This is a genomic window from Variovorax sp. GW821-FHT10D07, assembly GCF_059415325.1.
This window is the reverse complement of the sequence record NZ_JBWKMZ010000012.1, coordinates 55,687-165,979: the sequence shown is the minus strand read 5'-3', so window position 1 is coordinate 165,979 and position 110,293 is coordinate 55,687. Positions and strand designations below refer to the sequence as shown.

The following is a 110,293-nucleotide window of genomic DNA, read 5'->3' as shown; positions in this document are numbered from 1 at the left end:
AGGCGATGGTGGGCACTTCCTTCACCGCGGCCACCGGCGTGGCGGTGGTCACGCCGAGCAGCCGCACCTTGCCAGCCTTGTAGTGCGGCAGGATGGTCTGGACCTGGTTCATGATGCAGCAGGTCTCGCCGCGCACCACCGAGGTGATGGCCTCGGGGCCGCCCTTGTAGGGCACGTGGACCATGTTGAGCCCCAGCCGCGCATTGAACTCGGCGAAGGCCATGTGGGTGCCGGCACCGTTGCCGGTGGAGGCGTAGTTGTACTTGCCGGGGTTGGCCTTGACCAGCTCGACGAATTCCTTGAGCGTCTTCACGTTGATGACGTCGGGGTTGATCGTCAGCACGTTCGACACGTCGAGCACCGGCGCCACCGGCACGAAGTCGGCCTCGACGTCGAAGGGCAGCTTCTTGTAGAGCGCGGCATTGCTGCCGTGCGTCGCGGCGGTGCCGAACGACAGCGTGTAGCCGTCGGGCTTCGCGTGGGCCACGTACTCGCTCGCGATGTTGCCGGCCGCGCCGGAGCGGTAGTCGATGATCACGGGCTTGCCGAGCTGGCGCGTCAGCGGGTCCTGGATGGTGCGGGCCACGACGTCGACGCCGGAGCCGGCGGGAAAACCCATGATCAGCGTTACGGGCTGTTGCGGCCAATCGGCCTGCGCATGCGCCACGGGCGCGATCGACGCGCACAATGCAGCGGCCGTCAGCAGCGCGCGCAGGTGCCGGCTCGGGAAGTGGAAAGGGGGCATGGCTGTGGTCCTCGGTTCGGGCGGTGCAGGCCCGGATTCTGGCGCGATGCTCATACCTGCTTCGGCATGTGCTTATGCGCGACACACCTCCGGCGCGCCGGCTCTCCATAATCGCCCCATGGTTCGTCCCACACAACATATTCATCCCCAGCGCGAACCGGTGGCGGTGCGCGCCGCGGCCACCGTGCTGCTTTTGCGCGATACCGCGGCCGGCATCGAGGTGCTGATGACGCGCCGCTCGGCCACCGCCAGCTTCGCGCCCGGCGCCTACGTCTTCCCCGGCGGCCACATCGACGCGGCCGACGAGGTCGCCGCGCGCACGGCCGCGCGCCGCCCCACGCAGAGCCCGCTGCAGGCCACCCAGGCGGTGGCCGCGATCCGCGAATGCTTCGAGGAGCTCGGCGTGCTGCTCGCGCACCATGCCGACGGCCGCCCGGCCGGTTCCGAGGACATCGCCGCGATGGACCGCGACGGCCACGCGGCCGTGCCCTTCGCCGAGCAGTGCGCGGCGCGCGGACTGGTGCTCGAGGCCGACCGGGTGTTCACCTTCGCGCACTGGATCACCGACCGCGACCTGCCCAAGCGCTTCGACGTGCCCTTCCTGGTGGCGCGCATGCCCGAGGGCCAGGAGCCCTCGGCCGACGAGAGCGAGCAGTTCGAGCCGAGCTGGGTGCGCCCGGCCGATGCGCTCGCGCGCCACGCGGCCGGCAGCTTCTTCATGATCTTCCCGACCGTGCGCACGCTGCAGCGCATGGCCTCCTATGCCAGCGTCGACGCGGTGCTGGCGGCCTGCGCGAGCGAGCAGCCGCTGTGGACCAGCTGCCCGCGCGGTGGCTTCGTCAACGGCCGCGACGAGCGCTACATGGAGAACGACCCGCCCTTCGGCGAGCTCGCGCTGGTCTGCCCCGACGGCCAGATGCTGCACTCGCTCGACTGGAAGAGCGATGCACCGGTGGCGCTGCTGAAGAACGTGCAGCGCCTGACCGCGCCCAACCCGGGCGCGATGACCGGCCCGGGCACCAACAGCTACATCGTGGGCGACGCGGCCACCGGCCACATCGTGATCGATCCGGGCCCGAACGACCCCGCCCACATCGAGCGGCTGTGGCAGGCCGCCAGGGGCGACATCCGCATGATCGTCTGCACGCATTCGCATGCCGACCATTCGCCGGGCGCGGCGCCGCTGCAGGCGCTGGCCGGCGCCGCGAAGCCGCCGATCCTGGGGCTGTCGTCGGCGCCCACGGCGCGCGCGAGCGCACGCTTCTCGGCCGAGCGCGAGCTGGCCGACGGCGAACGGCTGGCGCTCACGGGCACCGATGCCGAGGGCGCGGCCCTCACGCACACGCTGCGCGTGGTCCACACGCCGGGCCACGCGGCCAACCACCTGTGCCTGGTGCTCGAGGAGGACGGGCTGCTGTTCTCGGGCGACCACATCCTCAACGGCAGCACCACGGTGGTCGATCCGCCCGACGGCGACATGACGGCCTACCTCGATTCGCTCGACAAGCTCGACGCGAACTGCGAGGCCGGCGGCGTCGAATTCATCCTGCCCGCGCACGGCCACGTGATCGGCTTCGCGCGCACGGCCATCGCCTACCTGAAGGCGCACCGCCTCAAGCGCGAGGCCAAGATCGCGGCCGCGATGCAGAAGCTGCCCGAGGGCACGCCCGAGCAATGGCTGCCGCTGGCCTACGACGACGTGCCCGAGCGGCTGTGGCCGGTGGCCGCGCGCTCGCTGGCGGCGCACGTGGCGCGCATCCGGCAGCAGGCGGCCGTCGGCTCATGAGTGCGCAAGACAGGCACGACGCCGAAGGCATCCGCCTCGCCAAGCGCGTGGCCGCGCTCGCGGGCTGCTCGCGCCGCGAGGCCGAGCTGCTGATCGAGAACGGCGCGGTGCGCGTCGACGGCCAGCCGGCACTGTTGCCGCAATCGCGCGTGCAGCCGCACCAGCAGGTGGAGATCGAAGCGGGCGCGCGGCCCGAACCCGTGCTGCCGGTGACGCTGCTGCTGCACAAGCCGGCCGGCCTGCGCACCGAGGAAGCGCACACGCTGCTGGTGGCCGCCAACCTCGCCCCCGCGCACGGCACGCCGCGCTTCCTGCCCGCGCATGCGCGCGGCCAGCAGTGCATGACGCCGCTGGAGACCGGTGCCAGCGGCCTGGTGGCGTTCACGCAGGAATTCCGCATCGAGCGCAAGCTGCACGAGGACGCGGCCGTGATCGAGCACGAGATCATGGTCGACGTGGCCGGTGCCGTCTCGCCCGAGCAGCTCGCGCGCTTCGAGCGCACGCCCGCGCGCGTGAGCATCGGCCGCCAGACCCCCGAGCAGACCGGGCTGCGCTTCGCGCTCAAGGGCGCGCAGCCGGGCCAGGTCGCGCACCTGTGCGACCGCATGGAGCTGCGCATCCTCGCGATGCGCCGCATCCGCATCGGACGCGTGCCGCTGGCCGGCCTCGCGCCCGGCCAGTGGCGCTACCTCGCGCCGCAGGAACGCTTTTGACGACGAAGGCTTCGCGCGCCCGCACCGCATGTTCGCGGCCTGCTTTTTTCAGCCAGCGGCTTCGCGCCGCCGACAGGAGACTCCAGCCATGAAGTCCGGATCGACATCCGCCGCCGAGACCGTTCCCTTTCCGCGCCGCCTGAACGCCACCGTGGCAGCCCTGGCCTTCGCCTCGCTCGGCGGCTGCTCGGTGTTCGAGCCCCTGATGCCCGCGCCGGCGCCACCGGCCCCGCCCGCACCGCCGCCCGTGGTGTCGAAGGACGGCCTGGCGCCGATCACCGAGGACCAGGTCGAGCGCATCCGCGAGCAGATCGCCGCCAAGCCGCCGACCCCGGCCGTGGGCCGCGTGGTGCGCAGCGCCTCGCCGACCATCGAGTCGTTCCTGCGCACCGAGGGCTGCATCACCGCGCGCAACGGCGCGGTGCTCAATCCCTTCGCGGCGCCGGGCCGGCTGTTCGACGCCCAGGGCTTCCAGGGCGGCCCGATGGCGCAGATGCAGTACCACGACAAGACCGCCTGCGTGACCGTCAAGCGGATCCAGAACTGGAAGATGGTGTCGCCGAAGCTGCTGCGCTTCGAGGTGGTGTACGTGGGCGACGACGGCGAGGAGCGCGCGGTCAAGCACCACGAGCTGATGCGGCAGCCCAAGGGCGGGTGGTTGTTCGCGAAGTGAGTTCACAACCGTTCGGGCTGAGCCTGTCGAAGCCTTGCGCGAGGCTTCGACAAGCTCAGCCCGAACGGATGGGGATGGCTCAGCCCGAACGGATGGGAGTGGCCTTGCGCTGCGAACGCAGCGCGATCGCGAACGACAGCTGCGCCACGATCCCCGCCCCCGCGAGCACGATCGCCGAGGCCAGCGCGGGGTTGCGGTGCCCCATGCCCGCGAGCGCGGTGCACAGCGCGCCCACCGCCATCTGCGTGAAGCCGTAGAGGCCCGAGGCCGAGCCGATGATCTGCGGATTGACGCTGATCGCCTGCGTGAGCGCGGCCGGCGAGGCCATGCCGGCACCGACGGTGAACAGGAACATGGCGGCGACGATCAGCGGCACCGACAGGTGGTCGGTGAGCGCGGCGCCCAGCAGCACGAAGGCCGCGGCCACGCTGAGCGCGTTGGAACGGATCATGAGCCGGTCGACGCGCACGCGCGCGATCAGGTGGCTGGTGAGGAAGCTGCCGAGCCACACGCCCGAGACCAGGATGGCGAGGTAGAGGCCGGCCTCGTGCGCGGGCCGGTGCAACTGGTCGACGAAGATGAACGGCGCCGAGGCGATGAAGGCGTACATCGAGGTGGTGGCGCAGCCGCCGCCGATGGAGAAGCCGAGGAAGGCCGGCGAGCGCAGCAGCCGCGCGTAGTTGCGCGCGAGCGCGGGCGCGCTGACGGGCGCGCCGGGCCGGCCGGTCTCGGGCAGCAGGCGCCAGGTGAACAGCAGGCCGACGATGCCGAGCGCGAACAGGCCGTAGAAGATCGAGCGCCAGCCCAGGGCGGTGGCGAGTGCGCCGCCGACCAGCGGCGCGATGCTCGGGCCCACGGTCACCATCAGGTTCATCAGCGCGAGGCGGCGTGTCGCCTCCTGCGGCTCGGCGGTGTCGCGCACGATGCTGCGCCCGAGCACCAGGCCCGCGCAGCCGCCCATGGCCTGGAACAGCCGCGCGGCGATCAGCGCATGCACGTCGGGCGCGAGCGCGGCCGCCAGCCCCGCGACCGTGTAGAGGCCGAGGCCCGCGAGCATCACCGGCCGGCGGCCGAAGCGGTCGGCCAGCGGGCCGTACACCAGTTGCCCGACGGCCAGGCCGAAGATGTAGAGGCTCACCGTCATCTGCATCTCGCCGATGCCGGCACCGAGGCCGCGCGCGGCGATCGGCAGCGCGGGCACGAAGATGTGCATGGCCAGGGTGCCGCTGAAGGTGACGAGCGCGAGCAGCCACAGCGGCGCGTGCGCGGCGCGTGGCGCGGGGATGGCGTTCGCGTTCACTGCTTGCGTGCCTCGTTGCCGCTGGCCGCGAGGCGGTCGCCGTCGTCGGTCTCCCAGCCGCCGCCGAGCGCCATGAACAGCACGATCTGGTCGTCCGACAGCTGCGCCTCGCTGGCCGCCAGCGCGGCATCGCTCGCGGCCAGCGCGCGTTCGGCATCGAGCGTGTCGAGGTAGGCGGTGCGGCCGTTGCGGTAGAGCTGGCGCGCCTGCGCGGCGACGGTGGCGCTCTCGTCGCGCGCGGCCTGCAGCGCGGCGCGGCGGTCGAGTTCGCGCGCGTAGTTGCCGAGCGCCGACTCGGTCTCGCGCAGCGCGGTGAGCACGGTGCCGTCGAACTTCGCGAGCGCCGCGCGCGTGCCGGCCTCGGCCTGCGCGATGCGGGCCTGCGCGATGCCGGTGTTGGGCACGGTCCACGAGATCAGCGGGCCGAGGCTCCAGCCGAACGTGCCCTTGCGGCCGAAGTCCTCGGCCGGGCCGGCCGACGAGGCCGACAGGCCCAGCGTGATCTTCGGATAGAGGTCGGCCGTGGCGACGCCGATGCGCGCGGTGGCCTGGGCCAGGCTGCGCTCGGCCTGGCGGATGTCGGGCCGGCGGCGCAGCAGCGCGGCGCCGTCGCCCACCGGCACGGTGCCGGCCACGCGCGGCGGCACGGCGCAGTCGGCGAGCTCGCGCGGAAAGTCCTGCGGCAGTTCGCCCGTGAGCGTGGCGAGGCGGTAGAGCGCGTTCTGGCGCTCGGCCACGAGCGGCGGCAGCGCGGCCGTGAGCTGCTGCAGCTGCGCGCGGGCGCGGCCGGTGTCGAGCGCGCCGGCGCGGCCGGCCTCGTGCAGCTTCGCGGTGACGTCGACCGCCTCCTGCTGCAGCCGCACCGACTTCTGCGCGATCGACAGCCGCAGGCCCGTCGAGCAGGCCTCGGCATAGGCACGCGCGGTGCCGGCCGCGACGTTCACGCGCACCAGGTCGAGCGCGGCCGCGGCCGACGCGGTGCCGGCCTCGGCCGCCTCGGCGGCGCGACGGATCTGGCCGAACAGGTCGACCTGGTAGGACAGCGACAGGCCGCTGCTGTAGTTGAAGCGGTCCGGCGGTTCGTAGTCCTTCTGCAGCAGCTGCAGGCCCGAGACGTGGCCGAACGAGGGCCCGCCGTTCACGCCGATGACGGGACGCTTGCCGCCGGCCACCTCGGCCTCGATGGCGCGCTCGCGCTCGAGGTTGGCGACCGCCTGGCGCAGGTCGGTGTTGTGCGCGAGCGCCTGCTCCACCAGCCGGTCGAGCCGCGGGTCGCGGTACAGCCGCCACCAGTGCGGCGGCAGCGGCACGGCCTGCAGGCCGGCGGCGGGGTTGGCTTCGGCGAAGGGCCGGCCGGCGGCGGGCTGGCTCGCGATGGCCTCGTCGGGCTGGCGGTAGTCGGGGCCGACGCTGCCGCAGGCCGCGAGCGCCGCGGCGGCGGCCAGCGCGGCGATGCGCAGCACGGTGCGGGATGCGTTGGCCATCATCCTTCCTTCCTGGCGCCGGCCTTGGTCTCGGCATCGGCGGCGGTCTTCTCGCGCTGCGCCTGGGCCTGCTCGAGCACCTGCACCGTCACCGTCTGCCCCGCCACCAGCCGCGCGCCCGCGGGCAGCGGATCGAGCTTCACGCGCACCGGGATGCGCTGCGCGAGCCGCACCCAGTTGAAGGTGGGGTTCACGCTCGGCAGCAGGTTGGCGCTGGTCGAGCGGTCGCGGTCGGCGATGCCGGCGGCCACGCTCTCGACGGTGCCGCCGAGCACCGCGCCGCCGCCCATCGGCATGACGTGCACGCGGTCGCCGAGGTGGATGCGCGGCAGCTTGGTTTCCTCGAAATAGCCCTCGACGTAGAAGGAGCGCGCATCGACCAGCGCGAGCACCGGCCGGCCCGCGGCCGCGTAGCTGCCCTGGCGCAGGTCGAGGTTGGTGACCAGGCCGTCGGCCGGCGCGCGCACCTCGGCGCGCTGCAGGTTCAGCCGCGCCGAATCGAGCGCGACCTCGGCCTGCGCGACGGCGGCGCGCGCCTGCTCGACGCGCGCGCGGGTCTGTTCGCGCGCCTCCTGCGAGACCAGCGCCTCGAGCCCCGCGTTGCGCGTGTTCTCGCGCTGGGCCTGCGCGCTCATGGCGCGCTGCGCGGCGAGCGCGGCCTGGGCCTGGCGCACGGCCAGGTCGTAGCGCGCGCGGTCGACCTCGAACAGCAGGGTGCCGGCGGCCACCGACTGGTTGTCCTGCACCGGCACGGCCGTGACCAGGCCCGAGACGTCGGGCGCGATCTGGACCACGTTGGCGCGCACGCGGCCGTCGCGCGTCCAGGGCGCGAGCTCGTAGTGGTCCCACAGGCGCAAACCCGCCCAGACGGCGGCGGCCACCACGGCGGCGGTGACGAGGATGCGCAGCGCGCCGGCGGGCCAGGTGCGGGCGCCGGCCTTGTTGTTGTCGTTGGAAGTGTTGGCGGTCATGGTGTGGTCATTGCAGAGAGGACGTGGCGCGGCTCAGCGCATAGAGCAGCAGCAGGTAGAGCGCCATGTCGAACAGGGCCGGGTGCCAGACCCAGCGGTAGAGGCCGGTGGCGGCCAGCAGCCGGCGCACGCCCCACAGGGCGAGCAGCGCGGCACCGGCCAGCAGCATCAGCCAGGGCACGTAGAGGCCGTAGAAACTCGCTTCGCCGATCATCGGGACACTCCTTGCGCGGCAACAGGAACTGGAACGACGGAAGCCGCGCGCATCGGCGGCGCCTCCGGAAAGAGATTGCGGCGCAGTCCCACCAGCGCGGTGACGGCCGAGCGCGCGTCGGCACTCAACGTGCTCGCGGCGCCGAGCATCGAGGCCAGCGCCTCGTCGATGCGCGCCAAGAGGCTCGCGGGCCGCGCGGCCACGCGGCCACCGGCGCGCTGGCGGAAGAAGCGCGCGATGTCGCCGAGCAGCGCGCTCGCCGAGGCCAGCGGCAGCTGCGCGCGCACGCGCTGCAGCGCATCGATGTCGGCGCCCATGCGCAGGTCGCGCAGCGCGTCGTCGGCGGCCACGCCCTCGATGCGGCCGCCGGCCTGCGCGATGCGCGGTGCCAGCAGGCCGATGCGGTCGAGCATGCGCACCGCGTACGCGTCGCCGGGCACGCCACGGCGCTGGGCCGACGGCGACAGAGTCACGGGCGTGGCCGCGGCCGCACCGGCCATCTCGCCGAGCTCGCGCCAGGTGGCGCGCTGGATACGGCGCGCGCTCCAGTCGGCGCCCACCGAGCGCACCAGCCGCGTGACGAAGGCCGCGGCCACCACGCCGAAGACCTGGCCCAGCATGCTGTTGATGAAGCTCACGATGTCGGCGGTGGCGGTGTCGTGCATCGCCAGCGTGCCCGAGACGCCGAACAGCAGCGCCATCGCGGCCATGAAGTAGGCCGGCCGCGCCATGTACAGGCCCAGCGCCAGGAACACCGGCGCGCAGACCGCGACCAGCATGCCGAAGTCGTGCACCAGCGGCAGCAGCACCAGCACGTAGAGCGCGGAGATCGGGATCGACCACAGCGTCCACTTGAGGAAGCCCTGGATCGCGGGCACCGGGTCGTCCATGGTGGCGAAGAAGCAGCAGAAGACCGCGGCCATCATGGTGGCGGCCGAGCCCATCGACCAGCCGGTGAGGATCCAGAACGCGCCGCACAGGCAGATGGCGAGCACGGCCGCGAGCGCCGACAGCAGCGCCATGCCGCGGTCGAGGTGCAGCACGCGGTTGCCGAGCGCGGCGACGCGGCGCGGCGGCACCGCGCCCTTCAGGCCGTCGTCGATGTCGGCACGCAGCCGCGCGCAGGCGCGCCAGCCTTCGACCAGTTCCTCGAGCCGGCCCGCGAGCGCGATGCGCAGCGCGCGGCCCCAGGGAGAGATGGAAGCACCGGGTCGCGTGGCGGCGAGCGCGGCAAGGGTCGCGCGCAGGGCCTGCAGGCGCGCATCGTCCGAAGTGCCGGCGCCCTCCTCGCGCAGCCACTGCCCGGTCTGCGCGAGCAGCGCGGCCACGTCGGGCGCGATGGCGCCCTCGGCCTGCTCGAGCGCGAGCAGCCGGTCTTCGACCGCCGACAGCGCGGGCGTGAGCGCGGCCACGCGGTCCTGCATCGCGCGGATCGCGCCGGCGGTCCAGCGCAGGTGCGTGGTGTCGAAGGGCACGTGGGTCGACAGGATGCGCAGCTGCGTGATGTCGCCCGCGAGGCGGCGCCGGTCGTCGGCCAGGCGCTTGGGGTCGGCATCGGCGCGGCGCGCGGGCGTGCCCGTGGCGCTCGCGGGCGGCTGCAGCAGGTCGCCGAGCCACTTGCGCGCGTCCTGCAGGGTGCGGTCGAGCAGGCCCAGCACGGTGGGGCCCATGCCGGCCGGCAGCACCAGGCTGTGCAGCAGCGTGGCGCAGAAGATGCCCAGGCCGATCTCCTCGACGCGCGCGACGGCGGTGTCGAACAGCGCCTCTGGCGCCTGCACCGAGGGGAAGCCGATCAGCGCGGCGGTGTAGCCCGCGAGCATGAAGACGTAGGAGCGCGGCGTGCGGTCGAACAGCGAGATGCACAGGCACAGGCCGACCCACAGCGCGAGCACCAGCGTCAGCAGCTCGGGCGCGTTCGACAGCGCGGGCACCAGCAGCACGGTGGCGGTGCTGCCGATCAGCGTGCCGCAGAAGCGATAGACCGCCTTGGAGCGCACCGCGCCGGCCAGCGGATGGGCGACGACGTAGGTGGTCATCAAGGCCCAGAACGGACGCGGCAGGCCGGCGCGGCTGGCGAGGTACATCGCGAGCATCGCGGCGGCGAAGCTCTTGGTGGAGAAGACGATCTCGGCGCGGCTGAAGCGCGGCAGGCTCAACGAGGGCATCTAGCGTCGCCCCTCGGCCGGTGCGCCGCGGCCCAGCCGTTCCTCGAGCACCGCGAACACGCGCAGGCAGGCCGCGAGGTCCTCGTCGGACACGCCCTCGAACAGCGCGGCGCGCATCAGGCTCAGCGCGGCCTCGATGGGTTCGCAGGCGGCCTCGCCCGCGGGCGTGAGGTGCAGGGTCTTGGCGCGGCGGTCGGCCGGGTCCTCGCGGCGCTCGACATAGCCGGCCTCCACGAGCTGGTCGAGCGAGCGCACCAGCGAAGGTCCCTCGATGCCCAGTGCCTCGGCCAGCACGCCCTGGCGCACGCCCTGCTCCATGCGGCCGATCATCACCACCGGCCAGGCCAGGGTCTGCGACAGGCCCACGTGCGCGACCGCCTTGTCGGCCGCGGCGCGGTAGCCGCGCTGCAGGGTCGAGAACTGCATGCCGAGCTTCATCAGCGCGGCTTCGCGCGCTTCCTTTTTCTTCTTCCGGCCGGTGGGCGGCGTGACCGGTTCGGCCATGGCAAGGCTCCCAATTAGTTAGCTTGCTATCGATTATACGGGTTTACCCCAGATCGTGCCGGCCATGCCGACGGGCGGGTCATGCACCGCCTGGCATGACCCGACGAAGAACGTTGGGGAAGAAGAAAGAAAAGTGTGAAGCGCGCCGATAAGCCGGATTCTGTGCACCGGACATCCCTTGCGAAATGCCCGGCGTGACCGCCATTACTCTGGGCCGTCTGTCGCCAGACGGCTCGATGCCACCTACCCGCCAGCTCAGCGGAACCACCTCGATACTGGCCTACTTGGTGTTGCTGCGCGCAGAGATTGCCCGTTTCACCCGAACTGAATCGGCTCGTCTCTGTTGCTCTGATCCTCACCTCACGGTGGAGAGCCGTTAGCTCCTGCGCTGTCCTGTGCAGTCCGGACGTTCCTCCAGTGCGGTCTTTCGACGCGGTGCCCGAAGGCATCGCCCCTTGCGGGCTTGCACCAGCGGCGGTCTGGCACGCTTCACGGGGCGGATTATCGCCGCTTCGCGCATGCCCTCATCCCGCGATGCCGCAGAACTCGCGCCGGTACTGCTCCGGCGTCGTGCCCGCCTCGCGCTGGAACATCGCGATGAAGGCCGAGGCCGTGCTGTAGCCGAGGTCGAAGGCGATCTCCTGCACCGTGCGGCCGGCCTCCAGCGCATCGATGGCGCGCAGGAAGCGCAGCCGCTGGCGCCAGTCGCCGAAGGACATGCCGAGTTCGCGCTGGCACTGGCGCGCGAGCGTGCGCTCGGTCATGTGCACGCTCGCGGCCCACTCGGCCAGCGAGCGGTGGTCGCCGGGCTCGGCCTGCAGCGCCTCGAGCACGCCGACCAGCGCGGGCGAGGCGGCCGCGGGCAGGTAGCAGCGCAGCACCTCGGCGCGCGCGAGCTGGTCGACCACCACCTGCGCGAGCCGCAGGTCGGCCGGCGTGACGGGCTCGTTCACATCGCGCGCGGCGAAGTCGGCCAGCACGCTACGGATGATCGGGCTGATGCGCACGGTGCAGGGCCGCGTGGGCAGCTCGGCGCACAACGCGGGCACGATGTAGACGGTGCGGTAGACGACCGCATGGCGCAGCGTGCAGCTGTGCACCACCCGCGGCGGGATCCACACCGCGTACTGCGGCGGCGAGAGGAAGCGCAGGCCCTCGGCCTCCATCTGCATGGTGCCGTGCGCGGTGTAGTTGAGATGGCCCCAGCTGTGGCTGTGCGGCGCGGCCAGGGTGTCGGCGCCGAATTCGTCCCAGTTGAAATAGAACGGGCCGGGCTTGTGCTCCACGTCCTGGATCGACAGGTAGCGCGCGCGATCGGCCATGGCGGGGCGGTTCCTCGAAAGAGCGTCCGGAATTCCGGACCGGTTGTCCTGATCGAGCTATATGCCGCAGGACGGACGCACCGATGATAGCCCCGCCTCCTCCTGAAAGTCCTGTCCCATGTGGCCCTATGCCTTCCCCCTGCTCGCCGTCGTCATCTGGTCGGGCAACACCGTCGTCAGCAAGATGGCGGCCGGCACCATCGCGCCGGCCGAGATCAGCTTCTACCGCTGGCTGCTCGCGGCGCTGCTGTTCACGCCGCTGGCGCTGCGCCCGGTGCTGCGCAACTGGCGCGCGATCCGCCCGCAGCTGGGCCGCATCGCGGTGCTCGGCCTGCTGGGCATGGTGGTCTACCAGAGCCTCGCCTACTACGCGGCCTACCTGACCACGGCCACGCACATGGGGATCATCGGCTCGCTCACGCCGATGATGGTGCTGGCGCTGTCGATCCTGCTGCTGGGCCAGCGGCTCACGGCCGGCGCGGTGGCGGGCTCGCTGGTGTCGATCGCGGGCGTGGCGGTGGTGGTGTCCTCGGGCGACCTCGGCACGCTGCTCAAGAGCGGCGCCAACATGGGCGACGGCCTGATGCTGCTGGCGATGCTGGCCTATGCGGTCTACGTGATCCTGCTCAAGCGCTGGGGCATGAAGGAAGTGCCCGCGCTGCAGCTGCTCTACCTGCAGATCGTGTGCGCGGTGATCGTGCTGCTGCCGCTGTACCTGCTGACGCCGCGCATGGGCCTGTCGGCCGCCAACCTGCCGCTGATCGGCTTCGCGGGCCTCGGCGCCTCGATGCTCGCGCCGCTGGTGTGGATGCACACGGTGGCCCACATCGGACCGAGCCGCGCGAGCATGTTCTTCAACCTGATCCCGCTGTTCACCGCGCTGATCGCGGCGGCGGTGATCGGCGAATCGCTCGCGGCCTATCACGCGGTCGGCGGCGTGCTGACGGTGGCCGGCGTGCTGCTGGCCGAGTTGTGGAAGGCGCCGCTGCGGCGCCCGGTGCTGGCCGGGTCCTGAGGCGGTTCAGCTGGCCGCCGCGGCGCGCCGGAAGCGCCCTGGCGTGAGGCCCGCGTGGCGCGCGAAGGCGCGGTTGAACGCGGCCTCGGAGCGGTAGCCGACGGCCTCGCCGACCGAGGCCGTGTCCTGCCCGCCATGCGCGAGCAGGCGCGACGCGAGTTCCATGCGCAGGCTGGTCAGCAGTTCGAGCGGGCCGGTGCCCGTGCGGCGCGCGAACTCGCGCGCGAAGGTGGCGCGCGAGAGATGGCAGCGCTCGGCCAGCGAGGCCACGGTCCAGTCGTGCTGCGGCGCGTCGAGCATGGCCTTGAGCGCGCCCGCCAGCCGCGGGCTGGCCATGAGGCCCAGCACGCCCGAGAGCTCGGGCCGGGTGTCGAGGCAGGCGCGCACCGCCAGCGTGAACAGCGTGCCCGAGAGCTGCGCCACGATGGCCTGCGCACCGGCGTTCTGCTGCTCGATCTCGTGCGCCATCAGCCGCACCAGGCCCTGCAGCCAGCCGTACTCGGGCCGCTGGCCAAAGGGGATCACCAGCGGATCGGGCAGCGCCTCGAGCAGCGTGCTGCGGCGCCGGCCCGGGAACTCGAACTCGCCGCAGAGGATGTCGGTGTCGGCCTTCGCGGGGCGCGGCAGGTTGGTCTTGAGGTCGACCAGCTCGCCCTTGCGCAGGCGGATCGGGCGCATGTCCTCTTGCGGCTCTCGCGGCTGCGGCCCGAGCCCCGCGGTGCGCAGCACGTGCGCCTGGCCGTGCGGCAGGATCACGAGGCTGCCCTCCTCCAGCGGCAGCAGCGTGTTGCTGGCCGGCAGCCACAGCTCGCAGCGCCCGCGCATCAGGATGTGGAAGGGCGCGCGCCACGGGCCGATGGCCTCGTGCGGCGCGGCCCAGTCCTGGCCGAACAGGCAGCGCAGGTCCATGCGGCCGCGCGGGGCCAGCCAGTCGACGAGTTCGCTCAGGGCATCCATAGTGTGAGACGTTGGAGCAATTTTTTCAGCCGGATCGGCATTCAAAATCCTAGCACGCAGGCCTACAGTTGATTCACCGACTTCCACGAGGTGAACAGAATGACTTCCGATCTCGCCCCCACCGCCGCACCGGCCGCCGCATCGGCCCGCGGCCCGATTCCCGTCTCCTTCTTCAGCATCGCCGTCGGCCTGCTCGCGCTGGCCGCGGCCTGGCGCGTGGCGACGCCGCTGTGGCAGCTGCCGCCCGAGGCCGCGCAGGCCCTGACCTGGGCCGGCATCGCCGTGTGGCTGGTGCTGCTGGTGCTCTATGCCGCCAAGTGGCTGCGCCATCCCGACGAGGCGCGCGCCGAGCTCGAGCACCCGGTGCAGTCGTCGTTCGCGGCGCTGGGCCCGGTGGCCAGCATGCTGGCGGCGGTCGCGCTGCTGCCCTACGCACGCCCGGTGGCGCTGGCCTTGTTCGCGCTCGCGGTCACGGCGCAGCTCGCACTCGGCCTGCGGCTCTATGGCCGCACCTGGCAGGGCGGCCGCGCGCCGGCCTCGGTCACGCCCGCGATCTACCTGCCGGCGGTGGCGCAGAACTTCGTCGCCGGCACCGCGGCCGCGGCCTTCGGCTGGCCGCAGCTGGGCCTGCTGTTCTTCGGCGCGGGGCTGTTCTCTTGGCTCGCGCTCGAATCGCTGATCCTGCACCGCGCGGCCACGCAGGAGCCGCTGCCCGAGGCGCAGCGCCCGCTGCTGGGCATCCAGCTCGCGCCGGCCGTGGTCGGCGGCGGCACCTGGCTCGCGGTCAACGGCGGCGTGCCCGACCTGTTCGCGCAGATCCTGCTGGGCTACGGCCTCTACCAGGCCCTGCTGCTGCTGCGCCTGCTGCCGTGGATCTCGCGCCAGTCCTTCACGCCCGGCTACTGGGCCTTCAGCTTCGGCGTGGGCGCGCTGCCGACGCTGGCGATGCGGCTGGTGGCGGCCGGCGCCACGGGGCCGGTGCGCTGGCTCGCGCCGCTCTTGTTCGTGGCCGCCAACGCGATCATCGGACTCTTCGCGGCGAAGACCCTGGCGCTGCTGGTGCGCGGCCGGCTGCTGCCGAGCGTGCCGGTTGCAACACCTTCGCGCTGAAAGGTCCGCGGGCTGGTCTCACAATGCGCGCTGTCGTCGCGACAACCATCGAACCGAACGCATCCAAGGAGATCCATCCATGAAGGCCCAGAACATCCTCCAGACCATCGGCAACACGCCGCACGTGCGCATCCAGCGCCTGTTCGGCAACGCGAAGCAGCAGGTCTGGATCAAGGCCGAGCGCGCCAACCCCGGCGGCTCGATCAAGGACCGCATCGCGCTCGCGATGGTGGAGGACGCCGAGAAGAGCGGCGCGCTCAAGCCCGGCGGCACCATCGTCGAGCCCACCTCGGGCAACACCGGCATCGGCCTGGCGATGGTCGCGGCCGTCAAGGGCTACAAGCTGATCCTGGTGATGCCCGACAGCATGTCGGTGGAGCGCCGCCGGCTGATGCTGGCCTACGGCGCCACCTTCGACCTGACGCCGCGCGCGGGCGGCATGAAGGCCTCGATCGCGCGCGCCGAGGAGATCGTCGCTGGCACGCCCGGCGCCTGGATGCCGCAGCAGTTCAACAACCCGGCCAACGTCGAGGTGCACGTGCGCACCACGGCCGAGGAGATCGCGGCCGACTTCCCCGAGGGCATCGACGTGCTGATCACCGGCGTGGGCACCGGCGGCCACATCACCGGCGTGGCGCGCGTGCTCAAGAAGAAGTGGCCGAAGCTGCAGGTGTTCGCGGTCGAGCCCGTGGCCTCGCCCGTGATCTCGGGCGGCCAGCCCGCGCCGCACCCGATCCAGGGCATCGGCGCCGGCTTCATCCCGAAGAACCTCGACACCGCGCTGCTCGACGGCGTGCTGCAGGTCGATGCCGAACCCGCGCGCGAGATGGCGCGCCGCTGCGCCACCGAGGAAGGCATGCTGGTGGGCATCTCCTCGGGCGCCACGCTGGCGGCCATCGCGCAGAAGCTGCCCTCGCTGCCCGAGAACGCGGTGGTGCTGGGCTTCAACTACGACACGGGCGAGCGGTACCTGTCGGTCGAGGGCTTCCTGCCCGCCTGATCCCCTCGCGCGTTCCCCGTTGCGGCCAGCTATCCCTTTGATAGCGGCCCAACGCGTAAAATCGTCGGCCTGCTTGATAAACACAAGCCCCACGACATGCTGAGAATCTCCGAACTCAAACTTCCGCTCGACCACGCGCCCGAGGCGCTGGCCGCGCTGATCGCCCGCACCCTCGAGGTCCCGCCCGAGGCGATCGCCTCCCACACCGTCTACAAGCGCAGCTTCGATGCGCGCAAGGCCGAGCTGCTGACGGTCTACATCTGCGACGTGGCGCTCGCCGACGCGAAACGCGAGGCCGCGCTGCTCGCGCAGCACGCCGGCCATCCGCACATCCAGCCCGCGCCCGACATGCGCCATGCGCTGCCGGCGGACGTGCCCGCGGGCGCGAGCCGCCCGGTGGTGATCGGCTTCGGCCCCTGCGGCATCTTCGCGGCGCTGATGCTCGCGCAGATGGGCCTGCGCCCGATCGTGCTGGAACGCGGCAAGACCGTGCGCCAGCGCACCAAGGACACTTGGGGCCTGTGGCGCAAGAGCGTGCTCGACCCCGAGTCGAACGTGCAGTTCGGCGAGGGCGGCGCCGGCACCTTCTCCGACGGCAAGCTCTACAGCCAGATCAAGGACCCGCGCTTCCTCGGCCGCAAGGTGATGGAGGAGTTCGTGAAGGCCGGCGCGCCGCCCGAGATCCTCTACGTCGCGCATCCGCACATCGGCACCTTCAAGCTGGTGAAGGTGGTGGAGAACATCCGCGAGCAGATCGTGGCGCTCGGCGGCGAGATCCGCTTCGAGCAGCGCGTGACCGACGTGCGCATCGAGGACGGCCAGTTGCGCGGGCTCACCGTGCTCGACCAGGCGACGGGACAAAGCAGCGAGCTGCGTGCCGACCACGTCGTGATGGCGCTCGGCCACAGCTCGCGCGACACCTTCGCGATGCTGCACGAGCGCGGCGTGCACATCGAGGCCAAGCCCTTCTCGATCGGCTTTCGCGTCGAGCATCCGCAGGGCCTGATCGACCGCGCGCGCTGGGGCCGCCATGCGGGCCACCCGATGCTGGGCGCGGCCGACTACAAGCTGGTGCACCACGCGAGCAACGGCCGCTCGGTCTACAGCTTCTGCATGTGCCCGGGCGGCACCGTGGTCGCGGCCACCAGCGAGCCGGGCCGCGTGGTCACCAACGGCATGAGCCAGTACTCGCGCGCCGAGCGCAACGCCAACGCGGGCATCGTGGTGGGCATCGACCCGCGCGACTATCCCGAGGGCCCGCTGGCCGGCATCGCGTTGCAGCGCGCGCTCGAGTCCAACGCCTTCGTGCTCGGCGGCGGCGACTACCGCGCGCCGGGCCAGCTGGTGGGCGACTTCATCGCCGGCAAGCCCTCCACCCAGCTCGGCGAGGTGATGCCCTCGTACAAGCCGGGCGTGACGCCGACCGACCTGCACCGCGCGCTGCCCGACTTCGCGATCGAGGCGATGCGCGAGGCCTTCCCGGCCTTCGGCCGCAAGATCAAGGGCTTCGACCTGCACGACGCGGTGCTCACCGGCGTCGAGACGCGCACCTCCTCGCCGATCCGGATCACGCGCGGCGAGGACTTCCAGAGCCTCAACGTGCGCGGCCTCTACCCGGCCGGCGAAGGCGCGAGCTACGCGGGCGGCATCCTGTCGGCCGGCGTGGACGGCATCAAGGTCGCGGAAGCCGTGGCGCGCGGCCTGCGGGCCGAGGCCGAACGGCAGCGCACCGCCGCCGTCTGAGAACGCCATGACGACGACGCACGACCGCGCTCCCCTCGCCTTCGCACGACCGGGCACCGGCGCCTTCGCGCTGGCCATCGGCGCGATGGCACTGGTGGTGCTCGCCTCCAACATCCTGGTGCAGTTCGCCATCAACGACTGGTTGACCTGGGGCGCCTTCACCTACCCGGTCGCCTACCTCGTGAGCGACCTCGTCAACCGGCGCTTCGGCCCCGGCATGGCGCGCCGCGTGGCCTGGATCGGCTTCGCGGTGGCGGTGGTGGTGTCGCTGCTGCTCGCGCCGGCGCGCATCGCGCTGGCCTCGGGCAGCGCCTTCATCGCCTCGCAGCTGCTCGACATCCGCGTCTTCGACCGCCTGCGCCGCGGCCTCTGGTGGCGCGCGCCGCTGGTGGCCACCGTGGTCGCGGCGGTGCTCGACAGCATCGTGTTCTGGGGCATCGCCTTCGCGGGCACCGACGTCCCCTGGCTCACCTGGGCGCTCGGCGACCTCGGCGTGAAGCTGGCGGTCGGCGTGTTCATGCTGCTGCCGTTCCGCCTGCTGATCGGCCGCCAGGCGATGCGACCTGCCCTGCGCTGACCGAACAACCCGGGATCCATTCCATGCAGGACGACGACCGCTTCCATTTCTACGAACCCGCGCGGGGCCACGGCCTGCCGCACGATCCGTTCAACGCGATCGTCGGCCCGCGGCCCATCGGCTGGATCTCCTCGCACGATGCGCAGGGCGTGCTCAACCTCGCGCCCTACAGCTTCTTCAACGGCTTCAACTACACGCCGCCGATCGTCGGCTTCGCGAGCATCACGGCCAAGGACAGTCTGCGCAACATCCGCGAGACCGGCGAGTTCGGCTGGAACCTCGCCACCCGCCCGCTGGCCGAGCCGATGAACCAGAGCTGCGCCGCGGTGCCGCCCGAGGTCGACGAGTTCGCGCTCGCCGGGCTCACGCCCGCGCCCTCGCGCCGCATCGCGGTACCGCGCGTGGCCGAGAGCCCGGTGTCCTTCGAATGCCGGCTGACGCAGATCGTGCAGCTGCAGGCCGCTGACGGCCGCGCCATCGAGACCTGGCTGGTGCTCGGCGAAGTGGTGGGCGTGCACATCGCGCGCGAGCTGCTGCGCGAAGGCATCTACGACACCGCCGCGGCGCAGCCGATCCTGCGCGGCGGCGGCCCGGCGGACTATTTCGAGATCCGGCACGACAATCTGTTCAAGATGTTCCGGCCCCGCTGACGCGCACCGCGCGCCGCCCACCGACTTCCAACCCCTAATTCCGACTTCGCGCCCCGCGCCGAATCCCGAGCAATGACCGACGCCCCCACCACCGCCCCGAAGACGAATTCGCGCAACAAGCCGCGCGGCCCCCGCCCGGACCTGGCTTCCCAGCTGCAGCAACTGCGCGGCGGTGCCGACGCCGCGCAGGAGCCCGGCGCCGAAGCCGCGCCCGCGGCCGGTGCCCGCCCCGAGGGCCAGGCGCAGCGCGACAACAACCCGCGCCGCAAGCCCCAGCGGCCGCAGCGCGGCCAGGGCCCGCGCGGCCCGCAGGGCGCCGCGCCGCAACGCAAGCCGCAGGCCCAGGCGCAACAGCAGCAACCCGCGCGACCGCAACGCAAGGCCAGCCCGGTGCTCGAGCGCCTGTTCGAGCTCTACCCGCAGCTGTTCGGCGCGCGCTTCGTGCCGCTGAAGCTCGGCGTCTACGAGGACCTGCTCGCGCGCCATCCCGAGGACTTCAAGACCGAGGACCTCAAGGTCGCGATGGGCCAGCATGCGCGCTCCACGCGCTACCTCGAGAGCGTGGCCGCCGGCCATCCGCGCCACGACCTCGACGGCAACGCGCTCGACCCGGTCGCGCCCGAGCACGTGCACCACGCCATCCTCGAGCTGCACCGCCGCCGCTCGCAGCGCACCGAGGAGGACCTGCGCCCGCAACTGGTCACGCGCATCGCGCGCGCGATCGAGAACTCGGGCCTGGACCGCGAGGCCTATGCCGTGCTCGTGCGCTCGCGCGACGAGAAGGCCAATGCCGTGGTCGACGAGGCGCTGGCCGAACTGGCGGCGCAGGCCGCCAAGCGCGAGGCCCTGCTGCGCGCCTTCGAGGCCAGCGGCCGCGGCGAGCAGGAGTTCGCCGACATGTACGGCATGAAGCCCGGCGAGGTGACGCGCACGCTGCAGCGCGCGCGCAAGGAGCGCGAGGCGCCCGTGGCGGCGCCGGCACCGGTGGTCGCGGCGGAAGCCGAAACCGTGGTGGCACCGGAAGCCACGCCCGACGCGGCGGCACCCGCTTCCGAAGCCGCGCCGTCGGCGGACTGAGCGCCCGGCCTGGGCACGGAAGCCCCGCGCCCAAAAAAAAGCCGCCACCCGAAGGTGGCGGCTCGATGTCCGGATGAGACCGTGCTCAGCGCGCGTTCTGCAGCGCGGCGATACGCTCCTCGATCGGCGGATGGGTGGCGAACAGCTTGCCCATGGCGCCGGTGATGCCCATGGCCTCGACCGCCTTCGGCAGTTCGCCGGCCGGCAGGCCGCCCAGACGCGCGAGCGCGTTGACCATCGGCTGGCGGTTGCCCATCAGCGCGGCGGCGCCGGCGTCGGCGCGGAACTCGCGCTGGCGCGAGAACCAGGCCACCACGATCGCGGCGGCGAAGCCCAGCACGATGTCGAGCACGATGGTGCTCACGTAGTAGCCGATGCCGGGACCCGAGGAACGATCGTCGCCGCGGCGCAGGAAGCTGTCGACTGCGTAGCCGATCACGCGCGAGAGGAACACGACGAAGGTGTTCATCACGCCCTGGATCAGCGTCATCGTGACCATGTCGCCGTTGGCGATGTGGGCCACCTCGTGGCCGATCACGGCCTCGACCTCCTCGCGCGTCATGTTCTGCAGCAGGCCGGTGGACACCGCCACCAGCGAGGAGTTCTTGAATGCGCCGGTCGCGAAGGCATTGGGCTCGCCCTCGAAGATGCCGACCTCGGGCATGCCGATGCCGGCCTTGTCGGCGAACTTGCGCACCGTGCCGACGATCCAGGCCTCGTCGGGCGACTGGGGGTTGTCGATCATGCGCAGGCCGGCGGTCCACTTGGCCATCGGCTTGCTGATCAGCAGCGAGATGATCGCGCCGCCGAAGCCCATGATCAGCGCGAAGCCGAGCAGGGCCGTGAGGTTCAGCCCGTTGGCCGTGAGGAAGCGATTGACGCCGAGCAGGCTGGCGACCACGCCGAGCACCGCGACGACCATCACATTGGTCAGGACGAACAGAAGGATACGTTTCAAGTTGAATTCTCCGTGGGGGAACGCTGCCGACCAGATGAGGGCCTTGCGGCCCGCTTCAAGCCGTTCCTGCCGCGTCCGCCTCCCTGCCTGGGTTGTTGTTGGTTCTGGAAGAAGGCGTCGCGCGCGGCCGTGCGGCGGCAGGCGGGTAGACAGATGATAGGAGCAAAAGTTCTAGCCACCCGCTATCCGGGCCCCGCCGCGGGGGATTCGGCGGCGCTCCGCGCGGGGCGGAAGACCTGGGCGTCGGCATAGAAATCGGGCGCCTCGTTGCCGGCCCACCAGCCCGGCACGCCGAGCACCGGCAGCGGCACGAAGGGCTTGGTGGCGAGCCAGGCGGGGTCGAGGCGGCGCGCGAGCGCGTCGTCGTCCAGCCCGTCGATGCCTTCGGTCAGCAGCACGTGCGCCGTGGCGGCCTTGCGCGGCGCCACCAGCTTCTCGAGCAGCGCATGGCCGAACACGCGCAGCCGCGCCTGCGCCCACAGCCCGCGCCGCGCGACGAACAGCGCCGGCCAGTCACGCGCGGCCAGCGCGCGCCACAGTTCGGGCGGCGCCTCGAGCAGCGCGCCGTTCTCGTCGAACAGCGTGAGCGCGTCGCGCAGCGGCCCGCGCGTGGCGCCGACGCCGGCGCGTTCGATCTCCGTGGCCTGCAGTTCGTTGAGACGGCGCTTGGCCCGCGGAAAGGCGCGCCACACGAGGCCGTTGAAGAAGTCGTGCAGGTTGTCGCGCGTGGGCACGGTGCCGGTCTCGAAGACGTGGGCCTCGTAGGCCCGGCCCGCGGGCAGCGCGTGCTGCGGCACGAAGGTCGGCGGCCCCGCGCCCTGCAGCGCCTGCGCCACCGGCAGGCCTTGCGCGATGGCGCTGGCCGCCGCCTCGCCCTGCGCGCGGTAGGGCGCGAGCCAGGGCCGGGTCCAGTCGATCGCGGCCGTGCCCGCCATCGCCGGCAGGATCAGGCGGCGTCCGCGCCCGTCCAGCGGATGCGGTCGGGATGCTGCGTGAACTTGAACTCGGCCGTGAGCTTGTCGAACAGCTTGAGCGAACTGCCGTTCTTGCCGAGCAGGCCCGCCGCGCGCAGCGCCTTCGCCACCTCGTTGAGCGGCACGTCGGTGCCGGCGCGCAGCGCGGGCGCGGCACGCAGCACGAATTCGGCGGCCTCGGAGGTCTCGGGCGCGCGCGCCGGTGCGGGCGCGGGCGGCACCGGCACGGCGGCCGCGACCGCGGGCGCCGCGGCCTTCGCCACCTTCTTGGCCGCGGTCTTCCTCGCGGTCTTGGCCGCGGCCTTCTTCGCCGGCGCCTTCTTGGCGGGCGCCGTCTTCGCGGCGGCCTTCTTCGCCGCCGTCTTCTTCGCGGGCACGGTGCGCGCGGCCGGCGCCACGCCGTGGTGCGCGAGGTCCATGAAGCTGTCGTAGATGCCGACCGTCTCCTCGCCCGTCTTGCCCTGCTGGCCGATGCCGCAGACGCGGCAGCCCTTCTCGCGCAGCCGGATCACCAGCGGCGCGAAGTCGGAATCGGAGGACACCAGCACCACCACGTCGGGCCGCTCGGCGATCGCGAGGTCGATCGCGTCGACCGACAGCGCGATGTCGGTGCTGTTCTTGCCGGCCGAGAGATTGACCATCGGCCGCACCGACAGCCGCTTGAACAGCGCCTGCCGGTTCACGGCCATCTCGGCATTGCAGTAGGCGCGGCGCACGTGGATGGCGCCGTATTCGTCCATCGTGCGCTGCACGGCCTGCTCGATCACATCGGCCGAGACGTTGTCGGCATCGATCAGTAGCATCACGCGGTTCATTGGCTCTCCCCCAGGCTACGCGCACTTCGTGTCGCTTCGCCACCCCCCTCACCGGGGGCAACACCAACGGCCCGGCAAAGCCGGTTCCGTGGTGTTTCTGGACTGGATCGCGCCAACTGATCGAGTGATGGAGCTCTCATGAAAGTTTCCAGTTCAGGGTTTCGCCGCCGCGCAGCGGCTTGAGCGTGGCATCGCCATAAGGCACGGTCTCGGGCACGGTCCAGCTCTCGCGCTTGAGCGTGACGGTGTCGGCATGGCGCGGCAGGCCGTAGAAGTCGGGGCCGTGGAAGCTCGCGAAGCCCTCGAGCTTGTCGAGCGCGTTGGCGTTGTCGAAGGCCTCGGCATAGAGCTCGATGGCGGTCAGCGCGGTGTAGCAGCCGGCGCAGCCCAGCGCGTGTTCCTTCAGGTGCGCCGGGTGCGGCGCGCTGTCGGTGCCGAGGAAGAAGCGGTCGCTGCCGCTGGTGGCGGCCTCGACCAGCGCCACGCGATGCGTCTCGCGCTTGAGCACCGGCAGGCAGTAGTAATGCGGGCGGATGCCGCCGGTGAAGATGGCGTTGCGGTTGTACAGCAGGTGGTGCGCGGTGATGGTGGCGGCCGTGAAGCGGTCGGCGTCGCGCACGTAGTGGGCGCCCTCCTTCGTGGTCAGGTGCTCGAACACCACCTTGAGCTCGGGGAAGTCGCGGCGCAGCGGGATCATCACGCGGTCGACGAACACGGCCTCGCGGTCGAACAGGTCGATCGCGGGATCGGTGACCTCGCCGTGCACCAGCAGCAGCAGGCCGTGCTTCTGCATCGCCTCGAGCGTCTTGTAGGTCTTGCGGATGTCGGTCACGCCGGCATCGCTGTTGGTGGTGGCGCCGGCCGGGTAGAGCTTGAGCGCGCGCACGCCGGCTTCGGCTGCCAGTGCGATCTCTTCGGGCGGCAGCTTGTCGGTCAGGTAGAGCGACATCACGGGTTCGAAGGCGCTGCCCTCGGGCACGGCGGCGCGGATGCGGTCGCGGTAGGCCACGGCCTGGGCGGCGGTGGTCACGGGGGGACGCAGGTTCGGCATGATCAGCGCGCGGCCGAACTGGCGCGCGCTGTGGGGCACGACGGCTTCGAGGGCGGCGCCATCGCGCACGTGCAGGTGCCAGTCGTCGGGGCGGGTGATCGTGAGGGTGTCAGTCATGGCGCGGCGATTGTCGCACCCGCCCTCGCACCGACCGTCTCACCGGCCACACGCCCTCCCCCGGGCATGACTTTGGGCACTTACGGCGACGCGGGACTGCCGCCTAGGATGCGGCGATGAGCCGCTCGGTCCGCGAAACCGGGACGGAGGAACCACCTCGCGGGGAGAGACAGGCCGATGAACGACACGACGCCGGGACCGCTGGCGCAGGACGGCACGCTCGCGCTGCGCGTGCTGCGCGAGCACCTGGCCTCGGTCTACGCGGGCCACACGACGGCGATCGCGGCGCACGGCGTCTTCGCGCTCGCGATCGGCGTGTTCGGCTACTTCAACGTGCTGCCCGGGCACCGCGCGCTGGTGCTGGGCATCGTCACGACCATCGTGCTGATGGACCTGTACGTACTGCTGTCGAAGCGCTGGACGCCCGCGGTGCCGCTGGCCGACAGCCCGCGCTGGGCGCGCCGCTACACCATCCACGTCACGCTGGTCAGCGCGATGACGGCGCCGTGCAGCCTGTTCCTGGTGGCGCTGCAGAGCCCCGCGATGACCACCTTCGTGACGGTCGTGATCATGGGCAGCTGGACCCGCGCGGTGCAGGCGCGCTGGCCGCTCAAGGGCGCGATGTTCGGCTACGGCATCCCGATGATGAGCGGGCTGATCGTCGCGCTGGCCTGGTACGGCAGCATGCTGAACTGGTTCCTCGCCGGCTTCGCGCTGCTCAACCTGGTGCTCACGCTGCGCGAGGGCGTGAAGCAGAACGAGCGCCTGACGGCCTCGCTGATGCTGCAGTTCGAGAACGAGGCGCTGGCCGCCCAGCTGCGCGAGCAGGTCGCGGCCACCGAGCGCGCGAGCGCCGAGAAGACCCGCTTCCTGGCCGCCGCCAGCCACGACCTGCGCCAGCCCATGCATGCGATCGCGCTGTTCGGCGCGGCGCTGGGCAGCACGCTGCGCCGGCGGCCCGAGATCCAGAACGTCGAGCGGCTGATGCGGGCGGTCGATGCGCTGGGCGCCTCGCTCGACACCATGCTCGACATCTCGCGGCTCGACGCGGGCGTGGTCCAGGCGGCGCCGCGCGCGTTGTCGCTCGATGCCCTGCTGATCCCGCTGCACCACACCTTCTCGGCGCAGGCCGAGCGCAAGCGGCTGCAGCTGCGCGTGCGCGCCAGCGGCCTGTGGATCCACAGCGATCCGCAACTGCTCTACCGCATGCTGTCGAACCTGGTCGACAACGCGCTCAAGTACACGACGCAGGGCGGCGTCACGGTGATCGCGCGCCCGCGCGGCGACCAGGCCTGGATCGAGGTGCGCGACACCGGCATCGGCATCGCGCCCGAACAGCGCGACCGCATCTTCGAGGAGTTCTACCAGGTCGACAACCTCGGGCGCGACCGCTCGCGCGGCCTGGGCATCGGCCTGTCGATCGTGCAGCGGCTCTCGCGCCTGCTCGGCCATCGCATCGAGCTGCGCTCGCACATCGGGCGCGGCACGCGCTTTCGGGTCGTGCTGCCGCTGGCCGAAGCCTCGGAAGCCTCGGCGGGCGCCTTCAGTCCGCTCGACCTCGAGCTGCCGGTGCGCCAGCGCTTCGACGTGCCGGCGCTGCGCGGCCGCGTGCTGCTGATCGACGACGAGGAGGAGATCCGAAAGGCCATGACCGAGCTCATGAGCGCCTACGGCATCGAGGTCGCGGCGGTGGCCGACGAGGCCGAGGCGGTGGCGCTGCTGACCGGGCCCGAGGCGCAGGACCCGCCGGTCGCGCTGCTGCTGTGCGACTACCGGCTGTCGAGCGGCGTCGACGGGCTCGAGCTCGGCCTGCGCCTGCGCGAGCGCTTCCAGCTCGACGCGCCGATGCTGCTGATCACCGGCGAGACCGCGCCCGAGCGGCTGCAGCGCGTGCGCGCCTCGGGCGTGCCGGTGCTGTTCAAGCCCGTGACCGCGGCCATGCTGATGCAGGCCATGGCCGAGCTGGTGCCGGCCGAACGCCGCACGGAAGCGCCGGACACCTGAGCCAGCCCGGCGGGCTTCAGGCCACGGGCGCCGTGTCGCGCGCGCGGGCCAGCTCCTCGCGCCAGCGCGTATGGGCCGCCTCGCGCTCCTCGTCGGGCAACCGCAGCAGCGCCGACGGATGCAGCGTCACGAACACCGGCCGTCCGTCCGCACGCTCGTGCAGCCAGGCGCCGCGCTCGGCCTGTACCGCCACCGGCCGACCCAGCAGCGCGCGCGCCGCCGTGGCACCGAGAGCGACCAGCGACTGCGGCCGCACCAGCGCGATCTCGGCATCGAGCCAATTGGCGCAGGCCTCGGCCTCGCGCTGCCCCGGCGTCTTATGGATGCGCCGCTTGCCGCGCAGTTCGTACTTGAAGTGCTTCACCGCATTGGCGAGGTAGACGCCCTCGCGCGCCCAGCCGAGCTGCGCCATCGCGCGCTCGAGCAACTGGCCGGCCGGGCCGACGAAGGGCCGGCCCGCGAGGTCCTCCTGGTCGCCGGGCTGCTCGCCGACCAGCATGTGGCGCGGCGCGAGCGGCCCTTCGCCGCACACGGCCTGGGTGGCCTGCGCGCCGATCGGGCAGGCGCGGCAGGCATGGGCGGCCGCGCGCAGTTCGCCGAGGTCGGCCGGCGCCACGCCCTCGGCCGGCCGCGCGTGCAGCGCCATCGGCGCGCGGATGCGCCGCGCGGGCGTGGCCGGCGCCTCGATCATCGATTGGCTGCGCGCATCGGCCGCGTCGGCCAGCGGCTGGATTAGCGCGGCCTCGGGCAGGTTGTGCCAGTAGCGGCGCGGCATCTCGCGCTGCATGGTCGAGAACTTGAGCCGCGCCGGATTGAAGATGTGGGCGTAGTAGGTGAGCCAGAGCCGTTCGCCCGCGTCGGGCGGCGGCTTCTCGCGGCGGTCGGCGCCCGCGCGGAACGACAGCGCATGGCCGTCCCATTCGACGCAGCGCTCGGGCGTGAGGATGGCCCAGCGCATCTGCGCGAAGCGGCGCGCGAAGAAGTCGGCATTGGCCTCGACGATGCGGTGCTCGGGCTCGAACCACGCGACGTGGCGCTCGAGCCCGTCGTCGTCCGTGACCTGCGTGAAGCGCACGAAGGCGCGCATCTTGTGGATGTCGCGGTGCACCGCCTTGGCCATGCGCTGGGCCCGCATCATGTCGGCGTCGAGCGGATCGTGGCGCAGCGCGGGCTCGTGCGCGAGGCGCCAGAGCAGGCGGTAGAGCAGCGCGAAGCGCTGGGGATCGCGGTGCAGGATCACGTCGGCGCACAACGCGACGAAGGCCGCCGGCACGGGCTGCATCGCCGCGGTCGACGGTGCGATCGCTTGCTCGGGCACGTCGCCGAACAGGCCTTCGTCGCCCCCGGCCCGCGCCACTCCCCACTCGATCCGTTCAGGCGGCACGCCATCGGCCAGCAGTTGCCGCGCACGGCGCCGGAAACCGTCGAGGTCGACCGCGTCGTCGAGCCGCACCTGCATGGCGATGGCGCTCAGAACAGCGAGGCCTGCTGCGCCGGCTCGGCGCGCGCCGAAGCCGCCATCGCCCCGGCCGCGGGCCGGTGCCCGTCGGCCACCACGAAGGGCAGCACCTTGCGCGCGGGCACATGCAGCCGCCGCAGGTCGTCGGCGCGCACGCGGCGCACGCGCCGCGCCTGCAGCAGCCGCTCGACCGCCTTCACGCCCAGGCCCGGCACGCGCAGCAGCAGCTCGCGCGGCGCATGGTTGAGGTCGACCGGAAAGCGTTCCGCATGCGCGAGCGCCCAGGCCATCTTGGGATCGACGTCGAGCCGCAGCAGGCCGTCGCGCTCGGCCACGATCTCGCCGTGCTCGAAGCCGTAGAAGCGCATCAGCCAGTCGGCCTGGTAGAGCCGGTGCTCGCGCATCAGCGGCGGGGCGGCCAGCGGCAGCGCGCGCGCCGCGTCGGGGATCGGGCTGAAGGCCGAGTAGTAGACGCGGCGCAGCCGGTAGGCACCGTAGAGCGTGGCGCTGGTCGCGAGGATGGCGCGGTCGTCGGTGGCGTCGGCGCCCACGATCATCTGCGTGCTCTGGCCCGCGGGCGCGAACGGCGGCGGCTTGGCAGCCACCGGCGTCGCGCCCGGCAGCGCGCGGATCGGCACCACGCGGCGCGCCTCCTCGCGCGTGTCGTCGATCTGCAAACGCAGCCGCGCCATCGAGCGGCGGATCGCGCTCTCGTCCTTCTCGGGTGCGAGGGCCTGCAGGCCCTCGGTGGTCGGCATCTCGACGTTGATGCTGAGCCGATCGGCATAGCGGCCGGCGCGCGCGATCAGCTCGTCGCTGGCATCGGGAATGGTCTTGAGATGGATGTAGCCGCGGAAGTCGTGGTCCTCGCGCAGCGAGCGCGCGACCTCGACCACCTGCTCCATCGTGTGGTCGGGCGACTTGATGATGCCGCTCGAGAGGAACAGCCCCTCGATGCAGTTGCGGCGGTAGAAGTCGAGCGTGAGCTGCACCACCTCCTCGGCGCGGAAACGCGCGCGCGGCACGTTGCTCGAGGCGCGGTTCACGCAATAGAGGCAGTCGTACTGGCAGTGGTTGGTCAGCAGCACCTTGAGCAACGAGATGCAGCGGCCGTCGGGCGCATAGCTGTGGCAGATGCCCATGCCCTCGGTCGAGCCGATGCCGCGCCCGCCCACCGAGTCGCGCGGCTGCGAGCCGCTCGACGCGCACGAGGCGTCGTACTTGGCGGCATCGGCCAGGATGGCGAGCTTGTGCTGGAGGTCCATGGGGTGGGTGGAAAACACTGTACGTTTATACAGATGTTAACCGTCCCATTGCCCCGATGGCCCTGCGGCCATGCGCGCGGGTCGGGCATTGCCCGCCGCGCCCTTTCAGTCGATGTAGCGCAGCCCCGCCGCCGCCAGCGCCGGCCGCATGTCGTACATGTCGAGCCCGAGCACGCCGCTCGCGAGCTTCTCGCGCTTCGACGTCTCCAGCGCCTCGCGCTGACGCGCCTTCTCGAGCGTGGCCGCGGCCATCGCGCGCGGCACGCAGACCACGCCGTCGTCGTCGGCCACGATCGCGTCGCCGGGCTGCACCGACATGCCGGCGCACACCACCGGGATGTTGACCGAGCCCAGCGTGGCCTTCACGCAGCCCTTGCTGCTGATGGCCTTGCTCCAGACCGCAAAGCCCATCTGCTGCAGCGTGCGCACGTCCCGCACGCCGCCGTCGATCACCAGCGCGCGCGCGCCGCGGGCCTGGAAGCTGGTGGCCAGCAGGTCGCCGAAGAAGCCGTCGCTGCTCGGCGCGGTGATGGCCGCCACCACGATGTCGCCGGGGCGGATCTGCTCGGCCGCGACGTGCAGCATCCAGTTGTCGCCCGGATGCAGCAGCACGGTGACGGCGCTGCCGCTGACCTGCGCGCCCGGATAGATCGGCCGCATGTACGGCGCGAGCAGACCGACCCGGCCCATGGCCTCGTGCACCGTGGCCGAGCCCAGGGCCGCGAGGGCATCGACGACCTGCGCGTCGGCGCGTTCGATGTGACGATGGACGACGCCGAGTTCATGCATGGCGGGCTCCTTGCGTGGAATGAGATTGGGGATCGAACAGCCGGCCGCGCGCATTCAGCTGCGCATCGAGCCGCGGAAAGACGCGGCGCGCATTGCCTTCGTAGACCTGCGCGCGCTGCTCGGCGCTCAGCGCGGCGGCCTCGATGTAGCGCCGCGTGTCGTCGTAGAAATGGCCGGTCTCGGGATCGATGCCGCGCACGGCGCCGATCATCTCGGAGGCGAACAGGATGTTCTCGGCCGGGATCACGCGCGCGAGCAGGTCGATGCCCGGCTGGTGGTAGACGCAGGTGTCGAAGAACAGGTTCTTCAGCAGGTGCTGCGCGAGCGGCGGCTTCTTCATCTCCTGCGCCAGCCCGCGAAAGCGCCCCCAGTGGTAGGGCGCGGCGCCGCCGCCGTGCGGGATCACGAAGCGCAGGGTCGGGAAATCCGCGAACAGGTCGCCCTGGATGCACTGCATCACGGCCGTGGTGTCGGCATTGAGGTAGTGCGCGCCGGTGGTGTGGAAGCAGGCGTTGCAGCTGGTGCTCACGTGGATCATGGCCGGCACGTCGAGCTCGACCATCTTCTCGTACAGCGGATACCAGTGGCGGTCGGTCAGCGGCGGGCTGTTCCAGAAGCCGCCCGAGGGATCGGGGTTGAGGTTGACGCCGACGAAGCCGTAGTCGCGCACGCAGCGCTCGAGCTCGGCGATGCACGAGGCGACCGGCACGCCCGGCGACTGCGGCAGCATGGCCGCGCCCGCGAAGCGCTCGGGAAACATCGCGCCCACGCGGTGGCACAGCTCGTTGCAGATCGCGGCCCAGGTCGAGGACACGGCGAAGTCGCCGACGTGGTGCGCCATGAAGCTCGCGCGCGGGCTGAAGATGGTGAGGTCGATGCCGCGCTCGTCCATCAGCCGCAGCTGGTTGCCTTCGATGGATTCGCGCAGCTCGTCGTCGCCGATGCGCAGCTCGGACGCGGCCGGCGCGGGCCGCCCCGTGCCGAAGGCCTCGACCTGGCGCCGGCGCCAGGCCTCGAGCGCGGCCGGCGCGGTGGTGTAGTGGCCGTGGCAGTCGATGATCATGAGGTCGACGCCGTGCTCAGTCGGCCTTGATGTCGGCCGCGCGAATCACCTGCTCCCACTTGGCCGATTCGCTCTTGAGGAAGGCCGCGGCCTCCTGCGGGCTCGAGGGCGTGATGACCGCGCCGAGCGCGCCCAGCTTCTCGCGCGTGCCGGCATCGGCCAGCGCCTTGCGCGTCTCGGCATTGAGCTTGGCGACCACCTCGGGCGCGGTGCCGGCCGGCGCGAGCAGCGTCCACCAGACGCTGGCGTCGAAGTTCGGCAGGCCGGCCTCGGCCATGGTGGGCACGTTCGGCAGCATCGGCGCGCGCTGGGCGCCGCTGACCGCCAGCGCGCGCAGCCGGCCCGACTGGATGTGCGGCAGCACCTCGAGCGGGTTCAGCAGCATGAACGAGGTGCGCCCCGCGATCAGGTCGACCAGCGCGGGCGAGCCGCCCTTGTAGGCCACGTGCAGTGCATCGAACTTGCCGACCGAGGCCAGCAGCGCGCCGGCGAGGTGGCCCGAACTGCCGTTGCCGGCCGAGCCGTAGCTCATGTCGCCGGGCTTGGCTCGCGTGGCCGCGAGCAGCTCGGGCACGGTCTTGTAGGGCGCGCTGGCCGGCACCACCAGCACCAGCGGCGCATAGCCCAGGCGCGCCACCGCGACGAAGTCGCGCAGGCCGTTGAACGACAGCTTGGGATAGAGCGTGTTGTTGGTCACCACGCCGTTGGCCGCCACCAGCAGCGAATAGCCATCGGGCGCCGAGCGCGCGACGTTCTCGGTGCCGATGTTGGCGTTGGCGCCGGGCCGGTTGTCGACGATCACCGGCTGGCCCATCTGCGTCGACAGCCGCTCGCCGACCACGCGGCCCACGGTGTCGACCGCACCGCCGGCCGCGAAGGGCACGACCAGCCGGATCGGCTTGCTCGGATACGGCGCCTGCGCGAGCGCCAGCGAGGGCGCGGCGAGGCAGGCCAGGAAGAGCGCGCCAAGGCGGCGGCGCAGCGGGGCGATGGATGTCATGAGCGGGTCTCCTGCGGATGTTCGAAGCGATGGGGCCGGCGCCCCGGGAAAGCCGCGAGCCTAGGATTCGCAACGCGGCCGCACAATGCCGTTCCACTCCGCGAAACGATGGCCTCCTCCGCACGCGCTTCCTCCCGCACCGCCAAGCCCGTGCCGCGCGCCGAGGGCGTGACCGCGGTGGCGCGTTCGCTCGCCATCCTCGATGCCTTCGGCACCGCCGACGCGCAGCTCGCGCTGGCCGAGATCGCGCGCCGCACCGCGCTCGCCAAGCCCACCGCGCTGCGGCTCGCGCGCACGCTGGCCACGGCCGGCTACCTGGTGGCGCTCGAGGGCGGCGCCTGGCGCCTGGGCCCGGCGGCCGCGCGGCTGGGCGCGCGCTACCAGCGCGCCTTCGACCTGCGCAACGTGATCGAGCCGGCCCTGCAGCAACTGGCCGAGCAAACCGGCCACAGCGCCTCCTTCTTCGCGCTCGAGGAAGGCCAGCGCGTGCGCCTGCTGCGCGTGCGCGGCGCCGACGGCTTCGTGAGCCCGAGCCGTGTCGGCGAACCGCTGCCGCTCGAGCGCGGCGCGGCCGGCCAGGTGATCCTCGCGTTCTCGGGCGCGCCGGGCGCCGCGCTCGACGCGATCCGCCGGCGCGGCCATCACCTGACCGTGGGCGAAGCCGACGCGGCCGCCGCGAGCGTGGCCGCGCCGGTGTTCGCCGCGCGCGGCACGGTGCTGGGCGCGCTCAGCGTGGCGGTGCCGGCCGATGCGGCCGCGGCCGGCGAACTCGCGCGCCATGCGGCCACGTTGATGGAAGCCGCGCGCAGGCTGTCGGATGCGCTCGCGGCCACGCGCTACGAGCCGCTCGAAGGCCGCGCGCGCAGCCAGTGGCACCCCTGAACTAGTCGGCCTTCACCCCTGCCGCCTTCACCACCGGCGCCCATTTCACGATCTCGCTGCGAATCGTCGCCTCGAACTCGGACGCGCTCGAGCCCACGGGCTCGACGCTGAGTTCGGCCAGGCGCTGGCGCACCTCGGGCAGCTGGATCACCTTGACGATGTCGCCCGAGAGCTTGGCCGCGATCGACGCGGGGAGGCCGCGCGGCGCCACGAAGCCGAACAGGCTCTCGAGCGAATAGCCGGGGATGGTCTCGCCGACGGTCGGATAGTCGGGATAGATGCGGCTGCGCTTGGCATTGGTCACGGCCAGCACCTTGAGCTTGCCGGCCTTCACGTGCGGCAGCGCCGAGTCGAGCAGCACGAAGCCCACCTGCACGCGGCCGCTCAGCAGGTCGTTGTACGCGGGCGCGCTGCCGTTGTAGGGGATGTGGACCATGCCGGTCTCGGCGCGCACGTTCATCATCTCGCCCGCCAGGTGGGTGGCGGTGCCGATGCCCAGCGAGGCATAGCTGACCGAGCCCGGCTTGGCGCGCGCCTTCGCGATCAGCCCGGCCACGTCGTTGGCGGGGAATGAGGGAATGGCGACCAGCGCGATCACCGGGAAGCCCAGCAGGCTCAGCGGTGTGAAGTCCTTGGTGGCGTCGTAGGGCAGGTCGTTGCGCAGCGAGGGATTGATGGTGAAGGCGCTGATGACGATGCCGAAGGTGTAGCCGTCGGCCGGCGCCCGCGCGATGGCCTGGGTGCCGACGATGGTGCCGGCGCCGGGCTTGTTGTCGACGATCACGCTCTGGCGCCAGAGCTCGCCGAGCTTCTGCCCGAGCAGGCGGCCGATGACGTCGGTGGCGCCGCCCGGCGGCAGCGGGATCACCATCTTCACGGGATGCGAGGGGAAGGCGGAAGCGGGCTCCTGCGCCAGCGCGCGCAGCGGCAATGCGCCGCTCGCGGCGAGGGCGGCGCCGGCGCGCAGCAGGCCGCGGCGGGTGGCACGAGCGGCCACGGGCGGCAGGCGCGGTGGTTGTTCGGACGTCACGGTGTCTCCTTATGGGTATGGGGGGCGGGGTCGTTGGTGAGGCTCGGGCGCCGGGCGCCGTCGAGGTGCAGCCAGGGATGCAGCGCCCTGTCGCGGCGCTGGAAGGCATCGATCTCGGCGCTGCGCGCGAGCGTGAGCTCGAGGTCGTCGAGGCCGCGCAGCAGCCCCTCGCGGCGCCGCGGCGGCAAGGCGAAGGGCAGCGTCGGCAGGCCCTCGCGCCGCACGGTGCAGGCCTGCAGGTCGACCGTGAGCACGGCATCGGCGCCCTCGGCCACGGCGCGCGCGAGCACCTCCACCTGCGCGCGCGGCAGGCGCACCGGCAGCAGGCCGTTCTGGAAGCAGTTGCCCTGGAAGATGTCGCCGAAGCTCGGCGCGACGATGCAGCGGATGCCCAGCGCCATCAGGGCCCACACCGCGCCCTCGCGCGAGCTGCCGCAGCCGAAGTTGTCGCCTGCCAGCAGGATGCCCGCGCCGCGGTAGCGCGGCTGGTTCAGCACGCAGGCCGGGTCCTCGCTGCCGTCGGCGCGAAAGCGCAGCGCGGCCAGCGCATGGGGGCCGAGCTCCTCGCGCGGCACGCCGCCGAACAGCGGCTCGACGCGCACGATCAGGTCGGTGTCGATGTTGTCGCGCCACAGCGGCGCGGCGGTGGCGGTGAGCACGCCGAACGGGGTCATGGCCGGGCCTCCATGGCGCGCGGATCGACCAGGCAGCCCGCGATGGCCGCGGCGGCCGCGAGCTGCGGGCTCGCGAGATGGGTGCGCGCACCCGGCCCCTGGCGGCCGACGAAGTTGCGGTTGGAGGTCGACACCACGCGCAGGCCCGGCGGCACGGCCTCGCCGTTGGCCGCCACGCACAGCGAGCAGCCCGACTCGCGCCACTCGAAGCCGGCGTCGAGGAACACCTGCGCCAGCCCTTCGGCCTCGGCCTCGCGCTTGACCAGCTCCGAGCCCGGCACGATCCAGGCGCGCACGCCGCTCGCCACGCGCCGGCCGCGCACGGTCTCGGCCGCGAGCCGCAGGTCGGAGATGCGCGCGTTGGTGCACGAGCCGATGAACACCCAGTCCACCGGCGTGCCCGCGATCGCATCGCCGGCGCGCAGGCCCATGTAGTCGAGCGCGGCCTGCCGCGCGGCGCGCTGCGCCGGATCGCTGGCCGCGGCCGGATCGGGAATGCGCGCGTCGATGCCGATGGTGTCCTGCGGGCTCGTGCCCCAGGTGACCTGCGGCACGACCTCCGAGACGTCGATGCAGACCTCGCGGTCGAACACGGCGTCGTCGTCGCTGCGCAAGGTGGCCCATTGCGCCGCGGCCTGCTCCCACTGCGCGCCGCTGGGCGCGAACGGGCGGCCGCGCACGTAGGCCAGCGTGCGCGCGTCGGGCGCGACGATGCCGAAGCGCCCGCCCATCTCCACCGACAGGTTGCACACCGTCATGCGCGCCTCGATGTCGAGCGCGCCGATGGCCGCTCCCGCGTACTCGACCGCGCAGCCCGAGGCACCGGTGGCGCCGAGCCGGCCGATGGCATGCAGGATCAGGTCCTTCGCGCTGGTGCCCGCGGGCAGCGTGCCCTCGAAGCGGATGCGCATCTGGCGCGGGCGCTGCAGCACGATCGTCTGGGTCGCGGCCACGTGCTGGAACTCGGTGGCGCCGATGCCGAAGGCCAGCGCGCCGAGCGCGCCGTGGGTGCAGGTGTGGCTGTCGCTGCAGACCACCGAGGCGCCCGGCAGCGTGAGCCCGAGCTCGGGCCCGACCACGTGCACGATGCCCTGCCCCGGCTGGCCGACGTCGAACAGGCGGATGCCCTGCAGCCGCGTCTCGTGGCGCAGGTCGGCCAGGTAGCGGATCGCGTTGGGCGTGTGGCCCTCGCGGCCCGGCGCGGTCGACACCGTGTGGTCGGGCATCGCGAAGGTCAGCTCGGGATGGCGCACCGGCAGCCCGCGCCGGCGCAGCGCCGCGAGCGCCTTGCTGCCGGGATCGCTGACCAGGTGGCGATCGACATGCAGCAGCGAGAAGCCGCCGCCCAGGTCGGACACCACGTGGGCGTCCCATATCTTCTCGAAGAGCGTGCGGCCGGGCATGCGGGGGGTCTCTGGACGTTGGCTGTCGTGGGTGTCGTTCGGTCCTATTGTATTGATATCAATACTTTTAGCCAACGCCCCGGCCCACCCCGTCATCGACCGCTAAGATTTGCCCATGGACCTCAACAGGCAGCCCGGCGTGGCACTGCATCACCAGATCTCGACCCTGATCGAGGACATGGTCGCCAGCGGGCGGCTGCGCGACGGCGACCAGCTCCCCACCGAGGAAGAGCTGCGCGCGCAGTACGGCGTCTCGCGCGTCACGGTGCGGCGCGCGCTGCAGTCGCTGGAGGAACGCGGCCTGCTCAAGCGCCAGCGCGGCCGCGGCACCTACGTGTCGGCGCCGTTGCGCTCGGCACCGCTGCCGATGCCGATGGAGTCCTTCCTCGCCACCATGGCCGAGCGCCGCTCGCGCAGCAAGCCGTCGGTGAAGGAATTCGGCTTCGTGCCCGCGCCCGCCGACGTGGCCAGCGCGCTGCGGCTGGAGGAAGGCACGCCGGTGCTCCAGGTGGTGCGGCTGCGCAGCACCGGGCGGCTGCCGATCCTGCACAGCATCGTCCACCTCATCGAGGACGTGGGCCGGCGCTTCGTGCGGGCCGATTTCTCGCGGCTGTCGTTGACCGAGCTGCTGCAGGGCCAGGGCATCCGCTACGGCCGCATCGAGATGCTCACGCGCGCCACGCTGGCCGACGCGCCGCTGGCCGCGCTGCTCGGCGTGCCGATGGCCTCGGCGCTGGTCGACGTGCTGCGCATCGGCCACGACGAGGCCGACCGGCCCTTCGAGTTCCAGCGCCTGCGCGGCCCCTCGGACCGCTTCCACTCGCACGTCACGATCCGGGGCTGACCTCGCGCACGCGCTCCAGCGTGTAGTCGATGAAGGTGCGGATCGCGCGCGTGTGCTGGCGGTTCGGCATGTAGAGCATGAACATCTGGGTGCCGAAGATCGACAGCCGCCAGTCGTCGAGCGTGGTCAGCACCTCGCCGCGGCGCACGTCCTCGGCCACCACGTAGTCGGGCACCAGGCCGATGCCCAGGCCCGCGAGGATGGCCTGGCGCAGGAACAGGAAGTTCTCCGAGATCAGGGTCGGCTCGAGCACCACCTCGCGCCGGATCTCGCCCTGGTAGGCCGACACCCGCAGCTGCCGCCCGATGACCGCGGCCGTGACCACCGGCGCGCCGTGCAGCCCGTCGAGCTGCACCGGCAGCGGATGCTGCGCCGCGTAGTCGCGCGAGGCGCAGGCCACGTAGCGCACCGGGCCCATCGCGCGCGCCACCAGGTTCTGCGGCGGCTCGGGGATCACGCGGATCGCGATGTCGACCTCGTCGCGCAGCAGGTCCTCGATGCGGTTCTCGAACACCACGTCGAGCACGATGCCCGGGTAGCGGCGCTTGAAGTCGATCAGCCAGTCGGCCATGACCAGCTGCCCGTAGCCGCTGGGCACGCTCAGCCGCACCTGGCCCTGCAGCCCCTCGCCCAGCGTGGTGACCGATTCGCGCGCCGCGCGCAGCTCGCCCTGGATCGCGACGCCGTGCTGGTACAGGCGCAGGCCGATCTCGGTCGGCTCGGCGCGCCGGGTGGTGCGCCGCACCAGCTGCGCGCCGACCGAGCGCTCGAGCTGGTTCAGGTGGTAGCTGACGTTGGCCCGGGTCATCTTGAGTCGGCGCGCGGCCGCGCTCAGGTTGCCGGCATCGATGATTTCGACCAGCAGGGTCAGCGATTGGAGGTCCATGGCCGGATTTTGTCAAAAATCCTTTGACAGTCTGTCAACCGACTATGCAATTGTCAAAACCGGGATGGGTGCAAAGAATGCGGGGTTCACCCCAGGACCCTCGCCGCCCGCGGAAGGGGGTTCGACCTCCCCAGAGCCTCGCGCCGCTCCGGCGCGTCACCGAGACAAGCGACACGCACATGGCCACCCCGACCTCCAGCCCCTCCACGTCCTCCGGTCCCGTCGCCTTCGAGCGCCAGGGCGATGTCTTCGTCGTGACCATCGACAACCCGCCCGTCAACGCCCTGGGCGTGGACGTGCGCCGCGGCCTCGTGGCCGCCATCGACGCGGCCGAGGCCGACGCCGCGGCCAAGGCCGTGCTGATCGTCGGCGCGGGCCGCAACTTCATCGCCGGCGCCGACATCCGCGAGTTCGGCCAGGCGCCGCAGCCGCCCTCGCTGCCCGAGGCCTGCCTGAAGATCGAGAACTGCAGCAAGCCGGTGATCGCCGCCATCCATGGCGCCGCGCTCGGCGGCGGCCTCGAGGTGGCGCTGTCGGCCCACTACCGACTGGCCTCGCCCACCGCCAAGCTGGGCCTGCCCGAAGTCGCGCTGGGCCTGCTGCCCGGCTCGGGCGGCACGCAGCGCGCGCCGCGCCTGATCGGCGTGAAGCCCGCCATCGAGCTGATGCTCAGCGGCCGCCACGCGCCCGCGAAGGAAGCGCTGTCGCTGGGCCTGGTCGACCGCCTCGGCAGCGACGCCGACGCGCGCGCCGAAGGCCTGGCCTATGCCAACGAACTGATCGCCGCCAACGCCCCGGTGCGCCGCACGCGCGAAGCCGGCGCGCTGGCCGACCAGGAAGCCAGCCGCGCCGCCCTCGAGGCCGCGCGCGCCGACACCGCCAAGAAGAGCCGCGGCCTGTTCTCGCCGATGAAGATCGTCGAGGCGGTCGAGGGCGCGCTCACCCTGCCCTTCGACGAAGGCATGGCGCTCGAGCGCAAGCTGTTCCTGCAGTGCATCGACAGCCCGCAGCGCGCCGGCCTGATCCACGCCTTCTTCGCCGAGCGCGAAGTGCTCAAGGCGCCCGAGACCCGTTCCGCCAGCCCGCGGCCGCTGACGTCGGCCGGCATCGTCGGCGGCGGCACCATGGGCGCGGGCATCGCGGTGGCGATGCTCGACGCCGGCCTGCCCGTGACCATGATCGAGCGCGACGACACCCAGCTCGCGCGCGGCCGCGCCAACGTCGAGAAGGTCTACGACGGCCTGATCGCCAAGGGCCGCATCACGCCCGAGGCCAAGGCCGCCGTGATGGCGCGCTTCTCGGGCTCGACCTCGTACGACGCGCTCGCCGACGTCGACATCGTGGTCGAGGCCGTGTTCGAGGACATGGGCGTGAAGAAGGCCGTGTTCGCCGAGCTCGACCGCGTCTGCAAGCAGGGCGCGGTGCTGGCCACCAACACCTCCTACCTCGACATCGACGAGATCGCCGCCAGCATCTCGCGGCCGCAGGACGTGGTGGGCCTGCACTTCTTCTCGCCGGCCAACATCATGAAGCTGCTCGAGATCGTGGTGCCCGCCAAGGTGCGCGCCGACGTGGTCGCCACCGGCTTCGAGCTCGCGAAGAAGCTCAAGAAGGTGCCGGTGCGCGCGGGCGTGTGCGACGGCTTCATCGGCAACCGCATCCTGGCCGTGTACCGCCAGGCCGCCGACCACATGATGGAGGACGGCGCCTCGCCCTACGAGATCGACGCCGCCGTGCGCAACTTCGGCTACCCGATGGGTCCGTTCCAGGTCTCGGACCTCGCGGGCGGCGACATCGGCTGGGCCACGCGCAAGCGCAAGGCCGCCACGCGCGACCCGCAGGCGCGCTACGTGCAGGTAGCCGACCGCATCTGCGAGCGCGGCTGGTTCGGCCAGAAGACGCAGCGCGGCTACTACCTCTATCCCGAAGGCGCGCGCACCGGCCAGCCCGACCCCGAGGTGCTGGCCATCATCGACGCCGAGCGCGAACGCGCGGGCGTCAAGCCGCGCGCCTTCACCGAGGAGGAGATCATGCGCCGCTACATGGCCGCGATGATCAACGAGGGCGCCAACGTCGTGCTGCAGCGCATCGCGCTGCGCCCGCTCGACGTCGACGTGACCTTCCTCTACGGCTACGGCTTCCCGCGCCACCGCGGCGGCCCGATGAAGTACGCCGACATGGTGGGCCTGCCCAAGGTGCTGGCCGATATCCAGGAGTTCGCGAAGGAAGACCCGATCTTCTGGAAGCCGTCGCCGCTGCTGGTGCAGCTGGTCGAGCGCGGCGCCGACTTCGCGAGCCTCAACCAATCCGAGTAATCACAGAGCCAGCCTTCAGGAGACATCCCCATGCGTGAAGCCGTCATCGTTTCCACCGCCCGCACCCCGCTCACCAAGGCGCACCGCGGCGAATTCAACATCACCCCCGGCCCCACGCTGGCGGCCTTCGCGGTCAAGGCCGCGGTCGAGCGCTCGGGCCTCGACCCGGCGCTGATCGAGGACGCCATCCTCGGCTGCGGCTATCCCGAGGGCACCACCGGCCGCAACATCGCGCGCCAGGCCATCGTGCGCGCGGGCCTGCCGATCTCGATCGCCGGCACCACCGTCAACCGCTTCTGCGCCTCGGGCCTGCAGGCGATCGCCATGGCCGCGGGCCGCATCGTGGTGGACGGCGCGCCGGCCATGATCGCGGGCGGCGTGGAAAGCATCTCGCAGATCCGCAGCCGCAGCGCCACCGACAGCGGAGACAACGGCATGGACCCATGGATCGTCGAGCACAAGCCCGCGCTCTACATGGCGATGATCGAGACCGCCGACATCGTGGCCCAGCGCTACGGCATCAGCCGCGAGGCGCAGGACCGCTTCTCGGCCGAGAGCCAGCGCCGCACCGAGGAAGCGCAGCTCGCGGGCCGCTACAAGGACGAGATCGTCGCCTGCACCACCACCATGGCGGTGACCGACAAGGAGACCAAGGAGGTCACGCACCGCGAGGTCACGGCCACCGAGGACAACTGCAACCGCCGCGGCACCACCTACGAGGCGCTGGCCAAGCTCAAGCCGGTGATGGGCGACGACAAGTTCATCACCGCGGGCAATGCCTCGCAGCTCTCCGACGGCGCCTCGGCCTGCGTGCTGATGGAAGCGAAGGATGCCGAGCGCGCCAACATCCAGCCCCTGGGCGCCTTCCGCGGCCTCGCGGTCGCGGGCTGCGAGCCCGACGAGATGGGCATCGGCCCGGTGTTCGCCGTGCCCAAGCTGCTCGCGCGCCACGGCCTCAAGGTCGAGGACATCGGCCTGTGGGAACTCAACGAAGCCTTCGCCTCGCAATCGATCTACTGCCAGGACCGGCTGGGCATTCCCTCGGAACGCCTCAACGTCAACGGCGGCGCGATCTCGATCGGCCACCCCTTCGGCATGACCGGCGCGCGCCTCGCGGGCCATGTGCTGATCGAAGGCAAGCGCCGCGGCGCGAAGTACGCCGTGGTCACGATGTGCATCGCCGGCGGCATGGGCGCGGCCGGCCTGTTCGAAATCTATTGAGGAGCGCGCGATGGACCTGAACTTCACCCCCGAAGAAGAAGCCTTCCGTGGCGAGGTGCGTGCCTTCCTGGCCGACAAGCTGCCCGCGCGGCTGTCGGACAAGGTGCGCGGCGGCAAGATCCTCGAGAAGGCCGACATGGAGGAATGGCATGCCATCCTCGACGCGCGCGGCTGGCTCGCCAACCACTGGCCCGAGCAGTACGGCGGCCCGGGCTGGACGGCGGTGGAGAAGTTCATCTTCGAGAACGAGTGCGCGCTGGCCTTCGCGCCGCGCATCGTGCCCTTCGGCGTGAACATGCTCGGGCCGGTGCTGATCAAGTACGGCAACGAGGCACAGAAGCGCCACTGGCTGCCGCGCATCCTCAACGGCGCCGACTGGTGGTGCCAGGGCTATTCGGAACCCGGCGCGGGCTCCGACCTCGCGGCCGTGAAGACCTCGGCCGTGCGCGGCATCGATGCCCAGGGCGACCACTACATCGTGAACGGCCAGAAGACCTGGACCACGCTGGGCCAGCACGCCAACATGATCTTCTGCCTGGTGCGCACCAACCGCGAGGCGAAGAAGCAGGAGGGCATCAGCTTCCTGCTGATCGACATGAGCTCGCCGGGCGTCGAGGTGCGCCCGATCATCACGCTCGACGGCGAGCATGAGGTCAACGAGGTGTTCTTCTCCGACGTGCGCGTGCCGGCCGAGAACCTCGTGGGCGAGGAGAACAAGGGCTGGACCTGCGCCAAGTACCTGCTGACCTACGAGCGCACCAACATCGCGGGCGTGGGCTTCTCGGTGGCCGCGCTCGAGCAGCTCAAGGGCATTGCCGCCACGCAGACCAAGAACGGCAAGCCGCTGTCGGAAGACCCGGCCTTCGCGGCGCGCCTGGCGCGCGTGGAGATCGACCTCGAGAACATGAAGACCACCAACCTGCGCGTGATCGCGGCGGTGGCCGGCGGCGGCGTGCCGGGCGCCGAGAGCTCGATGCTCAAGATCCGCGGCACCGAGATCCGCCAGGAGATCTCGTCGCTGGCGCGCCGCGCGATGGGCGTGCATGGCCGCCCCTTCATCGCCGAGGCGCTGAAGGACGGCTTCACCGGCGAGACCTTCGGCCCGGCCTACGCCTCGGCCGCCGCCTCGCGCTACTTCAACAACCGCAAGCTGTCGATCTTCGGCGGCTCGAACGAGATCCAGAAGAACATCATCTCCAAGATGATCCTGGGCCTGTAAAGGAGAGATGCAATGAACTTCGAACACAGCGAAGACCGGCGCATGCTCGCCGACAGCCTCAACCGCTTCATCAGCGAGCAGTACGCCTTCGATGCGCGCGACCGCATCGCGAAGTCCGAGCACGGCTTCAGCAAGGAGATCTTCCAGCAGTTCGCCGAACTCGGCGTGATCGGCGCGCTGTTCGGCGAGGCCGATGGCGGCTTCGGCGGCGGCGGCTTCGACATCGCCGTGGTCTTCGAGGCCCTGGGCCGCGGCCTCGTGGTCGAGCCGCTGCTGGGCGCGGTGATGGTCGGCGAGGCGCTCGGCGCGGCCGGCACGGATGCGCAGAAAGAGAAGCTGGTCGACATCATCAACGGCGTGACCGTCGCGGCCTTCGCGCACGACGAGGCCGACACCCATTACGAGCGCACGCGCGTGCAGACCAAGGCCGAGCGCAGCGGCGACGGCTGGGTGCTGAACGGCGCCAAGGCCGTGGTGCCGCAGGGCGAGCAGGCCGACTTGTTCCTCGTCTCCGCCCGCACCTCGGGCAACGTGGACGACGAAGCCGGCATCTCGCTGTTCCTCGTGCCCGCGAAGACCGCAGGCCTCACGGTGCGCGGCTGCCCGTCGATCGACGGCGGCCGTGTCGCCGAACTCTCGTTCGACGGCCTGAAGCTGCCCGCCGACGCACTGCTGGGCGCCGAGGGCCAGGGCGCCGCGACGCTCGAGCGCGCCATCGGCCGCGGCGTGCTCGCGCTGTGCGCCGAGGCCGTGGGCGCGATGGAAGCGGCCAAGACCGCGACGCTCGACTACCTGCGCACGCGCAAGCAGTTCGGCACGCTGATCGGCAGCTTCCAGGCGCTGCAGCACCGCATGGCCGACCTGCTGCTCGAGATCGAGCAGGCGCGCTCGGCGGTCATCAATGCCGCGGCCGCCATCGACGGCAGCGACCGCCTCGCGCGCGAGCGCGCGCTGTCGGCCGCCAAGTTCAGCATCGGCCGCATTGGCGCACTGGTGGCGGAAGAAAGCATCCAGATGCACGGCGGCATCGGCATGACCTGGGAGCTGCCGCTGCCCCACTACGCCAAGCGCCTCGTGATGATCGACCACCAGCTCGGCGACGAGGACCATCATCTGCAGCGCTATATCGCGCTCGGCAAGGAGGTGGCGGCATGAGCGAAAACAAGACCGTGCTGATCTCGCAGGAGGGTGCCGTGCGCATCCTCACCAACAGCAACCCCGGCGCGCGCAACGCGATCACGCCCACGCTGTATGCCGAGCTCGCGGCCGCGCTGGCCGATGCGCAGGACGACCCCGAGGTCGGTGCCATCGTCTTCACCGGCGCCGGCGATTTCTTCTGCTCGGGCGGCGACCTCAACCTGCTGGCCAAGCGCCGCGAGCTGCCCGCGTCGGAACGCCGCGAAAAGCTCGAGGGCCTGCACAACCTGATCCGCGCGCTGCGCGACTGCGGCAAGCCCGTGATCGCGGCCGTCGAGGGCGGCGCCGCGGGCGCGGGCCTGTCGATGGCGCTGGCCTGCGACATGCTCGTGTCGGCGCGCGATGCCTTCTACACCGTGGCCTACGTCAAGGTCGGCCTCACGCCCGATGGCGGTGCCACCGCCTTCCTGGCCGAGTTCGTCTCGCGCCAGTTGCTGACCGAGCTGTGCCTGACCGGCGACCGCCTGCCGGCGGAGCGCCTGCATGCGCTGGGCGCGGTCAACCGCCTGACCGACAAGGGCGCGGCACTCGCCGAGGCGATCGCGCTCGCGGCCAAGGTCGCGAACGGCCCGCAGCGCGCGAGCGCACGCATCAAGTCGCTGTGCCGCCAGGCGCATCGCGCCACGCTCGAGGAACAACTCGAGGCCGAGGCCGTCTACATGGTCGAGTCGCAGGCCGATGCCGAGGCCGCCGAAGGCATTGGTGCCTTCCTCGGCAAGCGCAAGGCCGACTTCGCCGCGCTGCGGCGGCAGGACAAGTCCTGACGCCGCCCGCCACCGCCACAGCCTCTCCCCCGGCCTCGCGCGCAACCGCGCCGAGGTCTCACGTCTTTCCGGAGCCACCATGCCCTCGCTGAATTCCTCGCTGCCGCTCGCCGGCGTGCGCGTCCTCGACCTCTCCCGCATCCTCGCCGGCCCCTGGTGCGGCATGGTGCTGGCCGACATGGGCGCCGAGGTCATCAAGGTCGAGCACCCGGGCCGCGGCGACGACACGCGCGACTGGGGCCTGCGCGTCGGCCAGACCGAGACCGCCTACTTCAACAGCGTGAACCGCAACAAGCGCTCCGTCACGCTCGACCTGCAGACGCCCGAGGGCCAGCAGCTCGCGCGCGATCTCGCGAAGCAGTGCGACGTGCTGATCCAGAACTTCAAGTTCGGCGGCATCGACAAGCTGGGCCTGGGCTACGAGCAGTTGAGCAAGGAACATCCCGGTCTCATCTACTGCTCGATCTCGGGCTACGACCGCACCGGCCCCGAGGCCGCGCGCCCCGGCTACGACCTCGTGGTGCAGGGCGAGGCCGGCCTGATGGCGCTCAACGGCGAGGCCAACCAGCCGCCGCTGAAGTTCGGCGTGGCCGCCGTCGACCTGTTCACCGGCATGTACTCGGCGCAGGCCATCCTCGCCGCGCTCTACCAGCGCGAGAAGACCGGCAAGGGCCGGCACGTCGAGATGGCGCTGTTCGACTGCGGCCTGATGATCACCGCCTACTACGGCCTCGAGGCGCTGCTGCTGGGCGAGGACCCGCCGCGCTACGGCAACTCGCATCCCTCGATCGTGCCCTACGGCGTGTTCGACGCGGCCGACGGCCCGCTGGTCATCACCGTGGGCAACAACGCGCAGTTCGCGCGCTTCTGCACCGAGGTGATCGAGCGGCCCGACCTCGCGGCCGACGAGCGCTTCAAGACCAACATCCTGCGTTCGGCCAACCGCGCGGTGCTGCTGCCGCAACTGCATGCCGAACTCGCGAAGCGTCCGCGCGCCGCGCTGCTCGAAAAGCTGAGTGCCGCCGGCATTCCCTGCGGCGAGGTGCTGGGCCTGCTCGAGGCGCTGCAATCGAAGCGCGCCACCGACGCCGGCCTGGTCACGCGCCAGCCGCATCCGGTCGCGGGCACGGTCGACGTGCTCGCGCCCCCCTACCGTTTCGATGGCGAGCGCCTGCCGGTGCGCAGCGCGCCGCCCACCCTGGGCGAAGGCACGCACGACGTGCTCCAGTCCTTGCTCGGCCTGTCGGATGAAAAGCTGGCAGCGCTGAAAAGCAGCGGCGTCGTCTGACGGCGCCACCTTGTTCCCCTGAAGCAGAAGTCATGGCCTCCCTCTCTCTCCGTCCCCTCCGCAGTCCTCTTCGCCGTGCACTCCTCGCGCTCGCCCTTCCCCTCGCCGCTGGTGCCGCCTTCGCGCAGGCCTGGCCGGCCAAGCCGATCACGCTGATCGTGCCCTTCCCGCCTGGCGGTCCCACCGACGTGGCTTCGCGCATCGTGGCGCAGAAGATGTCGGCCGCGCTCGGCCAGAACATCGTGATCGACAACCGCAGCGGCGCCTCGGGCACCGTGGGCGCGGCCGCCGCGGCGCGCGCGCCGGCCGACGGCTACACCTTCGTGATGCTGGCCACGCCCACGCTGCTGGCCTCGCATCTCTACGGCCCGACCGGCTACGACATCTTCAAGAACTTCACGCCCGTGGGCAGCGTCTACGACCTGCCGATCGTGCTGGTGGTCAATCCCAAGGCGCTGCCCGAGGTGACCGGCCTGCAGGGCCTGATCGCCAAGGCCAAGGCCGAGAACGGCAAGCTCAACTACACGACCGCGGGTGCCGGCAGCTTCGGCCACCTGACGACCGAGCAGCTCAAGAACATCGGCAAGTTCGAGATGCAGCACGTGCCCTACCGCGGCAGCGCGCCGGCCGTGACCGACCTGATCGGCGGCCAGGTGCCCGCGATGTTCTCGGACCTGGTGGCCGTGATCCCGCACATCCGCGCCGGCAAGCTGCGCGCCATCGCGGTCGGCTCGGGCCAGCGCGTGAGCCTGCTGCCCGACGTGAAGACGGTGGCCGAGCAGGGCTTCCCGGGCTTCGACGCCACCTCGTGGGGCGGCCTGCTGGCACCGGCCGGCACGCCCAAGGACGTGGTCGAGCGCATGAGCGCCGAACTCAGGAAGGCGCTGGCCGACAAGGAAGTACAGGAGAAGCTGCAGGGCGTGGGCTCGTTCGCGGCCTACCGCACCGCCGACCAGACCGCCGAGCGCATGCGCCAGGACTTCGAGCGCTGGGGCAAGGTCATCCGCGACAACCACATCACGAACCAGTAAAACAGCCGGGCCGACACGGCGACGATTTCAAGGGAACAAGGAGACAGGCCATGACCGACAGGAACGACCGGCACGACAACGACTACGCGACGCCCGTGGGCGCGCCGTTCCGGCCCGCGCGCCCCGTGCGCAGCCTCGCCGACATCCACGCGCTCGAGCAGACGCCGCTGGCGCAGGCGCTCACGGTGCGCAGCACCTACGAGATCTTCCGCAACGCGGGCCATGCCTTCGGCGACAAGACCGCACTGACCTTCCTGCGCACCGGCAACCCGGACGATGCGCCGATCCGCTGGTCGTACGCCGAGCTGCTCGCGCGCATCCATCAGACCGCGAACCTGCTGCACGACCTGGGCGTGGGCCCGAACGACGCGGTGGCGGTGCTGCTGCCGGGCTGCCTCGAATACCACCTCGCGCTCTGGGGCGGCGAGGCGGCCGGCATCGTGCAGCCGCTCAATCCGCTGCTCACCGACGAGAAGCTGGTCGCGCTGATGACCGCGGCCCGCGCCAAGGTGCTGATCGCCTACGGCTCGGATGCCGAGTCGGGCATGTGGTCGAAGGCGCTGCGGCTGCGCGGCCAGGTGCCGGGCCTGACCACCTTGCTGCGCGTGGCCCCGCACGACGAGGCACCGGGCGCGGCGGGCGCGCTGCCCGAGGGCGTGGCCGACTTCGAGGCGCTGCGCACTGCGCAACCCGACGACCGCCTCGTGAGCGGCCGCGACATCGCTTCGAGCGACATCGCCGCCTACTTCCACACCGGCGGCACCACCGGCGCACCCAAGCTCGCGCGCCACAGCCATGGCGCGCAGGTGTTCACCGCCTGGGCCAGCGTGCAGGTCGCGGGCATGAACGAGCACGGCATCTCGATCAACGGTTATCCGCTGTTCCACGTCGCGGGCGTGCTGCCGGCCTCGCTGGCTTCGCTCTCGGCCGGCGTGGAGGTGGTGATTCCCACGCCCTCGCTGCTGCGCAACAAGCAGGTGCTGGCCAACTACTGGAAGCTGGTCGCGAAGTACCGCCCGACCTCGCTGTCGGCCGTGCCCACGGTGCTGGCCGCGCTCGCCAACGTGCCTCTCGACGGCGCCGACATCTCCTCGATCACCTACTGCCGCACCGGCGCGGCCGTGCTCTCGCCCGAACTCGCCGCGCGCTTCGAGCGCCTGTTCGGCCTGCACGTGCACGAGAGCCTGGGCATGACCGAGATGGCCGGCATCTCGACCATCACGCCGCCCGGCGTCGACGGCCCCGCGGGCTGCGTCGGCTTTCGCCTGCCCTACATGCAGATGCGCGTGGTGGCGCTCGACGAGAACGGCAACGCGAGCGACCGCGAAGTGGCGCGCGGCGAGACCGGCATGGTGCTGTTCAAGTCACCCAACGTGTTCTCGGGCTTCGTCGATCCGGCCGACAACGCCAAGGCCTTCACGGCCGACGGCTGGCTCGCGACCGGCGACCTCGGCTGGATCGACAGCGAGGAACGGCTCAACCTCACGGGCCGCTCGAAGGACCTGATCATCCGCAGCGGCCACAACATCGATCCCAAGGTGATCGAGGACGCGCTCAGCGCCCATCCCGCGGTGCAGGTCTGCGCCGCGGTCGGCGCGCCCGATGCCTACGCGGGCGAGCTGCCCGTGGTGTTCGCGACGCTGGTGCCCGGCGGCGCCGCCACCGAGGACGAGCTGCTGGCCTTCACCGCCGCGCGCGTCGACGAGGCACCGGCCAAGCCCAAGTGGGTGGCGCTGGTCGATGCGCTGCCGATGACCAACGTCGGCAAGATCTACAAGCCCGAACTGCGCGCCATGGCCGCGAGCCGCGTGGTGGCCGCCACCGTGGCCGAGCTCTGCGCCGAACTCGGCCTGCCCGAGGCCGCGCGCCCGAGCGTGACGCACGAGGGCGAGAGCCTGGTGCGCGTGACGATCGACCCCGCCGCCGCCGGCGCGCAGTCCGCGGCGCTCGCCGAGCGGCTGCAGCAGGCGCTCGAGCCGCTGCCTTTCAAGACCCGCGTCGCGACGGCCTGAAGCCGCCGCACGGCGGGCCGCAGCGCACGGCCCGCCGCCTTTCGTTTCTCCGACCCCAAGAACCATCAGGGACACCATGACCATCACCCGACACCCGACCCGTCGCGCGCTGCTGCGCGCCACCACCGCAGCCGCCGCCGCGCTGCTCGCGCTGGCCCATGCGCCGGCCCAGGCCCAGTCGCCCTATCCGAACAAGCCGATCCGCATGGTCGTGCCCTTCCAGGCCGGCGGCGCCACCGACGTGCTCGCGCGCGTGCTGGGCCAGAAGATGGCGGCCGGCCTCGGCCAGCCCGTGGTGATCGACAACAAGCCCGGCGCGGCCGGCATCATCGGCACCGACATGGTCGCCAAGGCAGCGCCCGATGGCTACACCATCGTCTTCTCGCTGAGCAATTCGCTGCTGACCAACGAGTTCCTCTACGAGAAGCTGCCTTACGACACGCAGCGCGACCTCACGCTGGTCTACCAGGTGGCGATGGGGCCGCTGGTGCTGGTGGTGCATCCGAGCGTGCCGGCCAAGACCGCGCCCGAACTGCTGAAGTACGTGGCCGCGAACAAGGGCAAGGTCGCCTATGGCTCTTACGGCGTGGGCGCCTACCCGCACCTGGCGGGCGCGCACATGAGCCTCACGCAGCAGGCCGACATGAACCACGTCGCCTACAAGGGCGAGGCGCCGATGATGCAGGACCTGATCGGCGGCCAGATCCAGATGGCCTATGCGAGCGCGCTGGTCGCCAAGCCGCACATCGACGCGGGCAAGGTGCGGGCCATCGGCGTGAGCGGCGAACGCCGCATGGCCGCGCTGCCCACCGTGCCGACGATGGCCGAGCAGGGCTTGAAGGACGAGGCCTACCGCGTGACCGGCTGGCTTGCCTTCGCCGTGCCCGCCAAGACGCCCAAGCCCATCGTGGACCGCATCGCCGAGGAAGTGCGCAAGGCCTCGCAGCAGCCCGACGTGCGCGAGCGCATTGCGGCCATGGGCTTCGAGCTCAAGGACAGCTCGCCCGAACTCTTCGCCGCCGCCTGGAAGACCGAGCGGCCGATCTGGGAGCGCCTCATCAAGCAGTCGGGTGCGAAGCTCGAGTGAACCCCCTCCGTTTTTCATTGAAGGACCAGCCATGAAGATTCTCGTGCCCGTCAAACGGGTCGTCGACTACAACGTGAAGGTGCGCGTCAAGAGCGACGGCACGGGCGTGGACATCGCCAACGTCAAGATGAGCATGAACCCCTTCGACGAGATCGCCGTCGAAGAGGCCGTGCGCCTGAAGGAGAAGGGCGTGGTGACCGAGGTCATCGCCGTCTCGTGCGGCGACGCCAAATCGCAGGAAACCCTGCGCACCGCGATGGCCATCGGCGCCGACCGCGGCATCCTGGTCGAGACCTCGGAAGAGCTGCAGCCGCTGGCCGTGGCCAAGCTGCTCAAGGCGCTGGTCGACAAGGAACAGCCCTCGCTCATCATCCTGGGCAAGCAGGCCATCGACGACGATGCCAACCAGACCGGCCAGATGCTGGCCGCGCTGGCCGACCTGCCTCAAGCCACCTTCGCCTCGAAGGTCGAAGTCGCCGGCGACAAGGCCAACGTGACCCGCGAAGTCGACGGCGGCCTCGAGACCGTCTCGCTCACGCTGCCGGCCGTCATCACGACCGACCTGCGCCTGAACGAGCCGCGCTACGTCACGCTGCCCAACATCATGAAGGCCAAGAAGAAGCAGCTCGACACTTTCAAGCCCGAGGACCTCGGCGTGGACGTCAAGCCGCGGCTGAAGACGCTGAAGGTCTCGGAACCGCCGAAGCGCGGTGCCGGCATCAAGGTGCCCGATGTCGCCACGCTGGTGGACAAGCTGAAGAACGAAGCCAAAGTGATCTGAGGAAGACAACGAACATGACCGCACTCGTCATTGCCGAACACGACCACGCCAGCATCAAGCCGGCCACCCTCAACACCGTGACCGCCGCGCTCGCCTGCGGTGGCGACGTCCACGTGCTCGTGGCCGGTGCCAACGCGGCCGAAGCCGCCAAGGCCGCCGCCCAGATCGCTGGCGTCACCAAGGTCATCGCGGCCGACAGCCCGAGCCTCGCCGAGAACCTCGCTGAGAACGTCGCCGCACAGGTCCTGGCCATCGCCGGCAACTACAGCCACATCCTGTTCCCCTCGACCGCCAACGGCAAGAACGTCGCACCGCGCGTGGCCGCCAAGCTCGACGTCGCGCAGATCAGCGACATCACCAAGGTCGACAGCCCCGATACCTTCGAGCGTCCGATCTACGCGGGCAATGCGATCGCCACCGTGCAGAGCAGCGATGCGACCAAGGTCATCACCGTTCGCACCACCGGCTTCGATGCAGCCGCCGCCACCGGTGGCAGCGCAACGGTCGAGACCGCCGAAGGCGTGGCCGACAGCGGCAAGAGCAGCTTCGTGGGCCGCGAGGTCACGAAGAGCGAGCGCCCCGAACTGACGGCCGCCAAGATCATCGTCTCGGGCGGCCGCGCCCTGGGCAGCGCCGAGAAGTTCACCGAAGTGATGGCCCCGCTGGCCGACAAGCTCAACGCGGGCCTGGGTGCCAGCCGCGCCGCCGTCGACGCGGGCTATGCCCCGAACGACTGGCAAGTGGGCCAGACCGGCAAGATCGTGGCGCCGCAGCTGTACATCGCCGCGGGCATCTCGGGCGCGATCCAGCATCTGGCCGGCATGAAGGACTCGAAGGTGATCGTGGCGATCAACAAGGACGAGGAAGCGCCGATCTTCTCGGTGGCCGACTATGGCCTCGTGGCCGACCTGTTCACGGCCGTGCCCGAGCTGGTGAAGACGCTGTAAGAGGAAGCGCCCGCATGAAGACCCGCATCACCGAGCTGCTCGGCATCCGCTACCCGATCGTGCAGGGCGGCATGCAGTGGGTGGGCCGCGCCGAACTGGCCGCGGCCGTCTCCAACGCCGGCGGCCTGGGCATCGTGACCGCGCTCACGCAGCCCACGCCCGACGACCTGCGCCGCGAGGTCGAGCGCACCCGCGCGCTGACCGACAAGCCCTTCGGCGTGAACCTCACGATCCTGCCGGCCGTGAAGCCGCCGCCGTACGCCGAGTACGTGCAGGCGATCATCGACAGCGGCGTGAAGATCGTGGAGACCGCGGGCAACAGCCCGAAGGACTTCATCGAGGCGCTCAAGCGCCACGACGTGAAGATCGTCCACAAGTGCACCTCGGTGCGCCACGCGCTGTCGGCCGAACGCAATGGCGTGGACGCCGTGTCGGTCGACGGCTTCGAGTGCGCGGGCCATCCGGGCGAGGACGACGTGCCGGGCCTGATCCTGCTGCCGATCGCGGCGCGCAAGCTGCGCATTCCGATCATCGCCTCGGGCGGCATCGCCGACGGCCGCGGCATGGCGGCCGCGCTGGCGCTCGGCGCCGAGGGCGTGAACATGGGCACGCGCTTCTGCGTGACCAGGGAAGCGCCGATCCACGACAACATCAAGCAGGCGCTGGTGGACGCGAGCGAACGCGACACTAAGCTGATGTTCCGCACCATGCGCAACACCGCGCGCGTGTTCCGCAACGCGATCTCCGAAGAGGTGGTGGCCACGGAGAACCGTCCGGGCGGCTGCGAGTTCGAGGAGATCCGCCCGCTGGTGGCAGGCGCGCGCGGCCGCGCCGCGCTGGAGTCGGGCGCGGTGCAGGACGGCGTGGTCTCCGCCGGCCAATGCATCGGGCTGATCGACGACATCCCGACTTGCGCCGAACTGCTGGAGCGCATGGTGCGCGAGTGCCGCGAGCATCTGGAGCGGGCGCGGTCCTGGATGGACTGAGTCTTTTCTTGCTCGCTCGCATCGGGGGGCGATCACGCCGACGGGGCACCTTGCTCCGCGAATGTCCCCCGGCCTTCGGCCTCCTCCTTGATTTCGCTGCGCAAGGCACCCCATCGGCGTGATCGTTGAGCCGCTGCGAGCCGACATCACACAGTCCCGCGAGGCGCGCGCGCAGCGCATCGCGGAAGCTGCATCTAGTCGCGGTTGCCTCGACTTCGTGCCGAACGGCACGGCAGCTTGCCGGCTTCTTCTCTAGAGTGAATGCCCCTCTCACTCGATACCCCAACTAGGGGAGAAGAAAGGCGCAACACACCCAACACCACCGAGATGTTTGAAGGCTGCTCGCCTCGCGGCAGGTTGTCGGTGCGAAAGCAGCGATGCAGATGCGAGGTATCAAAAGGCGACGGCCAGGATGTAGCGAGCACCCTGACCGTCTAACCAAGTTCGTGCAATACCCTCGAAAGGACGCACAAAAATGGCTACCAAGACTATAGCCCGGCGTCGCACGCCGGTATCTCCCGGAGAAACCGCCCAAGGCCCGGGGGATCTCCTCGAAAACACCCTTTCCCAACTCGAAGCTCTACTGTGGGTCTGCCACGGTAAAGACATCGATTGGTGCAGCGGTGATGGGCCTCGACAACTGGACAACCTGCTCTGGCTTGCGGCTGGACTTGCACGCGAAGCGGGGGTGTTGTTTCAGATGAGCGAGAAGGCGCGGCATGGAGCGCTTGAGGCTGGCGGGTAGGGGCTGGTCTGCGGGCTGCGGGTTCGCGGCCCGCTCTGTGAGGACAGGTCCCTTGGCGCGATGGCTGAAGCCTTCGTGATGGAGAAGATTCGGTTTGGTAGAGGCTTGAAGGGTTGGTCTCGGTGGCAGCTCTATGCTCCATGCCGATCGTCGACAAACAATGCGAGCAGCCTCCTTGGAAAGATTGCCAACATTCTTTGGCCCTGCGCGAGTAGGTATTCGCGACCAGAGCCAGACATTGCGAGCAGAAGGCAAAATCCGACCATCGAAGCTGACATTGGGGAAGTGATGGAGCTGGCAGCGAATGCGAAGGTCTTGCGATGGTTCCGGGAGTACCGCGCATATTGCAGTATTGGACTGTTGGTCATTGCTGGCTTGATGTTGATGCACCGAGCAGAAATGAGGGCTCCCGCCGAGAAGACCCTCACGGTGCGTGACGCAATGCTGGAGTACGTCGGCCCGATAGAGAAAGCAATCAGCAGGTCTGGCATCAACCATGGAACGACGAAGTTCGACGCCGGTCTGGGCATTGGCGTCGCAAACTACATTGACCACGATGAACTCATGCTGAGACTGCGGCCCGTTCTCTATCTTCCCTTTGCATCGATTCTCAGCGTCACACAAGAGCAAGCGGGCGCCGTTGAAGCCGCCGGCCCCAGATTGCGGATAGGGATTCACTTGGGAGAGGTCGTCACGTTGGAGGGTACTGCTGGACCCGTTCTGTCATATCAGGCATATGTCGGGAAAATCGAGCAACGTCGCGACTTCTGGTTGATGGGGGCCATCGTGGCAGCAGCAGTCGCCCTGGCCATCTATGTTGGGACGTCGCGTGTACGCATGCGCGAGTAGCGACGCAGTCGGCCACAACCGGTCCTTCGAGCCCTGCATGATGTCGAACTACAGCCACTTATGGGACGGTACCGAGCCAGGCTGGGTACTTTTGCAGGTCCATCGACAGACATCGACCCTCGCGGTGCTGTTTGATGAGCCCGGAGCGACCCTTCAAGAAATCCAGGCACTACGCCGCGTGGTGCCCGAATTCACTGCACTGCCTGCCCAGCAGGCCGTCCTGCAGCTTCGCGGACGTTGGCGCATCGACCTCGGGGAAATGGAGTCTCGGGAAGCCCGAAGGCTGATTAAGAGGCTGCGGGATCGCGGCCTACGCGTGGAAGAGCAAACGCTGGACCGCAGTGGTTACCTGCCGTTCAACGAAGTTTCGAAGATGGCACTGCTCATTGAAGATGAGGTTGAAAGTAGAGCCGTGGCAGCCGAAGCTTTGAGGCAAGGAATCCCGGTTCGACAGGTCGAGAGCTAAATCACTTCAGAAGGCTTGGCTACTCAAACGACCGGGACGAATGGCTGCTCTGGAGCAAGCCCGAATTCCGCTTCGGGCCCATTGCGGTCATTCGTGATCTGCGGTAGCGGACATTCGCAGCGAAGCTCCCTAACGCCCCACCAGCGCCTTGTGGTGCGTAGCTTATCAAGTCAAATTTCCTGAGCAATGACGAAAAGCCCTGACAAGGCCGCCCTTTAATTTTTCAAAGTTATCTCGATACCGCCATGAATTTCCATCACATGCACATAGGGTATCGACACTAGTATTCGACGACAGCTATCAACATCGTTCGCGACAACTAACTGCCCCATTGGCCGCAACGTCTGCATGACCTTCAAGCTCTCTATCTCATCAAATCGCAGGTCATCATCGTCTGTCACTGTTTCATTTCCGAGCTTGGATGCGTCAGGGACAATCATGTAGGAAATTTCCCCCGAGGTTGTTTTCCACTCTGCAAAAACTCTGCCTACTGGAGCGAGATGAGAAAGAATGTTTTTCCAGATGTTTGAATTCAATTTCGAATAATTAGCTGTTCGGGTATGCAAGCTTTTCTCTTCTAGCGCGCCATAGCCTTCTTCTGTAGTGGCATTGCGCGGCATCAGGTCAAACGTGCCGAACCCGCTGCAAGACGCAACACTTCCGTCAGGCCAGTGAGGGTGATCGCGAGGAAGACCACGTTCGCTCCTTTTTGATTGCGTGGATGACCGAGTGACCGCTTCTGGCCGCATCCTGCCACACCTGCGCCGCCGCTATCGGGGCCAAGAGCCGAGCTAGTCGACGTACCCGGCCTCTTTCAGATAGTGCGCAATCAGGGCGTCTAAGTCCTCGTCCGACACTTCAAATCCACTTTCCAAATTCGACCACCGGCGTATGGCGATGAAAGCGCCTGGACTGAGGTTCGGATACTCAAGCCCGAGGATAATGTCGAGCGCCCGCGCGTCGAGCGAGCCATCGGCCTCCATCAAAGACTTGAAGAGCTTCGAGGCAGGTCTTCCCGATACAAGAGACTCCAACATTTGCATGAACCTCAGAGAAAAAAGGGGAGTGATAAGCGCGCGTCCACTTCGAGGCCCTCGTTGAAAGGTAGATGCGAGTGACCGGTCCTGGCCGACTGTAGCCAGCTGCCGTCCTCGCTCCTACGTCGCTCCAACACCCGTTTGCGATACGCGCTTGGTCGGAGCTTCGGCGAAGTTCCAGCCGGAGGCAGTCAGCAACTCGTTCCAATTGACCGCATCGTAGGTGTAGTCGGCCTTGAAAGAACCGTCGCCTCTCGACACACGGAACTTGCAATGGGAGAACGGGCCTTGCGAGCGGCCCGCGAGGCTGGCCCGTAGCGTTCGGAGCAGGCCATCGAGCGCAGGCGGAGCGACGATTGCCACTTCGTCAAGGCCAGTGGCCGTGCGGATAAGGTAGCTTCCCGTCAGGTCGCTTTGCTCGTCATCGACGTAGTAGTCGAGGACCAGTTCATTCCACCCCGATTCAAGCAGCGGCGACACGCTGTCCAGAATCGGCTGAAACAGCTCCGCTGGGTCCTTCAATGCCTTCTCCTTGTTGTGCGAACGAGCCAGTCGGCCGAAATCAGACTGCATGCGCGACCGACTCCTTTTGGCCGGATTCTGCCGTAGCAGGCTCCGGCCGCCCTCAGCGGAGAGCCATCTCACTCCAGAAATCATTCCGGCCAGGCGGACGACACGGTCGCGAGGCCCCACAGAAGGAAACTGGACGATCGCAGTGAGCATTGGGCAATGGACCAAACTCTGCGCTCTAGCCCTCACCGCCCGGTCGACTAGTCGACTAGTCGACCGGGCGATTTTCGCGCAGGTGCTTTTGCAAGTCCCGCTCGGCCAGAAACGACAGCAGGTCCTCCATCTCCACCCTGGAACTCTGTCGGCGGATGATGTTCAAGCGTCGAATGGCAATGTTTTCGCGCTGGTAGGCATGAAGCTTGTGATGACCATCAACAATGAACTCAGCCCATGCCTTGCAATGCGATATGGTGACAACGACTGGTCGCTCTCCACATTGAATTGCTTGTGCGTGACGATCTATCGTGGGCCGAGACAAGGCTGCTCGGGGATGAGTGGCAATCATGGCCCCGAAGCCGGGATAGAACTGAGTTACGTCCAATGCCATCTCCGGCCGCACTTCGTGCTCCACAACGTACGAATCGGCTGGCACGTCTTCCAGTACGAAGACGTACTGCCCAGGCACCAAGATGGCAGCAACCTCTTGGAAATGCTTCCTCAATGGCTGGTCGTCCGGAACGGGAGCCTCCACGGAGCGCCTTAGTCGCGTAAGTGCGTGATTCTGTTGAGACGCGACGGCACGCACGAGGTGCTGACCCACGCTTCCTTCGCAATCCGCCCAGTAGGCCGCGACGATCTCATGTGAAATCCGTAACACCGCCTCAAAATCATCGACCCGAACGTCGAGTACTCCACCTGGCGACACTGCCACGACTTCTTCCTCTCGGAGGACTTTGTGGCTCTGCGGATGGAAGATTCCGCTCACGCTGTTGCTCATAGGCGGGGTGGCATCTAGATGTAGTTAGGAGGGCTCGGTGCGGTTACCGGACTCGATATCGTTTGCCTGGAGTTCTACGCTGCTCAAACTGCCGCCACGACAGGAGACCTGCCATTGGCCGAGCTGCGGTTCAAGGAGCTTCGCGGCCGAAACAGACGCTTGCCGGGAGTGAAATGCACTGACTTTGCGCGCCTAGCCAACATACCACTGATCGATTCGATATGAGATCTTCTCAACTTTGAATCCCGTAGCAGCCGCAAATTGATCGATCTGCTCGGCGATGTCGACCGTGATGACACCCCACACATGGAGTCGGACCTCAGGCATTGCTGCGACTGGGCTATTCCAGAGCAGCCATTCACATGTCTCGCCTCCAGACTCTGGCAATGCTCATCGACTCATCCAACTCGACCCAGAGAAGCGTATTTGGCATGCGGAGATCCACCGGAAGTTGGACCGCAGGCACATCACGCGGAGCACCGCCGTCGGCAAGTCCATTGCCAGGATGCAACAAGACCCGTATCTGCCCCCTCGCAAGCGAGCCGAAGACAACCGCAGGGACTTTTTTCAGCCAATCGGCTGGGTACTTCTCTTTTTCGATCAATTGGTCCTCCTCGTCCGATGCCAACACTTCGATTTGCACCGTGGCTGCGAAGGTCTGCTTCTGGCCGCATTCTGCGACGGAGCCGAGCCGACTGCCGGCAACCCGTCCGAGGCGAACGTTGAGCGCAGTCATACCAAAGTCGACCGCGGTCGAACCACCCACCTCCCCCCCGCACCCACCATGCACAGGGCACCGGGTGCTTCCCGCAGCGAAATAAAGGAGGAGGCCGAAGGCCGGGGGACATTCGCGGAGGGAAGCACCCGGTGTCCTGTGCACGCCCCGGACGCCCCAGGCAACCGCCCATAGCCGCCAAAACGCAGAAAACCTACCCCTTCCCACGTCCTCAAAACGCAGGCCACAGCTAAGGAAACCCCCGATATATCAGTGGACATTGACGCCCCAGAATCGACGCCAGCTCCCCTGTCGAGGTGTACGGATCGCGTCCCGGCGACCGCCCGGTGACATGGCGCCTGCCCCAGCTGCCCGTTTCCTCCGATGACCACTCCTCCTGAGTCCGGCCCCACGCTGGACGCCGCCAGCCCCCTCCCCCCCGACATCGAAGCCGCCGACGAGCCCACCAAGGTGCCCCTGGGCATCGAGGACTGGCTCACCGTGCTCATCATGGGCGCGCTCGCGCTCATCACCTTCGCCAACGTCCTGGTGCGCTACTTCACCGACTCCTCCTTCGCCTGGACCGAGGAGGTCTCCGTGTTCCTGATGATCATGCTGGCGCTGGTCGCCGGCTCGGCCGCGGTCGCGCGCGACCGCCACATCCGCATCGAGTACTTCGCCGAGAGCGGCTCGATGGCGCGGCGCCGCCGGCTGGCCCAGTTCGGCGCGCTGATGATCGCCGCGCTGTTCGGCCTGATCGCCGCGCTCAGCGTGCGCATGGTCTGGGACGACTACCGCTTCGAGGAGACCTCGCCCGGCATCGGCGTGCCGGCCTGGTGGTATTCGATCTGGCTGCCGATCGTGTCGCTGGCCATCGCGCTGCGCGCCATCGGGCTGTTCGTGCGGCGCGGCCGCAAGCACAAGAACAACGACCAGCAGGACGCCGCCGAATGATCGCCACGCTCCTGTTCGTCGCCTTCCTGCTGATGATGCTGGTGGGCGTGCCCATCGGCGCCGCGCTCGGCCTGGCCGGCGCGGCCTGCATCGCGCTCGCCAACACCGACGCCCAGTGGTTCGGCCTGCTCGCCGTGCCGCAGAACTTCTATGCCGGCCTCGGCAAGTACCCGCTGCTCGCCATTCCGATGTTCGTGCTGGTCGGCTCGATCTTCGACCGCTCGGGGGTCGCGCTACGGCTGGTGAACTTCGCCATCGCCATCGTGGGCCGCGGCTCCGGCATGCTGCCGCTGGTGGCGATCGCGGTCGCGATGTTCCTCGGCGGCATCTCGGGCTCGGGCCCGGCCAATGCCGCCGCCGTGGGCGCGGTGATGATCGCCGCGATGTCGCGCGCCGGCTATCCGGCCGCCTACTCGGCCAGCGTGGTCGGCGCCGCCGCGGCCACCGACATCCTGATCCCGCCCTCTGTGGCCTTCATCGTCTATTCGGTGCTGGTGCCCGGCGCCTCGGTGCCCGCACTGTTCGCCGCCGGCATGGTGCCCGGCGTGCTGGCCGGCCTGGCGCTGATGATTCCGGCCGTGTGGCTGGCGCGCAAGCACAAGATGGGCGCGCTCGAATCCACCCTGCCGCGCCCGCCGTTCTGGAAGAGCTTCCGTGAAGCCACCTGGGGCCTGGCGGCGCCGGTGCTGATCCTCGGCGGCATGCGCGCGGGCTGGTTCACGCCCACCGAGGCCGCCGTGGTCGCCGTGTTCTACGGTCTCTTCGTCGGCATGTGCATCCACCGCACCATCAAGGTCCGCGACCTGTTCGTCATCCTGCGCGAATCGGGCGAGCTCTCGGCGGTGATCCTGCTGGTGGTCTCGCTCGCGGGCATCTTCGCCTACTCGCTGTCGACGCTCGGCGTGATCGATCCGGTGACGCGCGCCATCGTCAACTCGGGCCTGGGCGAATACGGCGTGCTCGCGCTGCTGATCCTGCTGCTCATCACCGTCGGCATGTTCCTCGACGGTGTCTCGATCTTCCTGATCTTCGTGCCGCTCTTGCTGCCGATCGTGCAGTACTACAAGTGGGACCCGGTCTGGTTCGGCGTGATCCTCACGCTCAAGGTCGCGCTCGGCCAGTTCACGCCGCCGCTGGCCGTCAACCTGATGGTGTCGTGCCGCATCGCCAAGGTGCGCATGGAGGAGACCGTGCGCTGGGTCGGCTGGATGCTGTTCTCGATGTTCGTGGTGATGGTGCTCGTTATCGCCTTCCCCGAACTCGCGCTGTGGCTGCCGCGCAAGCTCGGCTACTGATGAACGTGCCCGCGGCCGCCCGACTTTTTTCAACGAGGAGATAGATCAGATGAAATTCCGCCGCACCCTGCTCGGCCTCGCCGCCGTCGCGACCGCCCTGGGCATGTTCTCGTCGGGCGCCATGGCGCAGGCCACCTACAAGGCCGAGTACAAGATGTCGCTGGTGCTGGGCCCGCCCACGCCCTGGGGCCAGGCCGGGAAGATCTGGGCCGACCTCGTGAAGGAGCGCACCCAGGGCCGCATCAACATCAAGCTGTACCCGGGCGTGTCGCTCATTCAAGGCGACCAGACGCGCGAGTTCAGCGCGCTGCGCCAGGGCGTGATCGACATGGCCGTGGGCTCGACCATCAACTGGTCGCCGCAGGTCAAGCAGCTCAACCTGTTCTCGATGCCCTTCCTGATGCCCGACTACGCGGCCATCGACGCCCTCACGCAGGGCGAGGTCGGCCAGGAGATCTTCAAGACCCTCGACAAGGCCGGCGTGGTGCCGCTGGCCTGGGGGGAGAACGGCTTCCGCGAGATCACCAACTCGAAGCGGCCGATCAAGACGCCGGCCGACGTCAAGGGCATGAAGATCCGCGTCGTCGGTTCGCCGATCTATTCCGACATGCTGACCGCGCTGGGCGCCAACCCCACGCAGATGAGCTGGGCCGATGCGCAGCCCGCGCTCGCCAGCGGCGCCGTCGACGGCCAGGAGAACCCGCTGTTCCTGTTCACCGTGCTCAAGATGCACACCGTGGGCCAGAAGTTCGTGACCACCTGGGGCTATGTCGCCGACCCGCTGGTGTTCGTGGTCAACAAGGAGATCTGGGCCTCGTGGACGCCGGCCGACCAGGCCATCGTGCGCCAGGCCGCGATCGACGCCGGCAAGGAAGAAATCGTCATCGCGCGCAAGGGCCTGGTGGAAGCCGACAAGCCCGTGCTCAAGGACATCGCGGCCATGGGCGTGACCGTCACCAGCCTCACGCCCGCGGAACGCGACGCCTTCGTGAAGGCCACGCGCCCGGTGTACGAGAAGTGGAAGCCGACCGTGGGTGCCGACCTCGTGGCGCGCGCCGAGAAGGCGATCGCGGCGCGCAAGAAGTAAGAGCAAACGCCGCGCGGGCCGGCGCGCCTCAGTTGCGATAGCGGCTGGGGTTCGCGCCCGCCACCTTCTTCATCAGGCGCCGCAGCGCGGTGGCGTCCTGATACCCGACGGCGCCGGCCACCTGGTCGACCGTCATGCGGCTGGATTCGAGCAGCGCCCGCGCGCGCCGCAGTCGCACCCCCTGCAGCAGCGCCTGCGTGCTCTTGCCGGTGGCCTTCATCACGTGGCGCGCGAGCGTGCGCTCCGACATGCAGAACTCGCGCGCCAGCTCGCTCACCGAGGGTGGCGCGGGCAGCGCCGCTTCCACGCGCGCCGCGAGCCGCGCCACCAGATCGTTGCCGTTGGCCAGCAGCTCGGGAACGATGAATGGCGCCTGCGCCTGGCGCCCGTCGATCAGCAGCAGCCGCGACACCAGATCGGTGAGCACACTGCCGCAGCGTTCGCGCAGCAGGTGCAGCATCAGGTCGGTCTGCGCGAACGCCGCGCCGGCCGTGACCACCGGGCCGTCGGCGCAGACCATGCGGTCGACGTCGACCGTGCAATCGGGCGCCATGCGCTTGAGCAGCGCGGCATACCACCACGAGGTGGTCGCGCGGCGGCCCTGCAGCAGGCCCGCCGCATTGAGCAGGAACACCGCCGAGCACGAGGCCGCGACCTGGCCGCCGGCGCGCGCATGGCGCGCGAGCCCGTCGATGGCGCGCGCGGCGTCCTCGCTCTCGAGGCAGCGACGGATCTGCTCGGGCGTGTCGAGCCCGAGCCCCGGCACCACCCAGGTCGAGCGGTCGTCGCGCGCGCGCGTCGGCAGGCGCACGGTGTCGATGTGCATGCCCGAGCGCAACGCAACCATGCCGCCGGCCGGCGAGCACAGCCGCCAGCGCGGCGGCGCCACGCCGGCGCGCGCGGCCACCGAGCGCGCGGCGCCGAGGATGTCGGCCGTGGCGGCGACGCTGGAGGCGAAGGCGCCGGGCAGCACCAGGATCGTGAAGTCGTGCATAGGAGGGCTTTGTCCGATTTGGCCCTGAAACAGTCAAACAGGACACTGCCATTCTGAACGGCCGGTGGGCCCAATACAAGCTTCATCCACCCTGCTGCCCACGCCATGACCCACGCATCCGCAACTCGCCCGCTCGACCGCGACGACCCGCTCGACGACTTCTCCTCGCGCGAGATCGAACTCGACGGCGTCGCCAAGAAGGTCTACCTGATGGGCAGCGGCCCCGCCGTGATCGTGATGACCGAGATGCCCGGCATCAGTCCGCAGGTAGCGCGCTTCGCGCGCTGGGTGCGCGATGCGGGCTTCACCGTCTACATGCCCTCGCTGTTCGGCCGCGACGGGGCCGTGCCGCAGGCCGAGGAAGGCGCGGCGGTGTTCAAGCGCGCCTGCGTGAGCGCCGAGTTCCGCGCCTTCGCGTCGAACGCCTCGAGCCCCGTCACGCAATGGCTGCGCGCGCTCGCGCGGCTCGCGCATGCCGAATGCGGCGGCCCCGGCGTGGGCGCGATCGGCATGTGCTTCACCGGCAACTTCGCGCTGTCGATGATGCTCGAGCGCGCCGTGCTCGCGCCCGTGGTGTGCCAGCCCTCGCTGCCGGTCGACGACGCGGCCGGCACCAACGTGGCGGCCGACGAGCTGGCCGCCGTGCGCGAGCGGCTGGAACGCGAGGACCTGACGGTGATGGCCTACCGCTTCGACGGCGACAGGTTCTGCAAGGCCGAGCGCTTCGCCGCCTTCTCGCAGGCGCTCGGCGACCGCTTCCTGGCGCGCGTGCTGCCCGACAGCGCGGCCAATCCCGTCACGCCGCCCTTCTTCGCCCACGTGGTCGCGAGCCCGCACAGCGTGGTCACCGCGCACCTGATCGACGAGGCCGGACAGCCGACCATCGCGGCGCGCGACGAGATCCTGGCCTTCTTCGCCAGGCGGCTCCTGGGCTGAAGCTCTGGCAGACTGGCTGCCCGCAGGCGCGCGCCCCGTCGCGCCTGCATGGAGCCCGCATGCCGACGAACACGCCCCCGCTTTCCGACGACACCACCGTCCACACGCTGATCATCGACACCGACCCCGGTGCCGACGACGTGATCGCGCTGCTGCTCGCCATGGCCTCGCCCGAGCGCCTGAAGATCCAGGCGCTGACGACGGTGGCCGGCAACGTGCCGCTCGCCAAGACCTCGCGCAACGCGCGGCTGGCGCGCGAGTGGGGGCAGCGGCCCGACATTCCGGTCCACGGCGGCGCGCAGCGTCCCTTGCTGCGCACGCCGATCTACGCGGCGGACATCCACGGCAGCGAGGGCATCACCGGCGTGCAGGTGCACGAGCCCGCGCAGCCGCTGGCCGAGGGGCATGCGGTCGACTACCTCATCGACACCCTGCGCGCCGCGCCCGCGCAGAGCGTGACGCTCGCGATGCTCGGCCCGCAGACCAACCTCGCGCTGGCGCTCGCGCAGGCGCCCGACATCGTGCGCGGCCTGCGCGAGCTGGTGCTCATGGCCGGCGCGCATTTCAACGGCGGCAACATCACGCCGACGGCCGAGTTCAACGTCTTCGCCGATCCGCATGCGGCCGAGATCGTGCTCGGAAGCGGCGTGCCGATCACCATGCTGCCGCTGGACCTCACGCACAAGGTGCTGGCCACGCCCGAGCGCATCGCGCGGCTGCGCGGCCTCGGCAACCAGGCGGGCCGGATCGTGGCCGACATCCTCGATGCCTATGTGCGGCACGACATGCAGTACTACGGCCTGCCCGGCGGGCCGGTGCATGACGCGACCGTGGTCGGCTACCTGCTGCAGCCTTCGCTGTTCGGCGGCCGATGGGTCAACATGGCGATCGACAGCCGCGAGGGGCTGGGGTTCGGGCAGACGGTGGTGGACTGGTATGGGGGGTTGAAGAAGCCGGCGAACGTGCGCTGGATCACGGAGGGGGATGCGCAGGGGTTCTTCGACTTGCTGACGCAGGGGATCGGGCGCTTGCCTTGAGTTGCACTGCTTGAATGACGACGCTGTTTCGTCATTTCTCTCGAGAGCGTCCAATGGACTCGAGCACCTCGACGGCTTTCCGCAGCTCCGTCCATTCCAGAGGCAACTCGTGAACCCATTCGAGGCTGCAGCCATTGAACCCCGATCGAATGATCAACCGGTACGTCATGGGATGGATGTAGGCCAAGTCTCCCAGGGCTGCGACACCGACTCTTGCCGTTCGGATCGAGTTCAGCAGATCCGCCGCTAAGCCCTGCTGCAATTGAAATGGAAGCCCCTGCCGGCGCTCCTGGATCGGCAGGTCCTGCATCCAATCCATGCCCACGAACTCCGTTTTCCAACAGCGGGTGATGCAGGTGTCCGGGGCGATCTCATCGATCTCGACCCAGACGGCAACACCCACCTGATTCGGCCGCTCGAACGGAGGAGACGCGCCGAACTGGACGGTCCAGGTATTCATTGCCGATCGCTATTGCTGGGTAACGTTCGGACCACCGCCCGCCGCAACGCAGGAAAGAAACATCCTGCGGCTCAATCCATTGAACTGATCGACGCCCGAGCTTGCGTAGACGTCGTCAATGATCGAGCCCAGGATCCTGCCGGTGGATAGGGAATTCGCCGCGAGCAATGTCGCCCTGGCTTGATCGATCGTCTTCCCTTGTTCCTTGAGCCCGTAGACGTAGCGCGGCACCTTCAGCACTCCAAAGCAGGACTGAGAAATCGCGTGGTGTCTGGCTTCAACGGGAAGGTGGAGTACCTTGGCGCATCGCATGAAGCGTTCGCCAGCCAGTGCCTCTGGCGTGATCGACTCGCGAGAGAACTGGTCCAAGTCCAGCAGGTCTTCCTCTATCGCCTGGCTGCCAAGAGAAGCCTTCGTGACGTCCCGCGCCTTCTGAGGCGTGATCTGGTTCTCTCGCAGAAGACTGGTCAGTTCCCACAAGCGCTTCGAGTAGTGAAAGCAATACTCCAATTCCGGCCCGCCCCCGGAACCAACAGGAACAGGGTAGTCCGCCAGGCTGCCAAATCCCGGTGGCTTCGCTTGCGGGGCATTCGGCGGGCTCGAGCAACCCGCGGCAAGGGCGATCAGCAAAGAGAGAACGATGCGATTCGTGATCATTGTTGGGTGCTTTTTGGTTGAGCCACGAAGGTGCATGGAGAGAATGAAGGCAACCCGGTCGAGCGAACGCGTCAGCCCGCGGCCCTGGCCTTCAGCCACAGCCCGAATTCCATCATCACGCTGACGACAGGCTTCAGGCGCTCGCCGTCCGGCGTGAGCTGGTACACGACCTTGACCGGCACCGTGGCATGGACGGTTCGCTGCACGAGCCCGGCCTCTTCGAGCGCGCGCAGGTCCAGGGTCAGCGAACGCTGGGAAATGCCGGGCACGTCGCGGCGCAATTCGTTGAATCGCTTGGGTCCATCGACAAGATAGGACACCAGCAGCAGTCGCCAGCGGCCGCCCAGGAGGCGCATGGCTTCCTCGACGGAACAACCCGAGACGTTCGATTTCATAGCACGCGATTGAGAAGAAGGCCGCAGGTATATTTTTTTAACCTAGAGGCAGTTTATGTGCCTTCTTCCAAATCCCCGCCCGGTTCCTAACATGGCCCGAGGTGCTCTCCAGCGCCGTACCTCCCGCCCATCGAAGAACCCATGAAGCTCTACTACATCCCCGGCGCCTGCTCGCTCTCGCCCCACATCGTGCTGAACGAACTGGGCCTCGACTTCGACCTCGTCAAGGTCGACCACAAGACGCACAGGACGCAGGACGGCCGCGACTTCCGCGAACTCAGCCCCTTCGGCTATGTCCCGCTGCTCGAGCTCGACGATGGCACGTTGCTGCGCGAAGGCCCCGCCATCGTCCAGTACCTGGCCGACCTGAAGCCGGCATCGCGCCTCGCGCCGGAGAACGGCAGCCTCGAGCGCTATCGCCTGCAGGAATGGCTGAGCTTCCTGACCTCGGAAATCCACAAGGGCTTCATTCCCCTGCTCTATGCCGTGCTCGCCGGAAAGTACGGCGTCGAGACCGCGAAGCCCAAGCTCGAGCAGCGCTATGCCTGGATCGACGAGCAGCTTGCCGGCCGCGACTACCTGATGGGCGATGGCTTCACGGCCGCCGACGCCTACCTCTATGCGCTGACCCAATGGGGCCAGGCCGCATGGCTGGCGTCCGTCTACAGAGCCGACATCCATTTCGATGGGCTGGACAACCTGCGGGCCTGGTATCAACGCGTGCGGGCACGGCCCGCGGTTCGCAAGGCGCTCGATACCGAAGGGCTCAAGTAGGCGACTCCAGCGCGGCGGGCGATGCCTCTTTGTAGAGCCGAAGAAACTTGAACATCTTCGGCCACTCTTCCCGAGGCTTGAAGACGATCGCCACCTCCCGGTTCTCCAAGGCGGATTCGGTCAAGACCAGATGGTCCGCGACCTGTTTCGCATTCTCGAACTCCTTGGCATTTGCCTTGCAGACCGCCTTGAAGAAAGGACCGGCCAGCCATTGCCGCGTTTCGGGCTCGTCCTGAAACTTGAGATAGCCGGCCAGCGAGGCATGGGCGACCGCGACCATCGCAAAGCCCAACGGAATGTCGTCTCGAACCAGGATGTACATCTTCATGCGATTGCGCACGCCGCGGGCGTGTCCTTCCTCGGTTGGCACCGATCAACGCGCTCCGGCGCACACGTTCTTGAACACGATCCCGCTCACCGTCGTCGGCCCGCCCACCGCCTTCCACTCGCTGCGCCGGCTCAGGTCGATGTCGTGCGCTTCCAGCGGCCCGTTGTGGCTCACGACACGGCGCATCTTCTCGCGCGCGCCCTTGCAGTCGTAGTCGTAGAGATAGCGCGAGGTGCGGAACGGGGTCTTGCCGACATCGGTCTGCAGTTCGTCGTAGCGGTAGAGCGTCCAGGCCTCGACGACATCGCCATGCGGACGGATCGAATCGCGTTGCAGCAGCACCTTCTTGCGCGGGGTGGACGCGATCTCGGTCCAGTCCTCGGCGGCTTGTGTCGGTATCGATGCCAGCAGGCTTGCCACCGTGCAAGCCGATGCCACGAGACATCGCACCGTTGCGGTGCCGTGTGCGAGTAGGCGCAGCGTCATCTTTTCCTCCTGGCTCCACCAAAACAAAGCCACTGGTTCTATCGAATCGCAAGGCTCTTTCGTAGATTGAATCCGGCGCCAACGTTCTGGCCCGGTTCACGCAAGGGAGTAATCTAAGATGAAAAGTGCCTTTTTTCAGGGCAAGGTGCGCTCGCGTTCCCGATCGATCGGCGCGGCGCTCCTTCTTGCCGTCAGCGGCATGGCCATGGTGGGTTGCAGCGGGGGTGGCGGAAACGGGGGGTTGGAGATCGCCGCGTCCGTCCCTCCTCCGCCGCCGGCGCAGGCGGCACAGGTGGTCTACAAGAACGGCACGGTCCTGACGCTCGACGAAAACAACTCGGTCGCTCAGGCCGTCGCGATTTCCGATGGCAGGATCCTCGCCGTCGGCGCATCGAACGCGATCGAAAAGCATATCGGCGACTCGACGCGGGTCATCGATCTCGACGGCAGGACGCTGATCCCCGGCATCTACGATGCACACAGTCATCTTATCTTCGCGGGCACCAACCTGCTGTTCGAGGCCGATCTCAACAGCCCGCCGATCGGGCCGGTGCAGGACCTCTCGCAGTTGCTGTCGGTCCTCGAGGAACAAAGGGCCAAGCTCGGACCCGACGCATGGATCACCGGTTTCGGCTACGACGACACGCTCCTCGCCGAGAAGCGCCATCCGACCCGCGCGGATCTCGATCGAGTCTCGGCGACACAACCGATCCTCATCACCCATGTCTCGGGCCATCTTGCCGTGGCGAACAGCGTCGCCCTGGCCTTGGCCGGCATCGACGCCGCAACGCCCGATCCATCGGGCGGCGTGATTCGAAAGGATGCGAGCGGTGAACCGGATGGCGTGCTCGAGGAGACAGCCGTGCAGATGGTGGGCGGGCTCAAACCACCACTGACCGCGGCACAGGTGCAGGCCGCGATCCAAGCCATCAGCGCGCTCTATGCATCCCGCGGGGTGACGACGGCCAGCGACGGTGCGAGCGGTGCCGACGGCATCAAGGCCCTCGAAGCGGCGGCGCAGGCAGGTGACCTCGGCATTCGCGTGGTGGCCTTGCCGACGAGCATGTCCGGACTCGATACGGTCGATCTCAAGAGCAGGAAGGTGAAGATCGGCGGCATCAAGACCTTCGCCGATGGCTCGATCCAAGGCTATACGGGTTACCTGGGACAGCCCTACCACACGCCATTCCATGGCGACGCGAGCTACCGAGGTTTTCCGCGTGCGGATCGCGAGGCACTTGCGCAACAGGTTCTCGGTCATCACAAGGCCGGTCGCCAGTTGCTCGTTCACGGGAACGGCGATGCGGCCATCGACGACATCCTCCATGCCTTCAGGCGCGCTCAGGAAGAAGCACCGCGCAGCAACGCACGTCACACGGTGATCCACTCGCAGACGGTGCGCGAGGATCAACTCGACGAGATGAAAAGGCTGAACGTGATTCCGTCCTACTTCATCCTTCACACCTACTACTGGGGCGATCGGCACCGCGACGTCTTCCTCGGACCGGTGCGTGCGGAGCGCATCAGTCCGGCGCGATCCACGGCGGACCGTGGCATGGTCTACACCATCCATGCCGATACGCCCGTGGTGCCGATGGACCCGATGCGGCTGATCTGGGCCGCCGTGAACCGCGTATCGACGAGCGGCGCGGTGATCGGGCCCGCGCAACGCGTCAGTGCGATCGATGCGCTTCGCGCAACGACGATCAACGCGGCCTACCAGAACTTCGAGGAAAAGGAACGCGGCTCCATCGAAGTCGGCAAGTGGGCGGATCTTGTCCTGCTCTCGGCCAATCCCGCAGCGGTGGATCCATCGGCCATCAAGGACATCCGCGTGCTGGAGACCGTGCTCGAAGGAAAGACCGTCTATCGATCGGCGGATTGACCCACCGAAGGCGCATGACCGCTCCGGCCCACCCACGAGGCCTCGACACCTCACCCGGTCGTTTCGCGACGCCTTTCGCGCACTTCATCGCATTCGCCTGGCAGCCGCGCCGTCCCGCGGCAACCATGCGCACTCCACCGACCCCGCCATGGAGACCCCGATGCGCGCCACTGCCCTCCTCTCTCGCCACGCCCTGCTGCTCGCCTCGGGCCTGCTGCTGTCCTGCCAGTTGCTGGCCGCCGAGGCCGGCTGGCGGCAGCTCCGCATTCCGGGCGCCACGCCCGATGCCGCGCCGGCCGTGGTCGCGCTCTACTACCCGACGCAGGCCGCGCCCCGCACGACGGCCATGGGGCCGTTCACCGTGCGCGCCGCGATCCAGGCGCCGCCCGACGAGAAGTTCAAGGGATTGATCCTGCTGAGCCACGGCCTCGCCGGCACCGAGCTGGGCCACGGCAGCCTGGCCGAGGCGCTCGCGCGCGCGGGCTACCTGGTGGCGGCGCTGCGCCATCCGGGCGACAACTGGCAGGACAGCTCGCTGCTGAAACAGGGCGGAACCGCCTACTTCGGCGAACGGCCGCGGCAGGCTTCGCACGTGATCGACGCCCTGCTGCAGGACCCGCAATGGAAGGACCGTATCGCGCGCGACGACCAGGGCCCGCGCATCGGCGCCCTGGGCCACTCGGCCGGCGGCTACACGGTGCTCGCGCTCGCGGGCGCGCAGGCCGACCTGTCGCGCATCGCCGCGCATTGCACGAGCGAGCGCACCGCCGATCCGGTCTTCTGCGGCGTGGGCCGCGATGGCGGGACGGCCGCAGCGCCCGCCGCCCCCGCCGCCCCCACCGCCCCGGCCGCATCGCTGCTGCCTTCGCTGCGCGACCCGCGCGTGCGCGCCGTCGTGGCCATGGCCCCGGCCGGCGTGCCCTTCACGGCCGCGTCGCTGGCCCAGGTGCGGGTGCCCACGCGCATCTACGAAGCCGAGCAGGACCGCTTCCTGGTGCCGCGCTTCCATGCCGAATGGATCGCGCGCAACATGCCCACGGCCGAGCTGCAGCGCATCCCGAATGCCTGGCACTTTGCGTTCATGGACACGCCGTCCATGCCCATCCAGACGCCCGACGGCGACATCGCCGCCGATCCGCCGGGCTTCGACCGGCCGGCGCTGCTGGCGCGCCTGGGGCGGGAGATTCCGGCCTTCTTCGACGCGGTGTTGTCCGAGGCGCCGGCGCCGAAGTGAAGTGCCGGAGGGGCAAGCGAGCGAATCGCCTTCGCCCTGTCGCTTACCATCTCGCCGTCACTTCTCAAACTTCAATCCATCAAAGAGATGAGCGGCTTTCAGAGGATTCTTCGTCGCCTGAACCTGCGGTCGCGCGACCACCGCGCGACCGGGCCGATGACTTCACCGGAAGCGCCGGAGCGCGCGGCGCCCGAGGAGGCCCCGCCAACCCAGGCGGGGTCGGGCATCGCATTGCAGCCCGACGCCTTGCGTGCGGGCACGCCCCGCGCGATGAACATGGCGCTGCTCGGCACCTGCATTGCGGAAGCGATCGCGACGCAGGCCGATTCCATGGGCCACAAGGCCGACCATTTCCTGATGCAGTCCAGGCCGGGGGACGAGCCGCCGGCCGTCGCTTGGCAAAGCTACGACTGCGTGATAGTGCATCTGACGCTGCGGCAGGTGCTGTGGGAAGCGGCCAGCGCGCGCCCCGATCTGATCCACACCTGCGCGCTGACGGACGAGGAATACGACAACGCCCTCGCAGCCGCCTGCGCGCACCTGCGCAACGTGGTCGAGAAGATCGAGGCGGCCGTCGGCGGGGTCGTGCCGACCTTCTATTTCGCCTTCGTCGAGCCACCGTCCACCTACCAGGGCATCCTGCTGAACGGCCGCAGGAAGTCGCTGCATCACATGGTCCGCACGCTCAACGACGAACTGGCGGCCCTGCTCGAGACGCGCGGCACCAGCCGCTACATCGAAGTGAACGACCTGCTGGGCTACCACGGCCTGGCGGCGGTCTCCGACATCTACAGCAATCACTTCAGCCACGCCTTCTTCCACGGCGAGGCGATCCGTTCGGTGATGACGCGCGTGAGCGATGCTCTCACCGTCCTGCGCAACGAATCGCCGATCAAGCTCATCGTCACGGACCTCGACAACACGCTCTGGAAAGGCGTGCTCGCCGAGTTCGACGACATCGTTCCGCACGAGCACACCGAAGGCTGGCCGCTGGGCTATGTCGAGGCGCTGCTGGAGTTCAAGCGCCGCGGCGGCCTGCTGGCGATCTCGAGCAAGAACGACCATGCCGAAACGGTCGAGCGCATCCGCCACGTCTACTCCAACCGCCTGAGCGTGGACGACTTCTGCTCGCTCAAGATCAACTGGGAACCGAAGTCGAAGAACATCCGCGAGATCCTGGCGGAGACCAACCTGCTGCCCGGCAATGTTCTTTTCGTCGACGACAACCCGCGCGAGATCGAGGAGGTCACGCGGGCGATTCCCGAACTCCGGACGCTCTCGGGCGACCAGGCCGAGTGGCGCAACGCCATCCTGTTCTCGCCCCACACGCAGGTGGCCCGGATCTCCTCCGAATCGGCGGCACGCACCGAGCTGATCCAGGCCAAGCAGAAGCGCGACGGCCTGGCCACGGCCATGAGCCGCGACGACTATCTCGCGTCGCTCGAGATCCGCAGTCGCTTCGACGTCATCGCTTCGGCATCGCATCCGAAGTTCGCGCGCGCGCTGGAGCTGGTCAACAAGACCAACCAGTTCAACACCACCGGCAAGCGCTGGACCCATGCCGAGTTGGAGGCCCTGTTCGCGAGCGAGGGGCGCGTCGTCACGGTGAACGCCGCCGACCGCTTCGGCGACAACGGCCTGATCGCCGTCGCGCTGCTGCGCGGCGCGACCATCGAGCAGGCCGTGATGTCGTGCCGCGTGTTCGGCATGGGCATCGAGACCGCCTTGCTGTGCACGCTGTTCGAGCACGTGCCGTCCGGCGCCACCGGTCTCGCCGCGCTGTACGCCGAGACTGGCAAGAACAAGGCCTGCGCCAGCTTCTATCCCGACCACGGCTTTGCCGCGGACGGCCACGGCGCCTGGGTGGCGTCGAGCCCACCGGCATGGCCGGCGTGGATCACCGACGCGTCGCAAGCCGCCGTCGCCTAGCGGGCGTTCGCCTCGCCACGAAAAATGCCCCAAGGGGGCGTTTTCATCTTGGGGCGGCCGGCGATGAAGAAAGGGCCATGCCGTCGCCGGCATGGCCCTTATCGTTTGTCGCAAGGCGCAGCGTTCAGTGCTGCAGGATCTTGTTGAGGAAGTCCTTGGTGCGCGGCTGGCGGTTCTCGGGCTGGCCGAAGAACTCGTCCTTCGAGCAGTCCTCGAGGATGCGGCCGCCGACGTCGATGAAGATCACGCGGCTCGCGACCTTGCGGGCGAAGCCCATTTCGTGCGTGACCACCATCATGGTCATGCCTTCCTTGGCCAGGCTCACCATCACGTCGAGCACTTCGCCGACCATCTCGGGGTCGAGCGCCGAGGTGGGTTCGTCGAACAGCATCACGATCGGGTCCATGCTCAGCGCGCGGGCGATCGCCACGCGCTGCTGCTGGCCGCCCGAGAGCTGGCCCGGGAACTTGTCCTTGTGCGCCATCAGGCCCACGCGGTCGAGCATCTTGAGGCCGCGGGTCTTGGCCTCGTCGGGCGTGCGGCCCAGCACCTTGATCTGCGCGATCGTGAGGTTCTCGGTCACCGACAGGTGCGGGAACAGCTCGAAGTGCTGGAACACCATGCCGACCTTGGAGCGCAGCTTCGGCAAGTTGGTCTTGGGGTCGTGCAGCGGGATGCCGTTGACGGTGATCTCGCCCTTCTGGAAGGGTTCGAGCGCGTTCACGGTCTTGATGAGCGTGGACTTGCCCGAGCCCGAGGGGCCGCAGACCACGACCACGTCGCCCTTGGCGATGCTGACGGAGCAGTCGTTGAGCACCTGCACGGGGCCGTACCACTTGGAGACGTTCTTGATTTCGATCATTTTTTCGGACATTTCTTTCTCTCCGGTTCAGTGCTCTGTCAGCGGATGATGGCGATTTTCTTGTGCAGGCGCTTCACCAGGTACGACAGCGCATAGCACATCACGAAGTACACGACGGCGGCGAGCAGGTAGGCCTCGATCGGGCGGCCGAAGTTCTTGCCCGCGGTCTCGAAGCCCTTGAGCATGTCGTAGGCGCCGATGGCGTAGACCAGCGAGGTGTCCTGGAACAGGATGATGGTCTGCGTGAGCAGCACCGGCAGCATGTTGCGGAAGGCCTGCGGCAGCACCACGAGGCGCATGTTCTGGCCGTAGGTCATGCCCACCGCCTGGCCCGCGTTCACCTGGCCGCGCGGGATCGACTGGATGCCCGCGCGCATGATCTCGCTGAAGTAAGCGGCCTCGAACGCGACGAAGGTGATCACGGCCGAGATCTCGGAGCGGTAGTTGGAACCCACCGAGCCGAACAGCGAATAGAACGAGGCCGGCACCAGCAGGAAGAACCACAGGATCACCATCACCAGCGGGATGCTGCGCATGCCGTTGACGTAGAGCGCCGCGGGCGCATCGAGCCACTTCTTGCCCGACAGGCGCATGAGCGCGAGGATCGTGCCGAAGATCACGCCGCCGATCGTGGCCACCACCGTCAGCATGATGCTGAAGTAGAAGCCCTTGATGACGAAGTTGCTGATGACGTCCCAGTTGTAGAAGGACAAGTCGAGATTCATCATGTCAGTGTCCTCCGCCGCCGCTGGCCGAGACGATGAAGCCCGGCACGCGGGTCTTCTTCTCGATGAAGGCCATGAGCCGGTTGATGGCCAGGGCCGACACCACGTAGCACGCCGTCACCGCGAGGTAGACCTCGATGCCGCGCGAGGTTTCTTCCTGCGCCTGCATGGCGAACATGGTGAGTTCGGTGACCGACACGGCGAACGCGACCGACGAATTCTTGAAGATGTTCATCGTCTCGCTCGTGAGCGGCGGGATGATGATGCGGTAGGCCATCGGCAGGATCACGTAGCGGTAGTACTGCGCCGTGGTGAAGCCCACCGCCATGCCCGCGTAGCGCTGGCCCTTGGGCAGCGCCTGGATGCCCGAGCGCACCTGCTCGGCGATACGCGCCGAAGTGAAGAAGCCCAGCGCCAGCACCACCAGGATGAAGCTCGGCACGCCCTTCATGACCGGGACCAGCGCCGGAATGACGTGGTACCAGAGAAAGATCTGCACCAGCAGCGGAATGTTGCGGAACAGCTCGACCCAGGCATTGCCCAGCCTCACCAGCCACGGGCTGTCGGGCAGGGTGCGGATGATCCCCACCAGCGAGCCCAGCACCAACGCGACGATCAACGCCAACAGTGCCACGGACACCGTCCAGCCCCAGGCCGACAGCATCCATTGCAGATAGGTCGGATATTCCCCCCCGGGGTCCTGCAGGAAGACCTGCCAATCCCAGTTGCCCATTTTTCTTACTCCTTCGCCTTCTTCCGAAAATCAGTCCCTGAAAAGAAACGCCCACCGCGAAAGGTGGGCGTCATTCACGCAGCGACGCGACGCTTATTCCTTGGTCACGTACTCTTCAGCGGGCTTGTCGTTCGGGTTGGCCCATGCGTTCTTGGTGGCTTCGCCCAGCGGCAGGTTGATGGTGACGTTTGCCGGGGGGATCGGCTTCAGGAACCACTTGTCGTAGAGCTTGGCGAGCTCGCCCGACTTGGCCTGGGCCTTGATGCTGTCGTCCACGGCCTTCTTGAAGGCGGGGTCGTCCTTGCGGATCATGATGGCGATGGGCTCGACGGCGAGCACGTCGTTCAGGATCTTGTAGTCCTTCGGCGACTTCGACTTGGCGGCCAGCGCGGCCAGGATCGAGCCGTCCATCACGAAGGCGTCGGCACGGCCGGTCTCGAGCAGCAGGAAGCTGTCGGAGTGGTCCTTGCCGTAGACCTCCTTGAAGGTCAGGTTCTCGGCGCGCTTCTGCTTGCGCACGGTCTGCAGCGGCGTGGTGCCGGTGGTGGTGGCAACCGTCTTGTCCTTCAGGTCGGCCAGCGAGTTGATGCCCGAGTTCGCCTTCACGACGATCTTGGTTTCCTCGACGTAGGTGGTCACGCCGAAGGCCACGTCCTTCTGGCGGGTGGCGTTGTTGGTGGTGGAGCCGCACTCGATGTCGACGGTGCCGTTCTGCACCAGCGGGATGCGGTTCTGCGAGGTCACGGGCTGGTACTTGACTTCGAGCTTCTTGCCGGCGGCCTTCTCGAGGTCCTTGATGATGTTGGCGCAGACGTCGTAGTGGAAGCCGGTGTATTGGCCGTTGCCCAGCGTGTACGACAGACCCGAGGATTCACGCACACCTTCGGTGATGACGCCCGATGCCTTGATCTTGGCCAGCGTGTCATTGGCCTGCGCCATCGCGCCGCCGGCGGCCAGCGCCGCGATTGCCAATGCCAGTACTTGCTTTTTCATACGGAAAACTCCTGAGGGTGACGGAAATGAGAGATACAACGAAATTCTAGACATGATGTCTCGGGGGAATACCCGGACCAACCCGGTGCATTTTCCCCGAGCCGCGCACCGGCCGGGCGCATAAGGCGCCTGGCTGGTGCGGACACAGGATTTGGCATTGTCCGGCTTTCACAAAGCAGCCTTTGTGCCCGACGGTTCCGCGGCCGGCGGCACCGGCACGGACAGCCGCACGGGCTGGGTCAGGTTCTCCGGAACCAGCAGCGCGTCCATCTCGGCGCGCGTCATGATGCCCAGCGATTCGGCCACCAGGTCGATCGGCCCGCCCGTGGCCAGCGCGGTCTTGGCGATCAGCGCGGCCTTCTCGTAGCCGATCAGCGGATTGAGCGCGGTGACCAGCGTGACCGACTCGCGCACCCGCTTGGCGAGGAACTCGCGGTTGGCCTCGATGCCGTCGACGCAGTTCAGCTGCAGCGTGTTGCAGGCGTTGCCCAGGTGCTTGATGCTCTTGAACAGGCTCCAGCCCATGATCGGCTCGAAGGCGTTGAGCTGCAGCTGGCCGGCTTCGGACGCCATGGTCACGGTGATGTCGTTGCCGATCACCTCGAAGGCCACCTGGTTCATCACCTCCGGGATCACCGGGTTGACCTTGCCCGGCATGATCGACGAGCCGGCCTGCCGCGCGGGCAGCCGGATCTCGCCGAAGCCGGCCTGCGGGCCGCTCGAGAGCAGTCGCAGGTCGTTGCAGGTCTTGCTGAGCTTGGTGGCCACGCGCTTGAGCACGCCCGACAGCTGCACGAAGGCACCGGTGTCCTGCGTGGCCTCGATCAGGTTGGCGGCCTGCTTGAGCGGCACGCCGGTCTGCTCTGCCAGGTACTGGCAGGCCAGGTTGGCATAGCCGTGTGGCGCGTTGATGCCGGTGCCGATGGCGGTGGCGCCGAGGTTGATCTCCTCGATCAGCGCACGGGCCTCGCCGAGGCGGGCCTCGTCCTCGCCGATCATGATGGCGTAGGTCAGGAACTCCTGGCCCAGGGTCATCGGCACCGCGTCCTGCAGCTGGGTGCGGCCGATCTTGAGCACGTCCTTGAATTCGAGCGCCTTGGCCTCGAAGCTGCGGCGCAGCGCCGCCATGGCCTCGAGCAGCTTGCCGATCGCGAACCACAGCGCCAGCCGCACGGCGGTCGGGTAGACGTCGTTGGTGCTCTGCGAGGCGTTGACGTGGTCGTTGGGATGCAGCACGTCGTAGCGGCCCTTCTCGTGGCCCAGCTTCTCGAGCGCGAGGTTGCAGATGACCTCGTTGGCGTTCATGTTGGTCGAGGTGCCGGCGCCGCCCTGGATCACGTCGACCACGAACTCGTCGAGCAGCTTGCCCTCGATCAGGTCGTCGCAGGCCAGGATGATCGCGGCCGCGCGGTCGCGGTCGATCGCGCCGAGATCGGCATTGGCGCGGGTGGCCGCCTTCTTCACGAAGGCCAGCGCGCGCACCAGGTCGGGCATGGCCGACACGCGGGTGCCGGAGATCGCGAAGTTCTCGACCGCGCGGGCCGTGTGCACGCCCCAGTAGGCGACGGCGGGAATCTGCTTCTCGCCGAGGAAGTCGTGTTCGGTTCTGAAGTTGGAGCCCATACCCACCTCTCGGCTGAAAAAAAGCACGCGAGAACGCGTGCCATGGAGTTGCGGTCGTTCGACCCGCGGCCGAAAAACTGCCCGGACTGTAGGGGCGTCATGGCACGGACGCCAATGCTGTTTACGGGAACACTTATGCCTGACTTTTATAGATTGTGCAGTGCACAAATCCAACCCCAAAGGCTATACCCAAACGCCCGGCCCGACCAGCGGCGCTCCCCCTACGAGGCCCCGGAATCAGCGCGGCGGCTGGGTGCCGACGAGGTACGACCAGAGCGCGTCGGCCGAGCTCTTGGGCTGCAGCGACTCGAGCCCGGCGGCCTTGGCGGCGGCGCGGCCGCCCGCGCGCGTCTGCAGCGGCGCCTGCGGGCGCTCGCGGTAGGCGCGGATCTCCATCGTGGCCTCGAGCCGGTCGATCTCGGGCGGCAGCGCGCTCACCAGCTTGCGCATGCGCACCTCCTTGCGCACCGCGCTCTGCGGCAGGAAGGCGATGCCGTGGCCCTCGAGCGCCATCACCTTCAGGCCCTCGGCCATGTCGGTCTCGTAGACCCGGTCGAGGTGGATCGCGGTGCCCGATTCCTTGAGCAGCTGGTCGACCACGCGTCCCAGGTAGGCGCCCGGCGCATAGCCCAGGTAGGGCAGCGGCTGGCCGGCGCGGCCCGGCAGCCGGTAGCGCGGCGCGCCCTCGGCGTCGGCCTTGACCCAGGGCGCCACGGTCTCCTCGCCCAGGCTCACCATCTCGTACTTGTTGGCGTCGAGCTGCAGCGGCTGCGAGGGATGGTGGTAGGCGATCAGCAGGTCGCAGCTGCCCTCGACCAGCCGCAGCACGGCGTCGTGCACGTTGAGCGCGATCAGCCGGCTCTTGATCGGGCCGAAGTGCTCGCGCAGGCTGGTGACCCACGAGGGGAAGAAGGTGAAGGCCAGCGTGTGCGGTATCGCGAACTCGATCACGTCCTGCCCGGCGGCCGAATGGCCGCGCAGCATGGCGCGCGTGCTCTGCAGCGCCTGCAGCATCTCGATGGCCTGGCTGTAGAGCGTCTGGCCCGCGGGCGTGAGCCGCGTGGGATAGGAGCTGCGGTCGACGAGGTCGGTGCCGGCCCAGCCCTCCAGCGCCTGGATACGGCGCGAGAACGCCGGCTGGGTCACGTGCCGCAACTGGGCGGAGCGGCTGAAGCTGCGCGTCTCGGCCAGGCTGATGAAGTCTTCGAGCCACTTGGTTTCCATGGCGGGCGATTATGTGCCGCCGCGCGCGGGGCCGCGCCGGCCGGTGCTCGGGGACAACCCGCCCCCGGTTCGGCCCCGGGCGGCGCCGGGCTGCCACATACTGGCGCCTCGTCCTTCTCCGATCCCACGCCATGCCCACCGACGACCTCCTCGCCCTCAGCGCCACCGCCCTGTCGCGCCGCCTCGCCGAACGCAGCCTCTCGTGCCGCGAGCTGATGCAGGCCACGCTCGCGCGCATCGAGGCCCTGAACCCGCGCTTCAACGCCATCGTCTCGCTGCGAGACCCCGGCGCGCTGCTGGCCGAGGCCGACCAGCGCGACGCCGAGCTGGCGCGCGGCGAGCGCCGCGGCTGGATGCACGGCTTCCCGCTCGCGGTGAAGGACCTGAGCCACGCGGCCGGCCTGCCGACCTCGAAGGGCTCGCCGCTGCCGCCGCGCACGCCCGCGCGCACCGACAGCCTGCACGTGGCGCGCATGCGCGCGGCCGGCGCGATCGTCATCGGCAAGACCAACACGCCCGAGTTCGGCCTCGGCTCGCACACCTACAACACGGTGTTCGGCACCACGCGCAACGCCTACGCGCCCGAGCGCAGCGCGGGCGGCAGCAGCGGCGGCGCGGCCGTGGCCCTGGCGCTCGGCATGCTGCCGGTGGCCGACGGCAGCGACATGATGGGTTCGCTGCGCAACCCGGCGGCCTTCAACAACGTGATCGGCATGCGGCCCTCGCGCGGGCGCGTGCCCTGCGATCCCGACGAGGAGCTGTTCTTCCAGCAGCTCGGTTGCGAAGGCCCGATGGCGCGCACGGTGGAGGACACCGCGCGGCTGCTCTCGGTGCAGGCCGGCTTCGACGGCCGCGTGCCGCTGTCCTCGCCGCATGCCCTGCCCGCGCCCGACGACTTGCGGATCGAGGGCGAGGTGCGCGGCCTGCGCATCGGCTGGCTCGGCAGCATCTGGAGCGACCTGCCGCTCGAGCCCGGCGTGCTCGCGCTCGGCGAGAGCGCGCTCGCCACTTTCCGCGCGCTGGGCTGCGAGGTCGAGCCCTGCACCCTCGACGTGCCGCGCGCCCACAACTGGAGCGCCTGGCTGCGGCTGCGCCAGCTGCTGGTGGGCGGCAAGCTCGGTGCCTACATGAACACGCCCGCGCTGGTCGAGCAGCTCAAGCCCGAGGCGCGCTGGGAGATCGAGCAGAGCCGGCACCTCGATGCCGCCTCGCTGTTCCAGGCCTCGGTGTGGCGCTCGAACGTCTACCGCGCCTTCCTGTCGCTGTTCGAGCGCTTCGACTTCGTGCTGGCGCCGACCGCGCAGGTCTTCCCCTTCGACGCGGAGCTGCACTGGCCCGCGCAGGTGGCCGGCGTGCCGAGCGACACCTACCACCGCTGGATGGAGATCGTCACGCCGTTCACGCTGGCGGGACTGCCCACGCTCAACGTGCGCGCGGGCTTCGGCGAGGCGGGCCTGCCGATGGGGCTGCAGCTCGCGGGGCCGATCCATGCGGACCTCGAGGTGCTGCGGCTCGGGCATGCGTACGACGAGGCCTGCGGGTGGGGTGCGCGCCGCCCGCCGGTGCTGGCTTGACTCCCTCCCCCGCTGGGGGAGGGGCGGGGTGGGGGCACGCGACGCATCCATCGCTGCCGACGGATCTACCGCCCGGTGCCCCCATCCCGGCCTTCCCCTAGAGGGGGAAGGAGGAACAGCCGGTCAGACCGGCGTGAGCACGCCGCGTCCCGCGAAGTGCCCCTCGGCATTCGCGATGAAATGGTCCACCGACTTCTGCGTCGCCTCGGGCGACCAGCCCGCCAGGTGCGGCGTCAGCAGCACGTTGTCGAGGCCGATCAGCTGTTGCGGCGGCTTCGGCTCGCTCTCGTAGACGTCGAGCGCCGCGCCCGCGATGCGGTTCTCGCGCAGCGCCGCGGCCAGCGCCTCGGTGTCGACCACGCTGCCGCGGCCGATGTTCACCAGGTAGCCCCGGGGGCCGATCGCGTCGAGCACCTCGGCATTCACCAGGTGGCGTGTGGCGGCGCCGCCGGGCGCGGCCAGCATCAGCACGTCGGCCCAGGCGGCCAGCGACTTCAGGTCGCCGAAGTAGCGGTGCGACACGCCCTCGCGCGGCGAACGGTTGTGATAGCCGATCTCCATGTCGAAGCCCGCCGCGCGCTTGGCGATCTTCTGGCCGATGGTGCCCAGGCCGAGGATGCCGAGCTTCTTGCCCGACACGTTCGGCGGTTGCGGGATCGACTCGCGCCACACGCCTTCGCGGCACTGGCGGTCGAGGGTGCGGAAGCCGCGCACGATGGCGATCAGCAGGCCGAAGGCATGGTCGGCCACGCAGTCGTCGTTGGTGCCGGCGCCGTTGGCGGTGACGATGCCGCGCGCGCGGGTCACCTCCAGCGGCACGCCCTCGAAGCCCGCGCCCAGGCAGCAGATCAGCTCGACCTTGGGCATGGCCTCGATCTCGGCCGGGGTGATGCCGATCACGCCGATGGTCAGCACCGCGCGGAATTCATGGCCGCGCGCGGCGATCGCGGCCGCGCGGGCTTCGTCGCCCGGCGCATAGGCCACGTCGTAGACCTCGGCAATCTGGGCCTGGTGGGCGCTCGAGAGGCTGTTGAGCACCAGCAGGGGAATCTTGGTCGACACGTCTGAACTCCTGGAATCGTCGATGAGGAAGGGAAATGATCGGGCTAGAGCAGCGGCGCCGCCTCGCTCTTCTGCAAAGCCCACATCTGCGCATAGCGGCCCTGCTTCGCGAGCAGCTCGCCATGGGTGCCGCGCTCGACGATCACGCCGGCCTCGAGCACCAGGATCTCGTGCGCGTCGACCACGGTCGACAGGCGGTGCGCGATCACCAGCGTGGTCTTGTCCTGCGCCGCGCTCTTGAGCTCGGCCTGGATCGCGCGCTCGTTGGCCGAGTCGAGCGCCGAGGTGGCCTCGTCGAAGATCACGATCGGCGGGTTCTTCAGCAGCGTGCGCGCGATCGCCACGCGCTGCTTCTCGCCGCCCGACAGCTTCAGGCCGCGCTCGCCCACCGTGGTCGCGTAGCCCTGGGGCGTGGCGGCGATGAAGTCGTGGATGCGCGCCGCGCGGGCCGCTTCCTCGACCTCCTCGCGCGTGGCGCCCGGGCGGCCGTAGGCGATGTTGTATTCGACCGTGTCGTTGAACAGCACCGTGTCCTGCGGCACGATGCCGATCGCGCGGCGCACGCTGGCCTGCTGCACCGCGCGGATGTCCTCGCCGCCGATGGTGATGCGGCCCTGCTGCACGTCGTAGAAGCGGTAGAGCAGCCGCGCCAGGGTCGACTTGCCCGATCCCGAGGGGCCCACCACGGCCACCGTCTTGCCCGCGGGGATCTCGAAGCTCACGTGCTTGAGGATCGGCCGCGCGGCCTCGTAGGCGAAGCTCACGTCCTCGAAGCGCACCGTGGCGTCGGCACCGGCCAGCGGCTTCGCGTCGGGCGCGTCGCGCACCTCGCGCTCCTTCTCCATCAGCACGAACATCTTGTCGAGGTCGGTCAGGCTCTGCTTGATCTCGCGGTAGATCACGCCCAGGAAGTTGAGCGGGATGTAGAGCTGGATCATGAAGGCGTTGACCATCACCAGGTCGCCCAGGGTCATGCGGCCCTCGACCACGCCCGAGGTGGCGCGCCACAGCATCAGCACCAGGCTGACCGCGATCAGCGCCTGCTGGCCCGCGTTGAGCATGCTCAGCGTGCGCTGGCTGGTGATCGCGGCCTTGCGGTAGCGGTCGAGGCTGGCGTCGTAGCGCTTCGCCTCGAAGGCCTCGTTGTTGAAGTACTTGACGGTCTCGTAGTTCAACAGCGAATCGACCGCGCGGCTCTGCGCCAGCGAGTCGAGCTCGTTCATGGTCTTGCGGAACTGGGTGCGCCACTCGGTCACGGTGACCGTGAAGCCGATGTAGAGCACCAGCGCCGCCAGCGTGATCCAGACGAACAGCGCATCGAACTTCACGCCGAGGATGGCGAGCACCAGCACCAGCTCGATGATGGTCGGCACGATGCTGTAGAGCGACATCGAGATCAGCGAATGCACGCCGCGCGTGCCGCGCTCGATGTCGCGCGTCATGCCGCCGGTCTGGCGCTCGAGGTGGAAGCGCAGGCTCAGCGAATGCAGGTGGCCGAATACCTCGAGCGCGATGCGGCGCGCCGCGCCCTCGGTGGCCTTGGCGAAGATCAGCTCGCGCAGCTCGTTGAACAGCGAGGTGCTGAAGCGCAGCAGCCCGTAGGCCACCAGCAGCGCGATCGGCACCACCAGCAGCGCCTGCGCCATGTCGGGCTTGGGCGTCATGGTGTCGACCAGGTTCTTCAGCAGCAGCGGCACGCCGACGTTGGCCACCTTGGCCGCCACCATGAAGCCCAGCGCGAACAGCACGCGCCATTTGTAGTCCCAGAGGTAGGGAAAGAGGCGCCGCAGCGTGGCCCAGTCGGAGCGGTCGGCGCGCGCGGGTGCGTGGCCGCCGGCATGCGGTGGGGAGGAGGTGGGGGTGGAAACAGCTTCGCCGGCGCGGCGCATGAGGGACAATCGTGGTCGTTTTTCTGCCCTGATTGTTGCCCATGTCCGATTCCCCCAGTGCCGACGCCGCCGCCACCCTGAAGAGCCTGCCCACCGACATGGAGCTGGTGCTCAAGGTGATCCCGATGCCGGCGGACTGCAATGCCAACGGCGACATCTTCGGCGGCTGGGTCATGGCGCAGTGCGACCTGGCCGGCTCGGTGATCCCGGCGCGCTACGCCAAGGGGCGCCAGGCCACGGTGGCGGTCAACGAATTCATCTTCAAGCAGCCGGTGCGCATCGGCGACATCCTGTCCTTCTATTCGAAGCTGGTGCGCATCGGCCGCACCTCGATCACCGTGACCGTGGAGGTCTTCGCCGAGCGCTTCCGGGCCCAGGGCGAGTACATCAAGGTGACGCAGGCCACCTTCACCTACGTGGCGATCGACGACAGCGGACGGCCGCGGGCGATCGAGCAGCCGGCGGCCTGATCGGCCCGGGCAGCCTCACAGCGCCGGATCGCGCACCTTCTCGAAGCGCTCGAACTCCCGGTTGATCCAGCGCCCGTCGCGGCGCTCGGTGCGGCGGATATAGACCGTCTGCACGATGTCGCGCGTGTAGGCGTCGATCTCGATCGGGCCGCGCGGGCTCTCGAGCTTGAGGCCGCGGAAGGCGTCGATCAGTTTCTCGGGGCTGCCGCCGCCGCGCATCAGCGGCGAGGCCATCGCGAGGTCGAGCGCCGCGAAGGCATCGTGCGCGGCCACCGCGAAATAGCCGGGCCGCAGGTGCGAGCCGTACTCGGTCTCGAAGGCCGCGGCGAAGCGACGGTTCTCGGGCGACTCGTGCGCGTACGAGTAGTGGTGGCTGGTGACCAGCCCCTCGGCCAGCTCGCCGATGTTCTGCAGGTAGTGGTCGTCGGTGGCCTCGCCGGTCGACAGCAGCCGGATGCCGGTGTCGGCCATGCCGCGGTCGCGCCAGGCGCGCAGGAAGCCGGCCGGCATCTGGCCCGAGGGCAGGAAGAAGAACACCGCCTGCGGCTTGAGTTCGCGCAGCCGCAGCATGTAGGCCGTGTAGTCCTGCGTGGCCAGCGGCACGCGCAGCATGGCGCCGACGTTGCCGCCGCCGGCCGTGATGCCCGAGACGAAGGCGGTCTCGGCATCGACGCCCGAGGCGTAGTCGGCCGTCACGGTGCAGACCTCGCGCAGCCCCTCCTTGAGCGCCCAGCGCGCCAGCGGCAGCGTGACCTGCGCGATGGTGAAGGACACGCGCACCGTGTAGGGCGAGCGCGCGGTGATGCCCGACGAGGCGGCGTTCATGATCACCGTGGGCACCTTGGCCTGCGTGGCGACGGCCGCCACCGCGTAGGCGTTGGAGCTGAAGTGCAGGCCGGTCAGCAGGTCGACGCGCTCGTTCTCCACCAGGTCGAGCGCGAGCCGGCGCGCCATGTCGGGCGCGCTCACGGGCACGTCGCGCCGCAGCAGCTCGACCGGGCGGCCCGCGATCTGCTGGTTGTGCGCGGCCAGCCAGACCGCCATGCCGGCATCGAACTGCCGCCCGCCGCCCACGTAGGCGCCCGACCAGGGACCGAGCACGCCGATGCGCAGCGGCCGCACGCGCGCGAGCACCACCGAAGGCGCCGCCAGGGTGGCGCCGAGCAGGCCCAGCGCCTGCCTGCGCGTCGGCCGGATTGCTACCTTTTCAGTAGCATCGAACGACCGCTGGGTGCGGGCTGCTGGCGTGTGTAACTGGAGGACTGGCACGCGGACCAGTGTACGCGTGCGACCCCGCCGAAGGGGCCTCGGCGGCTTGTGGAAAGCCCGTAGAACGCAGGTTGTAGGTACGGACCCGCGCCGTGCTCAGAGCTTGGAGAAATCCGGCTTGCGCTTCTCCATGAACGCGCCGAAGGCCTCGCGCGCCGCGGGCTCGCGCAGCATGCGGCCGAAGCTCGCGCCCTCCTCGTCCATGCGCTCGATGACCGCGGGCAGCTGCGCCTTCTTGAGCAGCCGCTTGGTCTCGACCAGCGCGCTCAGCGGCTTGGCCGCGAGCTTGCGCGCCTGCGTCTGGGCGATGGCGTTGGCCTCGGTCGGCGGCACCACGCGGTTGACCAGGCCGACCTCGAGCGCGGCCTCGGCCATGAAGGGCTCGCCCAGCAACAGCGCCTCGGCCGCGCGGTGGTAGCCGAGCATCTGCGGCACCAGCAGGCTGGAGGCCGCCTCGGGGCACAGGCCGAGGTTGACGAAGGGCATCGAGAAGGCCGCGTTGTCGCCCGCGTAGACCAGGTCGCAATGGAACAGCATCGTGGTGCCGATGCCCACGGCAGGGCCGCAGACCGCCGCGACGATCGGCTTCGGGAAGGTCGCAATGCCGCGCAGGAAGCGGAACACCGGCGAGTCCTTGCCCGCGGGCGGCGCATTGAGGAAGTCGCCGATGTCGTTGCCGGCGCTGAAGATGGTCGGGTCGCCCTGGATCAGCACGCAGCGCACGGCCGCGTCGCCCTCGGCCTTGGCCAGCGCATCGGCCAGCTCGGCGTACATCGCGCTGGTGATCGAGTTCTTCTTGTCGACGCGGTTGAAGGTGATGGTCATCACGCCGGCTTCGGCGTGGACGAGGATGTCGCTCATGGCTTGTGTCCTGTGGAAAGAAGAAAGAGGAAAGGGATCAGGCGGCCAGCGCCTCGCGCACGAAGTCGAGCCGGTCCTGGCCCCAGAACATGTCGCTGCCCACGAACATGGTGGGCGCGCCGAACACGCCGCGCGCCACGGCCTCCTGCGTGACGGCCTTCAGGCGGTCCTTGACCTCCTGCTGGCCCGCGGCCGCGAGCAGCGCCGCGGGATCGAAGCCCGCCGCCTGCAGCACCGCGCCCACCTCGGCCGGATCGTTGAGGTTGCGCGGCTCGACCCACATCGCGTGGTAGATCGCATCGACGTAGGCATCGAAGCGCGCCGGCTGCTGCAGCTGGATGGCGGTGGCACCGCGCATCAGCAGCAGCGTGTTGATCGGGAAGTGCGGGTTGTGCACGAAGGGCACGCCGTAGCGCCTGGCGAAGCGCTGCAGGTCGGTCGTCATGTACGACCCCTTGGGCGCGATCTCGGCCGGCGAGTGGTTGCCCGTGGCCTGGAACACGCCGCCCAGCAGCATCGGTTTCCAGACCAGCTCGGCGCCGGTGTCGGCGCACACGTGGGGCAGCTGGGTCGCGGCGAGGTAGGCGGCGGGGCTGCCGAAATCGAAATAGAACTCGACGGTCTTCGTCATGCGGCGTTGTCTCCTGGGTGGGCTGGATTCTCTCCGGGCGGCCGCGGGCCTTGCGAAACCGGAGGCTATTCCTTGTAGTAGACGATCTGGTTCGAGGTCGCGAGCAGCACGCCGGCCTCGCTCCACAGCTGCGCGGTCTGGTCGAAGAAGCCGTTGAAGAACTGCTGCCCCGTCGCCTGCCCGAGCAGGAAGCCGGTGCCGACCTCGGCCAGTTGCGCCGCGTCGGCGTGGAAGTAGGTGGTGATCGATACCGTGCCGGCCGGCACGTGCCTGGCGCGGCGCAGCCAGATGCGCGGATAGAACACGTCGCTCATCGCCGCGAGCGAGGGCAGGTCGAGCGGCCGCGCCTGCGCGTCGCGCACCCAGATGCGGGTCTCGCTGCGTTGCAGGCTGCCGTCCCACTGCGCGGGAATGCCGCCGCTGAACGGGCGCATCTCGTACTGCTGCACCCAGGCCACGCCGGCCGGGCCGATGCGGATCGGCTCGACCGCCTCGGGCTTCGGCACCTCGGGCATGGCGAGGTCGCTCCGGCTCCAGGTCTCGCGCCGCGCGGCCGTCACCACGGTGGCGGTGGTCGTCATGTTCGGCGCGCCACCCGCGCCGGGCTGCGTGATCTGCACGGTCCAGTGCTGGGTCGAGCGGTTGGTGCGCACCGCGGTCGCCTGCACGTCGAAGGCACCGGCCTCGAGCGCGGCCGCGTAGTTCACGGTCAGCGCGATCGGCGTGCCCAGCAGGTCCGGATGCTGCAGCACCGACTGCAGCGCGACCGCCGCGGTGGTGCCGCCGAAGGGACCGACCATGTTCCAGTAGTCGGGGCTGGTGGTGCCCGTGAAATGGCCCGCGCGCAGGTCGCTGTGCTGCAGCGCGATGGCCTTGTCGAAGGGATGGGGAGTGCTCGTGCTCATGGCCGCAGTGTGCTCCGGCGCGCGGCCTCAGGCAGTCGTGTGCGGGACGCCGGGCGCGGTCGTCAACGCGCCCAGCCGATGCAGCTTGTCGAGCGTGGCGGGCCACAGGCTCTGGCTGAACTGCTCGCGGAAGAAGCCGAAGTGGCCGATGCGCCGCGCCTGCACGTCGGCCGGCGCGATGCGTTCGATGGCGCGCGGCGCCTGGTCGTAGAAGCTCACCAGGCTGTGCGTGCCGGCCAGCGTCATCAGCTCGTCGTCGGTCATCGACAGCGCGAGCACGGGGAAGCGCACGCGGCTGTAGCTCTTCTGCGCCAGCTCGCCCTCCGCGCCCACGCTGTAGCGCGGGTTCAGGCACCAGCGCCGCCATTGCAGGATCACGCCGCGCGGCAGGTCGCCCACCTTCCTGAGCTTGCGGCCCGGGAAGTAGCCGCACAGCCGCGTGACCAGCGGCACCAGCACGAACCAGAAGTAGAGGATGCTGCGCTTGAGCCGCGGCGCGTTCTCGCGCCAGTAGCCGCTGCCGGCCGCGATGCTCACCAGGCCGTCGACCTGCTCGGGGCGCTGCAGGAAGCCCGGCAGCTGCGCGCCGAGGCTGTGGCCCAGCAGGTAGAGCGGCTGCGCGGGCAGCGCGGCCTTGGCCGCGTCGATGACCGCCTCGTAGTCGCGCGCCCAGTCGAACAGGTCGGCCTCGAAGCCGCGCAGCGAGGCGGCGCCACGCGAATCGCCCGAGCCGCGGTAGTCGAAGGTCCAGACGCGCAGCCCCTGGCCCGCGAGCCAGCGCGCGAAGGCCTCGTAGAAGGACTGGCGCACGCCCATGGCGCCGCCGATCACGATGCTGGCGCGCGGCGCGCCGGCGGGTTCGTAGCGGCGCACCGCCAGTTCGTGCGCGCCGCCGTCGACCGGCAGCTGCTGCGTCTGATGCATGGCTTGTCTCCTTCTTGCACCGGCACTCGTCGCGTTGCCTGGCGCGTGATCGATCAGACGCGCTCGAAGATGCCGGCGGCGCCCTGCCCCATGCCCACGCACATCGTGACCATGCCGTACTTGAGCTTCTCGCGCTGCAGTGCGTGCACCACCGTGGCCGAGCGGATCGCGCCAGTGGCGCCCAACGGATGGCCCAGCGCGATCGCGCCGCCCATCGGGTTGACCTTCGACGGGTCGAGCCCCAGGGTGTTGATGACCGCGAGCGATTGGGCCGCGAAGGCCTCGTTGAGCTCGATCCAGTCGATGTCCTGCTGGCTCAGGCCGGCATAGCGCAGCGCCGCGGGAATCGCCTCGATCGGACCGATGCCCATGATGTGCGGCGGCACGCCCTTGCTCGCGAAGCTCACGAAGCGCGCCAGCGGCGTCAGGCCGAACTGCTTGACCGCCTTCTCGCTGGCCAGGATCAGCGCGCCCGCGCCGTCGGAGGTCTGCGAGCTGTTGCCGGCCGTGACCGTGCCGCGCGCGGCGAACACGGTGCGCAACTTGGCGAGGCCTTCGATCGAGGTGTCGGGGCGCGCGCCTTCGTCGAGGTTCACGGTGCGCGTGGTCGCGATCGCTTCGCCGCTCTCGAGGTCGGGCGCGCGGTCGGTCACCTCGATCGGCGTGATCTCGTCCGCGAACTTGCCGGCCTTCTGCGCGGCCAGCGCCTTCTGGTGCGAGGCCAGCGCGAATTCGTCCTGGGCCTGGCGGCTCACCTTCCACTGCTGCGCGACCTTCTCGGCCGTCAGGCCCATGCCGTAGGCGATGCCCACGTCACCGTCGCGCTCGAAGATGGAGGGCGACAGCGAGGGCGAGTTGCCCATCATCGGCACCATGCTCATGCTCTCGACGCCGGCCGCGATCATCACGTCGGCCTCGCCGACGCGGATGCGATCGGCCGCCATCTGCACCGCCGACAGGCCCGAGGCGCAGAAGCGGTTGACCGTGATGCCGCCGACGCTGGTCGGCAGGCCCGCGAGCACCGCGCCGATGCGCGCGACGTTCAGGCCCTGCTGCGCCTCGGGGATCGCGCAGCCGCAGATGATGTCCTCGATGGCCTTCGGATCGAGACCGGGCACTGCCGCCAGCGCGGCCTTCAGCGTGGTCGCGAGCAGGTCGTCGGGGCGGTGGTTGCGGAAGTAGCCGCGGTGCGACTTGCCGATGGGGGTGCGGGTGGCCGCGACGATGTAGGCGTCTTGTACTTGCTTGCTCATGAAATCCGTCCTCAGTTGCGCACCGGCTTGCCGGTACTGAGCATCCCCATGATCCGCTCCTGCGTCTTGGGGTGCACGATGAGCGAGCAGAACGCCTTGCGTTCCAGCGCCATCAGGTATTCCTCGGTCACGAGCGAGCCCGCGTCCACGTCGCCGCCGGTGACCACGTTCGCGATCAGGCTCGCGATGTGGAAGTCGTGCGCGCTGATGAAGCCGCCGTCGCGCATGTTCACGAGCTGGCCCTTGATCGTCGCGGCGCCGCTGCGGCCCGCGACGCGGAAGGTGCGGCGCAGCGGCGGGCGATAGCCGGCGTCGGCCATGGCCTTGGCCTGCTGCAGCGCCACGTAGAGCAGCTCGTCCTTGTTCGGCACGATCACGTCGCTGTCGAGCAGGTAGCCGAGCTTCCTCGAATCGAGCGCGCCCGTGCCCACCTTCGCCATCGCCGCGGCCGTGAAGCCTTCGGTGAGGAAGGGCAGCAGGTCGGTGCCGGTCGAGGCCGAGGCGTTCTCGGCCGCGCGGCGCGCGATGTAGGTCAGGCCGCCGGCGCCGGGGATCAGGCCCACGCCGACCTCGACCAGGCCGATGTAGCTTTCCATCGCCGCCACGCGCTTCGACGAGTACACGGCCAGTTCGCAGCCGCCGCCCAGCGCCAGGCCGCGCACGGCCGAGACCACCGGCACGTTGGCATAGCGGATCTTGAGCATCACGTTCTGCAGCTCTTCCTCCGCGCCCTCGACCGCGCCGATGCCCGCGACCACGAAGGCCGGCAGCATCGCCTGCAGGTCGGCGCCGACCGAGAACATCTCGTCGGGCGACCAGATCACCAGGCCCTTGTATTCGGCCTCGGCGAGTTCGACCGCGGCGCCGAGCGCCTCGGCCACGTCGGGGCTGATGGCGTGCATCTTCGAATGGATGCTCGCGATCAGCACCTCGCCGTCGAGCGTCCACACGCGCACGTCGCCTTCGTCGCTGATCGTGGTGCCGGCCGTGTTGGCATCGGCCGCGTTCGCGCCGAGCACGCTCTCGGGGAACAGTTGGCGGTCGTGCACCGGCAGCTTGCGCTGCGGCACGAACTTGTTCTGCGAAGCGCTCCACGAGCCTTCGGGCGTGTGCACGCCGCCGGCCTCGGCCACCGGGCCTTCGAACACCCACTTGGGCAGCGGCGCGCTGCTCAGCGCCTTGCCGGCGTCGATGTCTTCCTGCACCCATTTCGCGACCTGCGCCCAGCCGGCTTCCTGCCAGAGCTCGAACGGGCCCTGCTTCATGCCGAAGCCCCAGCGCATCGCGAAGTCGATGTCGCGCGCGCTCTCGGCGATGTCGCCCAGGTGCACGGCCGCGTAATGGAAGCCGTCGCGCAGGATCGCCCAGAGGAACTGGCCCTGCGGTCCTTCGCTCTCGCGCAGCAGCTTCAGGCGCTCGCCCGCGGGCTTCTTGAGCATGCGGCCGTAGACCTCGTCGGCCTTGGCGCCGGCAGGTACGTAGTCACCGCTCTGGAGGTCGAAGCGCAGGATGTCGCGGCCCACCTTCTTGAAGAAGCCGGCCTTGGTCTTCTGGCCCAGGTTCTTCAGTTCCAGCAGCTTGGCGAGCACCGGCGGCGTCGCGAAGTTGGCGTAGAAGGGATCGGTCTCGGCACTCAGGTTGTCCTGCAGCGTCTTCACCACGTGGGCCATGGTGTCCAGGCCCACCACGTCGGCGGTGCGGAAGGTGCCCGAGCTCGCGCGGCCCAGCTTCTTGCCCGTGAGGTCGTCCACCACGTCGGGCGTGAGGCCGAACTTCTCGACTTCCTTGAGCGTGGCCAGCATGCCGGCGATGCCGACGCGGTTGGCGATGAAGTTGGGCGTGTCGTGCGCGCGTACCACGCCCTTGCCGAGCGTGCTGGTGACGAAGGCCTCGAGGTCGTCGAGCACCTGCGGTTGCGTGGTGGGCGTGTTGATCAGCTCCACCAGGAACATGTAGCGCGGCGGATTGAAGAAGTGGATGCCGCAGAAGCGCGGCTTCAGTGCTTCGGGCAATGCCTCGCTGAGCTTGGTGATCGACAGGCCCGAGGTGTTCGAGGCCAGGATCGCGTGCTTGGCGACGTGCGGCGCGATCTTCTTGTAGAGATCGAGCTTCCAGTCCATGCGCTCGGCGATCGCCTCGATCACCAGGTCGCACTCGCCGAGCAGGTCGAGGTTGTCGTCGTAGTTGGCCTGTTCGATCAGGCCCGCGTCGGCCACGTCGCCCAGCGGCGCGGGCTTGAGCTTCTTGAGGTTGTCGATGGCGCGCGTGACGATGCCGTTCTTCGGGCCTTCCTTGGCCGCCAGGTCGAACAGCACCACCGGCACGCGCACATTGACGAGGTGGGCCGCGATCTGCGCGCCCATCACGCCGGCGCCGAGCACGGCGACCTTCTTCACTTGAAATCGGGACATGTTTGGTATTTCTTGGATAGGTTGCGCGCAGGCTTACTGCACGCGGTTCCAGGTTTGGGTGCGCCAGAAGGGGCCCAGATAGCCGCGCACTTCCAGCTTCTTGCCGCCATCGATCGGCGTGAAGCTGGCGCGGTATTCCTTGCCGTTCTCGGGGTCGAGGATCTTCCCGCCCTCCCAGACGTCCTTGCCGTCGGCCTTCTTGCCGCCGCGGATGATCTCCAGGCCGGCGATCGGCTGGCCCTTGCGGTCGTCCGAGCATTCGTCGCAGACCGCATCGGGCTTGCCGTCCTTCTTCAACGACTTCTCGATGCGGCCCAGCAGCGCGCCGCCGGCCTCGCCGATGCGGATCTCGGCCTTGGCCTCACCGGTCTTGTCGTCGACGTTGCGCCACAGGCCCACCGGGGTGGTCTGGGCCAGGGCCGTGACCGAGGTCGCGACGAGGACGAGGGCTGCAAGCGTTGCTTTCATGGTCGGCTCCGGAAAGTGGTCGAGGAAGGGAAAGCGCGGACTCAGGCCAGCGCGGCGTCGGTGTCCATCAGCACCTTGCTGCCGGCACGGGCCGTGCGCATCAGCGTCGCGGTCTCGGGGAACAGCTTGGCGAAATAGAAGCGCGCGGTCTGCAGCTTGGCGACGTAGAACGGGTCGGTGTTGCCGGCCGCGATCTCGCGCAGCGCGACCTGCGCCATGCGGGCGAACAGGTAGCCGAACACGAAGTGGCCGGCCACGCGCAGGTAGTCCACCGCGGCGGCGCCGACTTCGTCGGGGTTCTGGAAGCCCTTGAAGCCGATCTCGGTCGTGAACTTGGTGAGCTGGTCGCCCAGGCCCGCGATCGGGTTGATGAACTCGGCCATCTTCTCGTTCACGCCCTCTTCTTCGACCAGCTTCGCGACCAGCTTGCCGAACTTCTTCAGCGAAGCGCCGTTGTTCCCCAACACCTTGCGGCCCAGCAGGTCGAGCGACTGCACGGTGTTCGTGCCTTCGTAGATCATGTTGATGCGGTTGTCGCGCACGTACTGCTCCATGCCCCATTCCTTGATGAAGCCATGGCCGCCGAAGACCTGCATGCAGGCATTGGTCGCGATGTGGCCGTTGTCGGTGATGAAGGCCTTCACGATCGGCGTGAGCAGCGCGACCAGTTCGCCGCTGTCTTTGCGCACCTTCTCGTCGGGATGGTGATGCTCCTTGTCGAGCAGCAGGGTGCAGAACACCTGCAGCGCGCGGCCGCCCTCGGCATAGGCCTTGGCGGTCAGCAGCATCTTGCGCACGTCGGGGTGCACGATGATCGGGTCGGCTTCCTTGTCCTTGGCCTTCACGCCCGACAGCGAGCGCATCTGCAGGCGGTCCTTGGCGTAGGCCAGCGCGTTCTGGAACGCCACCTCGGTCAGGCCCAGCGACTGGTTGCCCACGCCCAGGCGCGCGGCGTTCATCATCACGAACATCGCGGCCAGGCCCTTGTTGGGCTCGCCCACCAGCGAACCGGTGGCGCCCTCGATCACGATCTGCGCGGTGGCATTGCCGTGGATGCCCATCTTGTGCTCGAGGCCGGAGCAGAAGATCGGGTTGCGCTCGCCGAGCGAACCGTCGGCCTTGACCTTGAACTTCGGCACCACGAACAGGCTGATGCCCTTGCTGCCCTTGGGCGCGTCGGGCAGGCGGGCCAACACCAGGTGGATGATGTTGCCGGCCATGTCGTGCTCGCCGGCCGAGATGAAGATCTTGTTGCCGGTGATGCGGTAGCTGCCGTCGGGCTGCGGTTCGGCCTTGGTGCGCAGCAGGCCGAGGTCGGTGCCGCAATGGGGTTCGGTCAGGCACATGGTGCCGGTCCATTCGCCGCTCACCAGCTTGGGCAGGTAGGTCTTCTTCTGCTCGTCGGTGCCGTGCGCCACCAGCGCCTCGTAGGCGCCGTGCGAGAGGCCCGGGTACATGGTCCAGGCCTGGTTCGCGCTGTTGAGCATCTCGAACAGGCACTGGTTGACCACGAAGGGCAGGCCCTGGCCGCCGAAGGCCGGGTCGCACGACAGCGCGGGCCAGCCGCCCTCGACGTACTTGGCATAGGCTTCCTTGAAGCCCTTGGGCGTCTTCACTTCGTGCGTGGCCTTGTCGAGCACGCAGCCTTCCTCGTCGCCGCTGATGTTGAGCGGGAAGGTGACTTCGGCCGCGAACTTGCCGGCCTCCTCGATCACCGCGTTGATGGTGTCGGCGTCGGTCTCGGCATGCGCGGGCAGTGCCTTGAGTTCCTCGGCGACGTTGAGCACTTCGTGCAGCACGAACTGCATGTCGCGCACGGGTGGGTTGTAGCTGGGCATCCGGAACTCTCCTGGTCGAACTGAAAGATGAAAGGGAAAAGGAAAAAGGTGCCGCGCGCTCAGCGCACGGTCTTGAGGCGGCGCACGCGCGAGGGCGCGGCGGCGGTGGCGGTCGGCGCGGGCGTCCCGGCCGCCGCATAGCGGCCGAGGATGTTGTCGAAGCCGGTGTTGGCGCGGGCGATGGAGCCGGGCACGCGCAGGAAGCGGGCCTCGTAGTGCAGCGCGAGGATCAGGCCGTGGATCTCGAACGCGACCTGGCGCTCGTCGGCGTCGGCATTGAGGTGCCCCTCCTCCTTCGACTGCACGATTGCGCGCAGCACGGCGGCCTGCCAGATCGAGACCGACTCCACCAGCGCGTCGCGCACCGGGCCCGGGCGGTCGTCGAATTCGGAGGCGCCGCTGATGTAGATGCAGCCCGAGTCGATCTCGGTCGAGGTGCGCTTCATCCAGTTGGCGAACATCGCGCGCAACCGCGGCAGGCCGCGATCGGCCTCGATGGCGGGGAAGAACACTTCCTGCTCGAAGCGCGCGTGGTACTCGCGCACCACCGAGATCTGCAGCTCCTCGCGCGAGCCGAAATGGGCGAACACGCCCGACTTGCTCATCTTGGTGATCTCGGCTACGGCGCCGATCGACAGGCCCTCGAGCCCGATCTGCGCGGCGAGCGCCAATGCGGCGTCGACGATCACGGCCTTGGTCTGCTGGCCCTTCTGGGCGGCGCGGACCGGCTTGGCGGAAACGGCATTGACGGACATCGTGGGGTTCCAGACAAAAACGAACGGTCGTTCTATTTTGCAGGGGCTTTCGATTTTTGGCCGGCAAAGACCTTGATTTAACAAAGGTTATACCGCCCGCATGGCAGTGGCGTGGCACTCCCCACAAGCGAAACGCCCCGTGCGCACGAGGCGCACGGGGCGTTGCAGGGGACCGGCAAGGCCGGGCCCGTCGATCAGAAGTCCTGCGCCACCGGCCGCAGCACGACTTCGTTGATGTCCACGTTCGCCGGCTGCTCCACTGCGTAGACCACCGCGCGCGCCACCGAGTCCGAGGGGATCTGGCTGGCCTCGTAGAAGGCCTGCACGCCCGCGGCGGTCTCGGCATCGGTGGTGCCGAACTTCAGTTCGGACTCGACCGCGCCGGGCGAGACGATGGTCACGCGGATGCCGGTGTTGCCGACCTCCACGCGCAGGCCTTCCGAGATGGCGCGCACCGCGTACTTGGTGGCGCTGTAGACGGTGCCGATCGGCGTGAACACCTTGATGCCGGCGATCGAAGCGACGTTGACGATATGGCCGCTGCCCTGCGCCTGCATGCGCGGCAGCACGGCGGCGATGCCGTAGAGCACGCCCTTGATGTTGACGTCGATGGTGCGGTCCCATTCGTCGACCTTGAGCTTCTCGATCGGCGACAGCGGCATCACGCCCGCGTTGTTGACCAGCACGTCGATGCGGCCGAAGGCCTCGACGGTGGCGGCGGCGAGCCGCTCGAGGTCCTCGCGCTTCGCCACGTCGGTGGCGACCGCGATCGCCTCGCCGCCGGCTTCGCGGATCTCGGCGACCACCTTCTCGAGCCGGTCGGTACGGCGCGCGGCCAGCACCACCTTCGCGCCGCGGGCGGCCAGGTGGCGGGCGGTGGATTCGCCGAGGCCGCTGCTGGCGCCGGTGACGATGGCAACCTTGCCGCGGATGTTGTCTTGAACGGAAGTCATGGTGTTTTCCTTGGGGTGGGCGTTGAAGAACTTGAAGAAGTGCATGCAGTGTGGAAAATCCGGGCGTTCCCGTAAATGAAACTCTCACGACTTCAGAATTCCTGATTCAGGAACACTCAGCTCACCCGTCAACCCACCCATCCGCCCACCCATGTCGAACCGGCTCGAAGCCCTGCGCGTGTTCTGCGCCGCCGCCGATGCGGCCAACTTCCGCGATGCCGCGGTGCGCCTGGCGGTCTCGCCGCAGGTGGTCACGCGCGCCGTGCGCGAGCTCGAGGAGGAACTGGGCGAGCCGCTGTTCCACCGCAGCACGCGCGGCGTGCAGCTCACCGACTTCGGACGCCAGCTCGCGCAGCGCGCGCGCACCGCGGTCGGCGGGGTCGATGCGCTGTTCCACCGAACCGACCGGCGCGCGCTGTCGCAGCACGCGGGCACGGTGCGCGTCACCGCGCCCAACGTCTACGGCCGGCGGCTGATTCCCGAGGCGCTGGCGCCGATGCTGGCGGCGCATCCGGGCTTGGTGCTCGACCTGCGGCTGTCGGAGGAACATGCCGACGTGGTCGACGAGCAGATCGACATCGGCGTGCGCGCCGGCCCGATCCGCGATGCGCGCTTCGTCGCGCGCACGGTCGGGCGCATGCAGCTGCGCGTGGTGGCGGCACCGGCGCTGATCGCGCGCACCGGCATCCCCGAGAACATCGAGGCGCTGCCGGGCTTTCCGCTCACCGCGCTGCTCGACCGCAGCGTGGGCCGGCCCTGGTCCTGGTTCTTCAGCAAGGGGCGGCAGATGCCGGTCGCGACGCCGGCCTTCATCAGCGACGACGTGGAGGCCGAGTGCACCGCCGTGCGCGCGGGCCTGGGCTTCGGCCAGCTCGCGGGGCCGCTGGCCGAGCCGCTGATCGCGTCGGGCGAGCTGGTCGAGGTGCTCGAGGCCGAGGCGCCCGAGTCCTGGCCGATCCATGTCTACCGCTCGCAGCGCGCGCCGGTGCCGGCGCGCGTGCGGCTGGTCTACGACGAACTCGTGCGCGCGCTGCGCTGAGACCTACTCGTACTTCTGTCCTTCGAGCATCAGCTCGGGCGTGCCGATCACCGCGTTGAGCGCATCGAAGTCGAGCATCTGCGGCCGCCATGGCTGCGTGGTGCGATGCCGGTGCAGGCTCGCGTAGTAGCCCTGCAGCGTGTGCGTCACGGCGCGCGCCGTGCCGCCCGGGAAGATCGCGATGCGAAAGCCGTGCCGTTGCAATGCATAGGCATCCTCGATCGGCGTCTTGCCGCCTTCGACCATGTTCGCCAGCAGCGGCACGCGGTCGCCGAAGCGCCGGCAGGCAGCGTCCATCTGCTCGGGCGAGCGCAGCGCCTCGATGAAAAGCGCGTCCACGCCGCAGGCGAGATAGGCCTCGGCGCGGTCGAGCGCGGCCTCCATGCCCTCGACCGCCACCGCGTCGGTGCGCGCGAGGATCAGGGTCTCGCTCGAGTTGCGCGCGTCGAGCGCGGCCTTGAGCTTGCCGACCATCTCGCGCTCGGACACCACGGCCTTGCCGTCGAGATGGCCGCAGCGCTTGGGAAAGGTCTGGTCCTCGATCTGCACCATGGCCGCGCCCGCGCGCTCGAAGCCGCGCACGGTGCGCTGGGTGTTGAGCGCGTTGCCGAAGCCGGTGTCGGCATCGACGATCACCGGCACGCGCACGCGCTCGGTGATGCGCGCCAGCGTGTCGGCCACCTCGGTGAAGGTGGTGAGGCCGACGTCGGAACGGCCGAGCCGCGTGTAGGCGATGGAGGCGCCCGAGAGGTACAGCGCCTCGAAGCCGGCCTGCTCGGCCACCAGCGCGCTGAGCGCGTCGTACACGCCGGGCGCGAGCACGATGTCGTTGCGCGCGAGCCGGGTCTTGAAAGAGGGATTCGTCATGCGGAGTTCGTCCTGGTTGGATTGCGTGCGGCGAGCGTGCGCGCCGCGATGTAGCCGCCGGCCACGGCGCTCAAGAGGCCGTTGCCGGAGAGATAGCCCCAGACCGCGTCGCCCGACACGCCACCCGCCGCGCCGCCAGCGGCCAGCAGGTTGTCGAAGGGCGTGCCGTCGTGGCGCAGCACGCGCATGTCGGGCGCGGTGTCGAGGCCGCCCTGGGTGTGGAACAGCGCGCCCGTGACCTTGACCGCGAAGTACGGTGCGTCGAGCCCGCGCGCGAACACGCGGCCGTCGGGCGTGGGCGTGCCGGTACGCATCGCGTCGAGCGTGGCCTGCAGCACCGCGGCCTCGCAGCCGATGCAGTCGGCCAGTGCGGCCACCGACTCGCAGCGCCGCACGGCACCCGCCGCCTCGGCCTCGCAGAAATCGGGAAAGCCGCGCGCCAGCGCGAGCAGCGGCGCGTCGAACACGTTCCAAGCGATGCCGCCCGGCTGCGCGAGCACATGCACCGCGGCTTCGGAGTAGCCCTGGGTCTCGTCGTGGAAGCGCCGCCCCTCGCAGTTGAGCTGCACGCCGCCTTCCATCATCACGGCCCAGGACATCAGCGCGCCCTGCGGCGTGACCCAGGAGCCGTGGCCCTGGTACCCGCCGAGGTCGCGCAGCCGCGCGCCCAGCGCCTCGCCCCAGAGGATCGCGCTGCCGTCGTTGCCCACATGGCCGCCGAACGCGGCCTCGGCCATCTCGGGCAGCAGCGCGCGCACCATCCGCGCATTGCCGCCGAAACCGTTGCAGGCCAGCAGCAGCGCATCGCAGCCCAGCGTCTCGCGGCTGCCGTCGGGGCGCGCGTACTCGACGCCGACCACGCGGTCGCCATCATCGAGCACCAGCGTGTCGACCAGCGCCTGCGTCAGCACCGGAATGCCCGCCGCCTCGGCGGCCGACTGCAGCGCCGCCATCAGCGCGGCGCCGGTCTTCTGTTCGAGCGCATGCATGCGGTGCACGCCATGGCCCGGGTAGAGGAAGCCATCGAGCAGCAGCCACCGCAGCCCGTGCCGTGCCTGCAGCGCATCGAGCGCCGGGCCGATGGCCCCCGCATAGGCCGCGACCAGCGCAGGCGCCGCGCGGCCATGGGCCTTGGCCTGGATGTCGGCGGCGAAGCGCTCGGCGCTGTCGTCGAGCACACCGTGCGCGCGTTGGGCGAGCGTGCCGGGCGCGGGGATGAAGCCCGAGGACAGCGCGGTCGATCCGCTGGGCAGCGCATCGCGCTCGAGCACCACGCAGTCCACGCCGGCGTCGGCCAGCATCAGCGCGGCCGTGAGCCCGCAGGCGCCGCCGCCGACGATCGCCACCGGCACGCGCACCTCGGCCTCGACGGAGGCCGCGCGGCGCACCGGTCGCGACGGATTCGAACTCATGCGAGCGACGCGGCGAAGGCCGCGCAGTCCGTCACCTCGGCCACGTTGCGCATGTCGGCCAGCGAGGTCTGGTGCCTTTCCTCGCCGAAGGCCGCGCAGCCGTCGGCCAGCACCAGCGTGCGGTAGTCGCGCATGTGCGCATCGCGCACCGTGCTCGCGACGCCGCCGTTGGTGACGATGCCGCAGACCGCCACCGTGTCGATGCCCGCGCGCCGCAGCACCCAGTCGAGTTGGGTGTTGAAGAAGGCCGAGTACGCGACCTTGCTCACGTTCACGTCGACCAGCCCGGCCAGCGCATCGACATTGGCCTGGCCCCAGCTGCCGGGCGCGAAGTCGCCCTTGGCGAGGTAGGGGCGCAGCGCCTTCAGGTGCGGCGACACCATCGGCTCGCCCGAAGCATCGGGCCACAGCGTGAACTGGCTCGCCACCACCATGCCGCCCGCGGCCTTGAGCGCGCGCGCCACCGCGGCCACGCGCGCCGGCAGCAGCAGCGCCGGCGGATTGGTGTCGCCGCCGCGCGCATAGGCGCCCCTCGTGTCGAGGAAGTCGTTCTGCAGGTCGATGATGACCAGCGCGGTGCGTGCCGCGATCGGTTGCCTGGTTTCGCTCATGACAGCCTCACGAGAAGGTTGCCGTGCGCATCGACCTCGGCATGGAAGCCGGGTTCGAGCCACACGGTGGTGTCGGCCTGCTCGAGGATCGCGGGCCCCTCGATGCGCGCGGCCACCGGCAGTTTCAGGCGCGCATAGCGTTGCGCCTCGTGCCAGCGGCCGTCGTGGAACACGCGCTGCGTGCCCAGCGGCGCGGTGCTGCCCTGCCCCTCGGGCGCGAGCACCTTCAGGTCGAACTTGGGCCGCACGCCGATGCGCGCATAGCGCAGGTTCATCACGCGGATCGCGATGCCCTCGAGCACGCGGCCGAAGGCGGCCGTGTAGCTGGCCTCGAAGGCGGCGCGGATGGCGGTGGCCGTGAGCGGCGCGCTGCCCAGCACCACGGGCAGCGTGTGCGTCTGGCCCGCGTAGAGCATGTCGAGCGCGATCACCTCGCGCACCTCGTCGAAGCGCACGCCCGAGGAATCGAGGCGCTGCTGGCAGCTCGCGGCCAGCTCGTCGATGCGGCGCTGGACCTCCGCCACGTCGAGTTCGGCCAGCGGCTTGTTGAGGGTCTGCACCGCGTCGTGGCGCATGTCGGCGATCACGCAGCCCAGCGCCGAGGTCACGCCGGGATAGCGCGGCACGATGCCCGTGGCCACGCCGACCTCGCGCATCATCGCGCACACGTGCAGCGCGCCGCCGCCGCCGAAGGGCATGTAGGCGAAGCGGCGCGGGTCGTGGCCGCGTTCGATCGACACCAGGCGAATGGCGCCGGCCATGCGCGCGTTGGCGACCGTGAGGATGGCCTCGGCGGCCGCGTGCACGTCCAGGCCCAGCGGGCGCGCGACGTGCTCCTCGATGGCCTGGCGCGACTTCTCGGCGTCGAGTGCCGCGAGCAGCCCGCCGCCCAGCGGCCGGTCGGCCGCGATGCGGCCCAGCAGCACGTTGGCATCGGTCACGGTCGGGCGCATGTTGCCGCGCCCGTAGCAGGCCGGGCCCGGCACGCTGCCGGCCGATTCGGGTCCCACCTGCAGCATGCCGCTCGCATCCACCGAGGCGATCGAGCCGCCGCCCGCGCCGATGGTCTCGATCTGGATCATCGGCGAGCGGATCACCATGCCGAACTCGATCGCGGTCTGCGCGGCCAGCGCGGCCTCGCCGTTGGCCACCAGCGAGACGTCGAACGAGGTGCCGCCCATGTCGCCGGTGATCGCGTTCGGAAAGCCGGCCGCGCGCGCGATGGCCGCGCAGGCGATCACGCCGGCCGCCGGGCCCGACAGCGCGGTGCGCACCGGCAGGTCGCTCGCGGTCTGGCGCGACATCACGCCGCCGTTGCTCTGCACCACCAGCAGTTCGCCCGCGAAGCCCTGCGCGCGCAGGTCCGACTCGAGCCGGCCGAGGTAGCTGCCCACCACCGGCTGCAGCGCGGCATTGAGCGTGGCGGTCGAGCAGCGCTCGAACTCGCGGATCTCGGGCAGCACCTCGCTGGCCGAGGTGACGTGCGGATTCGGCCAGAGCTCGCGCACCGCCGCGACCGCGAGGCGTTCATTCGCCGGGTTGGCGTAGGTGTTGATGAAGAACACGCAGACCGCCTCGCAGCCGGCCTCGAGCAGCGCGCGCGCCTCGGCGCGCACCTGGTCGAGGTCGACCGCGGTGTGCAGGGTGCCGTCGGCCAGCACGCGCTCGTCGACCTCGCGGCGCAGGTCGCGCGGCACCACCGGCAGGAAGCTGCCGCGCAGGCCCCAGGTCTGGGGCCGGTCGCGGCGGCGCATCTCGAGCACGTCGCGGAAGCCGCGCGTGGTGATGATGCCGGTGCGCGCCACCTTGCGCTCGAGCAGCGCGTTGGTGCCGACGGTGGTGCCGTGCACGATGGTGGCGATGGCCGCGGCCGAATCGGCCACGCGTGCCACGCCGTTCATGAAGCCGCGCGCTTCCTCGCCGCGCGTGGACGGCACCTTGACGATGCGCGCCGTGCCGTTCGCCTCGTCGAGCACGAACAGGTCGGTGAAGGTGCCGCCGACGTCGACGCCGACGACCAGGGAATTGCGGGGGGTGCCAGGGGAGCTCATTCGGATGCCTCGTCCTTGTCGTTCTTGTCGTTGCCGGTCGTCACATAGCCCATCGCACGGTCGGCCGCGCGCTGCGCCGCGGGCCGCTCGGCGGCCTCGCCCCAGCCGCCGCCGCCCGGCGTCTCGAGCCGCACGCGCTCGCCACGCTCGAGCCGGATGCCGCGCATCTTCGAGACCATCGGCGGCACGTGCCATTCGCCCGCGTTCTCGTAGCGGAACACGTTGACCGCGCCTGCGCCGCCGCCCGCGATGCCCTTGGGCGGCGAGGTGCCGCGCTCGCCGAACACGAAGACCTCGGCGTCCTGCTCGAGCAGCTCGATCTCGTAGACGGCGCCGAGGCCGCCGCGGTGCCGGCCGTCGCCGCCCGAATCGGCGCGCAGCGACCATTCGGTGAAGCGCACCGGATAGGCCGCCTCGAGGATCTCCAGCGGCGGGATGGTCGCGGTCGAGATCGGCGCATTGCCGTGCGAGAGCCCGTCGCCGCCCGAGTGGCCGCCATGGCCGCCGCCGAAGAAGCTGAACATCACCCAGCGCTGGCCCTCGCGGCCCTTGTCGCTGCGGTGGCCCGCGATCGACAGCGCGTTGATGGTGCCGTAGGCCTGCGCGACGGCGCGCGTGGGATCGGCCTGCGCGGCGGCGCTGAAGATCACGTCGATCATGCGCAGGATGGTCTCGGTATAGCCGCCGACCGGGCGCGGGCGCTCGGCGCTGATCACCAGCCGGTCGGGGATATCGAAGTCCACCGCGTCGAGCACGCCGGCATTGGCGGGCACGTCGGGGAACAGGTGCTTGAGCGCGACGTAGCAGGCCGCCACGGCGGTGGCGCGCGAGATGTTGACCGGCCCCGCGCATTGCGCCGAGGTGCGCGAGAAGTCGAGCAGCAGCCGGTCGCCGGCCACCGTCATGTCGAGCGCGATGGTCAGCGGCTCGTTCACGATGCCGTCGTTGTCGAGCAGGTCCTCGAAGCTGTAGCGGCCGTCGGGCAGCGAGGCGATGTGCGAGCGCATCAGCCGCAGCGCGCGGCCGCGCAGCTCGCCGAGCGCGTTCAGCACCAGCTCGTCGCCGTACTCGTCGAGCAGGCCGTGCAGCCGCTTGGCGCCGAGCTCGAGCGCCGCGAGCTGGCCGTTGAGGTCGCCCCACAGGCTGTCGGGCAGGCGCGTGTTGGCCTGCAGGATCGCGAGCACGTCGGCATCGAGCTTGCCGTCGCGCACGATGCGCACCGGCGGGATCTGCACCGCCTCCTGCCAGCACTCGGTGGCCGCGGGGTTGTAGTTGCCGGGCACCGCGCCGCCCACGTCGTGCCAGTGCGCGGCCGAGGCCATGTGGCAGTAGAGCTTGCCGTGGCGGAAGAAGGGCTTGACCAGCTTGAAGTCGTTGGCGTGCGTGCCGCCGTCGTAGGCATCGTTGCTGATCCAGATGTCGCCGTCCTTCATGCCGCCGCGCGGCTCGGCCGCGGCGACGGTGGCGCGCACCGCGAAGGCCATGGCGCCCACGAACACCGGCAGGCCCGACTTGCCCTGCACCAGCGTGTCGCCGCTGGTCGCGTCGTACAGGCCGTGGCAGGCGTCGTGCGCCTCGGCGATGATGGGATTGAACGCGCTGCGGTAGAGCGTGGCGTCCATCTCGTCGGCCACTTGCTCGAGGCGGCCGCGCAGCACGGCGAGCGTGACGGGGTCGAGTGTGTCGTTCATGGTCAGTCCACCTTCGCGCCGCTGGCCTTCACGACCTTGGCCCATTTGTCGATCTCTTTCTTGACGTGGGCGGCGAATTCCGCCTGCGTGGAACCCACCGGCTCGGCGCCGAGCGCGGCCAGCTTCTCGCGCACCTCGGGCAGCTTGAGAATGCGCTGCACCTCGGCCGAGAGCTTGTCGACCACCGGCTGCGGCGTGCCCTTGGGCGCGAACAGGCCCGACCAGGCATCGGCATAGAAGCCCGGGTAGCTCTCGGCGATGGTCGGCAGATCGGGCAGCGAGGGCGAGCGGCGCAGGCTGGTGAGCGCGATCGCGCGCAGCTTGCCGGCCTTGACGTGCGGCAGCGCCGAGGGCAGCCCGTCGACCATCATCTGCACCTGGCCGGCCAGCAGATCGGACACCGCGGGCGCGCTGCCCTTGTAGGGCACATGCGTGATGTCGACGCCGGCCTCGGCCTTGAGCATTTCCATGCCCAGGTGCGCGGCCGTGCCGTTGCCCAGCGATGCGTAGTTGAGCTTGCCGGGCTCCTTCTTCGCGAGCGCGACCAGCTCGGCCAGGTTCTTCGCGGGCACCGAAGGATGCACCACCAGCACGTTGGGCACCACGGCCACCTGGCTGATGGCGACGAAGTCGGCCACCGGGTCGTAGGGCATCCTGCTGTAGAGCGAGGTGTTGATGGCGTGCGAGCCGGTCACGCCCATCACCAGCGTGTAGCCGTCGGCCGGCGCCTTGGCCACGAGGTCCGAGCCCAGGTTGCCGCCCGCGCCCGCGCGGTTGTCGACCACCACGGGCTGGCCCCAGTGCTCGCTCATCTTCACCGCGACCAGCCGCGCCGCGGCATCGGTGGCGCCGCCCGGCGGGAAGGGCACGACGATGCGGATCGCCTTGTCGGGAAAGCCGCCGGCCTGGGCGGCGGCGACGAGCGGCAGGCACACGAGCAGCGTGCTGGCGAGGTAGCGCAGGAGTTTCATGGTGGGGTGGGCGTGAAGGTGGTGAAGAGGAATCGGGTCAGAGCCGTTGCCACAGCGCGCCGAGCGCGGTGCCGGCGGGCGCGTCGAGCACGCCATCGCAGAAGGCCTGGGCGCGCGCGGGCCCGACGGACGGCGCGACGTAGTGCGCGAACTTGGCGAGCAGGGCCGCGCGGTCCAGCGGGTTCTGGGCGTCGCCCGCGATGGTGGTCACGGTCTCTTCGTGCGTGACGCCGTCGTGCGTCAGCGCGAGCGTGGCGCCACGCTCGCGGCGCGCCGTGAGACCGGCATCGACCTCGAGCTCGACCAGCGCCTCGAGCCGGCGCAGCTCGGCGTCGTCGAAACGCGGTGCGGCATAGACCGAGGGGTCGACATCGCCGAAGCGCAGCATCGCCGCGAGGCCGAAGCTCAGGCTGAACTGCGCCTGGATCGGCGTGCGCGGCGCGCGGTTGCCGCAGTAGACGATCGCCTCCTCGTAGACCGTGAGCACGATGCGGCGGATGCCCGCGGTGTCGCCGGCCAGCCGTTCACGCAACGCACGCGCGGCGGTCGCGCCGTAGTGCACGTGGCGCACGGCCGCGAAGGGCTTGAGGTAGGCGTCGCGCAGCAGCAAGGTCGACGCATCGGGCAAGGGCTGCGAGGTGGCCGCCGCATGGTTCGCCGCGTAGTGAGCCAGCGCCCCCTCGGGCGCGTCGATGCCGGCCGCGCTCGCGAAGGCCGCCTGCAGCCCCAGCGAAGCGCTGTGGCCCAGATAGGTGTTGCGGGCGGTGCGCCCCTGCGCCACCGGCAGGTAGAGGCTGGTGGCGAGCTGGCAGGCCGCGATGTCGATGGCCTGCACGATGGCCTCGGGCGCCAGGCCCAGCAGCCGCGCCGCGCCCGCCGCCACGCCGAGCGCGGGCCAGTTGGCATCGACGTGCATGCCGGGGCGGATGCGCAGCCAGGCGCCGCAGCGCGCGCCGACCTCGTAGCCGAGCACGAAGGCATCGACAAATTCGCCGAGGCTGGCATCGCGCCGCAGCGCGAGCGGCAGCAGCGCCGCCACCAGCGGCACGCCGGGCCGGCCATGCGCGAGCGCGTGGCCTTCGCAGGCCTCGTCCCAGGTCGCGGCCATGGCGAGCACCTGCGCGGCCGCCTGCACGGCCAGCGACGGACCGGTGGGGAACGCGAAGCCGCCCGGTTCGCAGGCGGCGAGCGCGGCCTCGAGCCGGCGCACCTCGCCCGCCTGCCGGCCCGCGAGCGCGCAGCCGACGGTGTCGACCAGCAGCCGGCGCGCCTGCGAGGCGGCTTCGGCATCGGCCGGCCGCGCCGCGTGCAGCGCCACCACGGCCCGCAGCACCGCGCGTCGTGGATCGATGTCAGGCGGCATCGGCTTCCTTCTTCGCCGCCATGCGACGGCGCAACAGCGGCAGCAGGCCACCGGCCTCGACCATCTCGGTCAGGAAGCCCGGCACGGGCTCACAGGCCAGCGTCCGCCCGTCGGCGCCGCGCAGCGCGGGCGTGCCGATGTCGAGCGCGATCTGTTCGCCGTCGTGCAGCGACTCGGCCTCGGCGCAGGTCAGCAGCAGCAGGCCGACGTTGAAGGCATTGCGGAAGAAGAGCCCGCTGTACGAGGGCGCGATCACCGCGGCCACGCCCAGCTGCACCAGCACGGCCGCGGCCTGCTCGCGCGACGATCCGATGCCGAAGTTGGGGCCGGCCACGATCACGTCGCCCGAGCGCACCTCGCGCGCGAACTCGGGGCGGATGGCTTCGAGGCAGTGCTGCGCGATGCGCTCGATGCCATGCTTCATCGCATGGCCGGGCGCGAGCGCGTCGGTGTCGATGTCGGCGCCCAGGCGCCAGACACGGTGCGGGCGGTGCAGGTTTTGACCGCTCATGCCAGCACCTCGCGCGGATCGGTCACGCAGCCGCGCAGCGCGGCGGCCGCCACCGTGTAGGGCGAGCCCAGGTAGACCTGCGCGGTCGGCGAGCCCATGCGGCCCTTGAAGTTGCGCGCGGTGGTCGAGATGACGGTGATGTCGTCGCCCATCGGATCGCCATAGCCGGAGCAGGCGCCGCAGGCGGTGGGGAACAGCTCGGCGCCGGCCTCCATCAGCACCTGCAGCACGCCCTCCTCGCGCGCCAGCTCCTGGTCGCGCAGGCTCGCGGGCGCCACGATCAGGCGGATGCCGTTCGCGACCTTGTGGCCGCGCAGCACCTGCGCGGCGGCGCGCAGGTCATCGAGCTTGGCGCCGGTGCAGGCGCCGATGTAGGCCACGTCGACCGGCGTGCCGACGAAGCGGCTCACGCCATGCGCATTGGCCGGGCTGTGCGGCGCGGCCACATGGGGTTCGAGCGTGGCGGCATCGAAGCGGTGGTCCGTGAGCGCCGCATCGGCGTCGGTGAACCATGGCGCCATGTCGACCGGCGGCGCGCCCGCACCGGCCAGGAACGCGGCCGTGGTGACATCGGGCGCGATCAGCCCGGCTTGCGCGCCGAGCTCGGCGCTCATGTTCGAGAGCGTCATGCGCTCCTGCATCGACAGCGCGACCACCGCCGGGCCCGCGAACTCCACGGCCTGGTAGCGGCCGCCGTTCATGCCGAAGCGGCCGATCATGTGCAGCATCATGTCCTTGGCGGTCACGCCAGCGGGCAGCGCGCCGTCCCACCACATGCGCAGGGTCTCGGGCACGCGCAGCCAGATCTCGCCCGTGACCACCACGCCGAGCATCTCGGTGCTGCCGACGCCGAACATGTAGGCGCCGAAGGCACCGCCCGTGGGCGAGTGCGAGTCGCCGCCCACGCACAGCATGCCGGGGCGGATGTGGCCGTGCTGCGGCACCACCACGTGACAGATGCCCTGGCTGTCGTAGACATACGGCAGCTGCTGGTCGCGCGCCCAGTCGCGCGCGATGCGCACGATGCGGCGCGAGTCGTCGTCGCGCTCGGGCACGTAGTGGTCCATCACGAGCACCACGCGCGAGCGGTCCCAGATCTGCGCGCCCAGTTCCTCGAGCATGGGCTGCAGGCGGCGCGGTCCCGAGGAGTCGTGGAACATCGCCAGGTCGACGCCGCAGGTCACGATCTCGCCCACCGCCACCCGCTCGCGGCCGCTGGCGCGCGCGATGAGCTTCTGCGCCAGGGTCTGTGCTGAAGCCGTCGCGCTCATTCGGGCTTGGCTCCCGAGAACTTGACCACCTTGGCCCAGCGCACGATCTCGCTCTGCACGAAGGCCGAGAACTGCTCGCTCGAATTGCCGACGGGGATCGCGCCCTCGATCTCGAGGCGCTGGCGCATGTCGGCCTGTTGCAGCGCATGGCGCGCGGCATCGCCGATCTGTTTGATGCGCTCGGCGGGCATGCGCGCGGGGCCGAACAGGCCGAACCAGGCGCTCGATTCGTAGCCGGGCAGCGCCTCGGCGATGGTCGGCACCTCGGGGAAGGCTGGCAGCCGCTTGGCCGTGGTCACGCCCAGCGCCTTGAGCTTGCCGGCCTGGATGTGGGCCTTGACGTTGCCCACGGCCGCGAACATCAGCTGCACCTGGCCCGCGAGCACGTCCTGCACCGCGGGCGAGGTGCCCTTGTAGGGGATGTTCACGATGTCCACGCCCGACTGCATCTTGAAGGCCTCGCCCGCCATGTGCAGCGACGAGCCCACGGCGCCGATCGCGAAGTTGAGCTGGCCCGGCTTCGCCTTGGCGAGCGCGATCAGCTCGCGCACGTCCTTCGCGGGCACCGAGGGATGGGCCACCAGGATCGAGGGCGAGGTCGCGACGCAGGTGAGCGCGGTGAAGTCCTTGACCGGATCGAAGGGCAGGCTCGGATAGAGCGTGGCATTGATCGCGTGGCTGGTGAAGCTCATCAGCAGCGTGTTGCCGTCGGGCGCGGCCTTGGCCACGGCATCGGCCGCGATGTTGCCGCCCGCACCGGGCTTGTTCTCGACGATGACGTTGCGGCCCAGCGCCGGGCCCATGCTCACGGCCAGCGAGCGCGCCAGCGTGTCGGTGGAGCCGCCCGCGGGCGCGCCGACCAGGATGCGCACCGGCGCGCCGCCGATCTGCGCCAGGCTGTGGCCGGCCCATGCGGCGGCCAGCGACGAGAGGAGGATGTCGCGTCTTTTCATGTGTTGTTCTCCGGAAAATCGTGGGGGGAACGCGCGCCTCAAAGTCCCAGGTAGGCGCGCCGCAGTTCGTCGCTCACGAGCAGCTCGCCGGGCAGGCCCGAGAAGCGCACGCTGCCGTTCTCGAGCACGTAGGCGCGGTCGGCGATCTCGAGCGACTGGCCGACGTTCTGCTCGACCAGCAGCACGGCCAGGCCGCCGTCGCGCAGTTCGCGGATCAGCGTGAACATCTCCTCGACCAGCAGCGGCGAGAGGCCCAGCGAAGGCTCGTCGAGGATCAGCAGCACCGGCTCGGCCATCAGGCCGCGCGCGATGGCCAGCATCTGCTGCTCGCCGCCGCTCATGGTGCCGGCATGCTGGTCCATGCGCTCGCGCAGCCGCGGGAACAGCGCGAACGACTTCTCGAGGTTGTGCGCCCGGCGCTCGCGCGCCCGCGTGAACGAGCCGAGCTCGAGGTTCTCGCGCACGCTGAGGTTGGGAAACACCTTGCGGCCCTCGGGCACCTGGATCAGGCCGGCCTTGACGACGTCGCGGTAGTGCGCGCCGCTCAGGTCCTTGCCGTCGAAGCGCACGGTGCCGCCCCAGGCCGGGCACAGGCCGCAGACCATCTTGTTGAGCGTGGACTTGCCCGCGCCGTTGCTGCCGAGCAGCGCGACCATCTCGCCGGCGTTCACCTTGAGGTCGACGCCGCGCAGCACCTCGACGCGGCCATAGCCGCCGCGCAGGCCTTCGATTTCCAGCAGTGCGCTCATGCTGCGGCTCCCGTTGCGGCCTTGCGCAGCCGTGCCGCGGTGCCGTGGCCCAGGTAGGCCTCGACCACCCGGTCGTCGGAGGTCACCTGCGCCGGGCTGCCCTCGGCGATCAGCTGGCCCTGTGCCAGCACCCAGACATGCTCGGCGAGGTTCATCACGGCCTGCATCACGTGTTCGATCATCAGCACGGTCACGCCGCTCGCGGCGATGCCGCGCACCACCGGCATCATCTCGGCGATCTCCTGCGGGTTGAGGCCGGCGAGCACCTCGTCGAGCAGCAACAGGCGCGGCCGGGTGGCCAGCGCGCGCGCGAGCTCGAGGCGCTTGCGGCCGGCCACGGTGAGATCGGAGGCCGGCTTGTCGAGCTGCGGCGCGAGGCCCACGCGCTGCGCCACGGCCTCGGCCTCGCGCAGTGCCTCGGTGCGGCCGCGCAGGTGCAGGTGCGCGCCAACCGCGATGTTCTCGCGCACGGTCTGCGCCGCGAAGGGCTTCACGATCTGGAAGGTGCGGGTCATGCCGAGCGCGGCATTGCGGTGCGGCTCGCGGCCGGTGATGTCCTGGCCCGCGAAGCGCACGCTGCCGGCGTCGGGCTTGAGGAAGCCCGACATCAACGCGAACAGCGTGGTCTTGCCCGCGCCGTTCGGTCCGATCAGTGCGCTGAGGCTGCCCTCGCGCACGGCGAGGCTCACGTTCTGCACCGCCTTGAGCCCGCCGAAGGAACGCGAGACGCCCTCGAGCACCAGCAGGGACGATTCACTCATCGCGGCCTCCCTTCGCGCTCCAGAGCTGCCGGACCGACTGGCCGATGCCCGCGATGCCGCGCGGCACGAAGATCACGATCAGCACGAGCACGGTGCCGTAGATCACCATGTTGATGCCCGGCAGCTCGCCGAACAGGTTGCGCGTGAAGTCCGACAGCAGGTGCAGCACGACCGCGCCGAGCACCGGGCCCCACACCGTGCCCATGCCGCCGACGATGGCCGCCACCAGCGCCTCGACCGACACGGCCGGGCCGTAGGCGATGCCGGCATCGATGTACTGGAACACCTGCACGTAGAAGGCACCGGCCGCGCCCATGAAGGCGGCCGACAGGCCGATGGCCGCGAGCTTGACGCGCAAGGGATTCACGCCGACGGCGCGCGCCGCGTCCTCGTTGTCGCGCACCGCCTGCAGGTAGGCGCCGAAGCGGCCGTTGCGCAGCCAGCAGGTGACGAGCAGCGCCACCACGACCATCGCGAGCACCACCCACAGGTAGCCGGCGCGCGTGGCGAACTGCAGGTTGGCGACCGATTCGCGCAGCGGCACCATCAAGCCGACGCCGCCGCCCGTGAAGTCGACCGACAGCGCGAGGATGCGGAACACCTCGGCGAAGGCCAGCGTGACCAGCGCGAAGTACGAGCCCTTGAGGCCGTAGCGGAAGCTCAGCGCGCCGATGAACAAGCCCACCAGCGCGGCACCGGCGATGGCCAGCGGCAGCGCGATCCAGGCATTGATGCCGCCCTGCAGTTGCGCGATGGCCTGGATGTAGGCGCCGGTGCCGAAG

104 protein-coding genes and 1 other RNA gene (2 of these 105 running past the window's edge) are annotated in these 110,293 nt (G+C 69.6%); 39 read left to right on the top strand and 66 right to left on the bottom strand.

Annotated elements, in window-relative coordinates; translation table 11 throughout:
• Positions 1–745: the 5' portion of a Bug family tripartite tricarboxylate transporter substrate binding protein gene (locus tag AC07PU_RS29935; RefSeq protein ID WP_093355536.1), read on the bottom strand. Its footprint begins 263 nt before the window's first position; the window shows 745 of its 1,008 coding nt (coding positions 1–745); its start codon is at positions 743–745; the stop codon falls past the left edge of the window.
• Positions 746–863: 118 nt separating this feature from the next.
• Between AC07PU_RS29935 and AC07PU_RS29930 the strand changes: the two genes are divergently transcribed.
• The 3 genes from AC07PU_RS29930 to AC07PU_RS29920 all read left to right on the top strand — a co-directional run bounded on the left by AC07PU_RS29930 (position 864) and on the right by AC07PU_RS29920 (position 3,917).
• Positions 864–2,531 (top strand): MBL fold metallo-hydrolase, encoded by a 1,668-nt coding sequence (locus tag AC07PU_RS29930; RefSeq protein WP_495321964.1) that lies wholly within the window; start codon positions 864–866, stop codon positions 2,529–2,531.
• Entirely contained in the window at positions 2,528–3,244 is a 717-nt protein-coding gene (locus AC07PU_RS29925) for an RNA pseudouridine synthase (RefSeq protein WP_495321963.1), read from the top strand. The genes AC07PU_RS29930 and AC07PU_RS29925 overlap by 4 nt, the downstream gene beginning before the upstream one ends.
• An 88-nt stretch (positions 3,245–3,332) precedes the next feature.
• Positions 3,333–3,917, top strand: coding sequence for a hypothetical protein (locus AC07PU_RS29920; protein WP_495321962.1), 585 nt, complete (start codon positions 3,333–3,335; stop codon positions 3,915–3,917).
• 79 nt (positions 3,918–3,996) lie between these two features.
• Here the strand turns inward: AC07PU_RS29920 and AC07PU_RS29915 are convergent, their stop codons facing one another.
• From AC07PU_RS29915 to AC07PU_RS29880, 8 genes are all read right to left on the bottom strand, one after another.
• Positions 3,997–5,217: a multidrug effflux MFS transporter gene (locus AC07PU_RS29915; RefSeq protein ID WP_495321961.1), complete on the bottom strand. Its 1,221-nt coding sequence runs from the start codon at positions 5,215–5,217 to the stop codon at positions 3,997–3,999.
• Entirely contained in the window at positions 5,214–6,701 is a 1,488-nt protein-coding gene (locus tag AC07PU_RS29910) for an efflux transporter outer membrane subunit (protein ID WP_495321960.1), read from the bottom strand. Before AC07PU_RS29910 ends, AC07PU_RS29915 begins: the two co-directional genes overlap by 4 nt.
• Positions 6,701–7,672: an efflux RND transporter periplasmic adaptor subunit gene (locus tag AC07PU_RS29905; protein WP_495321959.1), complete on the bottom strand. Its 972-nt coding sequence runs from the start codon at positions 7,670–7,672 to the stop codon at positions 6,701–6,703. The genes AC07PU_RS29910 and AC07PU_RS29905 overlap by 1 nt, the downstream gene beginning before the upstream one ends.
• Positions 7,673–7,679: 7 nt before the next feature.
• Positions 7,680–7,886, bottom strand: a complete 207-nt coding sequence (locus AC07PU_RS29900; RefSeq protein ID WP_209542553.1) for a DUF1656 domain-containing protein — start codon at positions 7,884–7,886, stop codon at positions 7,680–7,682.
• Positions 7,883–10,051 carry an FUSC family protein gene (locus tag AC07PU_RS29895; RefSeq protein ID WP_495321957.1) on the bottom strand — a complete coding sequence of 723 codons (2,169 nt, stop codon included), beginning with the start codon at positions 10,049–10,051 and terminating at the stop codon, positions 7,883–7,885. The genes AC07PU_RS29900 and AC07PU_RS29895 overlap by 4 nt, the downstream gene beginning before the upstream one ends.
• Positions 10,052–10,555 carry a MarR family winged helix-turn-helix transcriptional regulator gene (locus AC07PU_RS29890; RefSeq protein WP_495321955.1) on the bottom strand — a complete coding sequence of 168 codons (504 nt, stop codon included), beginning with the start codon at positions 10,553–10,555 and terminating at the stop codon, positions 10,052–10,054.
• Positions 10,556–10,688: 133 nt separating this feature from the next.
• Positions 10,689–11,046: RNase P RNA component class A (rnpB, locus tag AC07PU_RS29885), an RNA gene on the bottom strand.
• A 33-nt stretch (positions 11,047–11,079) separates the two neighbouring features.
• A complete protein-coding gene (locus AC07PU_RS29880; RefSeq protein ID WP_495321954.1) occupies positions 11,080–11,877 on the bottom strand; it encodes an AraC family transcriptional regulator in 798 nt (265 codons plus the stop codon).
• Between the two features lie 118 nt (positions 11,878–11,995).
• Here AC07PU_RS29880 and AC07PU_RS29875 point away from each other — a divergent pair, with 118 nt between their 5' ends.
• Complete coding sequence (locus AC07PU_RS29875; protein ID WP_093355554.1) at positions 11,996–12,892, top strand: DMT family transporter; 897 nt, start codon at positions 11,996–11,998, stop codon at positions 12,890–12,892.
• Positions 12,893–12,898: 6 nt separating this feature from the next.
• On the opposite strand, the gene AC07PU_RS29870 is transcribed toward AC07PU_RS29875, so the two are convergent.
• Positions 12,899–13,849, bottom strand: coding sequence for a cupin domain-containing protein (locus tag AC07PU_RS29870; RefSeq protein WP_495321953.1), 951 nt, complete (start codon positions 13,847–13,849; stop codon positions 12,899–12,901).
• 99 nt (positions 13,850–13,948) lie between these two features.
• Between AC07PU_RS29870 and tehA the strand changes: the two genes are divergently transcribed.
• From tehA to AC07PU_RS29840, 6 genes are all read left to right on the top strand, one after another.
• A complete protein-coding gene (gene tehA / locus AC07PU_RS29865) occupies positions 13,949–14,959 on the top strand; it encodes a dicarboxylate transporter/tellurite-resistance protein TehA (protein WP_495321952.1) in 1,011 nt (336 codons plus the stop codon).
• A gap of 79 nt (positions 14,960–15,038) precedes the next feature.
• Positions 15,039–15,959 (top strand): cysteine synthase A, encoded by a 921-nt coding sequence (cysK, locus tag AC07PU_RS29860; RefSeq protein WP_208508927.1) that lies wholly within the window; start codon positions 15,039–15,041, stop codon positions 15,957–15,959.
• A 96-nt stretch (positions 15,960–16,055) separates the two neighbouring features.
• A complete protein-coding gene (locus AC07PU_RS29855) occupies positions 16,056–17,702 on the top strand; it encodes an NAD(P)/FAD-dependent oxidoreductase (RefSeq protein WP_495321951.1) in 1,647 nt (548 codons plus the stop codon).
• Between the two features lie 7 nt (positions 17,703–17,709).
• The gene (locus AC07PU_RS29850; RefSeq protein WP_495321950.1) at positions 17,710–18,279 is read left to right on the top strand and encodes a VUT family protein; all 570 of its coding nucleotides are present in this window, start codon (positions 17,710–17,712) and stop codon (positions 18,277–18,279) included.
• A 23-nt stretch (positions 18,280–18,302) separates the two neighbouring features.
• On the top strand, positions 18,303–18,929 hold the full coding sequence (locus AC07PU_RS29845) for a flavin reductase family protein (protein WP_495321949.1): 627 nt from the start codon (positions 18,303–18,305) through the stop codon (positions 18,927–18,929).
• 72 nt (positions 18,930–19,001) lie between these two features.
• The gene (locus AC07PU_RS29840; RefSeq protein WP_495321948.1) at positions 19,002–20,006 is read left to right on the top strand and encodes a ProQ/FINO family protein; all 1,005 of its coding nucleotides are present in this window, start codon (positions 19,002–19,004) and stop codon (positions 20,004–20,006) included.
• Positions 20,007–20,091: 85 nt separating this feature from the next.
• Here AC07PU_RS29840 and htpX read toward each other — a convergent pair whose 3' ends face one another.
• The 4 genes from htpX to pyrC all read right to left on the bottom strand — a co-directional run bounded on the left by htpX (position 20,092) and on the right by pyrC (position 23,921).
• Entirely contained in the window at positions 20,092–20,964 is an 873-nt protein-coding gene (gene htpX, locus AC07PU_RS29835; protein WP_093355574.1) for a protease HtpX, read from the bottom strand.
• Between the two features lie 182 nt (positions 20,965–21,146).
• A complete protein-coding gene (locus tag AC07PU_RS29830) occupies positions 21,147–21,899 on the bottom strand; it encodes a DUF3025 domain-containing protein (RefSeq protein WP_495321947.1) in 753 nt (250 codons plus the stop codon).
• Positions 21,900–21,910: 11 nt separating this feature from the next.
• On the bottom strand, positions 21,911–22,753 hold the full coding sequence (locus tag AC07PU_RS29825; RefSeq protein ID WP_495321946.1) for an NYN domain-containing protein: 843 nt from the start codon (positions 22,751–22,753) through the stop codon (positions 21,911–21,913).
• Positions 22,754–22,889: 136 nt separating this feature from the next.
• Positions 22,890–23,921 (bottom strand): dihydroorotase, encoded by a 1,032-nt coding sequence (gene pyrC / locus AC07PU_RS29820; RefSeq protein WP_495321945.1) that lies wholly within the window; start codon positions 23,919–23,921, stop codon positions 22,890–22,892.
• 177 nt (positions 23,922–24,098) lie between these two features.
• On the opposite strand from pyrC, the gene AC07PU_RS29815 reads away from it, so the two are divergent.
• The gene (locus AC07PU_RS29815) at positions 24,099–25,925 is read left to right on the top strand and encodes an ATP-binding response regulator (protein WP_495321944.1); all 1,827 of its coding nucleotides are present in this window, start codon (positions 24,099–24,101) and stop codon (positions 25,923–25,925) included.
• Between the two features lie 16 nt (positions 25,926–25,941).
• Here AC07PU_RS29815 and AC07PU_RS29810 read toward each other — a convergent pair whose 3' ends face one another.
• The 5 genes from AC07PU_RS29810 to AC07PU_RS29790 form a co-directional block, all read right to left on the bottom strand.
• Positions 25,942–27,384: a UdgX family uracil-DNA binding protein gene (locus tag AC07PU_RS29810; protein WP_495321943.1), complete on the bottom strand. Its 1,443-nt coding sequence runs from the start codon at positions 27,382–27,384 to the stop codon at positions 25,942–25,944.
• An 11-nt stretch (positions 27,385–27,395) separates the two neighbouring features.
• A complete protein-coding gene (locus AC07PU_RS29805) occupies positions 27,396–28,649 on the bottom strand; it encodes a putative DNA modification/repair radical SAM protein (protein WP_495321942.1) in 1,254 nt (417 codons plus the stop codon).
• Positions 28,650–28,754: 105 nt separating this feature from the next.
• On the bottom strand, positions 28,755–29,438 hold the full coding sequence (ligK, locus tag AC07PU_RS29800) for a 4-carboxy-4-hydroxy-2-oxoadipate aldolase/oxaloacetate decarboxylase (RefSeq protein ID WP_296792515.1): 684 nt from the start codon (positions 29,436–29,438) through the stop codon (positions 28,755–28,757).
• Entirely contained in the window at positions 29,431–30,501 is a 1,071-nt protein-coding gene (locus AC07PU_RS29795) for an amidohydrolase family protein (protein ID WP_495321941.1), read from the bottom strand. Before AC07PU_RS29795 ends, ligK begins: the two co-directional genes overlap by 8 nt.
• A 16-nt stretch (positions 30,502–30,517) precedes the next feature.
• Positions 30,518–31,501: a Bug family tripartite tricarboxylate transporter substrate binding protein gene (locus tag AC07PU_RS29790; protein WP_495321940.1), complete on the bottom strand. Its 984-nt coding sequence runs from the start codon at positions 31,499–31,501 to the stop codon at positions 30,518–30,520.
• Between the two features lie 108 nt (positions 31,502–31,609).
• Here AC07PU_RS29790 and AC07PU_RS29785 point away from each other — a divergent pair, with 108 nt between their 5' ends.
• Positions 31,610–32,383 (top strand): IclR family transcriptional regulator, encoded by a 774-nt coding sequence (locus tag AC07PU_RS29785; protein ID WP_495321939.1) that lies wholly within the window; start codon positions 31,610–31,612, stop codon positions 32,381–32,383.
• Position 32,384: 1 nt separating this feature from the next.
• On the opposite strand, the gene AC07PU_RS29780 is transcribed toward AC07PU_RS29785, so the two are convergent.
• From AC07PU_RS29780 to leuC, 3 genes are read right to left on the bottom strand one after another with little or no spacing between them, the layout of a single operon-like run.
• Entirely contained in the window at positions 32,385–33,413 is a 1,029-nt protein-coding gene (locus AC07PU_RS29780; RefSeq protein ID WP_495321938.1) for a tripartite tricarboxylate transporter substrate binding protein, read from the bottom strand.
• Positions 33,410–34,087, bottom strand: coding sequence for a 3-isopropylmalate dehydratase small subunit (gene leuD / locus AC07PU_RS29775; protein ID WP_431511442.1), 678 nt, complete (start codon positions 34,085–34,087; stop codon positions 33,410–33,412). Before leuD ends, AC07PU_RS29780 begins: the two co-directional genes overlap by 4 nt.
• Positions 34,084–35,490 carry a 3-isopropylmalate dehydratase large subunit gene (gene leuC / locus AC07PU_RS29770; RefSeq protein ID WP_495321937.1) on the bottom strand — a complete coding sequence of 469 codons (1,407 nt, stop codon included), beginning with the start codon at positions 35,488–35,490 and terminating at the stop codon, positions 34,084–34,086. Before leuC ends, leuD begins: the two co-directional genes overlap by 4 nt.
• Positions 35,491–35,605: 115 nt before the next feature.
• On the opposite strand from leuC, the gene AC07PU_RS29765 reads away from it, so the two are divergent.
• On the top strand, positions 35,606–36,334 hold the full coding sequence (locus AC07PU_RS29765; protein WP_495321936.1) for a GntR family transcriptional regulator: 729 nt from the start codon (positions 35,606–35,608) through the stop codon (positions 36,332–36,334).
• On the opposite strand, the gene AC07PU_RS29760 is transcribed toward AC07PU_RS29765, so the two are convergent.
• Complete coding sequence (locus AC07PU_RS29760; RefSeq protein ID WP_093355618.1) at positions 36,318–37,220, bottom strand: LysR family transcriptional regulator; 903 nt, start codon at positions 37,218–37,220, stop codon at positions 36,318–36,320. The two genes, AC07PU_RS29765 and AC07PU_RS29760, sit on opposite strands and share 17 nt — an antisense overlap.
• 179 nt (positions 37,221–37,399) lie before the next feature.
• On the opposite strand from AC07PU_RS29760, the gene AC07PU_RS29755 reads away from it, so the two are divergent.
• The 14 genes from AC07PU_RS29755 to AC07PU_RS29690 all read left to right on the top strand — a co-directional run bounded on the left by AC07PU_RS29755 (position 37,400) and on the right by AC07PU_RS29690 (position 54,128).
• The gene (locus AC07PU_RS29755; RefSeq protein WP_495321935.1) at positions 37,400–39,535 is read left to right on the top strand and encodes a 3-hydroxyacyl-CoA dehydrogenase NAD-binding domain-containing protein; all 2,136 of its coding nucleotides are present in this window, start codon (positions 37,400–37,402) and stop codon (positions 39,533–39,535) included.
• A 30-nt stretch (positions 39,536–39,565) separates the two neighbouring features.
• Entirely contained in the window at positions 39,566–40,756 is a 1,191-nt protein-coding gene (locus tag AC07PU_RS29750; protein ID WP_495321934.1) for an acetyl-CoA C-acyltransferase, read from the top strand.
• A 10-nt stretch (positions 40,757–40,766) separates the two neighbouring features.
• Positions 40,767–41,975, top strand: a complete 1,209-nt coding sequence (locus tag AC07PU_RS29745; protein WP_495321933.1) for an acyl-CoA dehydrogenase family protein — start codon at positions 40,767–40,769, stop codon at positions 41,973–41,975.
• A 12-nt stretch (positions 41,976–41,987) separates the two neighbouring features.
• Positions 41,988–43,130: an acyl-CoA dehydrogenase family protein gene (locus AC07PU_RS29740; protein ID WP_495321932.1), complete on the top strand. Its 1,143-nt coding sequence runs from the start codon at positions 41,988–41,990 to the stop codon at positions 43,128–43,130.
• Entirely contained in the window at positions 43,127–43,936 is an 810-nt protein-coding gene (locus tag AC07PU_RS29735; protein WP_209542524.1) for an oxepin-CoA hydrolase, alternative type, read from the top strand. The genes AC07PU_RS29740 and AC07PU_RS29735 overlap by 4 nt, the downstream gene beginning before the upstream one ends.
• 79 nt (positions 43,937–44,015) lie before the next feature.
• Positions 44,016–45,224, top strand: coding sequence for a CaiB/BaiF CoA transferase family protein (locus AC07PU_RS29730; RefSeq protein WP_495321931.1), 1,209 nt, complete (start codon positions 44,016–44,018; stop codon positions 45,222–45,224).
• A gap of 32 nt (positions 45,225–45,256) precedes the next feature.
• Complete coding sequence (locus AC07PU_RS29725) at positions 45,257–46,255, top strand: Bug family tripartite tricarboxylate transporter substrate binding protein (protein ID WP_495321930.1); 999 nt, start codon at positions 45,257–45,259, stop codon at positions 46,253–46,255.
• Between the two features lie 50 nt (positions 46,256–46,305).
• The gene (locus AC07PU_RS29720; RefSeq protein WP_495321929.1) at positions 46,306–48,267 is read left to right on the top strand and encodes an acyl-CoA synthetase; all 1,962 of its coding nucleotides are present in this window, start codon (positions 46,306–46,308) and stop codon (positions 48,265–48,267) included.
• 76 nt (positions 48,268–48,343) lie between these two features.
• Complete coding sequence (locus tag AC07PU_RS29715; protein ID WP_495321928.1) at positions 48,344–49,354, top strand: Bug family tripartite tricarboxylate transporter substrate binding protein; 1,011 nt, start codon at positions 48,344–48,346, stop codon at positions 49,352–49,354.
• A gap of 31 nt (positions 49,355–49,385) precedes the next feature.
• Positions 49,386–50,135: an electron transfer flavoprotein subunit beta/FixA family protein gene (locus tag AC07PU_RS29710; RefSeq protein WP_208507727.1), complete on the top strand. Its 750-nt coding sequence runs from the start codon at positions 49,386–49,388 to the stop codon at positions 50,133–50,135.
• A gap of 14 nt (positions 50,136–50,149) precedes the next feature.
• Positions 50,150–51,082: an electron transfer flavoprotein subunit alpha/FixB family protein gene (locus AC07PU_RS29705; protein WP_495321927.1), complete on the top strand. Its 933-nt coding sequence runs from the start codon at positions 50,150–50,152 to the stop codon at positions 51,080–51,082.
• Between the two features lie 14 nt (positions 51,083–51,096).
• Positions 51,097–52,068, top strand: a complete 972-nt coding sequence (locus AC07PU_RS29700) for an NAD(P)H-dependent flavin oxidoreductase (protein WP_495321926.1) — start codon at positions 51,097–51,099, stop codon at positions 52,066–52,068.
• An 805-nt stretch (positions 52,069–52,873) separates the two neighbouring features.
• Complete coding sequence (locus AC07PU_RS29695) at positions 52,874–53,662, top strand: hypothetical protein (protein WP_495321925.1); 789 nt, start codon at positions 52,874–52,876, stop codon at positions 53,660–53,662.
• A 37-nt stretch (positions 53,663–53,699) separates the two neighbouring features.
• A complete protein-coding gene (locus AC07PU_RS29690; protein ID WP_490877744.1) occupies positions 53,700–54,128 on the top strand; it encodes a hypothetical protein in 429 nt (142 codons plus the stop codon).
• Positions 54,129–54,343: 215 nt separating this feature from the next.
• Here the strand turns inward: AC07PU_RS29690 and AC07PU_RS29685 are convergent, their stop codons facing one another.
• The 5 genes from AC07PU_RS29685 to AC07PU_RS29665 form a co-directional block, all read right to left on the bottom strand.
• A complete protein-coding gene (locus AC07PU_RS29685; protein WP_490877745.1) occupies positions 54,344–54,748 on the bottom strand; it encodes a hypothetical protein in 405 nt (134 codons plus the stop codon).
• Positions 54,749–54,919: 171 nt separating this feature from the next.
• On the bottom strand, positions 54,920–55,111 hold the full coding sequence (locus tag AC07PU_RS29680; protein WP_495321924.1) for a hypothetical protein: 192 nt from the start codon (positions 55,109–55,111) through the stop codon (positions 54,920–54,922).
• Positions 55,112–55,285: 174 nt separating this feature from the next.
• Positions 55,286–55,738, bottom strand: coding sequence for a hypothetical protein (locus AC07PU_RS29675; RefSeq protein WP_490877747.1), 453 nt, complete (start codon positions 55,736–55,738; stop codon positions 55,286–55,288).
• Between the two features lie 205 nt (positions 55,739–55,943).
• A complete protein-coding gene (locus AC07PU_RS29670; RefSeq protein WP_495321922.1) occupies positions 55,944–56,660 on the bottom strand; it encodes a hypothetical protein in 717 nt (238 codons plus the stop codon).
• A 370-nt stretch (positions 56,661–57,030) separates the two neighbouring features.
• Positions 57,031–57,408, bottom strand: coding sequence for a hypothetical protein (locus AC07PU_RS29665; RefSeq protein WP_495321921.1), 378 nt, complete (start codon positions 57,406–57,408; stop codon positions 57,031–57,033).
• A 363-nt stretch (positions 57,409–57,771) separates the two neighbouring features.
• Here AC07PU_RS29665 and AC07PU_RS29660 point away from each other — a divergent pair, with 363 nt between their 5' ends.
• From AC07PU_RS29660 to AC07PU_RS29650, 3 genes are read left to right on the top strand one after another with little or no spacing between them, the layout of a single operon-like run.
• Complete coding sequence (locus tag AC07PU_RS29660; protein WP_495321920.1) at positions 57,772–58,341, top strand: TRAP transporter small permease; 570 nt, start codon at positions 57,772–57,774, stop codon at positions 58,339–58,341.
• Positions 58,338–59,636, top strand: a complete 1,299-nt coding sequence (locus AC07PU_RS29655) for a TRAP transporter large permease (RefSeq protein WP_057590991.1) — start codon at positions 58,338–58,340, stop codon at positions 59,634–59,636. The genes AC07PU_RS29660 and AC07PU_RS29655 overlap by 4 nt, the downstream gene beginning before the upstream one ends.
• 49 nt (positions 59,637–59,685) lie before the next feature.
• A complete protein-coding gene (locus tag AC07PU_RS29650) occupies positions 59,686–60,723 on the top strand; it encodes a DctP family TRAP transporter solute-binding subunit (RefSeq protein WP_208512118.1) in 1,038 nt (345 codons plus the stop codon).
• Positions 60,724–60,751: 28 nt separating this feature from the next.
• On the opposite strand, the gene AC07PU_RS29645 is transcribed toward AC07PU_RS29650, so the two are convergent.
• Complete coding sequence (locus AC07PU_RS29645) at positions 60,752–61,717, bottom strand: GlxA family transcriptional regulator (RefSeq protein WP_495321919.1); 966 nt, start codon at positions 61,715–61,717, stop codon at positions 60,752–60,754.
• Positions 61,718–61,822: 105 nt separating this feature from the next.
• Between AC07PU_RS29645 and AC07PU_RS29640 the strand changes: the two genes are divergently transcribed.
• A complete protein-coding gene (locus tag AC07PU_RS29640; protein WP_495321918.1) occupies positions 61,823–62,653 on the top strand; it encodes a dienelactone hydrolase family protein in 831 nt (276 codons plus the stop codon).
• A gap of 59 nt (positions 62,654–62,712) precedes the next feature.
• Positions 62,713–63,690, top strand: a complete 978-nt coding sequence (locus tag AC07PU_RS29635) for a nucleoside hydrolase (protein ID WP_495321917.1) — start codon at positions 62,713–62,715, stop codon at positions 63,688–63,690.
• A gap of 31 nt (positions 63,691–63,721) precedes the next feature.
• Here the strand turns inward: AC07PU_RS29635 and AC07PU_RS29630 are convergent, their stop codons facing one another.
• From AC07PU_RS29630 to AC07PU_RS29620, 3 genes are read right to left on the bottom strand one after another with little or no spacing between them, the layout of a single operon-like run.
• Entirely contained in the window at positions 63,722–64,150 is a 429-nt protein-coding gene (locus tag AC07PU_RS29630) for a hypothetical protein (RefSeq protein ID WP_495321915.1), read from the bottom strand.
• Positions 64,151–64,159: 9 nt separating this feature from the next.
• Entirely contained in the window at positions 64,160–64,906 is a 747-nt protein-coding gene (locus AC07PU_RS29625) for a hypothetical protein (protein WP_495321914.1), read from the bottom strand.
• Positions 64,879–65,202 carry a winged helix-turn-helix transcriptional regulator gene (locus AC07PU_RS29620; protein ID WP_093354062.1) on the bottom strand — a complete coding sequence of 108 codons (324 nt, stop codon included), beginning with the start codon at positions 65,200–65,202 and terminating at the stop codon, positions 64,879–64,881. The genes AC07PU_RS29625 and AC07PU_RS29620 overlap by 28 nt, the downstream gene beginning before the upstream one ends.
• A 141-nt stretch (positions 65,203–65,343) precedes the next feature.
• On the opposite strand from AC07PU_RS29620, the gene gstA reads away from it, so the two are divergent.
• On the top strand, positions 65,344–65,976 hold the full coding sequence (gstA, locus tag AC07PU_RS29615) for a glutathione transferase GstA (RefSeq protein ID WP_093354060.1): 633 nt from the start codon (positions 65,344–65,346) through the stop codon (positions 65,974–65,976).
• On the opposite strand, the gene AC07PU_RS29610 is transcribed toward gstA, so the two are convergent.
• Together AC07PU_RS29610 and AC07PU_RS29605 are read right to left on the bottom strand one after the other, a co-directional pair.
• The gene (locus AC07PU_RS29610; RefSeq protein ID WP_495321913.1) at positions 65,969–66,304 is read right to left on the bottom strand and encodes a peptidyl-tRNA hydrolase; all 336 of its coding nucleotides are present in this window, start codon (positions 66,302–66,304) and stop codon (positions 65,969–65,971) included. The two genes, gstA and AC07PU_RS29610, sit on opposite strands and share 8 nt — an antisense overlap.
• A gap of 45 nt (positions 66,305–66,349) precedes the next feature.
• Positions 66,350–66,724 (bottom strand): surface-adhesin E family protein, encoded by a 375-nt coding sequence (locus AC07PU_RS29605; protein WP_495321912.1) that lies wholly within the window; start codon positions 66,722–66,724, stop codon positions 66,350–66,352.
• 184 nt (positions 66,725–66,908) lie between these two features.
• On the opposite strand from AC07PU_RS29605, the gene AC07PU_RS29600 reads away from it, so the two are divergent.
• The 3 genes from AC07PU_RS29600 (at position 66,909) to AC07PU_RS29590 (ending at position 71,838) form a co-directional block, all read left to right on the top strand.
• Positions 66,909–68,675, top strand: coding sequence for an amidohydrolase (locus AC07PU_RS29600; RefSeq protein ID WP_495321911.1), 1,767 nt, complete (start codon positions 66,909–66,911; stop codon positions 68,673–68,675).
• A 160-nt stretch (positions 68,676–68,835) separates the two neighbouring features.
• Complete coding sequence (locus AC07PU_RS29595) at positions 68,836–69,909, top strand: alpha/beta hydrolase family protein (RefSeq protein WP_495321910.1); 1,074 nt, start codon at positions 68,836–68,838, stop codon at positions 69,907–69,909.
• 156 nt (positions 69,910–70,065) lie between these two features.
• Positions 70,066–71,838 (top strand): HAD-IIIC family phosphatase, encoded by a 1,773-nt coding sequence (locus tag AC07PU_RS29590; protein WP_495321909.1) that lies wholly within the window; start codon positions 70,066–70,068, stop codon positions 71,836–71,838.
• A 124-nt stretch (positions 71,839–71,962) separates the two neighbouring features.
• Here AC07PU_RS29590 and AC07PU_RS29585 read toward each other — a convergent pair whose 3' ends face one another.
• The 6 genes from AC07PU_RS29585 to AC07PU_RS29560 form a co-directional block, all read right to left on the bottom strand.
• Positions 71,963–72,700, bottom strand: a complete 738-nt coding sequence (locus AC07PU_RS29585; protein ID WP_093354121.1) for an amino acid ABC transporter ATP-binding protein — start codon at positions 72,698–72,700, stop codon at positions 71,963–71,965.
• A gap of 38 nt (positions 72,701–72,738) precedes the next feature.
• Entirely contained in the window at positions 72,739–73,428 is a 690-nt protein-coding gene (locus AC07PU_RS29580; protein ID WP_057590982.1) for an amino acid ABC transporter permease, read from the bottom strand.
• A 1-nt stretch (position 73,429) separates the two neighbouring features.
• Entirely contained in the window at positions 73,430–74,158 is a 729-nt protein-coding gene (locus AC07PU_RS29575) for an amino acid ABC transporter permease (protein WP_093354052.1), read from the bottom strand.
• 93 nt (positions 74,159–74,251) lie between these two features.
• A complete protein-coding gene (locus AC07PU_RS29570) occupies positions 74,252–75,151 on the bottom strand; it encodes an amino acid ABC transporter substrate-binding protein (protein WP_093354050.1) in 900 nt (299 codons plus the stop codon).
• A 168-nt stretch (positions 75,152–75,319) separates the two neighbouring features.
• Positions 75,320–76,774: an aspartate ammonia-lyase gene (locus AC07PU_RS29565; RefSeq protein ID WP_093354048.1), complete on the bottom strand. Its 1,455-nt coding sequence runs from the start codon at positions 76,772–76,774 to the stop codon at positions 75,320–75,322.
• Positions 76,775–77,011: 237 nt separating this feature from the next.
• Complete coding sequence (locus AC07PU_RS29560; RefSeq protein ID WP_093354046.1) at positions 77,012–77,998, bottom strand: LysR substrate-binding domain-containing protein; 987 nt, start codon at positions 77,996–77,998, stop codon at positions 77,012–77,014.
• Positions 77,999–78,129: 131 nt separating this feature from the next.
• On the opposite strand from AC07PU_RS29560, the gene AC07PU_RS29555 reads away from it, so the two are divergent.
• Entirely contained in the window at positions 78,130–79,572 is a 1,443-nt protein-coding gene (locus AC07PU_RS29555) for an amidase (RefSeq protein ID WP_495321908.1), read from the top strand.
• A gap of 123 nt (positions 79,573–79,695) precedes the next feature.
• Here AC07PU_RS29555 and AC07PU_RS29550 read toward each other — a convergent pair whose 3' ends face one another.
• Both AC07PU_RS29550 and AC07PU_RS29545 read right to left on the bottom strand, forming a co-directional pair.
• A complete protein-coding gene (locus AC07PU_RS29550) occupies positions 79,696–80,634 on the bottom strand; it encodes a 2-hydroxyacid dehydrogenase (RefSeq protein ID WP_093354042.1) in 939 nt (312 codons plus the stop codon).
• A gap of 44 nt (positions 80,635–80,678) precedes the next feature.
• Positions 80,679–82,523 carry an ABCB family ABC transporter ATP-binding protein/permease gene (locus AC07PU_RS29545; protein ID WP_398497101.1) on the bottom strand — a complete coding sequence of 615 codons (1,845 nt, stop codon included), beginning with the start codon at positions 82,521–82,523 and terminating at the stop codon, positions 80,679–80,681.
• 41 nt (positions 82,524–82,564) lie between these two features.
• On the opposite strand from AC07PU_RS29545, the gene AC07PU_RS29540 reads away from it, so the two are divergent.
• On the top strand, positions 82,565–82,993 hold the full coding sequence (locus AC07PU_RS29540) for an acyl-CoA thioesterase (RefSeq protein WP_057590974.1): 429 nt from the start codon (positions 82,565–82,567) through the stop codon (positions 82,991–82,993).
• 15 nt (positions 82,994–83,008) lie between these two features.
• On the opposite strand, the gene AC07PU_RS29535 is transcribed toward AC07PU_RS29540, so the two are convergent.
• The 11 genes from AC07PU_RS29535 to AC07PU_RS29485 form a co-directional block, all read right to left on the bottom strand.
• Complete coding sequence (locus AC07PU_RS29535; protein ID WP_398497115.1) at positions 83,009–84,115, bottom strand: ABC transporter substrate-binding protein; 1,107 nt, start codon at positions 84,113–84,115, stop codon at positions 83,009–83,011.
• 243 nt (positions 84,116–84,358) lie between these two features.
• Positions 84,359–85,123, bottom strand: coding sequence for an enoyl-CoA hydratase (locus AC07PU_RS29530; protein ID WP_208509310.1), 765 nt, complete (start codon positions 85,121–85,123; stop codon positions 84,359–84,361).
• 37 nt (positions 85,124–85,160) lie between these two features.
• A complete protein-coding gene (locus AC07PU_RS29525) occupies positions 85,161–85,754 on the bottom strand; it encodes a 2-hydroxychromene-2-carboxylate isomerase (protein WP_296776857.1) in 594 nt (197 codons plus the stop codon).
• A 65-nt stretch (positions 85,755–85,819) separates the two neighbouring features.
• Complete coding sequence (locus AC07PU_RS29520) at positions 85,820–86,659, bottom strand: acyl-CoA thioesterase (protein ID WP_495321906.1); 840 nt, start codon at positions 86,657–86,659, stop codon at positions 85,820–85,822.
• Positions 86,660–86,686: 27 nt separating this feature from the next.
• Positions 86,687–87,583, bottom strand: a complete 897-nt coding sequence (locus tag AC07PU_RS29515) for an alpha/beta hydrolase family protein (protein ID WP_495321905.1) — start codon at positions 87,581–87,583, stop codon at positions 86,687–86,689.
• Positions 87,584–87,636: 53 nt separating this feature from the next.
• A complete protein-coding gene (locus tag AC07PU_RS29510; RefSeq protein ID WP_093354026.1) occupies positions 87,637–88,836 on the bottom strand; it encodes an acetyl-CoA C-acyltransferase in 1,200 nt (399 codons plus the stop codon).
• Between the two features lie 11 nt (positions 88,837–88,847).
• Positions 88,848–91,247 carry a 3-hydroxyacyl-CoA dehydrogenase/enoyl-CoA hydratase family protein gene (locus tag AC07PU_RS29505; protein ID WP_495321903.1) on the bottom strand — a complete coding sequence of 800 codons (2,400 nt, stop codon included), beginning with the start codon at positions 91,245–91,247 and terminating at the stop codon, positions 88,848–88,850.
• Between the two features lie 33 nt (positions 91,248–91,280).
• Positions 91,281–91,715: a DUF2147 domain-containing protein gene (locus tag AC07PU_RS29500; protein ID WP_093354021.1), complete on the bottom strand. Its 435-nt coding sequence runs from the start codon at positions 91,713–91,715 to the stop codon at positions 91,281–91,283.
• A 41-nt stretch (positions 91,716–91,756) separates the two neighbouring features.
• On the bottom strand, positions 91,757–93,553 hold the full coding sequence (locus tag AC07PU_RS29495; protein WP_208509317.1) for an acyl-CoA dehydrogenase C-terminal domain-containing protein: 1,797 nt from the start codon (positions 93,551–93,553) through the stop codon (positions 91,757–91,759).
• A gap of 59 nt (positions 93,554–93,612) precedes the next feature.
• Entirely contained in the window at positions 93,613–94,308 is a 696-nt protein-coding gene (locus AC07PU_RS29490; protein ID WP_495321902.1) for a TetR/AcrR family transcriptional regulator, read from the bottom strand.
• A gap of 194 nt (positions 94,309–94,502) precedes the next feature.
• The gene (locus AC07PU_RS29485) at positions 94,503–95,261 is read right to left on the bottom strand and encodes an SDR family oxidoreductase (RefSeq protein WP_057590961.1); all 759 of its coding nucleotides are present in this window, start codon (positions 95,259–95,261) and stop codon (positions 94,503–94,505) included.
• Between the two features lie 151 nt (positions 95,262–95,412).
• Here AC07PU_RS29485 and AC07PU_RS29480 point away from each other — a divergent pair, with 151 nt between their 5' ends.
• Complete coding sequence (locus tag AC07PU_RS29480; RefSeq protein WP_489040814.1) at positions 95,413–96,300, top strand: LysR family transcriptional regulator; 888 nt, start codon at positions 95,413–95,415, stop codon at positions 96,298–96,300.
• Positions 96,301–96,303: 3 nt separating this feature from the next.
• Here the strand turns inward: AC07PU_RS29480 and AC07PU_RS29475 are convergent, their stop codons facing one another.
• The 13 genes in view from AC07PU_RS29475 to AC07PU_RS29415 are tightly spaced (at most 38 nt apart) and all read right to left on the bottom strand, a layout consistent with a single transcriptional unit that may run on beyond the window.
• Positions 96,304–97,167, bottom strand: a complete 864-nt coding sequence (locus tag AC07PU_RS29475; RefSeq protein ID WP_495321901.1) for an isocitrate lyase/PEP mutase family protein — start codon at positions 97,165–97,167, stop codon at positions 96,304–96,306.
• Positions 97,164–98,579: an FAD-dependent oxidoreductase gene (locus AC07PU_RS29470; protein ID WP_495321900.1), complete on the bottom strand. Its 1,416-nt coding sequence runs from the start codon at positions 98,577–98,579 to the stop codon at positions 97,164–97,166. The genes AC07PU_RS29475 and AC07PU_RS29470 overlap by 4 nt, the downstream gene beginning before the upstream one ends.
• Complete coding sequence (locus AC07PU_RS29465) at positions 98,576–99,190, bottom strand: cysteine hydrolase family protein (protein ID WP_495321899.1); 615 nt, start codon at positions 99,188–99,190, stop codon at positions 98,576–98,578. Before AC07PU_RS29465 ends, AC07PU_RS29470 begins: the two co-directional genes overlap by 4 nt.
• Positions 99,187–101,241 carry a hydantoinase/oxoprolinase family protein gene (locus tag AC07PU_RS29460; protein WP_495321898.1) on the bottom strand — a complete coding sequence of 685 codons (2,055 nt, stop codon included), beginning with the start codon at positions 101,239–101,241 and terminating at the stop codon, positions 99,187–99,189. Before AC07PU_RS29460 ends, AC07PU_RS29465 begins: the two co-directional genes overlap by 4 nt.
• Positions 101,238–102,932, bottom strand: coding sequence for a hydantoinase B/oxoprolinase family protein (locus AC07PU_RS29455; RefSeq protein WP_495321897.1), 1,695 nt, complete (start codon positions 102,930–102,932; stop codon positions 101,238–101,240). Before AC07PU_RS29455 ends, AC07PU_RS29460 begins: the two co-directional genes overlap by 4 nt.
• A 2-nt stretch (positions 102,933–102,934) precedes the next feature.
• Positions 102,935–103,903 carry a Bug family tripartite tricarboxylate transporter substrate binding protein gene (locus AC07PU_RS29450; RefSeq protein ID WP_495321896.1) on the bottom strand — a complete coding sequence of 323 codons (969 nt, stop codon included), beginning with the start codon at positions 103,901–103,903 and terminating at the stop codon, positions 102,935–102,937.
• A gap of 37 nt (positions 103,904–103,940) precedes the next feature.
• Positions 103,941–105,266 (bottom strand): MmgE/PrpD family protein, encoded by a 1,326-nt coding sequence (locus AC07PU_RS29445; protein WP_495321895.1) that lies wholly within the window; start codon positions 105,264–105,266, stop codon positions 103,941–103,943.
• On the bottom strand, positions 105,256–105,777 hold the full coding sequence (locus AC07PU_RS29440) for a LeuD/DmdB family oxidoreductase small subunit (RefSeq protein WP_495321894.1): 522 nt from the start codon (positions 105,775–105,777) through the stop codon (positions 105,256–105,258). Before AC07PU_RS29440 ends, AC07PU_RS29445 begins: the two co-directional genes overlap by 11 nt.
• A complete protein-coding gene (locus tag AC07PU_RS29435; RefSeq protein WP_495321893.1) occupies positions 105,774–107,048 on the bottom strand; it encodes a 3-isopropylmalate dehydratase large subunit in 1,275 nt (424 codons plus the stop codon). Before AC07PU_RS29435 ends, AC07PU_RS29440 begins: the two co-directional genes overlap by 4 nt.
• Positions 107,045–108,001 (bottom strand): tripartite tricarboxylate transporter substrate binding protein, encoded by a 957-nt coding sequence (locus AC07PU_RS29430; protein ID WP_495321892.1) that lies wholly within the window; start codon positions 107,999–108,001, stop codon positions 107,045–107,047. The genes AC07PU_RS29435 and AC07PU_RS29430 overlap by 4 nt, the downstream gene beginning before the upstream one ends.
• Before the next feature lie 38 nt (positions 108,002–108,039).
• Complete coding sequence (locus AC07PU_RS29425; protein ID WP_495321891.1) at positions 108,040–108,750, bottom strand: ABC transporter ATP-binding protein; 711 nt, start codon at positions 108,748–108,750, stop codon at positions 108,040–108,042.
• Positions 108,747–109,511 carry an ABC transporter ATP-binding protein gene (locus tag AC07PU_RS29420; RefSeq protein ID WP_057590948.1) on the bottom strand — a complete coding sequence of 255 codons (765 nt, stop codon included), beginning with the start codon at positions 109,509–109,511 and terminating at the stop codon, positions 108,747–108,749. Before AC07PU_RS29420 ends, AC07PU_RS29425 begins: the two co-directional genes overlap by 4 nt.
• Positions 109,504–110,293: the 3' portion of a branched-chain amino acid ABC transporter permease gene (locus tag AC07PU_RS29415; protein ID WP_495321890.1), read on the bottom strand. The gene runs 188 nt beyond the window's last position; only the last 790 of its 978 coding nucleotides appear in the window; its start codon lies off the right edge, out of view; it ends in the stop codon at positions 109,504–109,506. The genes AC07PU_RS29420 and AC07PU_RS29415 overlap by 8 nt, the downstream gene beginning before the upstream one ends.

What these genes read in the sequence shown, in the direction of transcription:
- AC07PU_RS29930 (WP_495321964.1), top strand. Translation starts at nt 864, where the DNA reads ATGGTTCGTCCCACACAACATATTCATCCCCAGCGCGAACCGGTGGCG.
- AC07PU_RS29925 (WP_495321963.1), top strand. Translation starts at nt 2,528, where the DNA reads ATGAGTGCGCAAGACAGGCACGACGCCGAAGGCATCCGCCTCGCCAAG.
- AC07PU_RS29920 (WP_495321962.1), top strand. Translation starts at nt 3,333, where the DNA reads ATGAAGTCCGGATCGACATCCGCCGCCGAGACCGTTCCCTTTCCGCGC.
- AC07PU_RS29910 (WP_495321960.1), bottom strand. Translation starts at nt 6,701, where the DNA reads ATGGCCAACGCATCCCGCACCGTGCTGCGCATCGCCGCGCTGGCCGCC.
- AC07PU_RS29905 (WP_495321959.1), bottom strand. Translation starts at nt 7,672, where the DNA reads ATGACCGCCAACACTTCCAACGACAACAACAAGGCCGGCGCCCGCACC.
- AC07PU_RS29900 (WP_209542553.1), bottom strand. Translation starts at nt 7,886, where the DNA reads ATGATCGGCGAAGCGAGTTTCTACGGCCTCTACGTGCCCTGGCTGATG.
- AC07PU_RS29895 (WP_495321957.1), bottom strand. Translation starts at nt 10,051, where the DNA reads ATGCCCTCGTTGAGCCTGCCGCGCTTCAGCCGCGCCGAGATCGTCTTC.
- AC07PU_RS29890 (WP_495321955.1), bottom strand. Translation starts at nt 10,555, where the DNA reads ATGGCCGAACCGGTCACGCCGCCCACCGGCCGGAAGAAGAAAAAGGAA.
- AC07PU_RS29880 (WP_495321954.1), bottom strand. Translation starts at nt 11,877, where the DNA reads ATGGCCGATCGCGCGCGCTACCTGTCGATCCAGGACGTGGAGCACAAG.
- AC07PU_RS29875 (WP_093355554.1), top strand. Translation starts at nt 11,996, where the DNA reads ATGTGGCCCTATGCCTTCCCCCTGCTCGCCGTCGTCATCTGGTCGGGC.
- AC07PU_RS29870 (WP_495321953.1), bottom strand. Translation starts at nt 13,849, where the DNA reads ATGGATGCCCTGAGCGAACTCGTCGACTGGCTGGCCCCGCGCGGCCGC.
- tehA (WP_495321952.1), top strand. Translation starts at nt 13,949, where the DNA reads ATGACTTCCGATCTCGCCCCCACCGCCGCACCGGCCGCCGCATCGGCC.
- cysK (WP_208508927.1), top strand. Translation starts at nt 15,039, where the DNA reads ATGAAGGCCCAGAACATCCTCCAGACCATCGGCAACACGCCGCACGTG.
- AC07PU_RS29855 (WP_495321951.1), top strand. Translation starts at nt 16,056, where the DNA reads ATGCTGAGAATCTCCGAACTCAAACTTCCGCTCGACCACGCGCCCGAG.
- AC07PU_RS29850 (WP_495321950.1), top strand. Translation starts at nt 17,710, where the DNA reads ATGACGACGACGCACGACCGCGCTCCCCTCGCCTTCGCACGACCGGGC.
- AC07PU_RS29845 (WP_495321949.1), top strand. Translation starts at nt 18,303, where the DNA reads ATGCAGGACGACGACCGCTTCCATTTCTACGAACCCGCGCGGGGCCAC.
- AC07PU_RS29840 (WP_495321948.1), top strand. Translation starts at nt 19,002, where the DNA reads ATGACCGACGCCCCCACCACCGCCCCGAAGACGAATTCGCGCAACAAG.
- AC07PU_RS29830 (WP_495321947.1), bottom strand. Translation starts at nt 21,899, where the DNA reads ATGGCGGGCACGGCCGCGATCGACTGGACCCGGCCCTGGCTCGCGCCC.
- AC07PU_RS29825 (WP_495321946.1), bottom strand. Translation starts at nt 22,753, where the DNA reads ATGAACCGCGTGATGCTACTGATCGATGCCGACAACGTCTCGGCCGAT.
- pyrC (WP_495321945.1), bottom strand. Translation starts at nt 23,921, where the DNA reads ATGACTGACACCCTCACGATCACCCGCCCCGACGACTGGCACCTGCAC.
- AC07PU_RS29815 (WP_495321944.1), top strand. Translation starts at nt 24,099, where the DNA reads ATGAACGACACGACGCCGGGACCGCTGGCGCAGGACGGCACGCTCGCG.
- AC07PU_RS29810 (WP_495321943.1), bottom strand. Translation starts at nt 27,384, where the DNA reads ATGCAGGTGCGGCTCGACGACGCGGTCGACCTCGACGGTTTCCGGCGC.
- AC07PU_RS29805 (WP_495321942.1), bottom strand. Translation starts at nt 28,649, where the DNA reads ATGGACCTCCAGCACAAGCTCGCCATCCTGGCCGATGCCGCCAAGTAC.
- ligK (WP_296792515.1), bottom strand. Translation starts at nt 29,438, where the DNA reads ATGCATGAACTCGGCGTCGTCCATCGTCACATCGAACGCGCCGACGCG.
- AC07PU_RS29795 (WP_495321941.1), bottom strand. Translation starts at nt 30,501, where the DNA reads ATGATCATCGACTGCCACGGCCACTACACCACCGCGCCGGCCGCGCTC.
- AC07PU_RS29790 (WP_495321940.1), bottom strand. Translation starts at nt 31,501, where the DNA reads ATGACATCCATCGCCCCGCTGCGCCGCCGCCTTGGCGCGCTCTTCCTG.
- AC07PU_RS29785 (WP_495321939.1), top strand. Translation starts at nt 31,610, where the DNA reads ATGGCCTCCTCCGCACGCGCTTCCTCCCGCACCGCCAAGCCCGTGCCG.
- leuD (WP_431511442.1), bottom strand. Translation starts at nt 34,087, where the DNA reads ATGACCCCGTTCGGCGTGCTCACCGCCACCGCCGCGCCGCTGTGGCGC.
- leuC (WP_495321937.1), bottom strand. Translation starts at nt 35,490, where the DNA reads ATGCCCGGCCGCACGCTCTTCGAGAAGATATGGGACGCCCACGTGGTG.
- AC07PU_RS29765 (WP_495321936.1), top strand. Translation starts at nt 35,606, where the DNA reads ATGGACCTCAACAGGCAGCCCGGCGTGGCACTGCATCACCAGATCTCG.
- AC07PU_RS29760 (WP_093355618.1), bottom strand. Translation starts at nt 37,220, where the DNA reads ATGGACCTCCAATCGCTGACCCTGCTGGTCGAAATCATCGATGCCGGC.
- AC07PU_RS29755 (WP_495321935.1), top strand. Translation starts at nt 37,400, where the DNA reads ATGGCCACCCCGACCTCCAGCCCCTCCACGTCCTCCGGTCCCGTCGCC.
- AC07PU_RS29750 (WP_495321934.1), top strand. Translation starts at nt 39,566, where the DNA reads ATGCGTGAAGCCGTCATCGTTTCCACCGCCCGCACCCCGCTCACCAAG.
- AC07PU_RS29745 (WP_495321933.1), top strand. Translation starts at nt 40,767, where the DNA reads ATGGACCTGAACTTCACCCCCGAAGAAGAAGCCTTCCGTGGCGAGGTG.
- AC07PU_RS29740 (WP_495321932.1), top strand. Translation starts at nt 41,988, where the DNA reads ATGAACTTCGAACACAGCGAAGACCGGCGCATGCTCGCCGACAGCCTC.
- AC07PU_RS29735 (WP_209542524.1), top strand. Translation starts at nt 43,127, where the DNA reads ATGAGCGAAAACAAGACCGTGCTGATCTCGCAGGAGGGTGCCGTGCGC.
- AC07PU_RS29730 (WP_495321931.1), top strand. Translation starts at nt 44,016, where the DNA reads ATGCCCTCGCTGAATTCCTCGCTGCCGCTCGCCGGCGTGCGCGTCCTC.
- AC07PU_RS29725 (WP_495321930.1), top strand. Translation starts at nt 45,257, where the DNA reads ATGGCCTCCCTCTCTCTCCGTCCCCTCCGCAGTCCTCTTCGCCGTGCA.
- AC07PU_RS29720 (WP_495321929.1), top strand. Translation starts at nt 46,306, where the DNA reads ATGACCGACAGGAACGACCGGCACGACAACGACTACGCGACGCCCGTG.
- AC07PU_RS29715 (WP_495321928.1), top strand. Translation starts at nt 48,344, where the DNA reads ATGACCATCACCCGACACCCGACCCGTCGCGCGCTGCTGCGCGCCACC.
- AC07PU_RS29710 (WP_208507727.1), top strand. Translation starts at nt 49,386, where the DNA reads ATGAAGATTCTCGTGCCCGTCAAACGGGTCGTCGACTACAACGTGAAG.
- AC07PU_RS29705 (WP_495321927.1), top strand. Translation starts at nt 50,150, where the DNA reads ATGACCGCACTCGTCATTGCCGAACACGACCACGCCAGCATCAAGCCG.
- AC07PU_RS29700 (WP_495321926.1), top strand. Translation starts at nt 51,097, where the DNA reads ATGAAGACCCGCATCACCGAGCTGCTCGGCATCCGCTACCCGATCGTG.
- AC07PU_RS29695 (WP_495321925.1), top strand. Translation starts at nt 52,874, where the DNA reads ATGGCTGAAGCCTTCGTGATGGAGAAGATTCGGTTTGGTAGAGGCTTG.
- AC07PU_RS29690 (WP_490877744.1), top strand. Translation starts at nt 53,700, where the DNA reads ATGATGTCGAACTACAGCCACTTATGGGACGGTACCGAGCCAGGCTGG.
- AC07PU_RS29685 (WP_490877745.1), bottom strand. Translation starts at nt 54,748, where the DNA reads ATGCCGCGCAATGCCACTACAGAAGAAGGCTATGGCGCGCTAGAAGAG.
- AC07PU_RS29680 (WP_495321924.1), bottom strand. Translation starts at nt 55,111, where the DNA reads ATGGAGGCCGATGGCTCGCTCGACGCGCGGGCGCTCGACATTATCCTC.
- AC07PU_RS29675 (WP_490877747.1), bottom strand. Translation starts at nt 55,738, where the DNA reads ATGCAGTCTGATTTCGGCCGACTGGCTCGTTCGCACAACAAGGAGAAG.
- AC07PU_RS29665 (WP_495321921.1), bottom strand. Translation starts at nt 57,408, where the DNA reads ATGACTGCGCTCAACGTTCGCCTCGGACGGGTTGCCGGCAGTCGGCTC.
- AC07PU_RS29660 (WP_495321920.1), top strand. Translation starts at nt 57,772, where the DNA reads ATGACCACTCCTCCTGAGTCCGGCCCCACGCTGGACGCCGCCAGCCCC.
- AC07PU_RS29655 (WP_057590991.1), top strand. Translation starts at nt 58,338, where the DNA reads ATGATCGCCACGCTCCTGTTCGTCGCCTTCCTGCTGATGATGCTGGTG.
- AC07PU_RS29650 (WP_208512118.1), top strand. Translation starts at nt 59,686, where the DNA reads ATGAAATTCCGCCGCACCCTGCTCGGCCTCGCCGCCGTCGCGACCGCC.
- AC07PU_RS29645 (WP_495321919.1), bottom strand. Translation starts at nt 61,717, where the DNA reads ATGCACGACTTCACGATCCTGGTGCTGCCCGGCGCCTTCGCCTCCAGC.
- AC07PU_RS29640 (WP_495321918.1), top strand. Translation starts at nt 61,823, where the DNA reads ATGACCCACGCATCCGCAACTCGCCCGCTCGACCGCGACGACCCGCTC.
- AC07PU_RS29635 (WP_495321917.1), top strand. Translation starts at nt 62,713, where the DNA reads ATGCCGACGAACACGCCCCCGCTTTCCGACGACACCACCGTCCACACG.
- AC07PU_RS29630 (WP_495321915.1), bottom strand. Translation starts at nt 64,150, where the DNA reads ATGAATACCTGGACCGTCCAGTTCGGCGCGTCTCCTCCGTTCGAGCGG.
- AC07PU_RS29620 (WP_093354062.1), bottom strand. Translation starts at nt 65,202, where the DNA reads ATGAAATCGAACGTCTCGGGTTGTTCCGTCGAGGAAGCCATGCGCCTC.
- gstA (WP_093354060.1), top strand. Translation starts at nt 65,344, where the DNA reads ATGAAGCTCTACTACATCCCCGGCGCCTGCTCGCTCTCGCCCCACATC.
- AC07PU_RS29610 (WP_495321913.1), bottom strand. Translation starts at nt 66,304, where the DNA reads ATGAAGATGTACATCCTGGTTCGAGACGACATTCCGTTGGGCTTTGCG.
- AC07PU_RS29600 (WP_495321911.1), top strand. Translation starts at nt 66,909, where the DNA reads ATGAAAAGTGCCTTTTTTCAGGGCAAGGTGCGCTCGCGTTCCCGATCG.
- AC07PU_RS29595 (WP_495321910.1), top strand. Translation starts at nt 68,836, where the DNA reads ATGCGCGCCACTGCCCTCCTCTCTCGCCACGCCCTGCTGCTCGCCTCG.
- AC07PU_RS29590 (WP_495321909.1), top strand. Translation starts at nt 70,066, where the DNA reads ATGACTTCACCGGAAGCGCCGGAGCGCGCGGCGCCCGAGGAGGCCCCG.
- AC07PU_RS29585 (WP_093354121.1), bottom strand. Translation starts at nt 72,700, where the DNA reads ATGATCGAAATCAAGAACGTCTCCAAGTGGTACGGCCCCGTGCAGGTG.
- AC07PU_RS29580 (WP_057590982.1), bottom strand. Translation starts at nt 73,428, where the DNA reads ATGATGAATCTCGACTTGTCCTTCTACAACTGGGACGTCATCAGCAAC.
- AC07PU_RS29575 (WP_093354052.1), bottom strand. Translation starts at nt 74,158, where the DNA reads ATGGGCAACTGGGATTGGCAGGTCTTCCTGCAGGACCCCGGGGGGGAA.
- AC07PU_RS29570 (WP_093354050.1), bottom strand. Translation starts at nt 75,151, where the DNA reads ATGAAAAAGCAAGTACTGGCATTGGCAATCGCGGCGCTGGCCGCCGGC.
- AC07PU_RS29565 (WP_093354048.1), bottom strand. Translation starts at nt 76,774, where the DNA reads ATGGGCTCCAACTTCAGAACCGAACACGACTTCCTCGGCGAGAAGCAG.
- AC07PU_RS29560 (WP_093354046.1), bottom strand. Translation starts at nt 77,998, where the DNA reads ATGGAAACCAAGTGGCTCGAAGACTTCATCAGCCTGGCCGAGACGCGC.
- AC07PU_RS29555 (WP_495321908.1), top strand. Translation starts at nt 78,130, where the DNA reads ATGCCCACCGACGACCTCCTCGCCCTCAGCGCCACCGCCCTGTCGCGC.
- AC07PU_RS29545 (WP_398497101.1), bottom strand. Translation starts at nt 82,523, where the DNA reads ATGCGCCGCGCCGGCGAAGCTGTTTCCACCCCCACCTCCTCCCCACCG.
- AC07PU_RS29540 (WP_057590974.1), top strand. Translation starts at nt 82,565, where the DNA reads ATGTCCGATTCCCCCAGTGCCGACGCCGCCGCCACCCTGAAGAGCCTG.
- AC07PU_RS29530 (WP_208509310.1), bottom strand. Translation starts at nt 85,123, where the DNA reads ATGAGCGACATCCTCGTCCACGCCGAAGCCGGCGTGATGACCATCACC.
- AC07PU_RS29525 (WP_296776857.1), bottom strand. Translation starts at nt 85,754, where the DNA reads ATGACGAAGACCGTCGAGTTCTATTTCGATTTCGGCAGCCCCGCCGCC.
- AC07PU_RS29520 (WP_495321906.1), bottom strand. Translation starts at nt 86,659, where the DNA reads ATGAGCACGAGCACTCCCCATCCCTTCGACAAGGCCATCGCGCTGCAG.
- AC07PU_RS29515 (WP_495321905.1), bottom strand. Translation starts at nt 87,583, where the DNA reads ATGCATCAGACGCAGCAGCTGCCGGTCGACGGCGGCGCGCACGAACTG.
- AC07PU_RS29510 (WP_093354026.1), bottom strand. Translation starts at nt 88,836, where the DNA reads ATGAGCAAGCAAGTACAAGACGCCTACATCGTCGCGGCCACCCGCACC.
- AC07PU_RS29505 (WP_495321903.1), bottom strand. Translation starts at nt 91,247, where the DNA reads ATGTCCCGATTTCAAGTGAAGAAGGTCGCCGTGCTCGGCGCCGGCGTG.
- AC07PU_RS29500 (WP_093354021.1), bottom strand. Translation starts at nt 91,715, where the DNA reads ATGAAAGCAACGCTTGCAGCCCTCGTCCTCGTCGCGACCTCGGTCACG.
- AC07PU_RS29495 (WP_208509317.1), bottom strand. Translation starts at nt 93,553, where the DNA reads ATGCCCAGCTACAACCCACCCGTGCGCGACATGCAGTTCGTGCTGCAC.
- AC07PU_RS29490 (WP_495321902.1), bottom strand. Translation starts at nt 94,308, where the DNA reads ATGTCCGTCAATGCCGTTTCCGCCAAGCCGGTCCGCGCCGCCCAGAAG.
- AC07PU_RS29485 (WP_057590961.1), bottom strand. Translation starts at nt 95,261, where the DNA reads ATGACTTCCGTTCAAGACAACATCCGCGGCAAGGTTGCCATCGTCACC.
- AC07PU_RS29480 (WP_489040814.1), top strand. Translation starts at nt 95,413, where the DNA reads ATGTCGAACCGGCTCGAAGCCCTGCGCGTGTTCTGCGCCGCCGCCGAT.
- AC07PU_RS29475 (WP_495321901.1), bottom strand. Translation starts at nt 97,167, where the DNA reads ATGACGAATCCCTCTTTCAAGACCCGGCTCGCGCGCAACGACATCGTG.
- AC07PU_RS29470 (WP_495321900.1), bottom strand. Translation starts at nt 98,579, where the DNA reads ATGAGTTCGAATCCGTCGCGACCGGTGCGCCGCGCGGCCTCCGTCGAG.
- AC07PU_RS29465 (WP_495321899.1), bottom strand. Translation starts at nt 99,190, where the DNA reads ATGAGCGAAACCAGGCAACCGATCGCGGCACGCACCGCGCTGGTCATC.
- AC07PU_RS29460 (WP_495321898.1), bottom strand. Translation starts at nt 101,241, where the DNA reads ATGAGCTCCCCTGGCACCCCCCGCAATTCCCTGGTCGTCGGCGTCGAC.
- AC07PU_RS29455 (WP_495321897.1), bottom strand. Translation starts at nt 102,932, where the DNA reads ATGAACGACACACTCGACCCCGTCACGCTCGCCGTGCTGCGCGGCCGC.
- AC07PU_RS29450 (WP_495321896.1), bottom strand. Translation starts at nt 103,903, where the DNA reads ATGAAACTCCTGCGCTACCTCGCCAGCACGCTGCTCGTGTGCCTGCCG.
- AC07PU_RS29445 (WP_495321895.1), bottom strand. Translation starts at nt 105,266, where the DNA reads ATGCCGCCTGACATCGATCCACGACGCGCGGTGCTGCGGGCCGTGGTG.
- AC07PU_RS29440 (WP_495321894.1), bottom strand. Translation starts at nt 105,777, where the DNA reads ATGAGCGGTCAAAACCTGCACCGCCCGCACCGTGTCTGGCGCCTGGGC.
- AC07PU_RS29435 (WP_495321893.1), bottom strand. Translation starts at nt 107,048, where the DNA reads ATGAGCGCGACGGCTTCAGCACAGACCCTGGCGCAGAAGCTCATCGCG.
- AC07PU_RS29430 (WP_495321892.1), bottom strand. Translation starts at nt 108,001, where the DNA reads ATGAAAAGACGCGACATCCTCCTCTCGTCGCTGGCCGCCGCATGGGCC.
- AC07PU_RS29425 (WP_495321891.1), bottom strand. Translation starts at nt 108,750, where the DNA reads ATGAGCGCACTGCTGGAAATCGAAGGCCTGCGCGGCGGCTATGGCCGC.
- AC07PU_RS29420 (WP_057590948.1), bottom strand. Translation starts at nt 109,511, where the DNA reads ATGAGTGAATCGTCCCTGCTGGTGCTCGAGGGCGTCTCGCGTTCCTTC.